Below are 115343 nucleotides of genomic sequence, written 5' to 3' on the forward strand. Positions count from 1 at the left end.
GCCCCAGGCACGCGCTGTTCGAGCAAGGCCGGTTCAAAGGTTTCACAAGGCGATCAGTCCTGCCGCTGTTTCCTTGAGGCCACAGGCATCGAAGTAGAACGACCGCAGATGCTCCTCGAAGCCGACATGCAGCCAATGGCACCCAGCGGCACGGCATCCTTCGGCAGCGACCTTGATCAGCGCGGCTACCACGCCGTCGGTGATGACGCGTCCGTCGGCAGGCGCGGCTTATTCGCCTGCGGTGTCCTCGGTCTCCCAGCGCAGCAGGTCGCCTGGCTGGCATTCGAGCACCTCGCACAGCGCGGCGAGCGTGGTGAAGCGCACCGCCTTGGCGCGGCCGTTCTTGAGTACCGCAAGGTTGGCGGGCGTGATCCCCACGCGGTTCGCGAGTTCACCCACGGGCATCTTCCGCCTGGCCAGCATCACGTCGATGTCGACGATGATCGGCATCAGATCACCTCGTTCAACTCGGCCTGCATCCGAGCCGCTTCGACGTCACGCGCGACGGCCTGGGCGAGCAGCATCCGCAGCACGAGCACGATGAGCGCGACCCCCAGGATGGCCACGCCGACCCCGCCCATGATGAGGGTGACGCCCGGGTCGTCCCGCTGGCCCGGCGCATTGATGGCCGTCACCGTGAACCACACGAGAGCGGCCGCCACGATCGCGCCGATCACGATGTCCACGTATCGGAAGGCGGCGTGGGAGAACACGGTTCCACGTCGCACCATAGACACCAGCCGCCATACGCAGACCACGACGACCTGGACCGACACCATGCCCAGGATCGTGATCACGCGCAGTGGGGTCAGCGGGAGCGACCCGTCCTCCGGATCGCTCCCGGTGACCAGCGCCCACACCATCCCGGCCTGGACGAATCCGGTGCCGGCGAGCATCACCACCAGCACGGCGCGCAGCGCTCCCACGGTCAGCTTTCCCATGCCCGTCCTTCCATCGATTTACGACGAGAATCTATTGATATTCGATAGGGAAAGCAAGAGCTGGGACGCAGGCGGAAGGGCTGGGACGCGGGCGGCCGGACTCGCCCTATGGCGGGGCACCGCCGCACCCTCGCGATGCACGGCGACGCGGGCCGAGCCACCCGGTCGTGTGCCGCCGCAAGTGAACGACGCCTGTCCGGTGTGTCAGGTCAGGTCAGGACGGGGCGGCCGTGGTGTATACGGCCGCGTGGACCGGCCCGTGCCAGCAGGGCCCCCACAGGGAGCGGGGGCCGGCGAAAGCGTGGACGTCGTGGCCCGGACGGGGCGAACGTGTGGCCACGCAGACCGCGTCGGTGGGTGTGCCGGAGCAGTCATAGCCGGCCCCGACCAGCGCCTGCACCTTGGCCTCGGTGGCCGTGGCGACCGCATTGACCAGCGCCGCGTCGGACAGCGCCACGGGAAGGGCGGGCCACGACGATGTTGACCGTGCCCACCCGCAGCGGGACAGGGGCCCTCGGCCGGTTGCGGCCCATCCCCGTACTCCAAGGCCCGCGGTCGCCACCGCGTCGACTCCGCCGTCGTACCGTATGCCCGCACGTCGGCTGCCGTCATCAGCCCCAGCCCCTCGCCGTGCGCGCCGGCTTCATCGGCAAGTACGGCCAGGTGCCGGGCCGGATCGGAACGCCGATAACCGTGGGAGACCTGCGCGTTGAGGATCCAGGAACGTTCCCCGATGCCTCCGCCAAGAACAGCGCTGCTAATCATCCGCCATCCGGGCCCCGCCGCCACAGGAGAGCGTGCAGCCTCTGCCCGTCCTCGACTCGGGACAGCTGCTGCACCCGCAGCAGTCGAGCGATGTCGCGGGACGACAGGACGACGGCACTCACCTGGCAGGTATTCCTCAGGATGGATTGAATCGGCCGATCGTACGGACAGTTCGCCGGGGCGGGGGCGGCGGCCACGCGCGATTCCGCACAGGACTGCGCCGCAGACCAGCACGAGGGCCGACCGGGCCGTGGTCGCAGACGTGCGCAGGGCAGCCGCGGACGACACCCTGCCCGACCTTGACTCCGGCTCGCCGGCGCCCTTTTCCTCAGGTTGCCGGCGGGCAGACCTTCACCCGACCGGTCAGCGCTTCCGGTGCGGCATGCCGCCTCGGGCAGCGCACACGAGGACGACGGCAGGATCACCGCTGCCGGCCCGCCGACGACGGGCCAGCGGTTTCGATGGGCGAGGGAGGACTGCGGCATACAGGGCGGTGGCGAAGGCACACCATGCGCTGCATAGCCACACAGGACGGCCCGCAGCCTTGTCGGCCCGTGCAATCCGGCGGACGAGGTGGCGGCCATCGGGCTCCCCGCCGACCTGGTGGGCGACGGCGTCGACCTGCTTGCAGGCGATGCCGGAGCCGGACGCGGACATGCCGCCGGCCTCAGAGAGGGGTTCCAGTTCGTAGCGGCGATCGGTGAAACTCGCGTCCGTAAGCCGGGAGTGGGCCAGGAGTGGGGAGTGGGGTGGATCTCCGCCTTGGCGGCCCTTATGAGACGTCAAGCCACGGGCTCGTAGCAGTCGTAGTTCCGCTGAGCGATGATCTTGCCGTCACGGAATTCCAGGAAGGCCGCGATGTGTGCGCGCATGACATGTCCCGTGGGCAGCTCCCCGAACGAGACGGCCAGTGTCCCGGACCACTTGACCTCGAGCGCCACTTGGTCACCGGATGCAACCGCGTTGATCACTTCGTACTGCTGACCGGCCAGCAGCGTGCGGGCCTGCGTCGATGCGGCGAGGGTCGCCGCGAGATCACGCTCGAGGCCGCGGGGAAAGAGCGAGTTGGGCAGCTGGGTGTGGACCATGTCCGGGTGCAGGAACCGTTCGAGTTCCTCGGGTGCCGCCAGTCGGGCCACCGCCTCGTGGTAGCGGACAGCGGTGCCGAGGTTGGGGTGTTCGTCGAGTGACCTCATGTACACAACCTTAGTTGCACAACCATGGTTGTCAAATGGATGCTGTAAGCATGCACGCCTCACCTCATCCATCCGACCTGGACATCGGCAGCCTCTCTCTCTTCGTCGGCTTCGCCGCCACCCATGCCATCCAGGAAGACCTCGCCTCGCAGGGCTTCGGCGACCTGCGGACGTCCCACGGGTACGTGTTCCAGCACCTGATCGACGCGCAGCCGACCGTGAGCGACCTGGCAGCACGGCTCGACATGACCCAGCAGGGAGCCTCCAAGGCCATCGCGGAACTGGAGCGGCTCGGCTACGTCGAACGCACACCGAGCGCTCACGACGCCCGCATCCGCCACGTCGCCCTGACCCGCCGCGGCAGGCAAGCCGTCAGCGCCGCCCGGCAGGCGAGGGAACGACTCGAGGCAAGCCTGCGCCAGCGCTGCGACGCCACAGCCTTCGAAACAGCCCGGACCGTACTCGTCGACCTTCTGGACGGACTGGGAGGCACAGCAGCAATCCACCGCCGCGACATCAAACCACCACGCTGACGAACCGGCTGCGATCACGCCGGCGCTCATCCATCGGGCCTGTCCGGGGCCTTTCACGCGAGCCCACCCTCGCAGGCGTACGGCTCGCTCACACGAGGAGGGCCAAGACGGCTCCCCCGGCCGTCCGATCACCGTCGCAGAGCGCAGCAACCAAGTCGTCTCCTGCGCCTGGGGCGGCAGCGGTTGTGGCCGGGTACAGCTGAGGAGTTGGGGCACCCGAGCAGCTGGGAACAGGTGCGGGGATGAAGTCACTCCGTCACGGGCAGGCACTCGGCGAGCAGGTCGACGACGTCCCGCCAAGCTCGCTGCGCGTGCCGAGGGTGAAAACCGACCCCAGGAAGCACGATGTGGTCGACCGGTGGGTGATGGAAGGCGTGCAAGGCGCCGCCGTAGACCACGAGGCGCCAGTCAACGCCCGCAGCCTGCATCTCGGCAGTGAATGCGTCCCGTTGCGCGGGCGGCATGATCGGGTCTTCCGACCCGACCCCGGCCCACACTGCGCAGTGAATGCGCGCCGTCTCGCCTGGTCGGCCCGTGGTCAGTCCGTTGACTGTCGCGATCGCGCGCAGGTCGACACCGTCGCGCCCGAGTTCCAGCGCGATTGCGCCCCCGGTGCCGTAGCCGACGGCGGCGATACGGTCCGGGTCGGTCCGCGGCTCGGCGCGGAGCACGTCGAGCGCCGCGTGGCCGATGCCTCGCATCCGGTCGGGGGCGGCGAGCAGCGGCATGCAACGGGCAAGCATCTCCTCAGGGTCGCCCAGATAGCGCCCGCCGTGGAGGTCGAAGGCCAGCGCCACGTATCCCAGCTCGGCGAGCGCATCGGCCCGGCGGCGCTCGACGTCGCTGAGCCCCATCCCCTCGGGGCCGACCAGAACAGCGGGCCGGCGGTCGACGCCGGCCGGGAGCGCGAGATGCCCGAACATCGTCAGGCCGTCGGCCGCGTATTCGATCGTGCGCGTTGTAACCGTCGTCATGAGCCTGGACTGTAGTGATCGTCGAGCCAGGTCGGGCCGGTGCTCTGCCGCTGGCAGAAGGCAGGTCTCTGGCGTATTCCGGAACCACCCTGTCAGCAGTTCAGCTCAGAGCCTGTGAACAAACCGCCGTCCGCCCGAAGGGCGGGCGCACCGAACGCCGCTGCTCGCAGACCCCGTGCCGACGGTGCTTGGCCGAGTAGTCGGCCCGGCCGTCACCGAGGCGGTCGCACTCGGCCAGGGGGATGTCCTGCAGGACGAAGTCGGAGTCCGCCTCCCGCAGAGCACGCATAGCCCCGAGGTACGGGCGGCCGGCAGCTCGATGTCCGCGCTGGTGTAGGCGTGCGCGAATGACCGCACGGTCGGTCGGCCCGGCCATGAGCAGTGGTCGCCGGTCCCCGATCAGAAGGTGATCGTCTCGCCCTTCGGCTCGGCTCGCCGGGCGGTGTAGGAAACGCCGTGAACCTTGAGGCCGTCAGGGCCGAGGAGGGTGATGGCCCCTCCGCCGTCGCCCAGGTGGAAGTCACCGGAACCGGGGACGGTCAGGGTCTCGCCGGGCTGAAGACTGACGTCGGGCAGGGGGAGCCTGCGCTTCTCCTGATCCGCGAGCTGCCAGTCCGTGAGGCTGACGGGGGTACGGGAGGTGTTGATCAGGGTGACGGTTTCGCTCTCCTGTCCAGGCCCGAGGGGATCGACCAGCGCAGCCACGATCCGCACAGGGACTCGTCCCTCGTCGGTGCGACGGGGGGCGGTCTCGATGGCGTGGCCGGTGGTGTCGTCCGTGTGCCATGCCTGAGACTGGAAGGCCAGGAAGATCCCGACCCAACGGGACTCCCCGGGTAGGTGCAGCAGGAGTCCGCCGTCCTGCCAGACCCCGTCGTCACCGTGGAACCGGCCGCTGTTGCCCTGGTTCATGTGGATGTCATGGACGCCGTTGCCGGGCTCGAACCCGAAGATCTTGTCGGGCTTGCCTTCTTCGCGGCCCCAACGCTGGCCGAAGGCGTACAGGCAGATGGCCGGGTCGTTGATCGCCCGCTGGATGTAGTGGTCCAGCAGGTCGGCGAGGTCGTTGTCAGGACCCGGCAGGTCCGGGGGCAGCAACCGCATCTTGGCGGGGTCGAACAGGTTGCCGCGGATGAAGTCGAGGCCTGCCGCTCCTGGTTGGGACGGCAGCCCGGTCCAGCCGCTGCCGGCGGCCGGGAGCATGTCGGTGAGCGGATGGTGGAAGTCGTCGTCAGCCAGGTACAAAAGCTCCGAAGGGGCCTGCTGTGACTGCACGTTGACGGCAGCGCGGTAGTGCGTGTCCGTGTCGTCGACAAGGTGGACCTGGTAGTGCGGGGTGCCACTGTGCCCTTCCCGGCGCCTGTCGACTACGTGGGCGGCCAGCACTCCGTACTTCTTCAGTGGCATCTGGATCACCTTTCTCATCTCCGGCCGGCCCGGACGCTCCGAGGTCGGCACTCCGGCGGTGGGGGACGAAACGTCATGGGAGACGCAGTACGGCCGGGTTCGGAGCACGGGGGTGCGTCCCGCCGTTCGTCATGATCCTGTCCTCGTGCTTTCACCCGGGTGCTGTTCCACCGATGCGGTTGTCGGGTGAGGTGCGAGCCGAACCGCGACGCAGGCCGGCCTCCCCCGGTGTGGCGTTGCGGCGACGGCGGCACGACACCGGAGAACATGCCTCACGCGGGCAACGAAGCGAGCCACGCGCCGCCACCTTCGCAGCCTCGGCCCTCACTGCCGCGCGGTATGTTGCTTGAGCCATCGCAGCAACGCCGCGAACTCCGCAGACATGGTCGTATCCGACTGCACCAGGACGGACGCGTGGCCGCCCTCCTCGACCGTGATCGAGTAGCTCATGGCGTCTCTCGCGAGGCTGGAGGGCTCCTCGGTCCCTTCCGCCACCGACCGGGCGGCTGCGGCCACCAGTCGGTGCAACTCGGCAGCGGTTCCTTCGGACAGGGTGTCCGTGTCCAGGACCTGCGGCGGAAGCTCGGCGAGAACTGTGGAAGCCAGCCCGCCGTCTGTCAGCAGGGTGATTTTCATGGCACCTCACGGCCATCCAGCGCCCTCCGCCGTTCCGACGGAGGGCGCAGCGATCAACGGCCGCTCGTCACACGCCCCTTCAGCGTGGCCAGATCCCGGCTCAGTTCCTGGACCTGGCCTGCAAGCGTCTGAAGCTGCCTGGCCACTGCCGCCACGGAATCCTGCTGGCCCGCGTCACCGCTCACGTCGACCATGCGGCCCTGTTCCTTCGCGATCCCGGCAGGGACCCCGGTGATGGTGATGCCCACCTGCTGCCACGCGCCCAGTACGGCCTGTTGCTGGGGGCCGCCGACTCCGTAGAGATCCCCCGCCTTCTGGTAGGTGGTGTCTGCGAATTCCTGGAACCGCGTCTCGCTGTTGGACGCCTTGAGGGATTCGTACCAGATCATTCCCGGAGCCTCCCACGCGTGCCCGCCGATGGCGGTCGCTGTCAGGTAGAAGGCTTTGTTCGGGATTCCGGAATTGTAGTGCACCCCACCTTGGTCCCCGGACATGTGAACGTAGTTCGACATGTGGTCAGGCTGAGGGTCCCGCGCCCAGGCGTGCCCCGGGGCCTTCATCGATCGCAGGGCGTCCTTCTGGACCTTGGGTGTGAAGACCTCGCGGCCGATCAGCCAGTCCGCCTGCTCGGCCGTCTGATTCAGCGTCCATTGCTCGACCAGCGTCCCGAACACGTCGGACATGGACTCGTTGAGAGCCCCGGACTGGTCGCGGTATGCGAGTCCCGCGGTGTGCTCGGTCACTCCGTGCGCCAATTCATGGGCGATCACGGAAATCGAGCCCGTGAGATCGGAGAAGACGATTCCGTCACCGTCGCCGAAGCACATTTCACGCCCGTCCCAGAACGCGTTGTTGTACTTCTCGTCGTAGTGGACGTAGCCGTCCAGGCGCATCCCTTGACCATCGATGGAGTTCCGGGCGAACACTCGCTGGAAGAAGTCTCGAGTGCTGCCGAGGGCCTCGAACGCGCGGTTGGCGGCGCCGTCGGAGGACGGCGGCCCGTCCTCCGACCGGGCCAGTACCGCGAGGGCAAGGTCCGTGCCGTTTCGGCAGTCGAAGACCGTCCTGCGCCCGTTCCCGGGGGTGGCGGCGCCGGGGAAGGCTGCCAGAACCGACCGCGCGCCCCTGAGACGGGCAGTGGTGAGCAGGGTGTTCAGGGCCGCCTGCCGCACCTCACGATCATCGCTTTCCAGAAGCTCCTCGAGGATGTACGGGGGAATCGCGCAGTTCACTCGAAGTTCGCTCGTCATGGAGGGCTCCGTGATCCCAAGACGTAGGTTGGTTGATAATTCTCCGATCGCCGTCCACCGAGACGGCCCAAGGCAAGGTGATTAGTGGCCTTGCAGGAGCGTCCAGATGGTCTGGGACCTGAGACTGGGACCTGAGACGTGGGCGATCAAAGGAGCCTGACCGCCGACCACTTCCCATGTGTCACGTTGTGGGTTTCCCTCAATATCAGCATTGCAGGGTTTCAGGCGCGGTGCCACATTTTACCGACCCAGCCACAGAAAGAACGTTTGACTTTTTCGATTTCACACAACTCCCCGGCGCACCGGATATCTCCGATGCCCCAGCGCACTTGCTGAATGATCACCAAGGCCAATGCCTACGAACTGGCATGGTCTGAGCGCGGGTGAACTCGGCGCGGCTTTGTGCAGCGTGTTCGGGAGTGCGGGCGTGACGTGTACCTACGTCCAGGTGTCCATCACCAGGTGCGCTCCGCCGAACAGGTCGCCGAGGCCGCTGTCGTCGGTGACGACGGTGTAGCGGGGGGGGTGTGCTCGGCGGGGATCTCGGCGAAGAACACCGTGTAGGCATCCGAGGGAAAAGTGACGGCCAGGCCGACGGCGGGCAGCGTTTGCGCGAGTGCGATGCGCCCCGAGAGCAGGCTGCGAGTCGACTGAGGAGTGGCCTGGCGAAGCAGCTCGCTCGCAGCGTCCGCGCCGGACAGGACTGCCGGCCCGCTGACGGCAGGTACGCCAGCAGGCCGATCACCCAGCTCGCGCCTGGGCGGAACGGTCGCGGGCCGATATCGCTCCGGCCGCGTAGGTCAGCCAAGTCCGGCATGGGCCGGGAGGGAAGGAGCATGACTCGACGGGGGGCGGGGCGAAGAACCTTCGCGGGTCCAGCAGTTCACCGTCGCCCAGCCGCGGACCTGCCGGGCCCACACCGGCGCCGACTGGGTGTACCTGAGCCCCCGGCCGTACTGGAACCCGGTGAGCGCACCGGCCGCTACCGGAGCGGCACCGGCACCCTGTTCCTCGGCGCCGACGGGGAGTCCCGCATCAGCGCCGAGGACCTGGCGGTGGCGGTGCTGGACGAGCTTCGGATCCCAGCCATCGACCGGCACTTCACCGTCGTTCACGCCACCGGATGAGCTAGTCGACGTTCACCGGACCGTTGTCCGACGTCCGCTCCTTGCCCGAGCGCAGCTGCAGCAGCCCCTTGGCGCCGGTGTTGCCGTCCGCCTTCGAGTCCTTGTCCTGCCCGCTCATGTTCTGCCGCACCGAGTCGAGGATCGTCAGACCCTGGGACACCAGGCCAGCGGCGATCTCGCCGAGGCCGTCCGCTCCGTTCAGGACGTTGACGTTGGCGCCGGACAGGCCGCCTGCCGCCTCCTTCACGATCTGCGGAAGCTGGTCGATCAGCATCCGGTCCAGCGCGACCCGGTCGTACGAGGCCGCCGCCTCCGCCTGGATCTTCATGCGCTGGGCCTCGGCGGCCGCGAGGATCCGCACCCGCTCGGCCTCGGCCTCGGCCGGCTTGACGACCTCGGCGACCAGCTGCTGCTGGCGCAGCTCCGCCTGCCGCTCGGCCAGTTCCGTCTGGGCGGCGAGCACCTCCTGCTGGGCGTGGGCCTGGGCCAGCGGTCCCGCCTGTGCGGCCTCCGCCTGGGCCCGGTCCACCTCGGCCGAGTACTCGGCCTTGACGATCGCGGTCTGCCGGGCGTACTCGGCCTGCTTCCGGGCCGCCTCCTGCTCCGCCTCGACCGCGGCCTGGGTGGCCTGCGCCTGGGCGATCTGGGCCTGCCGCTGGATCGCCGCCTTGTGCGGGGCCGACATCGCGTCTATGTAACCGGTGTCGCCGTCGTCGATCGACTGGATCTGCAGGGAGTCGACGATCAGGCCGATCGTCGCCATCTCCGTCTTGGAGGTGTCCAGCACCTCGGCGGCGAGCTTCTGCCGCTCGGTGACGATCTCCTCGACCGTCATCGAGCCGATGATGGACCGCAGATGGCCGGCGAAGATCCGGCCGGTGAGCACCGACATCTGCTCCTGGTCGGAGAGGAACCGCTGACCGGCGTTGATGATGCTCTCGGGGTCGTTGCCCACCTTGAAGGCGATGACCGCGCGGACGTGCAGGGAGATGCCCTGCTTGGTCACACAGGTCTCGGTGACCTCCGCCTCGCACATCGACAGGGTGAGGAAGCGGACCTTGCGAAAGACCGGGAGCACGAACTTCCCGTGCCCCGTGACCACTCGGAACGGCGCGCCCCCCAGTCCCCGCCGGCCCCCCGAGATCAACATCGCCTCGTCGGGAGCGGGAACGCGGTATCCGAACATGCTGTACTCCTCAGCTTGCGCCGGCGGCTTCTCCGCCGAGCGCGTCCAATGGATCCACCCACTCAATGACGCCGACCTTCCGGCATCCCCGTGATTCGATCACGAGGACCGTCGCGCCCGCGGGCAGGGGGTCCTCGGACCAGGCCAGAAAGGTCTCGGAGCCGCCTCGGACCCGCACCAGGACCTCGCCGGGGCCCGCGGATCCCCGCGTCCCGATGAGCACCTTGCCCGTGCAGCCGATCACGGCGTCGTCCTGCGGCATCACCGGCCGTCCTCCTCGTCCTGACCTCAGAAGTCAGACGATAGACCCAGCGGGGTCGCGACCCAACGGGTGGGAGGGGCGTGGAGCGTTCCCGCACCCGCCAGGCGCTGGTCAGCAGGGCGGTGTCCAGGGCCTGGACGATCGGGGCGAGTTGGGTCTCGGCGTCGCCGGCGAGGAGCAGGAGGCCGCCCACGGCGTACAGGATCTCGGCGCTGTCCTCGGTCTCGGTGCCGTTCCAGGAGTGCACGACACGGTGAACTTGGTGCCGGGGGCGTCGTGGGCGATGGCCGCGTGGAGATGGGTGCGTCCGGCGGTGGTCGTGGGCAGCGTGATGGCCATGGGTGGTTCGCTGCTCAGACCCGACCGGGCCAGCCACCGCAACCCCTCGTCCATGGACCTCCCACCGTTCCATCAACAGGGGGGATGAACCGTCACGGCCCACCCCCGAAGCTGAGCGAGAAGATCGCTCTGCTGCCCGGGTCGGACAGGAACCCGGCGAAGGACGTCGGCGGGCACCGCGGTAGACAGCTCGTTCAAGGCGGAGTGTCTGCGCCAGGCGGCCCGAACCACGGGGCCGTGCAGGCACACGGCGCCCCCACGACCCAGCGACGCCACCTCGACGGGGTCGTCCGCGAGCGGGCCGGCGCCGCCCTGGCAGCCGGCATCGACCCGGCCTCGCGCCAAGCCGATACGTTCGTCGCGGCGGTTGCGGCCCACTACGCCCGCCTCCTCTGCCGCCCCGGCGATGCGGGGCTGCGCCGACGGCCCCGCTGCAGGGCACGAGCGACCCGCGCCGCGACCGGCACCCCCAGCTGCTCGCAGTGATCAACGGCCGGTCGGCCCCCGCAGAGCCTGGCGCCGTGTGCGCATGGTCCGTCCAGGCCGTCCGCGCCCGAATCGAGCGGTAGTGGGCCGGGATCATCGGCGCGGGCGCGCCACCCCGCTGCCATAGGATCGGCCGGTGAACGACACCGTCATCCTGCATGCGGACGCCACGCCCTCCGCTCCCGCCCTCGTCCTTCGCCCGTGGTGCACAGAGGACGCTGCCGCACTTGTCGAAGTGTCCCGGGATCCCGCACTGCGCCGCTGGACCAGCCTGGCCGTGGAGAACGAGGCCGACGCGCTCCGGTGGGTGCGGGGCCAGGAGCGGGGCTGGGCAGCGGGAGATCGCTTCAGTTTCGCGGTGGTCGAAAAGCAACCCGGCTTGCCCGACGGGCGGTTGATGGGCCACGTGGTCCTCAAGGAAGTGGCTCTCGGCAAGCCGTCGGCCGAGGTGGGCTACTGGACCGCGGCGCATGCCCGCGGCCGGGGAGTGGCGCCCCGCGCTCTTCAGGCGCTCACCACCTGGGCCTTCGACGGCCTGCGGGCGGGCACGCTGGAGCATCTGGAACTCCTGCACCAGGCGGGCAACGCCGCCTCCTGCCGCGTGGCCGACAAGAGCCGGTACCTCCTCGACACCGTCCTGCCCGCGACGCCGCCCGCATTCCCCGGCCAGGGGCATCGGCACATACGGCGCAGGGACACCTGAGCGGGCGGCATCCCGGTGCTGCGCGTCCTCACCTCGCCCGCCGTCCACGGGGTGCGGGTGCCTCTCCTGCAAGGCCCGGCGCCAGGGAGACTCCCAAGATCGTCGGATCCGGAAGCACCATTCGCCGGCCGGTGCGGCGGGGATGCGTGACGTACTCGACGTCGTGGTTCCGCAGTCCGACTGCGCTCGACCATGGGTCAGGGGTGGCGGCGGCGGTGGTCATCGCGCTGAGGAAGCGCTCGGAGGTGTCGAGCTCCGCCGGGGTGAAGGCGTCCATAGCGGTGACCAGCGCGCTGATGGCCGGCCGAAGGACGACCAGCCGAGGTCGACCGCCCGTCGTTCCGTGGTGAGCCGGACCCGCCGGCGGTCGGTGATGTCGCGTTCGCGCCGGACCTGGCCGAGCCGCTTCAGCCGGTCGACGAGGGTGGCCGTGCGGGCGGAGTTGAGGCGGAGCCGTTCCCCGAGTCGGCCAGGCGTCATGGGTCGTTCGGCCCGGGCCTCGGCCGAGGTGAATCCTTTTCGGATCCCCCGGCCTCTTGTCTGTGTACCGGCCGAACGGGCCGGTAGAACCGGGAGGAACCCCCAATGATGGTCACCAGCCTCGTAGTAGTCGGAGCTCTGCTCGTGAGTGCGTGCAGCTGGCACCTGATGCGGCGCTACAAGAGCCGAAGCTGACCAGCACCTGCCCGTAGGGCGCCTTCCGGGTAGGAGTCTCAGATGAACCAACGCTTCACTTGGCCGGACGAGCGGCTGATCAAGGCCGCTCAGGACGGCGACGTCGCGTCGCTCACCACCGTCGTCATGAAATCGCAGCCTCACGTGCGCAAGTTCGCCATGTCGCTCTGCGCCTCACCGCAGGACGCGGAGGACGCGGCACAGGAGGCACTGATCATCCTCTACCGGAAGATCGGCACCTTGCGGGCCACTGGCGCGCTTGCCTCATGGATGTTCCGGATCGTGCGCAACGAGTGCCTCCGGCAGGTACGGCTGCTCGCCTCACGAAGCGAGGAGGCGACAGCCGAACCGCAGACGAATACGGAACCGTCCGCCGAGGACGCGGTGCTGCACAGGCTGGAGGCGGAGCGGATCGCGGCTGCGGTCAGCGTCCTTCCCCGTGACCAGCGGCAGGTTCTGATCATGCGGGACGTACAGGGCCTGCCCGGCAAGACCGTTGCCCGTGCGCTCGGTTTGAGCAACGCCGCAATGAAGTCCCGGCTGCACAGAGCACGCACAGCACTGCGTCACTCTCTGGCAGGGACGGGGCAACCACTCGGTCAAGCCGCCGATCGGGCGCGCGAGCAAGCTATTGACCAACCAGTCGGAGGAGTCTCACGACCTTGAACGTCGCGAACACAGTGGAATCCGCGCAGGGCGCGCAGGCCCAGCCCGCCGCACCCGAAATGAACTACGCCAGCAAGTCAGTCCCGCGCCATCTGGCGCGCGGCGCCGTCGGCTTCGGGCTGATCATCGGTTCGATCGCCCTGGTGCCCGTCGCCGGTCCGGCCACCCTGCTGGCGGCGCCGCTGGCCCTGATCGCCTTCCGCGGCTGCCCAACCTGCTGGATGGTCGGCCTGGCACAGACCATCTCCCTCGGCCGTCTGGAGCGCCAGTGCGTGGACGGCGTCTGCACCCTTGCCAAGCCGCACAGGGCAGCCCCGAAGAGTAGATCCCAAGGGGTGGTGGGCTGACAGTGCGCTCGGCGTCTGCCCATGAGAAACCGGCACCTACCAGGTGCCTGCCCGGGGGATCTTGTGGAGGTCGTGGGGCAGGCGGCACTTTGCGGACACTGCCTAAGCACTGTCGCGGCCGCGATGCCGCTCTTCGCCTCCTGCCTGCCCCTGCGGGCCGGGAGCCCGGACACTGCACTCCCGGCCCTGTACCGTCGCTACGGTCGTTCCTTCACCTCTACGCAAGACAGGAAGGCGATCACGTGGCCGAACTGCGCCTGGGACCTCTGTTGAGGTGCACCGACGGCTCGTGCGCGACGGTGTGGGTCGAGACCGGCGAGCCCTGCACGGTACAGGTGCGCTGCTCCGACGGCGCGGGTGGCACGGCCCCCACCTTCCAGGTGGCCGGGCACCATTACGCGCTCGTCACCGTCGCCGGCCTGCGCCCCGGTGACTCCCCCACCTACGAGATACTCCTGGACGGCACCCGGGTGTGGCCTCTGCCCGACTCCCCGTATCCGCCCTCCGTCATCCGTTCGCCGGGCACCGGCGACACCGTCCGGGTCACCTTCGGATCGTGTCGCTGGGCCGCACCCCCGGCCGACGGCAAGGATCCGGTCGGCCCCGACGCCCTCGACACGCTCGCCGCCCGTTTGCTGGCCGACCCCGGGACCGAGCCCCCCGACGTTCTGCTTCTGCTGGGTGATCAGATCTACGCGGACGAGACGTCCGCGCGAACCCGGCGCTGGCTCGCCGAGCGCCGCGATCTCGACAAGCCGCCAGGCAGCCAGGTCACCAACTACGAGGAGTACTGCCACCTCTACTACGAATCATGGCTTGACCCCGAGGTCCGCTGGCTGCTGTCCACCGTGCCCAGCTTCATGATCTTCGACGACCACGACATCGTCGACGACTGGAACACCTCTGCCGCCTGGCTCGCGGACATGCGGACCGAGGACTGGTGGCAGGAACGGCTGTTGAGCGGCCTGATGTCCTACTGGGTCTACCAACACATCGGCAACCTCTCCCCGGCCGAGCTGGCCGACGATCCCGACTGGGCCGCGGTCCACGCCGCGCCGGACGGCACCCCGGCACTGCGCGCCCTGGCCGAGCGGGCCGACGCCGATTCCGCCTCGGTCCGCTTCAGCTATCGTCGCGACTTCGGCCGGGTGCGGGTCGTGATGGTGGACTCCCGGGCCGCGCGGGTTCTCGCCGAGGACCACCGCGCCATGCTCGACCCGGGCGAGGCCGCCTGGTTGCGCGAGCAGGTCCTGGGCGACGAGGGTGCCTACGACCACCTCCTGATCGGTACCTCCCTGCCCTGGCTCCTGCCCCACCTGGTGCACGACACCGAGGCCTGGGACGCGGCTCTGTGTGCCGGGGAGCGCGGAACACGCTGGGCCCGCTTCGGCGAGTGGCTGCGCCGCGGAGCCGACCTGGAGCACTGGGCGGCCTTCCCACGCTCCTTCACCGGTCTCGCTGACATCATCGCCGAGACCGGGACAAGCCCGGCCGCTCCGGCGACCGTGTGCGTCCTGTCCGGCGACGTTCACCACGGCTACATCGCCGAGGCGTCATGGCCGTCCGACGGGCCGCGCTGTCCTGTCGTACAGCTCACCTGCTCGCCGGTGCACAACTCCGTGCCCTTGATGATGCGGATCGGTTTCCGCTTCGGCTGGAGTGCACCGGCCCGCTTGTTCGGGCGCCTGCTCGCCCGGCACGGCCGCTGTCCCCGGCCACCGATCACATGGCGCAAGCAAGGCGGCCCCTGGTTCGGCAACCAGTTGATGACCCTGACGCTGCGCGACCGCTCTGCCCACCTCCGTCTGGAGAGCACCACCTCCGACGCGACACTGCAGACCGTGCACGAGGCCGTCCTGACCGCCGACGGGTAGTGCTTCGTTACGTCGAGTGCTCTCGCCCGGTGGTGGGCATCTTCACGGTGCGAGGGCGCTGATGCTGGACGGCCGGCGCAGGTCGATCCAGCCGATGGCCCAGCGGCTGCCGGACGGCGACATCCAGGCCTTGCAGCAGTTCGTTGTTCGAAGCGGTCAACGGGTCGTCGCACCCGTAGCCGACGTCGGACAGAGCGGCCTTCTGCCGCTCCCTTCGGACCGTCCAGAAGCGCCGTTACCCATCCCGTTGGGCAGCCACCTCAGGGATGACGGCAAGGGCCTCGGTGAAGCGGCCGTGCCTGACCAGCAGTTCGGCCAGGTCGTTTGCAGCCCGGTTGCCAGGAAGCCGGCGCAGGCAGGCGATGGCCTCCTCGACACGGCCGCCTTGGGCGAGCAGCCAGGCAAGGGTCAGCTCGCGGTCGTCAACGTCGCTGGCCGGCAGCGCCTGGATCTCCGCGATCGCTTCCCGGGCGCGTCCCGACTCTCCCATGAGCCACCACCGGTTGGACCGGAGCCAGAGCGCCTCGTTCTCGGCGAGGAACTCGGGGCTGCGTCCTTCCGTGAGTCCAAGGGCTTTGTCGTGCTGGCCCTGGTCGGCGAGGATGATCATGGTTGCCTGGAGAAGGTTCTTGTCGTAGAGGTCGTCGAACGTGTGCTCCACCGACTCGATGGCTTCATCGAACCGACCCTGGCGGATGAGCAACTCCATCAACGTGCTCTCGTGCCAGCCCGGTCGCCCGGCGGCGATGAGGCCGCGCAGGTACGCCTCCGCTTCTCCGGCTCGGCCCAGGTTCTCAAGGGCCGTCACGTACGGGCGTACGGCGGCGTACGCGTGGGTGTCGGCAAGGGCGCGAAGTTTCTCGATCCGACCGTGTCGGGCCAGCAACTCCGCATAGAACTCGACGTTGTTCTGCGGCCCGAACCGGCGTGCGGCCACGTCCGCGCCGAGCAATCGGATTGCCTCGTCCGCGCGACCGGACCGCTCCAGGACCCGGGCCTGTGCGGGCAGGACGTCCCACAGGTCACGGATGCGGGGCTCCTCCGGGTTACGCCGGAACTCCTCGGCAATCGGGGTAAGTAGCTCCAACAGCCACTCGTCGCACCCCTGCCCCTCGGTCATCCCCACCAGGGCGGCCAGCACCCGCCCGGAGCGCAGGTAGGGGCCGAGAACGCCGATCGCGTCCTCCACCCGCCCCGCCCGGACCAGCGCCTCAGCGTAGTCCCGCCACGCCTCGACCGCGTTCTCCTGCGGCTCCTTGGGGTGCGCCAGATCCAGCGCCTGGTCGACGCGCCCCCACCGCAACAGGACGTCAACGCCCGCCCGCACCGCCGGCTGCCAACAAGTGGCCACGAACGGCTCCAACACCTTCCAAGCCCGACCGAACTCCCCCGTCGCGCACAGACCTCGCACCGCACCCGCAGCGCAGAACCAGTCCTCGCGCTTCCGCGCCGCGTCCACCAAGGCCTCCAAGCCGCCGCATTCGAGGATCCCGTCCACGATTCGCGGCTGGACACCGCCGAGGTTGCTCAGCTGCCATTGAAGATCATCCACATTCACGGGGACACCGTAAGAGATGTCCAAAGCCGTGCCGTACCCGCGCCGGGCACGGCTGGTCCCGTCGGCAGGCCTTCAGGCGTGACGTCCGGGTGGCACGAAGTGCGGTACCCATGTGTGCTTCGGTCGGCGGCATTCGCCGACCGAAGCACTCCGGAGTGTCCGCCCGGCCAACCAGCACGATCGCAGGCCGTGCAACGCTGCGGTCAGGCGGTCAGCTCCGCAAGCTCCACGTTGGCGCGGTCGGTGACCAGGGTGAGCACGCGGCCGGCTGCCGCCAGGTCCTCGGCGGATATCCCGCCCCAGATGCGGGCGGAGATGGGGGCGGTCTCCGCTCCGACTGCGGCCAGCAGCTCTCGCCCCGCGTCCGTGGGGCGAAGGTACGCGCCGTCCGCGGCGAGCAACTGCTTGGCCAGCAGTTCGTCGAGAGTGGCGCGGACATCGACCGGATCAGCCTTGAGGGAGCCCCGAACTTGGGTGACTACATCGTCCGGTGCCTGGGGAGCGTCCGCGGTGGCGACGGCGCGCAGGGCCACCTGCTGCAGGAACGTGACGCCGCGCCGGGCCAGCACATGCTCCAGGACGCCGCGGGCGGCATAGTGGGCCAGGCCGAGCAGGCGGGCGTCGGCCGCGGGTGGCGTAGTGGTCATGGTGCTCTCCCCTGAGTGGTGTCGTCGTTCGGTACGGATGGAGTCAGAGTCGCGCCGAGGAGGGTCCTCAGCTCGTCGGTGAATGCGCGCGTCCGCGGGGCGTCGAGGCCGCCGAGAGGCTCCAGCAACTGCCGCTGCATGTGCTGGACCACTGTGATGGCCTGCCGCGTAACGGCTTGGCCCTGCTCGGTGAGGGAAAGCTGCACGGCGCGCGGGTCACGGGGATCGCGGGTGCGCTCGATCAGGCCGGCCGACTCAACGGCCCGCGCCAGCTTCGAGACGTACAGCGCTTCCAGGCCGATGTGGTCGGCCAGTCGGCGCTGGCTGGGCCGCTCGCCGGCGCGTTGCATGCCGTATAGCGACGCGATCAGTGAGTACTGCGCGTGGGTGAGGCCCAGCGGAGCCACCGCGCGATCCACCGCGACACGCCACTTGTTGGCGAGCCGCCATACCAGGAAGCCAGGCGTGGGACCTGGCGAGCCCTTGCTCATGAACATAGATTACATGGCTACTATGTCCATGGCTATTATCTTCTGGCGGAGGCGCAGGAACCCGGAGACGCACCGTCCACGGGGGGCTGCCCGTCCCGCCGGGGCGTCCGGGGTGTGGCCAGGGCCGCTCGAGGGCGGCGGATAGCTCAAAGGTGCTCGTTGAAGAACGGGATGAGCGCTTCGAGAACGGGCCCGAGGGCTGCGGGCTTGTCGTAAAGGTCGTTGTGGAGACGTCCGGGATCACCAGTCCCTCATTGGAGGCCACCGCGGCCCAGCGCACCGCCGAGGACTGACCCGCCGCCCTGACGGCCCTCGCGGGCGGTGGTCAGTGCCGGCGCAGTGCTCCAGCGGTCAGGAGGCGCCCGGCGCGGCATCAGTTCGCTCGAACGTTCTGGCCCTGCCGTCGGCTACCCATCCCGATGGCCTGATGTGACAGATCCTGGTCATTGCAGCCATGTCGGGTCGGGCGGAATGATCAGGGGCATGCCCCAACCGCACCGCGTTTTGATCGTCGCCTTTCCCGGCATCGAGCTGCTGGACGCCACCGGACCGGCCGAGGTGTTTTCCGTCGCCTCCCGGGTCGGAGGAGCCGACCGGCCCGGCTACCTCGTGCGGATCGCGACGGCCGACGGCGCCCCGGTGACCACCTCCAGCGGGGTGCGGCTGATGGCCGACCTGGCCTTCGACGATGTGGCCGGCCCGATCGACACCCTGCTGGTGCCGGGGGCGATCGAACTCGTCGACGGCGGCGTGGAGCCGGTGTTCGACCACGAGGTCACCAGCTGGCTGCAGCGTGCGGCACCCCGGGCCCGGCGGATCGGGTCGATCTGTGCGGGGGCGCACCTGCTGGCCGCTGTGGGGCTGCTGGAGGGCCGGCCCGCCACGACGCACTGGCTCACCGCGGACAGGCTGGCCGCCGAACACCCAGGGGTGCGGGTGGAACCTGATCCGATCTTCATTCGGGACGGGCGGGTGTGGACCTGTGCCGGCGTCACCTCGGGGATGGACATGGCGCTGGCCATGGTCGCCGAGGACCACGGCCAGGATCTCGCACTCGCGACCGCCCGGATGATGGTGATGTACGTCAAACGCTCCGGTGGGCAGAGCCAGTTCAGTGTGCCACTGTCCGTCCAGGGCGCCTCGGACGACCGGATCGACGAACTGCGCAGGTGGATCGCCGAACACCTCGCCGAGGACCTGTCCCTCGAAACCCTCGCGGCCCGCACGCACCTGAGCACGCGCCACTTCACCCGTCTGTTCCATCAGCGCACCTCCACCACACCGGCCGCCTACGTGGAGGCGGCCCGCCTGGAGGCCGCGCGGCGCCTGCTGGAGGACAGCGACCACAGCCTGTCCGAGGTCGCCGCCGTTAGCGGCCTGGGCTCCGTAGAAACGCTGCACCGCGTCTTCCGTCGGCGGCTGGGCACCACCCCGGCCGAGTACCGCCGCCGCTTCTGACCCTCACCACCCGCACCGCCCGCCGGGCACGCCTCCCGCCGGCCGAGCTTCGCCATGCCCGCACGCGCCATCGACCAGCACCCTTCAAAGGAGAACCGTGTCCCACACGAAGGTCGTCCCTATCCCGGTCATGGGCCGGCACAACATCAACGCCTACCTGCTGCTCGGCCGTCGTCCCGTCATCGTCGACGCCGGAACCCCCGGCAGCGGCCACAAGATCCACGATCGGATCACCGCCCTCGGCGTCGATCCCGCCGACGTCTCACTGATCGTCATCACCCACGGCCACATCGACCACTTCGGCTCCGCCGCCGAACTGCACCGGCTCACCGGCGCGCCCCTCGCCGGCCACATCGCCGACCTCGGACCGTACCGCTCGGGCCGGGTCCGCGAACCGTATCTGCCCACCGGCCCGATGGGCCGTCTCATGGCCCGCAACCGGAATCTCCATGTCCGGGCCGAGCCGTTCGAGCCCGCGGTGCTGGTCCGCGGCGAGACGAGCCTGGAGGACTTCGGCCTCGCGGCGCGCATCATGCCCACCCCCGGCCACACCGCCGGATCGGTTTCCGTCCTCACCGACGACGGCGACCTCGTCGCCGGCGACCTGATCGCCGGCTCCTTCATGGGGCTCATCCCCGGCAGGCCCGCCAATCCGCCCTTCCATGACGACTCCCTGCAGAACCTCGCCAGCCTGCGCGAGATGCTCGCCCTCAACCCCGCTTGCCTGCACGTCGGCCACGGCACCGCCCTGGATCCCATCCGGGTGCGGCGGTGGGCCGAGAAGGAACACGACCGCCTCGCACGGCTCAACGCGGCCGGACGCCTTGCCACGCGCGACGAGTGAGGCGCCAGTTCGCTCGGGAGGGGGTAGCGCAGCCCGCTTCCGGCCCGCTCGCTCCACCCGGCGTGCTGCGGACCCTGCCGACCCTGGATCGGGCGGCCCGGGGCCGGCAACCCGTCAGCCAACCTGCGGCATGTCCTGCATCGTGTGTTGATCTGCCCGAGAACAGGCAGACGGACCCCGACCGTATCATGAGGTGCTGTCCTGTCAGGCGCAGGAATGTCTCCTGGGTCATGCACGGGCGCTGTGCCACCGAGTCCGGTCGGCCTGGCGCGCTGGTCCGCGACCTGCAACACCGACCGGCCCGCCAGGGGAACCTTGCCTCCCCCGGCAGGTCGTGCCGTGCTGTCCGTCAGCGTTCTTGCAGGGCTTCGCGCCAGGCGGGGCTGTCGATGTAGTGGTTGTCGTAGCGCTCGGAGGAGTCGCGGATGTCCTGCACGGTGGCCTCGCCCCGGGCGACCCGCTCCAACAGCCGGTAGTAGTCGAATCGGGCCAGTCCTGGGGTGAAGACCACCAGTACGTCGGCGTCCCGCCCCGGCACGGGGGCGAAGGCGTGCGGCAGGCGCGGGGGGAGCAGGAGGAAGTCCCCTTCGGTCAGGGTGTGTACCTGATCTCCGGCCAGGGCCCGAAGCTCGCCCCCCAGGACGAACAGCAGTTCGCTGGCGCGGGTGTGGAAGTGCGCGGGCGTTCCGGCCGAACCCGCCTGTAGCGTGGCGCGGTTCGCGGTCAGCGCGCCGTCGGTCGCTTCGGCGTCCGCCAGCAGGGTGATCAGGCTCGTGGGGCCGTCGGCAAGGGTCTCGGCCTGGGAGGCACGTACGAGCACAGCGGACGGGGTGGTTGTAGCCACGGTTGTTCTCCTTGTATCGAAGGGTGGATCGGGGCAGGCCGGCCAGTACATGGCGTACGGCTGGAGCGCCCACGGGCTCGTCGGCGGCCGCAGGGCGCCCGGCAGGGCTATGGGGGCGATGGCCGAGCGGGTGGTCGCAGGCGGGACGGAGGTGCCGCGCACGCCGAGGCCGAGGCGGTACCGGCCAGTGCGACCAGTGGCAGCGCCACGGCGGTCGCACGTTGGCCCATCCAGGTCACGAAGGTCGTGCCCGGCATGGCGGCGATGTCCCGTCCTGTGTTCACGTCTCGATCTTCCGGCAGGCGAACAACCGCTGGTAGCCGGAGAATCAGCGTGACTCCTCATAACCTGAGCCTATGACCTCATTACCTTCTGTCTCGGATCTCAGACTCGTCGAAGCCGTCGCGCGCCACGGCTCGCTGGGTGCGGCCGCACGGGAACTGCTCATCAGCCAGCCGGCCGTGAGCACCCGCCTGGCCGCCCTCGAACGCCGCATAGGAGAGCGGCTCTTCGACCGCAACACCACCGGGGCCAGGCCTACACCGGCTGGTCGCGCGCTGTGTGTGGAGGCAGCGCACGTGCTCGACCACCTCGGCACGATCTTCGACCGCACCCGGGCAGCAGCACACGCGCGCACTTTCACCGTCGGCACTTTCAGCAGCCTCGCGCCGTGGCTGTTCCCCGCCCTGGAAGAACTGCTGAAGGACGCCACCATCCACCAAGTCGTCGAACACGGCGACCGGCTGACGGCCGACGTCGGTGAAGGATCACTCGACGCGGCCTTCGTCGCCGTCGCCAACCAGATGCGCCTGCCCGCCACGGTGAGTGCGGTGCCTGTCGGCAGCGACAGGCTGACCGTCCTGACACCCGCCGGCGTGACGGTCGGCACAGGTCGGCGCCCCTTTGCCGGCCTCGATGCCGTGGCCTACACCTACGACATGTCGACCGACGCCATGCATGAACGACTGAGTGAACTCGGCGCCAGAGTCCGCTCCGCCGCCACCGCGGAGACCGCCGTGCGGATGGCCCGCCTTCTGCAGTGCCCGGCCGTACTCCCCCGCGGACTCGCACGCGCCTACGCTCAACAGACCGACCGCCTGTCCCCCGCTCCCCTGCCCGGCCACCTCACCCTGTTCATGGTCACCCGCCGACCCCCCGCTCATGAACTCGCGGCAGTCGCCCCCCAACTCCCCGCCCGTCTCGGGCTACGACGCGTACCGGCAGCCGGCGCCCCCGACCCGAGTGAAGCAGCAGTCGGCCAAGGCGGTGCAAGTTCTTGAGTCGGGCAGGTTCGAGGTCAACCATCACAGAGCCCTGTTCGTAGCGCGAGGCGACGAACTGGAAGAAAGGGTTCGCGGCGTGGGCCGCGGCCGGGCGGACGATCCAGTTGCTCGCGGTGTCGAACGGGGCCGATCCACCCGCCTGGGCGACCTTGAGTCCCAGCCCGATGGCCAGGTGTGTCTTGCCAGACGGTTTAGCTTCCCCACCCGCACGCGTCCTGCCCAGTCGGCCGTGTTGAAATCAGCGACGCACGGGTGGGGAGACAAGAGTGGCAATCCCCGGCGCAGTTGCGGAAGTCGCTCACCAGGTGACGGGCAGTTCGGTGAGGGAGTGGAAGACGGGATGCTCGCGAAGGCGGAGCTGACCGACCTCGCAGGCCAGGCGGAGCGTCGGCAACGCGGTGAAGAGCGAACCGAGGGCGAGCGTCACCTCCAGGCGCCCCAGCGACGCGCCGAGGCAGAAATGAGCGCCGTGGCCCCACAGCAGATGACCGGAGGCGTCCCGGTGGATGTCGAGGCGCTCGGGACGGGGGAAGACCGTGGCGTCGTGGTTGGCGGCGAGCAGGCTGATCATCACCGACTCGCCCTCGCCGACCAGGGTCTCCCCGATGCGGACGTCCTCCGTGGCCTGGCGTACGACGCTGTCCTGGATGATCGACCAGAACCTCATCGACTCCTCCACGAACGCCGGCAGCAGGGCCCCGCCGTCGGCGAGGACCTCCGCGCGCAGCCCGTCGTCGGTCAGCAGGCTCAGCGCGCTGAAGGCGATCTGCGTGGCCGTCGACTCATGGCCCGCGATGAGCAACAGTTTCAGGATTCCGAGAAGGTCGGCGCGGTCGAGTTCGCCGGTGGCCACGTGGTTGGTGACCAGACGACTGACCAGGTCGTCGCCCGGTTGCTTCTCCTTGGCGCGTGCGGTCTCGTCCAGGAAGGCGATGATCCGGTGGTGCGCCGCCAGGGAGAGCGCCGGGTCGCCGTCCGTGAGCAGGATCCGGGTCTGCTCCAGGAAGAAGGCGGTGTGCTCGTCCGGTATCCCCAGCAGCCGGGCGATGACCAGCGCCGACACATGGGCCGCGAAGTCCCGCACCAGGTCCGCGGGGTGCGGACCGGCCGCCAGGGCGTCGGCCGCCCGGTCGGTCAGCTCCTGGAGCCGGGGCCGCAGCATGCGCACCCGGCGCGCCGTGAACTCGGGGGCGACCATTCTGCGCAGCCGGCCGTGCTCGGGATCGTCCATGCGCAGGAACCCGCTCGGCCGGTCGTCGGTGGGCACGGGGATGCGCAGCGGAAAGCCGGGCCGGGTCTCGTCGGCGCTCAGCCGGGGATCCTTGAGCGCGGCCTTCACGTCCTCGTAGCGGGTGATCAACCAGACCCGCTGTTCCTCACCGGCGACCGCCGGCAGCCGGACCAGCGTCGGCGGCCCGTCACGGACGACACCCAGGGCCGGTGGCGGCGACAGCGGACAGACGCGGGCCAGCGGCCAGTCCAGCACAGCGGGGTATGCAACGCGCACGGTCTCCCCTTCCTGGTGAACGAATGCCCGCGCCACACGTCGTCCCCGGCGGCGGTGCTCCGACCGGAGAACACAAGCACCGCCGGCTGACATCCCGGTGACCGGCCACTGACCCGGCCTCCCACACACGGCCGGGCCGGCGTCGCCAGGAAGGGCCGGTGGCTGCAAGCCAGCTCGGCCCTTCTCCCGGTCCTCCGGATGCTCGTGATGATGTTTGGCGACCGGAGGCGGGGTCGGTGCGCGCAAAGGTGCGGGAGCCGCTCAGAAACCGGAGCGCAGGAGAGACATCACACTGCGATACTGCACCGGTGATCAACGTGCCTACTGCTGTGCTGGATTCCTTGTACGGACTCGCGTTCGGCGACGCCTTCGGTGACCGTTGGTTCGGCATCCTGCGCAGGGACGGTCTGACAGCACTGGAGGCGCGGACGTTGCCCTCGGAACCGCTGTGGCGGTGGAGTGACGACACCGCTCAAGCACTGGTGCTCGTACGGGAACTCGTCGAGGGCGGCGGCACCGTCGACCAGGACCGCCTCGCCCTGCGCTTCGCGGCCGCCTACGCCGAGGACACGCACCGCGGGTACGGAGCCTCGATGCATGACGTGCTCCGCCGGATCGGCGCGGGCGAGCCCTGGCAGGAGGTGGTCGCCGAACAGTTCGGCGGACAGGGCTCCTGGGGCAACGGCGCAGCCATGCGCGCCGCTCCGCTCGGCGCCTGGCACAGCGCCGACCTCGATGCGGTCGCTGAGCAGGCCGCCCGGCAGAGCGCGGTGTCGCACCAGCATCCGGAGGCGGTCACCGGTGCGGTGGCGGTCGCCCTGGCCGCGGCGCTGGCCACCCGCAGCCGGGGCGGGACCGCCCCGGCCAGGTCGGACTTCCTTCAGGCAGTCGCCGAGCGGCTCCCCGACAGCGACGTCCGGTCGGGCATACGGATCGCCGCCCGAATGCCGGAGCGCGCTTCGGTTCGGCACGCCGCGGAGGTCCTGGGCTCCGGGTACCGGATGTCGGGGCCCGACACGGTCCCGTACGCCCTGTGGTGCGCGGCGGGGCACCTCGACGACCTGCACGAGGGCCTGTGGTTCACCGTTGCGGGGCGCGGCGACATCGACACCACCTGCGCCATTGCCGGCGGGGTGATCGCCGCACGCACGGGCGTCGCTGCGCTCCCCCCTGCCTGGCACGCCGCCTGTGAACCGCTGCCCCCTCTCGTGACGGAGTGAGAACCCCTGTCAGGATGAGTTCAGGCGTCTGAGGGGGCGCCTCGCTGCTTATCGAGCAGCGTCCACATCGCACAGCCGAAGTCACGGAGAATTCAGAGATCAGTGGGCCGTCCCGCCTCCGAACGGGCGCGGACGGCCTCGAACAGTTCGTCGTCAGTCACTGAAGCGGTCTTCGTACGTCCCTGGGGACGCCGGTTAGAGCACGGCTGGAGGATCACGGGATCAGTGGGGCAGGCCGATGTACTGGCCCATGGCGGTGGCCGCGTGGGTGAAGAAGGCGGCCGGGTCGGCGGCGACGCCGGCGATATGGCCGTTGACCTCGAAGCCGACCATGCCGTGCAGCTGGGTCCAGACGATCAGCATGCGGGTGATGACCGGGGTGGGCAGGCCGCTCAGCATGCCCTGGGCCAGCGGCTCGATCGTGCGGGCCATGCCCTCGGACAGCTCGGGCGCGGGCACGTGGTCCACGGCGAGTTCGCCGGCCGCCAACGCCTCGCGGACCAGGCCGAGCAGGACCAGGACCGTGCGGGCGCCCGCGGCCATCGTCTCCGGCGGGGCGTCGTAACCGGGCACCGGGCGGCCCCAGATCAGCACGTACTCCTCGGGGTGGTCGAGGGCCCACGCGCGGACGCCCTCGCAGCACGCGACCCAGCGGCCCAGCAGCTCGGCCCCGGCCTTCTCCGCCTCGGCCGCGGCCCGCTCCGCGCTGTCGCCCATCGCGTTGTAGGCGGCCAGCACGAGGTCGGTCAACAGGGCGTCCCGGTCCGGGAATCGCTCCTCGATCAGGGTCGGGTCGACGCCGGCCGCTCGGGCCAGCTCGGCCGGGTCCAGGTCGACGCGGTGCCGGGCCGCGAGGCGGCCGCCCGCCTCGGCCTTCAGTCGGGAGACGGCCGCCTCGGGGCTGTCCTGGTGGGTGTCATGGGCTTCGGAAGTCGTCATGATCCCGACCCTGTCAGAGGTACTGCATCGCGTCGATTACGTGGCGGGTAATACGGCGTGATTGCGGCCAGTTCTGGCCAAGGGGCCCGTTACCAGGGTCCGTTGGCGCGGAACGGTGGCCAGGTTCTGTCTGACGAAGGATCTTGGGTGAGTTCGCGGAGCCGGAGGATACGGTGCCGACGGGAGCGCCAAGGAGCGGGGTGGGCGCGGTGATGTCCCGCTGCTCCACGGACCGCTCCGTCGTGTCCTCGCCCGGCCGCGGGGTGCCGTTCTCCTCGGGGGTGGCGGCCCGCGGCAGTGCTGCCGACGCTCGGTGGTGTACCAGGTGCGAGTTCGGCGCCGGCCGCCGGAGCCGGTGCTGGAGGAGTGGCTGGCCCGGACGGAGTCGGTCGTGCGCTCCCGCCAGGCCGAGCACCTTTCTCAGGCGTCCCTCGAACATCTCTTGCTTCCCGCCGGCGTCGGGACGCGTGGCGTATCCGGCCGGCGGGGCTGGGCCGGGGCCGGGTCACCGGCGGTTCCGGTCATGACAGCCGAGCGCACGGCCGCGTGGACGGCTCTGGCCAGCCGGGCGCCCCACAGCGAGCGGGGTCCGGCGAAGGCCTGCGCGTCCTGAGCGGCGTCCGGGGTGCGGGCGGCGACGCACACCGCATCGGTCGGCGTACCGGAGCAGTCGTAACCAGCGCCCAGCAGAGCCTGCACCTTGGCCTCGGTCGCGGTGGCGACCGCGTTGACCAGAGCCGCGTCGGTCAGGGGAACGGGAAGCGCGACGATGATGTTGATGGTGCCGGGGTGGTCGGGCGCGAACGTTTCCTCGGCCGGGACGGCTGCCCAGCCCCGCACCGCGATTCCCGCGGTGACGACCGCCTCGACGCCCGCGTCGTGTGCGCGACCGTACGCCCGGACGTCGGCCGCTGTCATGACTCCGACGCCGGGACCGGACACCCCGGCCGCTCGGGCCAGGTCGGCGAGGTGGCGGTGGGGGTCGGTGCGGCGATAGCCGTGGGCCACCTGGGCGTTCAGTACCCACTCACGCTCGCCGAGACCACCCCCGAGTACGGCGCTGCTGATCATCCGCCACCCGGCGCCCGCCCGCCACAGCAGGGCGTGCAACTGCTCGCCGTCTTCGACACGGGTGAGCATCCGTGTCGGCAGCAAACGGCCGCCGACCGTGCGGGGCGGCGGAATGACAGCACTCATCGACAGGACGTCCCGCATTCGGCCGGCTCCACTTTCACGGCAAAGCCTAGTAGGTGTTCCGCACCTGCAAGGTCGCGCCGCCGGCGTCAGTGCTGGTCCGTCGTCGGGATCACCACCATCTTGCTCACGGTGCCGTCGTCGCCGACCACGTCGCGTACGTGGCGGAAGCCCAGTCGGCGGCACATGGCCAGGCTGGCGGTGTTGTCGCCGCCGACCATGCCGTACGCCTCCTTCAGGCCCAGGTTGTCGGCGGCGTGGCGCAGCAGGCCGCGGACCGCCTCGGTGCCCAGGCCCTGGCCCCAGTGCCCGGGGGCGAGGGCGGTGACCAGTTCGTGGCCGTCGACGTTGCCGGTCTTCTTCACCTCCGCGTGACCGACGTAGACCTCCTCGTGCCACAGTCCCCAGACGTCGAATCTGCGCTGCGGGTAGACGTCGGTGAGGATGGCGCGGAACAGCGTGCGGATGTCGGCCTCCGGCACGCGTTCCTGGCCCATCCAGCGGCAGACCTCCTCGTCGCGCAGCAGGGCCACGAAGACGTCCTCGTCCTCGGGGCGGTAGGGCCGGAACGTGAGACGTTCGGTGTGCAGGACCGGTGTCATGAGGGCTCCCCCTGAACGGACGGACAGTCGAGTGGGTGGGTGGAGAGGCGGGGCGGGAGCCGGGGTGCGTGTGCCAGACGCACCCGGCCCCCGCCCCGGCCCGTTCCTCGTGGCGGCGCGGAACGCGTCAGGCTTCGGCGCTCTCCATGCGCTCGCGCAGGCTGCGCGGGCGCATGTCGGTCCAGACCTCGTCCACGTAGGCGGAGCACTCCGCCTCCGTGCCCTCCTTGCCGACGGGCTGCCAGCCGGCGGGCACCTCCACGTCGACGGGCCAGAGCGAGTACTGCTCCTCGTCGTTGCGCAGCACCTGGTAGCGGGTGTTCTCGTCCATGTCTGTCGGTCTCGCTCTCTCGGTTCGGGGCGGCTCGGATGTGTGGCGGGCAGCGTGTTGGGCGGGCGGCGGTGGGGCGCGGGCCGGCGGGCGGGGTCTCACCGGCTGCCGCGGGCGTGGTGGGCGATGTGGCGCAGGGCCTCGGCGAAGTCCTCGGCGACACGGCGCACGGCGTCCGTGGCATGGAGGGCGGGCCGGTGGTGCCAGGTGAAGGAGAGCCGGCCGCCCTGCACCGCGCCGACGACCTCCAACGGGTGGGAGCCGGTGTCGCGCGGGTCGTGGTGCCGGCCGAACGAGCCGTGTTCGGCGCGTACCAGACCATCGCCGGGGTTCTCCGGGCGGGCGTCCCACTGGCCGAGGTAGTTGAAGACGACCTGCCCGTGCGCGGCGCGTCCGAGCCGCTCGCGCACCTCGGGCGGGCCGAAGGTGCGCAGGGCGCCGAAGCCCAGGCCGTTGCCGGGTACGGCGCGCAGCTGGCGGCGGACCGACTTCACCAGGGTCCGCCAGTCCCGGCCGGGGCCGAGGTCAGCGGGGTCGGGCACGTGGAGGGCGACGGGGTGGACGGTGGTGAACCAGCCGACCGTGCGGGAGAGGTCCACCCCGTCGAGGATGTCCTCGCGGCCGTGTCCCTCCAGGTCGAGGCGGACCCCCTCACGGCCGGTCCAGCGGGCCAGGGCCAGGGCGAGGGCGGCGAGCAGCACGTCGTTGACGCGGGTGCGGTAGGCGGTCGGCGCGGCGCGCAGGAGTGCCTCGGTGTCCGCCTCGTCCAGTGCGACGGTGAGCGTCTCGACGAGGCCCGCGTCCGGCGCGGCCGGTGTCCGGGCGGGCAGCGGCTCGGTGTCGACCGCCCGTTCCCAGTACGGCAGTTCGTCGTCGAGGGAGCCGGCCGCGACGTGCTCGGCGAGGCCCCGGGCCCACTCCAGGAAGGAGGTGCTGCGCTCCCCCAGCGTGACGGGCTCGCCCTGGACGGCCTGCCGATAGGCGGCCTCCAGGTCGTCGCGCAGGATGCGCCAGGACACGGCGTCGACCACCAGGTGGTGGGCGACCAGGAGGAGGAAGGCGGGCCGGTCGCCGTCCGCGGTGAACAGGGCCGCCCGCAGCAGGGGGCCGCGCGCCAGGTCGAAGCCGGTGTGCAGGTCGTCGGCGGCCTTCTCCATCGCCGCGTCGGCCTCGGCGGTGGCCAGGCCGCTCAGATCGTGGCGGGCCAGGAGCCGGTCGCGGTCGGTGTCGGAGGGCGGCGGGTCGAACTGGTGCCAGCCGGTCTCGTCCTCGGTGAAGCGCATGCGCAGCGCGTCGTGGTGGTCGAGCAGGGCGTCGAGGGCCGTCTCCAGGGCGGCGGCGTCCGGGGCGGTTCCCAGTTCCAGCAGCAGCGACTGGTTGAAGTGGTCGTGGCTGGCGCGCGGGCTGGTCAGGAACCACTCCTGGATGGGGGTGAGCGGCACGTCCCCGCTGACCGGTCCGGTCTCGGTGTGCAGGGGCGCGCCGCCGGCGACGGTGGCCAGTTCGGCGACGGTCTGGTGGGTGAACAGGTCGCGGGTGGCCAGGTGCAGTCCGTCGCGTCGCAGCCGGGAGACGACCTGCATGCTCAGGATGGAGTCGCCGCCGAGGTGGAAGAAGTTGTCGTGCGCGCCGACGTCTGCGACGCCGAGCACGTCGGCCCAGATGCGGGCGATGCGGCGTTCGGTGTCGGTGCGCGGCGCGGTGCGCGGCGCGGTGCGCGGCCCGGCGGCGGCGTGCGTGGGGCCGGGCTCGGGCAGGGCGGCGCGGTCGGTCTTGCCGTTCGGGGTGAGCGGCAGGCGCTCCAGCGGCACGAACGCCGACGGAACCATGTGTGCCGGGAGCAGCCCGGCGAGGTGGTCGCGCAGCTCCGCCACCGGCAGCTCCTCGACGGTGCCCCCGGCGGGTACGACGTAGGCCACGAGCCGTCCGCCGGACCGGCCGTCCGGGTCGGCTCCGCCGCCGCGCACGGTGACGACCGCGTCGCGCACCCGCGGGCTGCCGCGCAGCGCGCCCTCGATCTCGCCGGGCTCGATGCGGAAGCCGCGCAGTTTGACCTGGTCGTCGGCGCGTCCCGCGAAGCGCAGGTCGCCGGAGGAGTCCCAGCGGGCCAGGTCGCCGGTGCGGTACATCCGCTCCCCCGGCGCGCCGAACGGGTCGGCGACGAAGCGGGAGGCGGTCAGGCCGGGCCGGTTCAGGTAGCCGCGGGCCAGACCGGGGCCGGCCACGTACAGTTCGCCGGTGACGCCGGGCGGGACGGGACGCAGGGCTGCGTCGAGGACATGGACGTGGGTGGCGCCGGCGGGGCGTCCGATCGGCGGGGCTCCCGTACCCGGGGTGAGGGGGCCGGTCCAGGTGGCGACGACGGTGGCCTCGGTCGGGCCGTAGGAGTTGATCATGCGCCGGCCGGGTGCCCACCGTTCGACGAGGTGGGCCGGGCACGCCTCGGCGCCCACGATGAGGGTGCGCAGGTGCGGCAGGGTGTGGGCGGTCTCGGGGTCGACCGTGGCGAGGGCGGCGGGCGGGATCAGGGTGTGGCTGATACGCCGGTCGGCGAGGACCTGGGCGAGCCGCTCGCCGACGAGGGGGCCCTCCTCCCCGGTGACGAGGGTGGCTCCGCCGAGCAGGGAGACGCACAGCTCCAGCACGGAGGCGTCGAAGCTGGGCGAGGCGAACTGCAGGACCCGGTCGCCGGGTCCCGCGTCGTAGCGTGCGGCGGCGGCCGCGGCGAAGCCGGCCAGGCCGCTGTGCGTGACGGTCACGCCCTTGGGTGTGCCGGTGGATCCGGACGTGTAGATCACGTACGCCGGGTGGGCGGGCGTCAGCGGGGCCGTGCGGTCGGTGTCCGTGGGCGCGGTGTCCGGCCCGTCGGCGTCCCGTACGGCGGCGGGGTCGTCCAGCACGAGCCAGGCGTTCGCGTCGCGCAGCATGAACTCCCGCCGCTGCGCGGGGTAGTCGGGGTCGACCGGCAGGAAGGCGCCGCCGGCCTTGGCCACGGCGAGCTGGGCCACCACCGTCTCCGCGCCTCGGGGCAGCGCCAGTGCCACGATCCGCTCCGGGCCCACACCTCGGCCGATGAGCCGGTGCGCCAGCCGGTTGGCGGCCCGTTCGACCTGCGCGTACGTCAGCTCGCGGCCGTCGGCGTCGGCGAGGGCCACGGCGTCGGGGGTGCGGGCGGCCTGCCGCTCGAACAGCTCCGGCAGCGTCACCGCGGGTATCGGCCGGGCGGTGCCGCGGCCCTGGTCGAGGACGGCCTTGAGGGCCTCGTCGGTGGCGAGTGGCAGGGCGCCCACGGGCCGGCCGGGGTCGTCGGCGACGGCGGTCAGCAGGGTGCCGATCTGCTCCGCCATGCGTTCGGCGGTGGCCGTGTCGAACAGGTCGGTGTTGTAGGTGAGCAGGCCGTGGAGTTCCCCGGCAGCGGTTTCGGCGAACTCCAGGGTGAGGTCGAACGCCGCGTGCCGCAGGTCCGTGTCGACGTCGCTGACCTGGATGCCGGGCAGGTCGAGGTCGGCGGCCGGGGCGTTCTGCAGGACCACCATGACCTGGAAGAGGGGGGTGCGGCTGGTGTCGCGGACGGGTTGCACCTCGTCCACCACGCGTTCGAAGGGCGCCTCCTGGTGAGCGAAGGCGTCCCGTACGGTCCCGCGCACCTCGGTGAGGAACTCGGGGAAAGGGCGGCCGGGTTCGACGCGGGAGCGCAGGACGAGGGTGTTGACGAAGAATCCGACGAGTGATTGCGTCTCGGCGCGGTCGCGGCCGGAGGTGACCGTGCCGACCGTGATGTCCCGGCCGCCGGTCAGGCGGAACAGGTAGGTCTGCGCGGCGGCGACGAGTGTGGTGAAGAGGGTGGCCTGCCGGTCCCGGCCGACCTGGACCAGGCGGCGGGTGGTGGCGCGGGGCAGGACGAGGCGCACGGTGGCGCCGTCGTGGGTGCGCACCGCCGGACGCGGCCGGTCGGTGGGCAGGTCCAGCGTCTCCAGGCCGGCCAGGTGCTCCTTCCAGTACGCGAGGTGCTCGTCGGTGGCGGCGCCGCGCTGCCAGTGGGCGAAGTCGGCGTAGCTCACGGGCAGCGTCGGCAACGGCGCGGCATCGGCGCCCAGTTGGGTGCGGTAGAAGTGCGCGAGGTCGCCGGTGAGGACGCCGGTGGACCAGCCGTCGGTGACGATGTGGTGCAGGGTCAGCGTCAGGACGTGCTCCTCGTCCGAGAGCCTGATCAGCCCCGCGTGCAGCAGCGGGCCGCGCCGCAGGTCGAACGTGCGGGCGCGCTCGGCCTCCAGCAGCTCCCGCAGCCGGTCCGCGCGGCCGCTCTCGCCCGTCGCCGTCAGGTCGTGCAGCTCCAGGGGCACGTCCTGCGCCGGGTGGACGATCTGCACGCCGCGGCCGTCCATCGTGTCGAAGGTGGTGCGCAGTGCCTCGTGCCGCTCGGCAAGGGCGCGCAGGGCCGCGGTCAGGGCGGGCGTGTCGAGCCGGCCGTGCAGGCGCAGGGCCAGCGCGGTGACGTACTCGCCGCTGCCGGGCGCGAACTCCTCCAGGAACCACAGGCGTTGCTGGGCGTACGACATCGGAGCGGGCGTGTCGCGGGGGGCGGGGACGATCGCGGTGGGCGCGGCGGCGCCGGACGGCTCCGTGGTGAGGAGCGCGGCGAGGGCGGCGGGGGTGGGGTGGGTGAACACCGCGCGCGGTGACACATCGGTGCCGAACGCCTCGGACAGGCGGACGGCCAGCCGGATGCTGAGGATGGAGTCGCCGCCGAGCTGGAAGAAGTCGTCCTCCACACCCGGCCGTGGAACGGCGAGGACTTCCGCGAAGACGTCGGCGGCGCGCCGTTCGGCGTCGGTGCGCGGTGCGACCGGCTCGCGGTGCCGGTCGCCGCTCGCGGGCTCCGGCGCCGGGAGGGCGGCCCGGTCGACCTTGCCGTTGCCGCTCAGCGGCAGCGCGGGCAGGGCGACGAAGGCGGAGGGGACGAGGTAGTCGGGCAGCGAACGGACGGCGAACTCCTCTATGTCCGCGAGGTGTTCGGAGCCGACCACATAGGCCACCAGGCGCCGGCTGCCGGGCCGGTCCTCTCGGGCCACCACCGCGACGTCCGCCACGTCGGGGTGCGCCGCGAGGGCGGCCTCCACCTCGCCGGGTTCGACGCGGAAACCGCGGATCTTCACCTGGTCGTCGACGCGGCCCAGGAACTCGACGGTGCCGTCGAGGCGGCGGCGGACCAGGTCGCCGGTGCGGTACATGCGGGTGCCGGGCGGGCCGGCCGGGTCGGCGAGGAAGCGGGCGGCGGTGTCGCCGGGGCGGCCCAGGTAGCCGCGGGCCACGCCCTCGCCGGCGACGTACAGTTCGCCGGCGCAGCCCGGCGGCACGGGCCGCAGCCGGCCGTCGAGGACGTGGACGCGCATGTCGTCGAGCGGGTGGCCGATGGGCACGGTCCCGGGAACGGCCGTGGCGTCGGTGAGTGCGAAGGACGTCGCGAACGTCGTCGTCTCGGTGGGGCCGTAGCCGTCGACGACGGTCAGTCCGGGGCAGGCGGACAGTACGCGGCGCACGGCGGCGGCGGGCACCACGTCGCCGCCGGTCCAGACCTGGCGCAGGCCGGCGAAGCAGTCCGGCGCGTCCTGCGCCAGCAGCCGGAAGAGGCCGGCGGTCAGCCACAGCGCGGTCAGGCCGCCGTCGCGGACCAGGTGCCGCAGCTGGGCCGCGTCCATGGGCCGAGGCGGTGCCACGACCACGCAGCCGCCGGTGAGCAGGGGTGCCCACACCTCGAAGGTGGCGGCGTCGAAGGCCACCGGGGAGTGCAGCGGCACCCGGAGGCACACCCCGCCGGTGAAGCGGCTGTCGGTGGCGAGGGCGGCCACGTCGCGGTGGCGTACCGCGACCGCCTTCGGCTCGCCGGTCGAGCCGGAGGTGAACATCACGTACGCCAGCCGGTCGGCGTCAGCGGGTACGGGTGCGGGCGCGTCGGGTACGGGGGCGGCTGCGGCGGCGACGTCCGCTGCGGTCAGCTCGGCCGTCGCGCCCGCCCGCCCGATCAGCGCGCGGCGCCGGTCCTCGGGGGCGCGGGCGTCCACCGGGACGTAGGCGCCGCCCGCCTTGAGGACGGCGAGCTGGGCGACGACGAGTTCGGCGCAGCGGTCCATCAGCAGTGCCACCCGGTCCTCCGCCCGCAGGCCACCGGCGAGGAGCCGGGAGGCCACGGCGTCGGACCAGTCGTCGAGGCGGCGGTAGGTCAGCTCGGTGTCCCCGTCGCGCACGGCGGGTGCGCCGGGGGTGCGGCGGGCCTGTTCGGCGAACAGCTCGACGGGGCTGCGCGGCGCCGGCTGCCGGGCAAGGGCGCTCCACCGCTGGAGGAGGGCGCGGTCGTCCCCGGTCAGCAGCGCGAGGCCGGTCACCTGCGTGTCGGCCTCGATGCCGTCGGCGAGGGCGGTCAGGACGGCCGCGAGCCGGGCCGCGAGGCGTTCGGCGGTGTCCGCGTCGAACAGGCCGGCGTCGTAGGCGAGGTCGATGCCGAGCCGGTCGCCGAGGTGGGCGCGCAGGCACAGCGGGAACGTCGGGGCGTCGTCGGCCCGCACCTCCTCGACGCGCACTCCCGTCCGGGCCGTGGCGGACTCGTCGACGGGGTAGTTCTCGAAGACCACCATGCTGTCGAACAGCGCCTCGCCTGCCGGGACCTCGCTCAGCGCCTGGATGCGGGGCAGCGCGAGGAAGTCGAAGCGGCGGGCGTCGCTCTGCCGCTCCTGCACGTCCCGCAGCCAGGACACCACCGACCCGTCCGGGACGCGGATCCGGGTGGGTACGGTGTTGATGAACATGCCGACCATCGCCTCAACGCCCGGCAGTTCGGCCGGGCGGCCGGAGACGGTCGTGCCGAACACGACGTCGTCGCGTCCGCTGTGGCGGGCCAGCAGCAGCGCCCAGGCGCCCTCGATCACGGTGTTCACCGTCAGCCCGGCCCGTGCCGCCGTCTCCCGCAGCCGCGCCGAGACGCGCTCGTCCAGGTCTCGGTGCGCGGTGGCGGCGGCGCGGGCCCGGTGCGCCTCGGCCGGGGTGCGGTCGTACGGCAGCGGGGTGCGGGCCGGGAAGCCGGCGAGGGCGCCGGCCCAGTGCGCCTCGGCCACCTGCTCGTCCTGGTCGTGCAGCCAGCGCACGAAGTCGGAGAACGGGCGCCGGACCGGGACGGGGGCCTCGCTGCCGCCGGTGAGCGCGGCGTAGCGTTCGCACACCTCGGTGAGCAGCTGCCCGGTGCTCCAGCCGTCCAGGATCAGGTGGTGGGAGGACCAGAGCAGCAGGATCTCGTCGTCGGGCAGTGCGGCCAGAGTGATGCGGGTGAGGGGTGCGGTGGTGAGGTCCATGCCGGCCGCGCGGTCGACGGCCAGCAGGTCCTCGGTCTCCCTCTCCTGCTGCTCGGGGGTCAGATGCCGCCGGTCGAGATGGGTGACGGGCAGCTCCACGCGGTGGTGGACGATCTGCACCGGGTGCGGCAGGCCCTGCCAGTGCACGCTGGTGCGCAGGGCCTCGGTGCGGTCGGCGACCTGCTGCCAGGCCGCGGCGAAGGCCCGCGGGTCGCTCACCCCGGACAGCCGGACGGCCGTCCGGTCGAAGTAGGCGCCGGCCGTGTCCACCAGGCCGTGGAAGAGCATGCCGGCCTGCAGGGGCGTCAGCGGCAGGACGTCCGCCACGTGCCGGCCGTCGCCGACGAGACGGTCCAGGTCCCGTTGTCCGAGCCCGGCGAGGGGATAGTCCGACGGCGTACGGCCGCCCGCGTCCGGACGGGCGCAGTGTGCCGCGATGTCGCGCAGCGCCGCGCACATCTCGTCGGCGAGGGCGCGGACGGTGGACTCGTCGTAGACGGCCGGCGGATAGGTCCAGCCGAGTTCGAGCCTGCCGTCCTGGACTACGCCGGTGAGGTCGAGCAGATAGGGGCGCGGCGCGTCGGGGTCGGTGTCGGAGCCGGCCGGGGGCAGCGCGGCACGGTACAGACCGCTGCCGTCGCCGCCGGTGTCCCACTGGCCGTGGTAGTTGAAACCGACCTGCGGAGCGGGGGCACCGGCCAGCGGGCTGTCGGGCAGCAGGTGGCGCAGCGCGCCGTGGCTCAGGCCGTGCAGGGGCACCGCGCGCAGCTGCTCCTTCACCGAGCGCAGGGTGTCGTGCCAGCCGGCGTCGGGCACGACCGTCAGCGCGAGGGGGTACTCGGCGGTGAACCAGCCGACCGTCCGCGACAGGTCCAGGTCGTCGAAGAGGTCCTCGCGGCCGTGTCCCTCCACGCCGACCAGCACGGTCTGGCGGCCGCACCAGCGGGCCAGGGTGCGGCCGAGGGCGCTGAGCAGGACGTCGTTGACCTGCGTGCGGTAGACCTCCGGGACGCGGCGCAGCAGGGCGTCGGTCGTCTCCGGGTCCAGTTCCACGGTGACGGTGGCGGCGGTGCCGTGGGTGTTGGGGCCGGGTCGACCGGCGGGCAGGGTTGCGGGGGCCGCGGCGGTGCGCTGCCAGTGCGGGAGGTCGCCGTCCAGGGCGCCGGAACGGGTGTGCGCCTCCAGCCGGGCCGCCCAGTGACCGTAGGCGGTGGTGGCCGGGGGCAGGTCGACGGGTCGTCCGTCCGACGCCTGGCGGTGGGCGGTCTCCAGGTCGGCCAGCAGGATTCGCCAGGAGACGCCGTCGACAGCCAAGTGGTGGACGATGAAGAGGAGTTGGGCGGGCAGGTCGGGGCCGCGGTCGAAGAGCAGGACGCGTGCCACCCGGCCCTCGGCCGGGTCGAGGCGGTCCCGGGCCGCGTCCGCGGCGCGCCGCACCGCGGCTTCCAGCGCGGCACCGTCCAGGCCGGTAACGTCGTGGTGGGTGAGGATGCCGTCGGGGACGTCCGGCAGGACGTCCTGGCACCGGCCGTGACCGGTCGGGCGGAAGCGGGTGCGCAGGGCCGGATGGTGACGGACGAGTGCCTCGACCGCCGGGCGCAGGGCGGACAGGCCTGCTCCGGGGGCGAGTTCGAGCCGCTGCGACATGGTGAAGCGCAGCGGGTCGCCGGGACGGCGGCCGTCGAGGTACCAGCGCTGGATGGGCGTGAGCGGTGCCTCGGCGGGCGGGGTCGTGTGCGCCTCGGCCGGGGCCGCCTCGGTGACGTGGAGGGCGAGTTCGGCCACGGTCTGGTGGCGGAAGACGTCCTTGGTGGTCAGCGCCAGTCCTGCCCGGCGGGCCCGGGAGACGATCTGGATGCTGAGGATGGAGTCGCCGCCGAGCGCGAAGAAGTTGTCCCGCGCGCCCACCCGGTCGACCCGGAGGACGTCCGCCCAGATGGCGGCCAGCGTCTCCTCGGTGCCGGGGCGGGGTGCCACGTACGCCGTGGCGGGGTCCGGCTGGGCGGGCGGGGCGGGCAGGGCGCGCCGGTCGGTCTTGCCGGTGCTGGTGCGCGGGATCCGGGCCAGCGGGACGTACGCCGCCGGCACCATGTGGTCCGGCAGGGTGCGCCGCAGCGCGTCGCGCAGGGCGTCGGCGGCCGGGACAGCGCCGTGGGCGGGCACCACGTAGGCCACGAGCATGAGCCGGCCCGCGTGTTCGCGTGCCGTCACGACGGCCTCGGACACGTCCGGATGGGCGAGCAGCGCGGCCTCGACCTCGCCGGGTTCGATGCGGAACCCGCGGATCTTGATCTGCTCGTCGGCCCGGCCCAGGAACTCCAGCAGCCCCCGCTCGTTCCAGCGGGCGCGGTCACCGGTCCGGTACATCCGCGCCCCCGGCGTGCCGAACGGGTCGGCGAGGAAGCGGGACGCGGTCAGGCCGGGGCGGCCCAGGTAGCCGCGGGCCACCTGCGCGCCGGCGAGGTACAGCTCGCCGGGCACGCCGGGCGGCACCGGTCGCAGGGAGCCGTCGAGGACGTAGGCGCGCAGGTTCCGGCCGGGGCGGCCGATGACCGGCCGGTCCGGGTGGTCGGCGCAGCGCGCGTAGGTGGCGTCGACGGTGCACTCGGTGGGCCCGTACATGTTGTACGCGGTGACGCCGAGGCCGGTGGCGTCGCACAGCTCCCGCCAGGTGCCGGGGCCGGTCGCCTCGCCGCCGACCAGCAGGACGCGCGGGTGGTGGCGGCCGGGTGCGAGGAGTCCGGCGGCGGTGAGTTCGCGCAGGAAGGACGGGGTGACGTTCACCAGGTCCAGGCGGTGTTCGGCGACCTGGGCGCAGAACGCGTCGGGGTCCAGGCGGACGTCCTCGTCGACGAGGTGGACCTCCTGCCCGAGGGCGAGGAGCAGCGGTCCCTCCCAGGAGGTGTCGAAGGAGAACGACGCGCTCAGTGCGGCGCGCAGCCGGCGCCCGTCGGCGCTGTGCGGGGCGACGAGTCCTTCGCGGTGGTCGTGGCAGAGGTTGACCAGGTGGCGGTGTTCGACGACGACGCCCTTGGGGCGGCCGGTGGAGCCGGAGGTGTAGACGATGTAGGCGGCGTGGTCGGGGCGCAGCGGGGCCGGGCGGTCGCGGTCGGTGGGGTCGTGGGCGGGCAGCCGCTCCCACGGTGTGTCGCGCAGTGCCTCGGCGGTCAGCACGGTGTGCGGGGCCGCGTCGGCGAGGAGGTGGGCGGCGCGCTCCTCGGGCAGGCCGGGGTCGAGGCAGAGCAGGGTGCCGCCCGCCTTGGCGACGGCGAGCACCGCCACCATCAGGTCGGAGGTGCGCGGCAGGCGTACGGCGACCACCCGCTCGGGGGCGACGCCCTGGGCGAGGAGGTGGTGGGCGAGCCGGTTGGCGCGCTCGTTGAGGGCGGTGAAGGTGAGCGTGGCGTCCCGTGCCACCAGGGCGGTGGCGTGCGGGGTGCGGGCGGCCTGCCCCTCGAACAGGGCGGGGAAGGTGGTGTCCGGCACGGCGAGGCGCGGGCCCTGCCAGTCGTGGAGTACCTGGTGCCGCTCGGCCGCGGTCATCAACTCCAGCGCCCGTAGGTCCCGGTCGGGGTCCTGGACCGCCGACTGGAGCAGCAGCCGCAGGCGGTCGGCCAGGCGGCGGACGGTGTCCTCGTCGAACAGGCCGGTGTCGTACTCCAGGTGGCCGGTGACGCCGCCGTCGCCCTCCACGAAGTCGAAGGACAGGTCGAAGGTGGCGTTGCGGACCGGTGGCAGGACCGGCTCGACCTCCAGGCCGGGGAGGGCGGGCGCCTCGGCGCCCAGGTTGTGCAGGGCGACCATGACCTGGAACAGGGGGGTGCGGCTGGTGTCCCGCTCGGGCTGGAGGGCGTCCACCAGCCGTTCGAAGGGCACGTCCTGGTGGGCGAACGCGTCCAGGACGGTGCCGCGCACCTGCTCCAGCAGGGCGCGGAACGTGCTGCCGGGGCGCACCCGGTTGCGTAGCACCAAGGTGTTCACGAACATGCCGACCACGTCGTGCAGTTCGGGACGCTCACGGCCGGCGGTGACGGTGCCGACGGCGAAGTCGTCCTGGTCGGCCCAGCGGGACAGCAGAGCCGTGCAGGCGGTCAGCAGCGTCATGTACAGGGTGGCGTCGGTCTCCCGGCCCAACGCGCGCAGTCGGTCGGTCAGGTCGGCGGGCAGGGTGAACGTCACCAGGGCGCCGTCCCGGGTCCGTACGGCGGGACGCGGCCGGTCGGTCGGCGGCTCCAGCGGGGGCACTCCGTCCAACCGCTGGCGCCAGTCGACGAGTTGCCGCTCGACGCGGTCGGCGCGGGCGCGCTGCCAGATGGCGTGGTCGGCGTACCTGACGGGCAGTTCGGGCAGTTCGGGGCGGCGGCCGTCGTGTGCCGCGGTGTACAGCTCGCCCAGGTCCCGGCCGAGGACACCGAGCGACCAGCCGTCGGTGACGATGTGGTGGACGGCGAGGACGAGGACGTGCTCGTCGGCGGCCAGGCGGGCCAGCCGGGCGCGCAGGAGCGGCCCGGTCGCCAGGTCGAAGGGTGTGGCGGCCTCGCGCTCCAGCAGCGCGTCCACTGCGGCCCGCGCGTCCGGGGCGGTGGCCAGGTCGTCCACGGGCAGGTCGACCCGGTGCGGCGGGTTGACCACCTGCCGTGCCTGTCCGTCCTGTTCGGTGAAGGTGGTGCGCAGCGCCTCGTGCCGGGCGACGAGCCCGTGCAGCGCGGTGTGCAGGGCGCTCTGGTCGAGCGGTCCGCGCAGGCGGAGCACGGACAGTGTCGTGTACTCGGTGCTGCCGGGCTCGAACCGGTCGAGGAACCACAGGCGTTGCTGGGCGTACGACAGCGGCGCCGTGGTGTGCGGGGCGGTCGCCGGTATCGCGTCCGCCTGCGCGGCGGCGGCCGTGTCGGCCGCTGGTTCACCCAGCTCGGCGGCCAGGGCGGCGACGGTGGGGTGGGTGAACAGCAGCCTCGGGGAGACGCCGGGGCCGAACGCGGCGCGCAGGCGGGCGGTGACGCGGACGGCGAGGATGGAGTCGCCGCCGAGCGCGAAGAAGTCGTCTCCGGCGTGGACCTCGGCCGCTCCCAGGACGTCCGCCCAGGCGGCGGCGACCAGCCGTTCGGCGGGGGTGCGCGGCGGGGTCAGGTCGGTGCCGACTGCGTAGCCGTCCTGCCCCGGCGCGGGCAGTGCGCGCCGGTCGAGCTTGCCGTTGACGGTGAGCGGCAGCGCGTCCATCGGGACGTAGGCGGCGGGGACCATGTGGGCGGGCAGCAGGCGCTCCAGGTGGGCGCGCAGCTCGGCCGCCGTGGGGGCCGCGCCGCCGGTGCCGACGACGTGCGCCACGAGCCGGCGGGTGCCGGAGGCGTCCTCGAACACGCCGACCGCGGCGTCGGCGACGCCGGGGTGGGCGTGCAGGGCTGCCTCGATCTCGCCGGGCTCGATGCGGTAGCCGCGGATCTTGACCTGGGCGTCGGCGCGGCCCAGGTACTCCAGGGTGCCGTCGGCCCGCCACCTCGCCCGGTCGCCCGTGCGGTACATGCGGCTGCCGGGCCGGCCGAAGGGGTCGGCGAGGAAGCGGGCGGCGGTGAGGCCGGGACGCCCCAGGTAGCCGCGGGCCAGCCCCTCCCCCGCCACGTACAGTTCACCGGTCGCGCCGGGCGGCACGGGCGCCAGGTCCGCGTCGAGCACGTACACCCGCAGGTCCGGGATGGCCGTGCCGATGGGGCTGGCGGGGCCGTCCGCCGCGGTGGCGGGGTCGAGCGGGGCGTACGTGACGTGCACGGTGGTCTCGGTGATGCCGTACATGTTGACCAGCCGCGGGGCGGCGGCCGCGTGGCGCGTCCACCAGTCGGTCAACCGGCCGGTTTCCAGGGCCTCGCCGCCGAAGACCACCGTGCGCAGCGCGAGGCGGGCGCCGGTGTCCGGGTGCTCGGTGGCCGCGCGGATCAGCGGGTAGAACGCGGACGGCGTCTGGTTGAGGACGGTGACCCGCTCGTCCGCGAGCAGGCGCAGGAAGTCCTCCGGGGAGCGGGCGGTCTCGTCGGGCACGACCACGAGCCGGCCGCCGTGCAGCAGCGGGCCCCACAGCTCCCAGACGGAGAAGTCGAACGCGTAGGAGTGGAACATCGTCCACACGTCGTCCGGGCCGAAGCCGAACCAGTGGCCGGTGCGGGTGAACAGCCGGACGACGTTGGCGTGCGGGATCACCACGCCCTTGGGGCGGCCGGTGGAGCCGGAGGTGTAGATGGCGTAGGCAGGGCTCTCCGGCAGCGGGCGCCGGGCCGGGGTGGGGCCGGTGGCCGGGCGGTGGGCGAGGTCGGCCCCGGTGTCCGGGTCGTCGAGGAGGAGGGCGGGCACACCGGTGCCGTCGGTCCGGGCGGCGGTTCCGGTCGTGGTCACCAGTGCCACCGGGGCGGCGTCGGCGAGGAGGTGGCCGATGCGTTCGGCGGGTGAGGCCGGGTCGATCGGCAGGTAGGCCGCGCCGGTCTTCAGTACGGCGAGGATCGCGACGACCTGGTCGACGGAGCGGGGCAGGGCGAGGGCGACGAACCGTTCGGGTGCGGCGCCGAGTTCGGCGAGCCGGTGGGCGAGCCGGCCGGCGCGGGCGTCGAGCGTGGCGTAGTCCAGGTGCTCGTCGCCGCAGGTGACGGCGACGGCGACGGGCGTGCGGGCGGCCTGTTCCTCGAACAGGTCCACCAGGGTCCGGTCGGGGCGGCCGTGTTCGGTGCCGTTCCAGTCGGTGAGCATCCGCCGCCGTTCCCCGGCCGTCGTCCAGGCCAGGGCGCGCAGCGGCCGGTCGGGGCCGTCGGCGAGCTCCGTGAGCAGCAGGCACAGCCGGTCGGCGAGGGAACGGGCGGTCGCCGCGTCGAACAGGGCCGGGTCGTAGGCGAGGTCGAAGCCGAGGCGTTCACCGTGGTAAGCGCGCAGCACGAGGGGGTAGTTGGTGGCGTCGCGGGAGGTCACCTCGGCCAGGCCCACCCCGGAGCCGGCGGTGCGGGCCTCGTCGAAGGGGTAGTTCTCGAAGGCGACCATGCTGTGGAACAGCGGGCTGCCGGAGGGCACCTCGCTGAGCTGGGTCAGCTCGGCCAGCGACACGGCGGCGAACCGCCTCGACTCGGCCTGGGCGTCCTGCAGTTCCCGCAGCCAGGCGCGGGCCGTGCGTCCGGCGTCGACGCGTACCCGGGTGGGCACGGTGTTGATGAACATGCCCACCATCGACTCGATGCCGGGCAGGTCGTCGGGGCGGCCGGAGACGGTGGTGCCGAACACCACGTCGTCCTCGGCGCCGTAGCGGGCGAGCAGCAGCGCCCAGGCGCCCTGCACGACCGTGTTGAGGGTGAGTCCGGCCTCGCGTGCGGTGCGCGCCAGCCGGGCCGACGTCGCGTCGTCCAGGCCGGCCGTGTGCACGCCGGCGGAGCGGGCCAGGTGGGCGTCGCGCAGGGGGCGGTCGGTGGGCAGCGGGGTGGGGGTGGTGAAGCCGGTGAGGACGCCCTGCCAGTGCGCGCGGGCGGCGGCGGGATCCTGCTCGGCGAGCCAGCGCACGTAGTCGCCGAAGGGACGCCGTACCGGCGGCCGGGATTCGGCGCCGGCGGTGAGCGCCGCGTACTCCTCGCACACCTCGGTGAGCACCTGGGCGAGGCTCCAGCCGTCCAGGATCAAATGGTGGGAGGTCCACAGCAGGTGCACTCTCGCCCCGGGCAGCCGGACCAGGGTCAGCCGCATCAGCGGTGCGGCGGCGAGGTCGATGCCGCGGGCCAGGTCGTCCGCTCGCAGCCCGGCCAGGCGATCGGCCCGCTCCGGCTCGTCCAGGTCCCGCCAGTCGAGGTGGGTGACCGGCACCCGTACGTCCCGGCGCACGACCTGGAGGGGCAGGGGTACGTCCTCCCAGACCACGCAGGTGCGCAGGGCGGGCGTGCGCTCGGTGACGCGCTGCCAGGCCGCGGCGAAGGCGTGCGGGTCGGCGACGCCGTCCAGCAGGAGCGCCGCCTGGTCGACGTAGACGTCGTCGTCGCCGCCGACCAGCCGGTGGAAGAGCATGCCCTCCTGGAGCGGGGTCAGCGGCAGGATGTCCTCCACGTCCCGTCCGTCGCCGGCCAGCCTGTCCAGGCGGTCCTGGTCGAGGCGGGCCAGCGGGAAGTCGGACGGGGTGCGGCCGCCCGCGCCGGGGCGGGCGCAGTGCTCGGTGATCGCGACGAGCGCGCGGGTCATGCCGTCGGCCAGGGCGCGGACGGTGTCCTCGTCGTGCACCTGGTCGCTGTAGTGCCAGGTGATCTCCAGTTCGCCGCCGGCGACCACGGCGGAGACGTCCAGCAGGTGGTCCAGCGGTTCGCCGGCGGCGATGTCGCGGCCGGGCACCTCGCCCGCCGGGGTGAAGTCCCGCCCGTCGCCGGCCTCCCACTGGCCGTGGTAGTTGAAGCAGACCTGCGGCAGCGGGAGGTCCCGCAGGGCGCGGGCGGCCGGGTCGGGAGAGCCGAGGCGGGCCAGGGCCTCGTAGCCGAGGCCGTGCCGGGGCACGGCCCGCAGCCGCTCCTTCACCGCCTTGAGGGTGGCGCCCCAGTCGGGCGCGCCGGACGGTCCCGCGGGCGTGAGGGTGACGGGGTACTGGGTGGTGAACCAGCCCACCGTGCGCGACAGGTCGAGCGTGTCGTCCTCGCGGCCGTGGCCCTCCAGGGCGACGGTCACCCGCTCGGTGCCGGTCCAGTCGGCGAGGACCCGGCTCAGCGCGCTGAGCAGCACGTCGTTGACCTGGGTGCGGTAGACCGCGGGCACCCGGCGCAGCAGGGCGCCGGTGGTGGCGCGGTCCACCCGGGTGCGCAGGGTGCGCACCGAGCCGGCGAGCGGGGTGCCGGGACGGTCCACGGGCAGCGGGGTGCGAACCTCGGCGGCCTCGGCCGTCCAGTGCGCCAGGTCGGCGTCGAGGTCGCCGGCGCGCACCCGGCGGGACAGGTGCGCGGCCCAGTCGGCGAACGGCGTGGCGACGGGCTCCGGTTCGACCGGGTCGCCCTCGGCCGCCTGCCGGTAGGCCCGGGCGAGGTCGGTGAGGAGGATGCGCCAGGAGACGCTGTCCACCGCCAGGTGGTGGGCGGTGAGGAACAGCCGGGGGCGCTCGCCGGGGCAGGTCAGCAGGGCCGCGCGCAGCAGGGCGCCGGTCTGCGGGTCCAGGGCGGCGCGGGCCGTCTCCGCGGCCTCATCGCGGGCGGCCGCCGGGTCGGCGGCGCGGGACAGGTCGAGCCGGGTGAGCAGGCCGGTGGCCGGGCCCTCGCCGGGGTGCTGGCGCCAGGTGTCCCCCGTGCGCGCGAAGCGGGTGCGCAGCGCCGGGTGGTGGGCGGTCAGTGCCTCCAGGGCGCGCTCCAGGGCCCGTTCGTCCAGGTCGTGCGGCAGGTCCAGCAGCATCGACATGGTGAAGTGGCGCAGCGGGCCGTGCGCGGCGAAGAACCACTCCTGGACGGGCGTGAGCGGTGCCGGGCCCTCCTCGCGCGGCCGCCGGGGCGCGGGCACGGCGGCGGTGCGCGCCGACGCGGCGGCGGCGAGGTCGGCGACGGTCTGGTGGCGGAAGACGTCCCGCGAGGTCAGGTGCAGGCCGGCCGCGCGGGCGCGGGAGACGGCCTGGATGCTGAGGATGGAGTCGCCGCCCAGCTCGAAGAAGTTGTCCGTGACTCCGACCCGGCGCGCGCCCAGCACCTCCGCCCAGATGCGGGCGAGGGTCTCCTCCTCGGGCGTGCGCGGGGCGACGAACTCCCTCTCGCGCTCCCCGCCGTCGAGGTCGGGCGCGGGCAGGGCCCGCCGGTCGACCTTGCCGCTGACGGTCGTAGGCAGGGCGTCCAGGACGGTGAAGGAGGACGGCACCATGTGGTCGGGCAGCACCCGCCGGCAGGCCGTCCGCACCTCGCCCGCGGCGAGCCGCGCGCCTCGGTCCGCGGGGACGAGGTAGGCGGCCAGCCGGGTGTGGCCGTGCGGGTCGGCGACGGCGACGACCGCGGCGGCCGCCACGCCGGGCAGGTCCGTCAGGGCCGCCTCCACCTCGCCGGGCTCGATGCGGTGGCCGCGCACCTTGACCTGGTCGTCGGCGCGTCCCAGGTAGTCCAGGCGGCCGTCGCCGGTCCAGCGGGCCAGGTCGCCGGTGCGGTACATGCGGGCGCCGGGCGGGCCGAACGGGTCGGGCAGGAAGCGTGCGGCGGTGAGCCCCGGCCGGCCCGCGTAGCCGCGCGCCAGCTGCACGCCGGCCAGGTACAGCTCGCCGCCCACGCCGGGCGGTACGGGCCGCAGCCGGTCGTCGAGGACGTAGGCGCGCACGTTGCCGAGCGGGCGGCCCACGGTCGGGCGGCCGTCGCCCTCGATGCGGCAGGCCAGCGCGTCGACCGTGCACTCGGTGGGCCCGTAGAAGTTGTACGCGGCCACGTCCGGCCGCCCGGCCAGCTCCCGCCACAGGCCGGGGCCGACGGCCTCGCCGCCGAGCATCAGCACCCGGGGGTGGTGGCGGGAGTCCGTGAGCAGCCCGGCGGGCAGGAGCTGGCGCAGGTAGGTGGGGGTCAGGTCGAGGAAGTCGATGCGGTGCTCGACGACGTACTCGACCAGCGCGGCGGCGTCCAGCCGGGTCGTCTCGTCGACCAGGTGCAGCGGGTGGCCGTCGGCCATCAGCAGCACGCCCTCCAGCGAGGTGTCGAAGGAGAACGACGCGGTCAGGGCCACCCGCAGCGGCCCGCCGCCCGCCTCGGCGACGAAGCCCTCGCGGTGGCTCGCCAGGAGGTTCGCCAAAGACCGGTGAGCCACGGCCACGCCCTTGGGGCGGCCGGTGGAGCCGGAGGTGTAGATGACGTAGGCGGTGGTGCCGGGATCCGGCGGGGCGATGGGGCCGCACGGCGCCTCTGCGGCGGTGTCGGGCAGGTCCCGCAGCGCGGCCTCGTCCAGGACGAGCGCCGGCCGCGCGTCGTCCAGGAGGAACCGCACCCGGTCCTCGGGCAGCGCCGGGTCCAGCGGCAGGTAGCCGGCGCCCGACTTCCAGACGGCGAGGATCGCCACGATCATGTCGGCGGTGCGCGGCAGGCGGAGGGCGACCAGCCGCTCGGGGCCCGCGCCGCGCGCCACGAGGTGGCGGGCCAGGCGGTCGGCCCGCGCGTCGAGTGCCGCGTAGTCCAGGGTCGCGTCCCCGGCGACCAGGGCGGTGGCGTGCGGGCAGCGGGCGGCCTGCCGCGCGAACAGCTCGGGCAGGGTCTCCTCGGGTACGGCCCGCGCGGTCGCGTTCCAGTCCCGCGTGACCTGCCGCGTCTGCCGGGGCGAGAGCAGGGGCAGGGCGCCGAGCGGCCGGTCGGGTTCGGCGGCGGCGCCGTCCAGCGCGCGCAGCAGCTGGTCGGCCATGCGCTCGGCGCTGGCCGCGTCGAACAGGTCGGTGCGGTACTCCAGCAGGCCGGTCAACCCGTCCCCGTCCGGGACGAACTCCACGCTCAGGTCGAAGGTGGCGGCCCGCCGGGGCACGGCGACCGGCGCGGTGGCCAGGCCGTGCGGGTCGGGTGCGGCGGGCGGCGCGGGGTGCAGCAGAACCATCACGTCGAACAGCGGGTTGCGGCCAGGCTCCCGGGTCGCGCCGACCGTCTCCACCAGCCGCTCGAACGGCGTGTCGCCGTGCGCGAAGGCGTCGTTGACGGTGTCGGCGGCGGCGGTGAGCAGCTCGCGGAAGGAACCGCCGGTCTCCACGCGGGTGCGCAGCGCGACGGTGTTGACGAAGAAGCCGACGGCCTGTTCCAGGTCGGTGCGGCCGCGGCCGGGGGTCAACGAGCCGACGGTGATGTCGTCCTGCCCGGACCAGCGGGCGAGCAGAGCCTGGCAGGCGGCGACCAGGGCGGTGAACAGCGTGGTGTGCTGCGCGGCCGCGAGCTGCCTGAGCCGGGCCGTGGTGGCCGCGGGGACGGTGAAGGTGTGCACCGCGCCCGCGCCGGACTCCTCCCCGCGGCGCGGCCGGTCCAGCGGCAGTTCGGGCGCCACCGCTCCCGACAACCGCTCCTTCCAGTGGGCCAGTTCACGCTCCAGCCGGGCTCCGGACAGTTGCTCGCGCTGCCAGACGGCGAAGTCCGGGTACTGCGTGGCCACCGGCTCCAGCGCGGGACGGGTGCCCCGGGCGAGCGCGTCGTAGGAGGTGCACAGCTCCTGCAGCAGCACGCCCATCGACCAGCCGTCGGTGACGATGTGATGGGCCGTCAGTAGCAGGACGTGCGCGTCGGGCGCCTCCCGCAGCAGCAGGGCGCGCAGCAGCGGCCCGGTCCCGAGGTCGAAGGGGCGCTCGTACTCGTCCAGGAGTACGGCGTCCAGGTCCGCGGGCTGCTCGCCGGGAGCCGTCAGGTCCCGTACGGGCAGCGGGACCGGCCCGGCGGGGTGCACCGTCTGCACGGGTCTGCCGTCGCTCTCCTGGAACGTGGTGCGCAGCGCCTCGTGCCGCCCGGCCACGTGCTCCAGCGCGCCGGACAGGGCGGCGCGGTCGAGGGGCCCGGTGAGCCGCAGCGCGACGGCGCTGTTGTAGCGGGCGTCGCCGGGGCGCAGCCGGTCGAGGAACCACAGGCGCTGCTGGGCGAACGATAGCGGCAGCGGCCGGCTGCGGTCGGCCGGCGGGACGGCCTGCGGGGTGGCGGCGCCCGGGGTGCCGGCGGCCCGTCCGGCGAGCCGGCGGCGGAGAACTTCCTGGAGGTCCTGGGGCAGGGCCTCGGCGCGGTTTCGCTTCGAAGACGTCATGGTCGTCCGGTCCTCACCGTTCTTCGTCGTCGCTGTCGCCGCGTGCGGCGTCTTCGAGTTCGCTCAGCACCTGTTCCTCCACCAGGTCCGCCAGGGCGGCGACGGTGCGGTTGACCAGGACGTCGCGGGGCGTGAGGGTCACGCCGAAGAGGTCGTTGGCGCGGGAGGCGATCCGCAGTGCGCGCAGGGAGTCGCCGCCCAGGTCGAAGAAGTCGTCCTCGGCGCCCACGGTCGTCTCCAGGGCCTCCTCCCACAGGGCGGCGACGGCCTCCTCGGTGGGGGTGCGGGGCGGCACGTGCCGAGCGGCCGGCTCCTGCGCCTGCGGGCCGGGCGCGGGGAGCGCGGCCCGGTCGGTCTTGCCGTTCTCCGTGAGCGGGAAGCGGTCCAGCGTCACGAACGCCGAGGGCACCATGGGGCCGGGCAGGGTACGGGCGGCGAAGGCCCGCAGCCGCGCCGCGGTGGGCGGCTCGGCGCCGGGCGCGACGAGCAGGTGGGCCACCAGGCGCGGCAGCCCCGGCTCGTCCTCCCGCACGCTCACCACGGCGTCCAGCACCGCCGGGTGGCGCACCAGGGTCGCCTCCACCTCGCCGGCCTCGATGCGGTGGCCGCGCAGCTTGAGCTGGTGGTCGGTGCGCCCGAGGTAGTGCAGCTCGCCACGGGCGTCGCGCCGGACGAGGTCGCCGGTGCGGTACATGCGGGTGCCGGGCGGTCCGAAGGGGTCGGCGGTGAAGCGGGTCGCCGTCAGGCCGGGTCGGCCCAGGTAGCCGCGGGCCAGGGCCGGGCCGGCGAGCCACAGTTCGCCTGGCACGCCGTCCGGGACGGGGCGCAGGCGCGCGTCGAGGACGTAGGCGCCGGTGGCGGGCAGCGCGCGGCCGATGGGCGGCGCGCCGCCGTCCGGCTCCAGCGGGTCGGACCAGGTGGCGACGACGGTCGCCTCGGTGGGGCCGTAGGAGTTGACCATGCGGTGGTGCGGTGCCCACCGGGCGACCAGTTCGGCCCGGCAGGCGTCCGCGCCGACGATCAGGGTGCGCAGGTCCGGCAGGGTGCCGGGGGTGTCCGGTGGGAGGGTGGCGAGCGCGGCGGGCGGCAGGAGGGTGTGCGTGATGCCCGCGGTGCGCAGGAAGCCGGCCAGGTCGGCGCCGAGCAGCGGGCCGGGGGGCGGCACGACGAGGGCCGCGCCGCTCGGCCACGCCATGCACAGCTCCAGCACGGAGGCGTCGAAGCTGGGCGTGGCGAAGGCCAGGACGCGGTCGCCCGCGTCGACTTGGTAGTGCGCGGCTTCGGCCGCGGCGAAGCCGGCCAGCCCGCGGTGGGTGACGACGACGCCCTTGGGGGTGCCGGTGGAGCCGGAGGTGTAGATGACGTACGCCGGGTCGTCCAGGTGGAGCGGGCGGACCCGGTCGGCGTCGGTGGGCCGGTGGGCGGGCGTGCCGTCGGGCGGCGCGGCGAGCAGGCCGGCGACCTCCTCGGCGGTGAGGGTGACGGCGGGGTCCGCGTCGCGCAGCATCAGCGCGACCCGCTCGGCCGGGTAGCCGGGGTCCACCGGGAGGAAGGCGGCGCCCGTCTTGGCGACGGCGAGCTGGGCCAGGGCCATGTCCGCCGAGCGCGGCAGGACCAGCGCGACGAGGTCGCCGGGCCCGGCGCCGCGCGCGATGAGGTGGTGCGCCAGCCGGTTGGCGTGGGCCTCCGCCTCGCCGAAGGTCAGCGTGGACTCCCCCGTGTCGAGGGCCGTCCCGTCGGGCCGTCGGTCGGCCGCGGCCTCGATCAGCGCGGGCAGCGTCGCCGGGGGCACCGGCGGCAGGTGCGGGCGTGCGGGGCCGTGCAGCAGCCGGTGGCGTTCCGCGGGCGGCAGCACGTCGACGGTGTGCAGCGGCTCCTGGTCGCCGGACGCGGCGAGCGCGGTCAGGGTGTGCGTCAGCCGGGCGGCCAGTGCCTCGGCCGTCGCCTCGCCGAAGTACCGAGGGTCGTAGCCGAGTTCCACGCTGAGCTCGTCGCCGGGCGAGATCACCACGGTGAGCGGGTAGTTGGTCGCCTCGCGGGCGTCGAGGTCCCGGATCCGCACGCCGTGCGCGCCGGCGGTGGCGTCGCCCACGGGATAGTTCTCGAAGACCAGCAAGCTGTCGAACAGGGAGGTGCCGGGCGGCAGTTCGCTCCACTGGTGGAGGTCCGTCAGCGGCACGTGGTCGAAGCGCCGGTCCTCCGCTCGGGCGTCCTGGAGCTCCCGCAGCCACGTCGCGCACGGCGTGGACTCGTCCACGGTGATCCGCGCGGGCAGGGTGGTGATGAACAGGCCGGTGATCGTGTCCGCGCCCGGCAGGTCGGCGGGCCGGCCGGAGACGGTGGTGCCGAAGCACACCTCCCGCTCGCCGCCGGCGCGGGCGAGCAGCAGCGCCCAGGCGCCCTGCACCAGCGTGTTGAGGGTGAGCCGGTGGCGGCGGGCGAAGTCCGTCAGCCGGGCGGTGCCGTCGGCGCCGAGCCGCCGGGACAGCCAGGTTCCCGACCGGGCGGCGGCGCCAGGGGCGGGCCTGCGGTCGTACGGCAGCGCGGTGGGCGCGGCGTACCCAGCGAGGGCGGCCTTCCAGTGCTCCTCGGCGGCGGCCGCGTCCCGGCCGACCAGCCAGGCGGCGTAGTCGGCGAAGGGCCGCCGCCGCGGCAGTTCCGGCTCGCTTCCGGCTGCGAGCGCGGCGTGTGCGGCCATCACGTCCGACAGGACGTGGAAGACGCTCCATCCGTCCAGCAGGACGTGGTGGAAGGTCCACACCACGCGCACCTCGTCGGGGCCGAGCCGGATGAGGGTGACACGCAGCAGCGGGGGGCGGTCCAGGGCGATGCCGCGGGCGCGGTCCTCGTCGAGCAGCCGCTCGAGCGCGGTCCGCCGCCGCGCCGGGTCGAGGCCGCTCCAGTCGAGTTCGGTGAGGGGCAGGGTGACGTGGCGGTGCACGGTCTGCAGCGGGACCGGGGCCTCGCCCAGGGCGACGGCGGTGCGCAGGACGGGTGTGCGGGCCACGACGTGCCGCCAGGCGGCCGCGAGCAGCCGGGGGTCGCGCACGCCGTCCGCGACGAAGGTGATCTGCTCGACGTAGAGGCCCTCGCCGGGCTCGTCCATGCCGTGCACGACCATGCCGGTCTGGGTGGGGGTGAGGGGGTAGACGTCCGTGACGTCGCGCCCGTCGCCGGCCAGCCGGTCCACGGCCCGCTGGTCCAGGGCGGCCAGTGGGAAGTCCGACGGTGTGCGGCCGCCGGCGCCCGGTTCGGCGCAGTGCCGGACGATCTCCCGCAGTTCCTCGGCGGTCTCCCGGGCGAGGCGTGCGACGGTGTCGTGCCGGTGCGTCCGCCGGGAGTACGACCAGGTGAACTCCAGCCGCCCGCCGACGACTTGACCGAGGACGTCGATGAGGTGCGGGCGGTCCGCCGAGCGGTCCATGCCGCCGGTCAGTCCGTCGTGGGGAGCCCGCAGCAGGCCGTCGGCGGGCGCGGTCCGGTCCTGCTGCCCGAGGTAGTTGAAGCCCACCTGCGGCAGGCCGGGCAGGTCGCGTCCCGCCGTGGGGTGGAGGTGCCGCAGCGCGCCGTAGCCCACTCCCCCGCTGGGTACGGCGCGGAGGTTCTCCTTGACCGTCTTCAGCGCGGTGGCGAGGTCGGCGTCGCGGGGCACGTCGAGGCCCACGGGGAACATGGTGGTGAACCAGCCGACGGTACGGGCGAGGTCGACGTCGTCGAAGAGGTCCTCGCGGCCGTGGCCCTCCAGCGCGAGCACCACGCGGTCCTGCCCCGTCCAGCGGGCCAGGACACGGCCGACGGCGCACAGCAGGACGTCGTTGACTCGGGTGCGGTAGGCGTCCGGCACCTCCTGCAGCAGCCGGCGGGTGTCCTCCTCGCCGAGGCTCACCGTCACGGTCTCCTCGTCGGCGCCCGAGTTGCCGCCGTCGAGGTCGGTGGGCAGGGCGGTGGGGCGCAGGCCGCTCCAGTGCGCGAGCTCGTCGTCGAAGCCGCCGTCCGCGGTGTACGCGGCCAGGCGCCGGGCCCAGGTGCGGAAGGACGTCGTCTTGGCACCCAGGTCGGGCGTGGCACCGGCGCGCAGGGCCCGGTGGGCGGCGTCGAGGTCCTCCAGGAGCACGCGCCAGGACACCGCGTCGACGACCAGGTGGTGGGCGGCCAGCACGAGGACGGGCGGCCGGTGGTCGTCGGGGCGGCACAGGGCGGCCTTGAGGAGCGGCCCCTTCGCCAGGTCGAACGCGGCGCACAGGTCGGCGGCCGCGGCGGTCGGCTCCCGCGGCGTGTCGTGCACGTCGAGGTGCGGCGCGGCGCCCGGCGGCGTGCCGTACTGGCGCCGCCGTCCGTCGGCGTCCTGTTCGTATGTCATGCGCAGGGCGTCGTGGTGCTCCAGCACCGCCGCGAGGGCGGCGCGCAGCAGCGCCACGTCGATGTCGGGTGCCAGCTCGTAGGAGACCGCCTGGGTGAGGCGGGCCGGGTCGCCGCCGAGGGTGTCGAACAGCCAGTGCTGGACGGGCGTGAGGGGGGCGTCCCCGGCGACCGGGCCCTGTTCCGCGTCGGCCGTCGCGGCCGGGACCTCCTCGACCGCCGCGGCCAGTTCGGCGATCGTCTGGTGCTGGAAGAGGTGCCGGGGCGTCAGCGCGAGACCGGCCCGGCGGGCGGCGGAGACGATCTGGATGCCGAGGATGGAGTCGCCGCCGAGCGCGAAGTAGTTGTCGGCCGCGCCCACGTCGGCCACGCCCAGCACCTCGGACCAGATCCCGGCGAGCGTCCGCTCGCCGGCGGTGCGCGGCGCACGGCTGCCCTCGGTGGCGGGGGCGGACCAGACCGGTTCGGGCAGGGCCCGCCGGTCCAGCTTGCCGGTGGCTCCCAGCGGCAGCCGCTCCAGCGGCACCACGACGGCCGGGACCAGGTGGTCGGGCAGCGTCCGGGCGAGGAAGGCCCGCAGGTCTGCCGGTGCGGGGGTGTCGCCGCCGCGGGGCACGGCGTAGCCCACGAGGCGCTTGTGGCCGTCGTGCTCCACGACCCGGGCGGCGGCCGCCGCCACCTGGGGGTGCCCGGCCAGCGCGGCCTCCACCTCGCCGAGTTCGATGCGGAAGCCACGCACCTTGACCTGGTCGTCGGTCCGGCCGAGGTACAGCAGTTCGCCGTCGGCCGTCCAGCGGACCAGGTCCCCGGTGCGGTACATGCGGCCGCCGGGCGGGCCGAACGGGTCGGCGAGGAAGCGGGACGCGGTCAAGCCGGGCCGGTTCAGGTAGCCGCGGGCCACACCGGTCCCGGCGAGGTACAGCTCGCCGGGCGCACCCACGGGCACGGGGCGCAGACGGGCGTCGAGGACGTAGGCGCGGGCGCCGCCGACAGGACGGCCGATGGGCGGGTCCCGGTCGGGGTCGGCCGGGTCGCAGGTGAAGGCGGTGGCGTAGACGGTGGCTTCGGTGGGGCCGTAGATGTTCATGACCCGGCAGCCGGGTATCGCCGCGTGCACCTGGCGCACGGCGCGGGCGGGCAGCGCCTCGCCGGCCAGGACGACGGTGTCGGCCGCGACACGTACGGTGTCCTCCGCCAGCAGGCGGCCCAGGGCGGAGGGTACGGCGCTGAGCAGTCCGGCGCGCCACGGCCCGGGCCGATCGGCGAGGGCCAGCACGTCGCGGACCAGCTCGACGTGGCCACCGGCCAGCAGCGGCGCGAGGATCTCGAACACGGACACGTCGAAGTTGAGCGACGTGGAGGCCACGACGTGGGCGAGTCCGCGGCCGGTGAACTCGGCGGCGGCCCAGTCGGCCAGCGCCACCACCGAGGCGTGGGAGACGACGACCCCCTTGGGGCGGCCGGTGGAGCCGGAGGTGTGGATGACGTAGGCGGGGTGGCCCGGCAGCAGCGTGCCCCGCCGCTCGCCGTCGCTCACGTGGGATGCGGACGCGGCGGCGAGACGTGCGGCGCAGGCCGCGTCGTCCAGGGTGATCCGCGTGTACGGGCCATCCGGCAGCCGTGCGGAGGTCTCCGCGCAGGTGATCACCGCGTCGGGCCGGACGTCCTCGAAGAGGAAAGCGATGCGGTCCGCCGGGTGGCCGGGGTCGACCGGCAGGTAGGCGGCGCCGCTCTTGAGGACCGCGAGGAGGGCCACGATCAGGTCGGCGGTGCGGGGCAGGGCCAGCGCGACGAACCGCTCCGGTCCGGCCCCCGCCTCGATGAGGAGGCGGGCCAACCGGTCGGCGCGCTGGTCGAGCTGACGATACGTCAGGCTCTGGTCCCCGGCGGTCACAGCAGGGGCGTCGGGGGTGCGGGCGGCCTGGGCCGCGAAGGCGTCCGGCAGCGTGCGGTGCGGCAGCTCCGCCACCGGACCCGCGAGATGGTCCAGCAGGCGGCGGCCGTCGTCCGGTGCGAGCACCGGCAGGTCGGCCAGGCGGTGGGCGGCCCCGTCGGCCATCGAGGTCAACAGGGTGCGCAGGGCCGCGCCGAGCCCTTCGACGGTGGCGGCGTCGAACGCCGCCGGGTCGTAGTCGAGGGACACCGTCACGTCGTCGCCGGGGGCGACGACCACGCTGAGCGGGTAGTTGGTCGGCTCCAGGTCGCGTTCCTGCTCGATGGCGAGCCCGTGCCGGGCCAGGGCGCCCGCGTCGAAGGGGTAGTTCTCGAAGACGACGATGCTGTCGAACAGGTTGGTGCCACCGGGGACCTCGCTCCAGGCCTGGACCTGGGCCAGGGAGACGAAGTCGTGGCCGCGGGCCTCGGACTGGGCGGCCTGCACCTCGCGCAGCCACTCCAGCAGGGGGCGGCGGCCGTCGATCCGCAGCCGGGTGGGCACGGTGTTGATGAACAGGCCCACCATGGAGGTCACGCCGGGCAGTTCGGCCGGGCGGCCGGACACGGTCGTGCCGAAGACGACGTCGTCGCCGCCGCCGAAGTGGTGCAGCAGCAGGCCCCAGGCGCCCTGGAGCATCGTGTTGACGGTCAGTCCGGCCTGCTGCGCGGTCTCCTTCAGCCGCGCCGACACCTCCTGTCCGAGGGCCACCCGGACCGTGCCCGACGACGACGTGCGGTGGGCGTCGGCAGGACGCCGGTCGCGCGGCAGGGCGGTGGGCGCGGCGAAGCCGGCCAGCGTCCCGCGCCAGTAGCGTTCCGCACGGTGGGTGTCCCGGGCGACCAGCCACCGCAGGTAGTCGGCGAAGGGCGCCCGGCCGGGCACCTGTGGGCGGCGTCCGGCGGTCAGCGCCGCGTACCGCTCGCACACCTCGTCGAACACCTGCGCCGCGCTCCAGCCGTCGAGCAGGACGTGGTGGAACGTCCACACCATGCGCACCCGGTCCGGGGCCAGGCGGATCAGCGCGAGCCGCGTGAGCGGGGCCGCGCCCAGGTCGATCCCGGCCCGCCGGTCCGCGTCGAGCAGCGACTCCATGTCCCGCGCGCACTCCGCCGCGGACCGCCCGGTCCAGTCGTGGTGGGTGACGGGCAGGACGGCCCGCCGCTCCACCACCTGGAGGGGTTCGGCGGTCTCCTGCCACACCAGGCGGGTGCGAAGTATCGGATTGGCGTCCGCCGTGTGCTGCCACGCCTCGGCGAGTGCGCGTGGGTCGGTGACGCCGTGCAGCACGACCTGCACCTGGTTCACGTAGGTGCGGGCGCGGGAGTCCATCAGGCTGTGGAACAGCATGCCCGCCTGCATCGGCGTGAGCGGGTACACGTCCTCCACGGTGCGTCCGTCGCCCGCGATCCGGTCGACGGCGGCCTGGTCCAGCCGGGCCAGCGGGAAGTCCGAGGGTGTGCGGCCGCCGGCGTCCGGAGCGGCGCAGTGCGCGACGATCTCCTCCAGTGACCGCAGCATGCCCGTGGCGAGGGCGGCGACCGTCTCCTCGCGGTGGCGTCCGCCGCTGTAGTGCCAGGTGATCTCCAGCTCGTCGTCCTCCACCCGGGCCACCACGTCCAGCAGATGCGGTCGTGGTGCCCCGGGGTCCTCGGCGCCGCCCAGGCCGCCTGGGACGGACCCGACCAGCGCACCGCCGTCGGCCGACCAGTCGAAGCGGCCCAGGTAGTTGAAGCTGATGCCGGGCAGCGGTGCGGCGGCGAGCGCCTCGTCGTCCGCGAGGTGACGGAGGGCGCCGTAGCCGATGCCTCGGTCGGGGATGGCCCGCAGTTGCTCCTTGACGGACTTCAGCGCGGTCCCCCAGTCCCCGTCAGGCAGGTCGAGGGCGACCGGGAAGAGGCTGGTGAACCAGCCGACCGTGCGGGACAGGTCGAGGTCGTCGAAGAGCTGGTCCTCGCGTCCGTGCCCCTCCAGTCCCACGGCGACGGTGCCCCGGCCGGTCCAGTCGGCCAGCACGCGGCCGAGGGCGGTCAGCAGGACGTCGTCGATGCGGGTGCGGTAGACGCCGGGGACCCGGCGCAGCAGGTCGTCGGTCCGCCGGCGGTCCAGGCGTACGGTCACGGCGCGCAGGTCGCCGGCGGTGTTGCCGCCGTCGAGGTCCACGGGCAGCGGTTCGGCGCAGTGCCGTGACACGGCCTCCCAGTGGGCACGCTGCGCCGCGAAGTCCCCCTCGCGGGTCCTCCGGGTGAGCCGCCGCACCCATTCCCGCGCGGACGTCGTGCGCTGCGGCAGCCGGATCGGCTCACCGGCGCGGGCCTGGCCGTAGGCGGTCTCCAGGTCCTCCAGCAGGACGCGCCAGGAGACGCCGTCGACGATGAGGTGGTGGGCGGCCAGCAGCAGGCGCGCGGACCGGTCCGCGCGGGTGAACAGCCGGGCGGCGAGCAGCGGGCCGGTGTCCAGCCGGAAGTCGGTGTGCGCCTCCCGCGAGAGGTGGTCCTCGGCCGCCGCGGCGGCCTCGGCGTCGAGGTCGCTCAGGTCGTGGACGTCCAGCAGGCGTGGGGCCTCGGTGTCCGGAGCGGCGACCTCTTGGTGCCAGGTTTCGTCCGCGGCGCGGATGAAGCGGGCGCGCAGGGCGTCGTGGTGGACCCACAGCGCGGCCAGGGCCGCGGCCAGCGCGCCGGCGTCCACGGCCCCGGCCGCCTCGACGAGCACGGACTGGTTGAAGTACTCCGGGCGCGGCGGCTCGGCGTCGAGGAACCAGCGCTGGATCGGGGTGAGCCCGGTCTCTCCGGTCACCGGCCCGGTGCCCGCGACGGTCGCGGCCGCCCCGGTCGCGGCGGTGGCCAGGGCGGTGAGCGTGGGGTGCCGGAAGAGGTCCCTCGGGGTCAGCGCCAGTCCCGCGGTGCGCGCGCGGGAGACGACCTGGATGCTGACGATCGAGTCGCCGCCCAGCATGAAGAAGTTGTCGTCGGCGCCGACCCGTTCCACGCCCAGGAGTTCGGTCCAGATGCCGGCCAGCACCCGCTCGGCCTCGGTGTGCGGCGCACGGTAGGCGGTGTCGGCCGCCGCTGACAGGTCGGGTGCGGGCAGCCGCCGCCGGTCGACCTTGCCGTTCGCGGTCAGGGGCAGCTCGGCCACGGTGACGAACGCGGCCGGGATCATGTAGTCGGGCAGGTCGCCGGAGAGGCGGTCGCGCAGCTCCGCCGCCGCGGGCAGCGCCGCGCCGGGGGCGGGTACCAGGTGAGCGACCAGGCGTTTGCGGCCCGCGAACCGCGACACCGACACCACGGCCTCGGCGATCGCCGGGTGCGCGGTGAGCCGGGCCTCGATCTCGGCGGGCTCCACACGGAAGCCGCGGATCTTGATCTGGTCGTCGGCGCGTCCCACGAAGTGCAGTTCGCCGTCGGCGCTCCAGCGCACGATGTCGCCCGTGCGGTACATCCGGCCGCCGGGCGGGCCGAACGGGTCGGCCAGGTAGCGGGCCGCCGTCGCGCCGGGGCGCCCGGTGTAGCCGCGGGCGAGTCCGGCGCCCGCGAGGTACAACTCGCCCGCGATGCCCGGCGGTTGCGGCTGCAGCGCGCCGTCCAGGACGTACGCGCGGGTGTCGTCCAGGGGGCGGCCGATGGGCAACGTCGCGGGCAGCGCGTCGCCGGCGCGGAAGACCCTCCGGGTGGCGAAGGTGGTGGTCTCGGTCGGGCCGTACACGTCGACGACGGTGAGGCCCGGGCAGGCGTCCAGGACGCGCCGTACGGCCGAGCCGGGCACGGCCTCGCCGCCGGTCCACACCTCGCGCGCGCCGGACAGGCAGGCGGGGTCCTCCTGGGCGAGCAGGCGGAACAGGCCGACCGTCAGGAACAGGCAGCTCACGCCTTGTCCGGTGAGGGCGTGACGTACGGCGGCGGCCTCCAGGTCCCCGGGCGGGGCGAGCACGGCCGTGCCGCCGCGCAGCAGCGGAACCCACAGCTCGTAGGTGGAGGCGTCGAAGGCGTGCGGGGAGTGCACGAGGACCCGGTCGTGGCCGGCGAAGGCGCGGTCGAGGGCGAGTGCGGCGACGTCCCGCTGCCGTACCGCCACGCCCTTGGGGGCGCCGGTGGAGCCGGAGGTGAACATCAGGTACTGGACGTGGTCCGGGTGGACGCGGGGCGCGGCCGCCGGTTCCGCGGGCGAGGCGCTGTCGTCGTCCGGCCGCAGCACGTGCTCCTTCGGGAGGAGGGCCGTGGCCGTCTCCTCCCAGGCCGCGTCCGTGAGCAGCAGGTCGGCGCCGGCTTCAGCGAGCATCGTACGCAGCCGCTCTCGGGGCGCCCTGCCGTCGAGGGGGACGTACACGCCGCCGAGGCGGGCGAGGGCGACCTGGGTGACGACGAGGCCGGCCGAGCGGTCCATCAGGACGCCGACGGAGACCTCCGGGCGGACCCCGCGCGCGGCCAGCCGGGCGGCCAGCGCGGCGGACCGTTCGTCGAGTTCGCGGTAGGTGAGCCGCTCGTCGCCGGCCTGCAGCGCGACGGTGTCGGGAGTGCGCCGCACCTGCGCGGCGAACAGGTCCGCGGTGGTCGCCGCGGGGGTACCGGTGGCGGTGTCGTTCCACGTGTGGAGCACCTGCTCGCGCCGGGCGGCCGTCAGCAGGGGCAGGCGGGCGGGCGTGCTTCCCGGCACGGTGGCGAGGCCGTCCAGCAGGACGGTGAGGTACTCGGCCATCCGCTCGACGGTGGCGGCGTCGAAGAGGTCCGGGTCGTAGCCGAGGCGCAGGGCGAGTTCGGGACCGGGGTAGGCGACGAGGCTGAGCGGGTAGTTGGTGGTCTCGATGCCGTCCAGGCCGGTGAGCCGCAGCCCGTGCGCGGCGGCGAGCGAGTCGTCGACCGGGTAGTTCTCGAACACCACGATGCTGTCGAACAGGGCGGCGCGCTCGGGCAGCCGGGTGAACGCCTTCATGCGGTGCAGCGGCACGTGGTCGTGACGGCGGTCCTCGCTCTGCTCCTGCTGGAGCCGGGCCAGCCAGGTGAGCAGCGGCTCGTCCCGCGGCACGGTCACGCGGGTGGGCAGGGTCGCGATGAACAGACCGGTCATGGCGTCGGCCCCGGGCAGCTCGGGCGGCCGTCCCGAAACGGTGGTGCCGAAGACCACCTCTCCGGTCGCCGCCTGGCGGCCGAGGAGCACGGCCCAGGCCCCCTGCACGAGGGTGTTCATGGTCAGGCCCGCCGTCCTGGCCAGGCTCCGCAGGGCCCGGGTGGTGGCCTCGGGCACCGTGACGCGCACCGCCCGCGTGGACTCGGCGCGGTGGCTCTCGCGGGGCTCGCGGTCGAAGGGCAGCGCGGTGGTCTCGTCCAATCCGTCCAGGCGGCTTTGCCAGTGCCGTTCGGCCTCGGCCCGGTCGGCGCGGTCCTGCAGCCAGGCGACGTAGTCGCGGAAGGGGCGCCGGTCGGGCAGCGCTGCGTGCGCCGTACCCGTCAGGCCCGCGTGGCAGGCGAAGACGTCGGAGAGGACCTGGAACAGGCTCCAGCCGTCCAGGATCAGGTGGTCGAAGGACCACACGACACGTACAGCGCGGTCGGAGACCCGGGCCAGCACCAGGCGCTGGAGCGGCGCGCGCGTCAGGTCGACACCGCGGGCGCGGTCCTGGTCGAGGAGTCCGCGCAGCCGCTCCTCGCGCTCGACGTCGGACAGGCCGCGCCAGTCGAGCCGTTCGACCGGCACCGCTGCCCGGCGCTGCACCACCAGGAGCGGCTCGGGGACGTCCTGCCACACCACCCGGGCGCGCAGCACCGGCGTGCGGTCCGTGACCCGCTGCCAGGCGTCCGCCAGCACGGCGGGGTCCTGCACGCCGTCGAGGACGAACGTCAGTTGCTGGAAGTACACGCCGCGGTCGTCCTGCGAGAGCCGGTGGAAGAGCATGCCGGCCTGGGTGGGCGTGAGGGGGTGGACGTCCTCCACCTCCGCGGGGTCCTCGCCCGCGATGCGGTCGACGTGCGCCTGGTCGAGCCGGGCGAGGGGGAAGTCCGAGGGGGTGCGTCCGGCGGCGCCGGGCCGGGACGCGTGGCGGGCGAGACCGGCCAGCGCGTCGGCGTACCGCCCGGCGAGGTCCTCGACGGTGTCCGGCCGGTGCAGCTCGTCGGAGTAGAACCAGGTGAACTCCAGGCCGTCCCCGTCCAGGCGGCCCACGACCTCCAGGGCGTGCGGGCGGGACGCCGAGGGGTCGGCGTCCAGCTCCAGCGGGCGGAACAGGCCGCCGTAGAGACCCTCGGAGGTCCCGGACAGCCCGAAGCGGCCCAGGTAGTTGAAGCTGATCTGCGCGGGGGTCGCCGGCAGCGGTGCGGTGTCGCGGGCCGGCCGGATCAGGAGGCCGTGGCCGAGTCCGTGGTGGGGCACCGCGCGCAGCTGCTCCTTGACCTGCTTGAGCACGGCGTCCCAGCCCGCCTCGGGCGGGACGGCGAGGGCGACGGGGTGGCGGGTGGTGAACCAGCCGATGGTGCGGCTGGTGTCGATGTCGGTGAACAGGTCCTCGCGGCCGTGGCCTTCGACGTCCACCAGCACCCGGTCGTGCCCGGTCCAGCCGCACAGCACCCGGCCGAGGGCGGCGAGCAGGACGTCGTTGGCCTGGGTCCGGTAGGTCTCGGGCAGGGTGCGCAGCAGCGCCTCGGTGTCGTGCGGGTCGAGGCGTACCGTCACCGAGCGCTGTGAGGCGTAGGTGTTGGTGCCCGTCCGGTCCGACGGCAGGCCGGACCGGGCGCCGTCGGTCGCCCGCGTCCAGTACTCCTTCTCGTCGTCGAAGCCGCCGGCGGCGGCGTGCGCGGCGAGGCGCTCGGCCCACTGCCGCAGCGGGGACGACTTCCGGGGCAGCGCCGCCGCTCCGTCCCCGCCGGCGCTGCGGGCGCGGTAGGCCAGGTCGAGGTCCTCCAGCAGCAGGCGCCAGGAGACTCCGTCGACGACGAGGTGGTGAACGGCCAGGTGCAGTACGGGCGGTCGTCCGGGGCCCCGGTCGTGCAGGACAGCACGCAGCATCGGTCCGTCGCCGAGGTCGTGGGGGCCGAGGTGCGGGGTGTCGGTGTCCGGGCCGGTGTGGTGGGCGAGGCGGAAGCGGGCGGCCGGGCCGTCGATCAGCCACCGTACGCCCGTTCCGTCGGCGGGGAAGCGGGAGCGCAGGGCGTCGTGGTGGGTGATCACGTCGTCGAGGGCGGCTTCGAGTGCCCGCGCGTCGACGTCGGCACGCAGTTCCACCGAGAGGGTCTGGGCGAAGTGCCCGGCCCGCTCGGCGGCGCTGTCGAGCAGCCAGTGCTGGATGGGGGTGAGCGGGGCGGGGCCGCTCGCGTCGACGGGTGCGGGCGCGGCGGCGGGCCGCCGGCTTCCCGCCTCGTCGGCGCGGCGGGCCAGGGCGGCGACCGTCTGATGCCGGTAGACGTCCCGCGAGGTGATGGTCAGGCCCGCCTGCCGGGCCTGGGCGACGACCTGGATGCTGAGGATGGAGTCGCCGCCCAGCGCGAAGAAGTTGTCGTCCGCCCCTACCCGCTCCACGTGCAGGACGTCGGCCCAGATGGCGGCGAGGGTCCGTTCGGTGGGAGTGCGGGGGGTGACGTGGCGTGCGGCCGTTTCGGCGGGTGCGGGCTCGGGGAGCCGGCCGCGGTCCAGTTTGCCGTTGGCGTTGAGCGGCAGAGCGGGCAGCACCACGACGGCCGCGGGGACCATGTAGTCGGGCAGGGTGCGGCCGAGTTCGCGGCGCACCGCCTCCGGGTCCACGCGGGCGCCCGGGGCGGGGACGACGTATCCGGCCAGGCGGCGGTGGCCGTCGCCGTCGCGGACCGTCGCGGCGGCCTCGGTGACGCCGGCGCAGTGGCGCAGTGCCTCCTCCACCTCGCCCAGTTCGATGCGGAAGCCGCGCACCTTGACCTGCTGGTCGATGCGGCCGAGATATTCGAGTGTGCCGTCGGCACTCCAGCGCACCAGGTCGCCGGTGCGGTACATGCGGTCGCCGGGGGCGCCGAACGGGTCGGCGACGAAGCGCGCCGCGGTCAGTCCCGGGCGCCGCAGGTAGCCGCGGGCCAGTCCGCCGCCGCCGAGGTACAACTCGCCGGTGACCCCAGGGGGTTGAGGGCGCAGGAGGCGGTCCAGCACGTAGGCGCGGGTACGTGCCACGGGGCGGCCGATGGGCGGGGCCTGGTCGGGCACGGTGCCGTGGGCGAACCAGGCGGTGGCGTACACGGTGGCCTCGGTCGGGCCGTAGAGGTTCGCCACCTGGGCCGCGGGCATGGCGTCCGTGATGTCCCGCACGGTCCGGGCCGGCAGGGCCTCGCCGGCCAGGACGACGGTGCCGGCCTCGACGGCGCCGCCGGAGCCGAGCATGCGCGAGAGCACGGACGGGACGCCGCTGAGGAGTCCCACCTTGCGCGGCTCGGAGACGTCGGCGAGGGACGGGAGGTCGGCGACCACCTCGACGCTGCCGCCGGCCAGCAGGGGGCACAGCAGCTCGAAGACGGACACGTCGAAGTTGAGGGAGGTGGACGCGACGACGTGCGCGAGCCCGTGTGCGCCGAACGTCTCCTCGGTCCAGGCGGCCAGCGCGGCCACGCTGCGGTGGGTGACGACCACGCCCTTGGGGCGACCGGTGGAGCCGGAGGTGTAGATGACGTAGGCGGGGTGGGACGGGTGCAGCGGCCGGACCCGGTCGGCATCGGTCAGGTCCGCTCCGCCGTCGCCGGACGGCTCGGCGTCCTCCAGGAGCAGCGGCTCGCAGTCGTCGGGAAGCGCGTGGGCGGTCTCACGGGTGGCGACGACGAGCGCGGGGCCCGCGTCGGCGAGCATGTAGCGGATCCGCTCGGCCGGGTATCCGGGGTCGACGGGCAGGTAGCCGGCGCCCGACTTCAGGACCGCCCACAGCATCGGCAGCAGGTCCGCGGAGCGCGGCAGGCACAGCGCCACCAGGGACTCTGGGCCCGCGCCGTGCGCCGTCAGCAGCCGGGCGAGCCGGTTGGCGCGCCGGTTCAGCGCGGCGTAGTCCAGCCGGATCCCGTCGCAGGTCACGGCGGTCCGGTCGGGGGTCCGGCGTACCTGCGCCTCGAACAGCGCGGGAAGCGTGGCGCTGTCGGCGTGCTCGCCGGCCGGCGCGGGCGGGTTCCAGGAGTCGAGGAGCGTGCGCCGCTCGTCGTCCGACAGCAGCGGCAGTTCGGCCAGTGTCCGGTGCGGGCCGTCCGCCATGCCTTCCAGCAGGCGGTGCAGCTGCCGGCTCATCCGGGCCGCGGTCGCCGCGTCGTACAGGCCGGTGTTGTACTCGACGGTCAGCTCGCAGCCGTCGTCGGCGCGCGGCGCGAACTCCAGCACGAGGTCGAAGCGGGCGGCCGGGCGGGGCAGCGGGTGCTCCTCGATCCGCACGCCGGCCACCGCCGGCGGGCGGTCGGGCGCGGTCTGCTGCACCACCAGCACCTGCACCAGCGGTGTGCGGCTGGGGTCTCTCGGCGGGGCCAGTTCCTCGACCACCCGGTCGAAGGGGACGCCGTCGTGCGCGAAGGCGTCCAGGACGGTCGCCCGCACGGACTCCACGAACCGGTCGACGGTGAGGGCGTCGTCGACCTCGCCGCGCAGCACCACGGTGTTGGCGAAGAAGCCCGTCACGTCCTCCAGTTCGCGGCGGTCCCGCCCGGTGGTGACGGTCCCGAACGCCACGTCCCGCTGCCCGGAGTAGCGGGAGAACAGCACGGCCGCCGCCCCGGCGAACAGGGTGAAGACGGTCGTGCCGCGGCCCTGGGCGAGCCGGCGCAGCCGGTCCACCAGGTGCTCGGGGAGATCGTGGCGGTGGGCCGCTCCCGCGGTGGTGCGCACCGCCGGCCGGGGCCGGTCGGTGGGCAGTTCCAGCTGCGGCATGCCGGCCAGGTGGCGCTTCCAGTAGCCGAGGTCGTCGGCGTCCGTGTCGCCGGTGCGCCGCGCGCGCTCCCACAGCGCGAAGTCCGGGTACTGCACGCCCGGCCGGGCAAGGCCGTCCGGTTCGCCGCACGCCTCCGCCCGGTAGAGCGCCGCGAGGTCCCGGGTCAGGACACCGACCGACCAGCCGTCGGTGACGATGTGGTGCTGGGCCAGCAGCAGGACGTGGTCCTCGGGGGCGCGGCGCACGAGCAGCGCCCGGGTCAGGGGGCCGGTCGTCAGGTCGTGGGGGCGGTGCAGTTCCTCTGTCAGCAGGCGCTCCACGGCGTCGTCCCGCCGGTCGTCGGGCAGCTGCCCGGCATCGGCGGTGCGCAGCGGCAGCACCGCCTCGGCGGCGACCAGCTGGACGCCCTGGCCGTCGACGGTGGCGAAGGTGGTGCGCAGGGAGTCGTGGCGGGCGGCGAGCCGGTCCAGAGCGCGTCGCAGGGCCGGCGTGTCGAGCGGACCGCGCAGCCGCAGTGCCACGCCGGTGTTGTACTCGGCTCCGCCGCCGGCGAGGTCGTCGAGGAACCACAGGCGCCGCTGGGCGCTGGACAGCGGGACGGGCTCCCCGCGCGGGGCGGCCGGGATCGGGTCCGGCGCTGCGGCGGCGGACGGCTCGGCGGTCAGCGGGGCGAGCGCGGCGACGGTCCGCGCGGTGAACACGTCGCGCAGGGAGAGTCCGACGCCGAAGGCTTCCCGGATCCGGGAGAGGGTGCGGGCGGCGAGGATCGAGTCGCCGCCGAGGTCGAAGAAGTCGTCGGTGACGCCGACGGTGCCGACGCCGAGGACGTCGGCCCAGATGCCGGCCAGGGTCCGCTCCCCGTCGGTGCGCGGCTCGACGTGCTCCTCGGCCGAAGCGCCGCCGGGAGCGGGCAGGGCCCGCAGGTCGGTCTTGTGCTGCGGGGTGAGCGGTATCGCGTCCAGGACGACCATGGCGGAGGGCACCATGTGGGCGGGCAGGACGGCGGCGAGGGCGGCGCGCAGCCGGGCGGGCTCGGGTCTGCGGGCCGGGTCGGCGGGCGTGACGTAGCCGACGAGCCGGCCGCGGGCGGGCTCCTCGTCGCGGACCACGACGACGGCCTCGCGGACGCCGGGGTCGCGGGTCAGCGCGGTCTCGATCTCGCCGGGTTCGATACGGAAGCCGCGCACCTTCACCTGCCGGTCGGCCCTGCCGAGGAACTCCAGCTCGCCGTCCGCCCGCCGGCGCACCCGGTCGCCGGTGCGGTACAGGCGGGCGCCGGGCGGCCCGGAGGGGTGGGCGACGAACCGGGTCGCGGTCAGGCCGGGACGGCCGAGGTAACCGCGGGCCAGGCCGTCGCCGCCCACGTACAGCTCGCCCTCGGTGCCGGACGGCACCGGGCGCATCGCCGCGTCCAGGACGTGGGCCTCGGTGCCGGGCAGCGGGCTGCCGATGGCCGGTGTCCCGGTGCCGGCGGTCAGCGGTCCGGTCCAGGTGGCGACGACGGTGGCCTCGGTCGGCCCGTACGAGTTGATCATGCGCCGGTCCGGCGCCCACCGGTCGACGAGCGCGGCCGGGCAGGCCTCCGCCCCGACGATCAGGGTGCGCAGGTGCGGCGCGCCACCGGTGTCCGCGGGGTCGGGCAGGGTGGCGAGCGCCGCGGGCGGGATGAGGGCGTGGGTGATGCGGTGTTCGTCCAGGACGGCGGCCAGTTCGTCGCCCAGCCAGGGCCCGTCCGGCGGTACGACCAGCAGGGCGCCGGACAGCACGGAGACGCACAGCTCCAGTACGGAGGCGTCGAAGCTGGGTGAGGAGAACTGCAGCACGCGGTCGCCCGGGCCGGCGGCGTACCGTTCGGCGGCGGCCGCGGCGAAGCCGCCGATGCCGCGGTGGGTGACGGTGACGCCCTTGGGGGTGCCGGTGGAGCCGGAGGTGTAGATGACGTACGCCGCGTGGTCCGGGAGGACGCGGCTCCCGGACGCGTACGGCTCCTGGTCCCCGGTGTCCATCAGTGCGCGGACCCGGTCCGGGTCGTCCAGCACGACGGCCGGTGCGGCGTCGGCGAGCATCAGCGCCCGCCGTTCGGCCGGATAGCCGGGGTCCACCGGGAGGAAGGCGGCGCCGGCCAGGGCCACGGCCAGTTCGGCGGCGATCAGTTCCATCGAGCGCGGCAGGACCAGCGCCACCGTCCGCTCCGGCCCGGCGCCGCTCGCCACGAGGTGGGCGGCCAGCCGGCCGGCCCGCCGCGCGAGTTCCCCGTACGTCCAGGTGCGCCGGCCGTCGGTCACCGCGGGAGCCTGCGGGTCGCGCGTCACCCATCGGGTGAACAGCTCACCGAGCGGGACGTGACGGGTGGCGTGCTCCGGGCGGGCCTGCGGCGGGGCGGTGCCGGCCGATGGGCGGGCGGGTGCGGCGGGTTGCTGGGCGTGCAGGTCCGTCATCGGGGTGAAGTCCTTCGGGCGTGGGGGCACGCGGACCCGGCGCGGCGGTCGCGGGCAGCCCGCGGGCACACCGGAGCGGTGCGGGGTCCTTGCGTACGGGGCGGGTGCGTGACGCGGGGCTCGGTCAGACGGTGCCGGTGCGGCGCGCGGTGCGTCCGGATATCTGCAGGCGGTCGATGATCCCGGTGGCGGGGTCGCGGTGGAAGCGACCTCCCGGCTCGTGCCGGCCCGTGGCAGGGTCGACCAGGTCGCAGGACAGGTCCGGATAACACACCAGCGGGATGGGGCAGTCGCCGTCCACGGACAGCGTCGGTGTGCCGTCCCCGTCGAGTTTGACCGCGTACTCGGTGCTCCCGTTGCGGTACGTGCCGGCACACCCCGGCAGCGGTACGGCGGGACCGCGGCGGGCCGGGACCGCCGCGGCCGGCACACGGATGCCGGTGAGCCGGGCGAGGTCGGCGGCGAGGTCCCGCCACAGGGCGGTGGCGCCGCCTGCGTTGCCGGTGAAGGCGACGACGACGCCGCTGTCCGGCTCGGCCCGCAGGTGGCAGGAGGTGCCCTGGGCGTTCCCGTCGTGACCGCACCACAGACGGTCGTCCTGCTCGAAGAGTGCGAGGCCCAAGCCCCAGGAGTCCGCCAGGGCACCCGGGTGGGCGGCCGGTTCGGGGCGGCGCATCCGGGCGGCGGCGGACGCGGGCAGGACGGTGGACCGGCCGATGACCGCCCTGCCCAGGGCCGCGAGGTCCTCGGCGCTGGCCAGCAGGGCTCCGGCCGGGGCCTCCACGGGCGCGAGGTTCTGGTGGGCGGGGCGCACCAGGCCGGTGGCCGTGTTGAGGGCGTGACCGGTGGCTATCGGCCGCGCGGGAGCGGTGTCGCCCAGGAAGGCGGGGACGATGCCCAGGGGTTCGATGAGGAGCGCGCGCAACGCTTCCTGCCACGTCATGCCGGTCACTTCGGACACGAGCCGGCCGGCGGCGACGTAGCCGGCGTTGGAGTACGAGAAGCCGGTTCCCGGCGGGAACAGGGCGTTCCGCGCGGTGCAGACCGCGGAGAGGTAGCGTGCGGCGGTGGTGCCGGCGGCGCTGTCGGAGTCGGGTCCGGTGGGCAGGCCGGCGGTGTGGCTGAGCAGGTGCCGCACGGACACCTCGGGTAACGGCCGCAGTTCCGGCACGAGTTCCGCGGCGGGCTCGTCGAGGTCGAGGTCTCCGTCGTCGGCGAGGAGCAGCACCGCGGCGGCCGTGCCGATCTTGGTGACCGAGCCCAGGGGTACGGCCGTGTCGGCGGTGAAGGGGGCTCCCGTCGCGGCGTCGGCCGTGCCGGTGTGCACGCTCAGGGTGTGGGTGCCGGTGTGGACGGCCAGCTGGGCGCCGGGGACACGGTGGGCGCGGGCCAGTGCGTCGAGGCGGCTCTGCACCTCGTCGCGCAACGGGGACTGTGGCCGCTCGGCGGCCGGGGCAGCACTGTGGTACGGCATCAGCGGGGGACTCCTGGTGAGAGCGGGTGCGGGGAGGGAACGCGGCCGGTCCGCGGGTGAGCGGTGCGGAGCCTGCGCGCGCCGGCGCGTCAGGGCCTGGTGACGGCGATCGGCAGGTGGCGTACGCCGACGAGGACGGCCGGGTTCTGGTACGTGACGTCGTCGTAGGACGGGACCGCGAGGGTGGGGAAACGTTCCGTCAGCATGCGGAGCGCGATCCGTGCTTCCAGGCGGGCCAGGGGCGCGCCGAAGCAGAAGTGGATGCCGTGGCCGAAGGTCAGATGGGGATTCGGACTGCGGGCCACGTCGAAGACGTCCGGGTCGGTGAAGCGGGACGGATCGCGGTTGGCGGCACCCAGGTGCACCATCAGCAGAGTGTCGGCCGGGATCTCGTGGCCGCCGAGCACCACCGGTCTGGTGGTGCGCCGCCCCAGCTCGGGAAAGGGCGGCAGCCAGCGCAGCACTTCCTCGACGGCGTCCGGCAGCCTGCCGGGGTCCTCGCGCAGCGCGGGCAGGGTTCCGGGGTGGCGGTCGAAGGTGACCACGGCGTTGCCGAGCAGCGCGGTGGTGGTGATGTGCCCGGCCACCAGCAGCAGGGCGACGAATCCGACGATCTCCTCGTCCGCCAGGCGCGTCCCGTCCACCTCCGCGGCCAGGAGCCGGCTGGTGAGGTCGTCCCCGGGCCGGGCCCGGCGGCGCCGGATGTGGTCCAGCACGTAGCCGTTCATCTCGCGCACGGTCGGGGCGATGGCCTCCAGCGCCCGTTCCAGGTCGGCCATGTCGAGGCTGTCACCGAGCTGGTCGCCGCCGAAGAGGGTGCCGGCCCACTCCTGGAAGAGTCTGTGGTCGTCGGCGGGGATGCCGAGGAGTTCGGCGATCACGATGATCGGCAGGGGGTAGGCGAGGGTGTCGACCAGGTCGAACCGGTCCCGGTCGGCGACACCGTCGAGGAGACGCGCACAGACGTCCTCGATGCGCGGTTCCAGCCCGTGGACCACCCGGGGGGTGAAGGCCTGGCTCACCAGCGTCCGCAGTTTGCGGTGTTCCGGCGGATCCATGCCGACGAAGTTGCCCTGCCGGAAGACCTCGAAGTCCTCCTGGGTGGGAGTGATCGTCGTGAGGTCGGAGGAGTAGGTCGCAGGGTCGGCCAGTACGGCGGAGACTCCCTGATGGTCCACGACGCGCCACTGACCCTGCGCTTCGTCATAGGTCACGGGGCCCGCCTCACGTAAGGACCGCCACCGCTCGGGTAACGCGCTCAAGGGCGATGCGATCCCGGTCGGTCGAGTGCTTGTCACCGGTTCTCCTTGGGTGAGGACGCGCGGGCCCGGCGTGGGCCGTCCACGGTGGTGGGGGTCGCCGGACGGGTAGCCCGTGTCGTGACGGGCGCGGTCGACAGGTCTGGTACCACGGGGGCAGCTCTCACTCCGCGCGAGACGGCCGAAGCGCGGTCGGGCACCGGCCAGCCGCTCGGGGCGTCCCGCCCGTGCGTCCCGTCGCGGCATGCGACGTGGTCTCGGAGGGCGTCAGTCTGCCCAGGGTCGGGTTCCGTCTGCCCAGGGTCGGGGTCCATCCGGCAGGGCGGTGGTTCCGGGTGATCCGAAGATCCGCCGCGCGGCCGGCAGGTCCGCGCGTCCGCGGCCTTGCAGCGCGCGCCTCGGGCACCCAGCAGACATCTCCACATCCCCCAGTGACTCAGCCCGCGCGATGAGCCGCGCGGGACTCCCCTGTGCCGCAAATGGTGCTTTTGTGTGCATGAAATGCGCTTCGACCCCATCCGTCCGGATCGAATGCGCTCACAGTTTTCACGTCGGGTGACGGAATGGCAACCCCCCGAAGTGGAAGGAGGCGACGGACCGGCACCGACCCAGCGCTACGAGCGTGTATCCCTTCGCGCCACCCTCAAACTCCCTGTGCCACAAAGGATTTGGACCTTCTTGCCGCCAACCGGGGCACAGCCGCCGCCACCTGCGCCGTTCCGTCTGGGACGCTGGAGACGTCCAGCCTCACGGTTTCGGCCATCCTGGGCGACGACAGCCACTGAGGACATGCGGCCCGGGGGCCGAGGGCGGGGGCTCCGCACAGGGAACTCCGCGGTGCGCCGGCGGAGTTCGCGACGCGCGTGGTCTCGGTGTGCGCACGACGCGCCTCAACGGGATAGGGGCAGTACGAGCGGGGTCCGGGGTGCCGCGGACGCGGTGCCCGTCCGGCTCGGTCAACGCCCCTCCGAGCCGGCGCACTCGGCGACGAGCCGCACGACGGTGTCCGGATGGTCCGTCAGGAAGAAGTGTCCCCCAGGGAGGATTTCCAGCCGGAAACCAGCGCTCGTGTGACTCTTCCAGGCCGCGGCCTCATCCGGCCCCACCCGGGGGTCCCGATCCCCCGTCAGGCAGAGTACGGGGGTGTCGACGACGGCGTCGGGGGCCGGCCGGTACCGGGTGACCGCCCGGTAATCATTGCGCAGAACGGGCAGGAAGAGGTCCATCAGATCCGGATCGCGGATGACCGCCGCGTCGGTGCCGCCGAGACCGGCGATGTGGTCCAGGATCTCCTGATCTGTGTCGCAGGCGGGTGTCTCGCGCGGCACCGAGGGGGCGGTCCGCCCGGAGACCACGAGACGGCAGTGTGCCGTCAGCCCCTCACGCGCGAGCCGGAGTACCGATTCGAAGGCGACGGACGCCCCCATGCTGTGGCCGACGAGCACGAGCGGTACAGGCTCCGCCGCCCACCGCCGCAGGGCCGGCACCACCCGGTCGGCGAGTCCTTCGACGGTCGCCACGAACGGCTCACCGAAGCGCTCCTGCCGCCCCGGGTACTGGACGGCCGCGACGTGGTGCGCCTCGGGGAAACGACGCGCGAAGGGAGCGTAGAACGAGGCGGCGCCACCGGCGTGCGGGAAGAAGAGCACCCGCGCGCGAGGCTCCGCGGCACCGCGCAGTGGCCTGATCCAAGGTTCGTCGCCCTTCACCGGCGCCCCCGCCCTTCGTTCTTGCGGCCAGGCCACGCGCCCCGGCCGACTCGGTGTGACCACCGCCGACCGTACGGTAACGCCCGCCGGCCGTCGAGGAGATCACCCGCGCGGCGCCCTCGAGCGGCGGAGCACCCGGGGAGGAGATCGCCGAGACTCCCTCCACTCCCCTGCCGGCACTCCTGCTCGAGCTCTGGGCCACCCTCTACCCTGCCGATCAGGAGAGAGACGACATATGAGCGACCCCTTCCGTCCACCAAGAGTCCCCCGGCGATCACGTCCTCGGCCGAGTTCGGAGTTCATAGTGCTTTTCGACATCACCCGCAGCCAGCTCGTCGAAAGCTTCGGCGAGGGCCGGATCGCGACCCTGCCCGTCACCGCCTTCCCGACCTCCGCCGTGAACACGGAGGGTGCCCGCCTCCTGCAGACCGTCGGTGTCCCCGCCGGGACACTATGGCTCCGTGAGCCGGATGGGGACTCCGGTCGGCTGCCCCGTGTCCAGGACGTCGTCGACATCGAGGACTTCGCGGACGTCTCGGAGGACGCGGACCAATGGCCTGTCGTCGGCTGGCTGCTCAACTCCCACCTTGCCCTCGCCCCCGGTTCCGGCAAGATCCATGCCTTCGACGCCGACGCGGAGATCGTGCAGGAACTCCACTCGGACGTCTCCTCCCTCATCCAGGTCACCGTCCGGTTTCAGCGCCTGCTCGAAACGTTCACCTTCAGCGGCGACGACCGCGACGAGCAAGCCGACTTCGAGCGCCTGGACGGCGAGGTCGAGCGCATTCGTGAGGAGACGAGCAGTATCGACCCGCTTCCCTTCCAGGACGGGGAAACCGTCTGGTCGGTAGTGGGCGATGAGATCGCCATGGGCCAGCGCTTCACGGGCAACAGCCCGGCAGCCCGCTCGCGCCCCAGGTGATCGCCGGGTGAAGTAACCCGGGCGCCGGTGTTCCGGGGGCCGGAGCCGGCTGGTCTCGCCCGTCGGCATTCCCGATGCCGGGACACCTGTTGCCGTATGTGCGATCCTCGACGCACTCGGCCCCCACGGTGAACTGGACTAAGAGCTGTCCCGCAATCGCCTGTATGCAGCCTGGCATGATCGACGGGTGTCAAGTGAACCTACGCGGCCGGGCCGCATGAAGTACGTCCTTTTTGACGTCGATGGTACGTTGATCGACGCGGTGAGCAACCAGCGCAAGGTCTGGGGAACCTGGGCGGAGCGGTACGGGCTGGATGCGGACGAGGTCTACCAGGTGGCTCTGCGGACCCGGCCGATGGAAACGTTCGCCCAGGTCGCTGTGGACCGAGACCCGCGCGCGTGCCTGGCCACGCTGCATGAGCTGGAGGACGAAGACGTCCGATCCGGCGTCTACGCGGCCTTCGACGGCGCGTCGGACCTGCTGCACAGCCTGCCACCGAAGTGCTGGGCGCTGGTGACCTCGAACTATGAGCACCGGGTGCGCGGCCGTTTCCTGCGTACGGGCTTGCCGGTGCCGGGTGTGATCGTGGACGCGGCCGCTGTCGAGGAGGGCAAGCCCTCTCCCGCCCCGTATCTGCTGGCCGCTGAGCAGCTCGGAGCCGAGCCGGGAGACTGCCTGGTTGTCGAGGATGCCCCGTCCGGAGTGCGGTCCGGCCTGGGCGCCGGGATGACGGTGTGGGGGGGTGAACGCCGCTGCCGGGGTGGAGGGCGTGCATCGCCACTTCGCCAGTCTGCGTGAGGCAGTTCCTCACATCCTGGCCTTCATGTCCGGCCCTCACGGGAACACCGCAGCCTGAGTCTGCCTGCCGTCACCGGGTGCCACTGAGATGATCTTTGTGTGGCTGGTGTGATCACGGCATCGGTGATCGTGCGCGAAGGCATCGAAGACACGGATCCCTCCCGGCGCGCCACGGTGCCGAACTGTGATGTAGACATGCGGAGTTCGCCGGGTGTGTGAGACATCCCTCGTCGTCGTGGCGTTGGGGGCCCGGGAAGGTCGACCATGTGGTCATGACTTCCTCGCCCCGCCCGTCGCACGTCGGTGGCCGGCCGGATCCCACAGGCGGGACTACCGCGCTCGGTGGGGAGTCCTCTCCCGCCCGCGGCTACCTGCTGGACAACGCGCGCGCCGAGGCGGGCGAGCGATTCGTCTGGCTGGCCGAGCTGTTCGACGGTGTGACGCGTGGGCACTTCGATCGACTTGGGGTCAGGGCCGGCTCGCGCTGCTGGGAAGTGGGGGCCGGTGGCCCCGGTATCCCGGAGGCGCTCGCGGCGGTCGTGGGTCCGACCGGGCACGTGCTGGCCACGGACATCGACCCGTCGTGGCTGAAGGAAGGCGACGGATACGAGGTGCGCCAGCACGACGTCGCCGCTGATCCGCCCCCGGAGCCGGGGACGTTCGATCTGGTGCACGCCCGGCTCGTGCTGGTCCATGTACCCGACCGGGTGAGCGCGTTGGCCACGATGGCGGCAGCGCTACGGCCGGGCGGCTGGCTGCTGGTCGAGGACGCCGATACCGCTCTGCAGCCGAGGGCGTGCCTGGAGGACAGCGGCGCTGCGCAGCGACGGGCCAACCGGTTGCGCGACGCGGTCCGGGAGCTGCTGGCGCGCCGCGGCGCGGACCTGTGCTACGGCCGGACACTGCCGCGGGCATTGCGTGAGGTGGGCTTGGTGGACGTCGCCGCGGCGGGCACCTTCCCGGTCGGCGGGCTGGCGTGCGACCGGCTGGAGGCGGCGACCATCCGGCACGTGCGCGACGAGCTGCTCGCGGCCGGGCTGGCCGACGACGCCGAGATCGACGCGCACCTGGCCGCCATCGACACGGGCGAACTCGACCTGACCCTCGCGCCGCTGATCTCGGCCTGGGGACGGCGTCCAGCCGAGCGCCCTCCGGCACTCGGTTAGGTGCGAATCACGGCGTTGTCCGATCTCCTCGGCTCTGTTCGTCGCAGGAGGCCGGGAAGCTCGCGCAGGTGCGCGCTGCGCGTCACCGGAGCCGGGGCCTGCCCGCGCACGGGGCTTCGAAGAACACGGAGTTCTCGACGCCCCGGGATCCGAGTGGAAGACCGTGCCTGCCGACGCCTCATCCCCGATCCCGGCTGCTCTCGACCGACTCTGCGAGCAGCCCGAACCCCGACGGCGCGGTAGCCGGTGATGACGCCGCCCTCTTCCGGGGCGCTTGACCTGGCGCAGGGACGCGGCGCTTGAACATGCTCCAGTCGTCGGAATGGATGGCACGCGAGCGTCACCGCTCACCGCTCCCCGCTCCGGGACGACGCCATGCCTCATTCGATCCGAAGGAACAGCCAGAGGCCCTGGGCACGCCGCAGCAGGACAGACCAGGCCCACCGCTCAGGAGCGCCCGGGGGGCGGGATCGTGTTGATCATGATGCCGATCAGCGCGGTGGCCGCCAACAAGATCAGCAGACCTACGGCCAGGCCGAGATCGCCGAGTACATCAGGCCAGCGAACGTGCGCGTCCCGCTCTGTCGAGGGACCCTGAAAGTCCTGGAACGTGTGCGATCCGGCCCGACGTCTGTGGGTCGGAGGTCTGCAGACGCTCGGCATGGCGATCTCGTGGCGGCGCTCGAAAGGTTTGCCCGGCAAAGCCGTATCCGATCACCAGTGCAGCTCGCCGCCAACTCACTGCCCGCCAGGGGACGGGCCTGACTGGAGGCGATGGGCACATGTGCTCCGACCCCACAGCCGCGAGCAGGCCTGATCCATCGGCCGGCGCCGAGGGGCGGTTGGCCGACGTGCTGGCGGGAGTCCTGGGGACCGATCGAGTGCCGCTGCCGCGCTGAAGAGGACGGCCCGCGTGTAGACGCCGGCCGTACCTGAGCCTTCCAGGGCCCACTCGTAGCCCACGACGGTGATCGTGGCGCCGAGGGAGGAAGTGCAGGCTCGCGGTGAGCGCGTTGTGCCCGTTCTTCGCGGCGAGCCGGCGGCGCTGTTCGTCGCCGTGGGCCGACTCCGACTCTTTCCTGATGAAGGGCGAGGAAATTCCCCCTCGAGCACGGTGGAGGGGGAATCCGGCCCGCGAAGCAGATGCGGCAGGAAAGCGATAGGACATCACCCGAACGGCCGAGCAGCGATGGCCTCACCCGTACGGCGGTCCCGGCATGCGGCCGATCGCCGCAACCGGAAGTCTAGGATCCGTCACTGGGCAGGGAGGAAGTGTCTGCTTCGTCCAGGTAGAGGCGCCTCGCGCCATGACCGAAGGAGACGCGTTGTCGCCCTGCGTCGGCAAAACCCGTTGGCGGCGATTTGCAGCATTTCTCGTGCCCAGCGTGGCGGCCTGCATGGCTCTCGGCATCGCCATGGGACAGGGTGTACTGGCCGCGTCGTTCCTCATTTCCGGCAAGGAGTTCCAGGTCACCGCTGACACGTTGACCGCTCGCGGATTCAGCGTGTACGGCATGGTGGACTCGACCAGGCAGGGCAAGCATGTGCCGGTGATGGTCACCGGATCCCGGTACTCGACGATCACCGAGCTGTGCCAGTCCGTACTGGTCGAGATCCCGATTCTGGGAGTGCAGACGCTGAGGCTGACCGGCGGAGACGAACGACCGGTCGAAGCAACGAACCTGTTCCTCGACACGACGTCCCAGGAGGCCGGTCAGGCGAACTTCAGAGGCCTCGAACAGGGAATCGCGCAGGGGGAGATCACCAAGGGTCCGATCAATCCGGGCGACAGGAACTCGCCCAACTTCGACCCCGACGGCTTTGGGCAGCAGGCCACGTCGGTCACCCTGACCGACGTGCGCTTGACCGCGGTCGCACTGACTGCCGGTACGTTCAACATCCCTGGCCTGCGCGTGCGACTCGAGCACGGTCGGCACGAATGCTTCTGAGTCCTGGGCGGACCGAAATCGCCGAACGTCCCAGCCGCCGCCTCACCCGGCCCGTACGCACGGCGTGCAGCTGATCAGGAAGACACGTGATCACCAAATTCCCAGTCAGGTGCCCCCGGCCGCGGGTCACCGCAGCGCGTGCCCGTCACGAGTTCAGAACCTGGCGTCGTGAACGTCCCTTCTGGGCGGGGCTCTTCACTATGACAGCGGGTGTGCCGATCCTGTACTGGCCGTACGCGAAGCTGGACCTGGGCGGGATTCCGCTGGCCCTGTCGACGACGTCAGGGGCCGGAGCCCTGATCATCGGAGTTCTGCTCGTCACTCTGGGGCTCTCCCTCTGGTACCAACCTCACCTCCGGATGTTCTCCGGGATCGCCACCCTCGTGCTCACCCTCGTCTCCTTCCCCGTGGCGAACTTCGGCGGCCTCTTCCTCGGGCTGATCTCCGGTCTGATCGGCGGCTCTCTGGCCTGCTCGTGGATGCCCCATGATGCAGAGGCTCCAGAAGCGAGGACTACACCGCGCTCGCCGATCTGACACGAGGGCGCAGGGCCGGATCGGCAGATGGACGTCCTCGACGGCGGCTCACGGCGCCCACTGCTCCCTCGCCTGCCTGTCAGCGACGGTAGCCACCTGACTATGCATCAGAATGTTTACACCGAGCACCCTTTGTCTGCGAACCACGACGATGGCACTCTCGGAACTCCCCCCAAGCACGCTTCCGCCGATACCCGGGCGGGGCCGGCGGGAGCGTGCACCTGCGAAGGAGGAGACCTAGTGGCACACCTGACTCAGGATGGCGCTCCCGGTTGGCGAGATTCCAAGCGCTACCTCTGGCTCCTCGCGCTGGCTGTGCCCACGCTGCCGTTCCAAGCGGGCGCGCTGGCCGGGATGACTGGGCTCAGCGTCCTCTGGTGGTGGGGCCCGTTCTTCGCCTTCGTGCTCATCCCGGTCCTCGACCTCGTCACAGGACGGGACAGCGCCAATCCGCCCGAGGCGGTGATGAAAGCGCTGGAGGACGATCGTTACTACCGCTGGTGCACCTATCTCTACCTGCCACTGCAGTTCGGTGCCCTCGTGTGGGCGTGCGATGTGTGGGCGCACGGCGCACTGTCCCCCGCAGGAAACCTGGGGCTGGCCGCCACCACCGGGGTGGTGGCCGGTGTGGCCATCAACACCGCGCACGAACTCGGCCACAAGCGGGAGCGGGTGGAACGCCGACTGAGTCGCATGGCTCTGGCCCAGAGCTGCTACGGCCACTTCTACGTCGAGCACAATCACGGGCACCACATCCGCGTCGCCACTCCCGAGGATCCGGCGAGCTCACGCATGGGAGAGAGTTTCTGGCGCTTCCTCCCCCGCGCCGTGCTGGGCAGCGTCCGTTCCGCCTGGCGCCTGGAGCGGCGCCGGCTCAGTCGACGCGGGCGTCCGGTGTGGAGCGGGCAGAACGAGGTCCTGAGCGCGTGGGCCATCACCGTCGCGCTGTACGGCGCGCTCGGCGCGGTGTTCGGCTGGCGAGTCCTGCCCTACCTGGCTCTGCAGGGCGTGCTCGGTTTCTGCCTCCTCGAGACCGTGAACTACCTGGAGCACTACGGCCTGCTGCGCCAACGCCGCCCGGACGGTCGCTACGAACGGGTGTCGCCCCAGCACAGCTGGAACAGCAACAACACGATCAGCAACCTCTTCCTCTTCCAGCTCCAGCGCCACTCCGACCACCACGCCAATCCCCTGCGCCGCTACCAGACCTTGCGCCACTTCGACGAGGCACCTCAGCTCCCCTCCGGCTACGCCACGATGATCGTGCTCGCCTGGTTCCCCCCGTTGTGGCGGCGGGTGATGGACCCGAGGCTGCTCGCCCATTACTCGGGGGACGCCCGACGGGCGAACCTGCGTCCCGCGTTGCGCGGTCGGCAGGTGACAAACGCCGAGGGCTCGCCCGGCGGTGCACCGGGCCGAGCCTGACCGGGCCCACCCCTCTGGCGGGCGGCGGACGGCGGGCTCGGTTCTCTTCCACCGCCTGGCAGGGCCAGGGTTCACATGACCGCGCCTCGGCCTGTCATGACTTCAGCAGGCAGAGGGGGCCGGCGGGGTCCGGCACGGTCGGTTCCACCGGACGGGACCGGCCGGTGCGCAGGCGGCGCGCGGTGGCTGGGCAAGGTACGTCACTTGACCTCATGGACCGTCCCTAGCACCGCGCTGGCCGCCCGGGCCACTCGGCTGGAGGCCTCGCCAAGGTCCGGCCCCGGCAGCAGCATATGGCTGACGGCGAGCCGAACGACGATGTCGGCTGCCTCGTCACGGCGGCCTTCCGGTGCTTCTGGTACGACCTCGCCGAGCCAGGCGGCCACCAGGCGCCATGCCTGAGAGAAGACCGGTTCGGGCCGGCTGGTGAGGAACGGCAGCAGCGCGTCGGTGCCGCCGCGGGCCGCGGTCACCACGGCCCGTATGAAGGGGTTGCGCGCCGCTTCGGCCAAGGCGTGATGGACGCCGGCCTCCAGGGCAGCGGGGACGCTGTCACGGTGGGCGGCCAGCACTTCGGCGACTCCCAGGAGGAAACGCTCCGTCTCGCGGTGCACCAGCGCCGTGCCGATTCCGGCGCGATCACCGAATTCGGCGTAGATGGAGGGACGGGAGACCTCCGCGCGCTGGGCGAGATCGGCCACGCGGACCCGGTCCCAACCGGCTTCGGAGGCGAGCTGCCATGCCTCCTGCAGTACCCGCGCGCGCATCTGTTTGCGCCAGGCGACACGAGGCGGGTCCGGCGGTTGTTCAGTCGTGGGTCGGGCTCCCGGGAGAGGGCGTTCGGATCGCATGCGGTCAGTCTGCGACACCCCCGTTCGACCCCGCAGCCGGATCCGGGGTCGCGCGGCAGCGGTGGCGGTTGCGGCCCTGTCCCGCGCCGCTTCCGGTGCATGGTGTCTCCTGGCTCGGGCGCCCGTCCTGCGGATGCGCCCGTCCGGGTCACCAGTGATAGCGGCCGGCCCGCGGTCGGGCGAGGGTGGACGCAGCCTCGTCACCACTGCCGTCCTTCAAAGGGAGCACCTCCATGTCCAGGACGTGCCGAGTGCGGCGAGGGCGTGAGTGACGTGCGCGGGTGAGTACGGAAAAGGTGACGATGGCCATGGCCAGCTGTCCGACGACGTGCGGGGGGCCTGTGTGAGTGCCGCTGGTGCGGCGGCGGCACGCCCCGATGACCCCTGGGGCGGCCGGCTGTACGCCGAAGCAGTCGACGCAGGGCGGGGCGATCTGTCACTGCGCGACGGAGAAGGCTGGTGGGCGCCCCTTGACGTAGCCAGGTGGTCCGGGCGGGCCGATACCGAGGATCAGAGGGTTGTGGAGCGCTGCGTGGGCCGTGTACTGGACATCGGCTGTGGCGCCGGACGGATCGTCGAAGCTCTGACTCTGCGCGGGCACGAAGCGCTGGGCATCGACGTCTGTCCATCGGCCGTGGCCGCGACGGTCAGCCGGGGCGGCGCCGCGCACAGCGGGTCAGTATTCGATCAGCTGCCGGCTGAGGGCTGGTGGGACACGGCGCTGCTCCTCGATGGGAACATCGGCATCGGCGGGGAGCCGCGCATGCTCCTGCGTCGTGTCCGGGAGCTTGTTCATGATCAGGGGCTGCTGATCGTGGAGACGTCCGGTGCCGACGTCGACGAACGCCGTCGCGTTCGCATCCACTTGGATCATCAGGCCGCGAGCCCCGCCTTCGCCTGGGCCGTCGTCGGAGCCCGCGCCCTGGTCGGGCACGCCCGGCTGTCGGGCTGGACGAGGGTCGAGCAATGGTCCACCGGCTCACACGATCGCCACTTCGTCGTCCTGCGCGCCTGCGTCTGAGCGCGTCTCCAGCTGTAGAGGAGGCCAGGTCCCACTCCCCCGGACGAGCACCTTCTGGGTGGTGGAGTGCGGGCACCCATCAGCACGGCCTGTCGTGCCAGTCCGTGGCAGCCCCCGCACATCCGGTGGTCAGACCAGGCCGATCCGCTGGGCGATGTTCTCTCCGTGCCGCAGGCGTTGGTGCGCGGCCTCCCCGAGCGACACGATGACCGACGCGACGACGGTCTCGATCACGGCCATCGTCGGGACCAGGCTGTCGTACGGTGAGGGCGAGGTGACCTGGCTGGGCAGGACGACCTCCGAGTGCGCGGTCACCGGGGAGAGCCACGTGTCGGTGAAGAGAACGACCTTGCCGCCCCGCTCCCGCACCAGCTGAGCCATGGCCACCTTGTCCTCCTCGTAGCGCCGGTAGTCGAAGACGACGAGCACGTCGCGGCGTGTCAGCGCGGCCAGGGTGGCGGTGCGCTCGACGTCACGATCGGGGAGGAAAGCCACGTCGTCGCGTAGTTGCATGAGGTGGAGACCGAGGTACTGGGCCAGCAGATGGGTGAAGCGGCCGCCGGCGAGGACGATCCGTCGTTTGGGGTCGGCGAGGAGCTGGGTGGCTCGGTCGAGGTCGTGCGGCGGGAGTTCGGCCAGGGACTGGGTGAGCGCGGCGGCGAACAGCCTGCTGCCGCTCTTCAGCAGCGGTTCGTCGGCCTCCGAGTGGTCAGGGGCGTCGGAGCGGGTCAGGACGGCCGATTCGTACAGCGCCAGCGGTGAGGCGCTTCGTTCCTCGAGTTCGTCGCGCAGGGCCGCCTGGAACTCGGGGTAGCCGCGGAAGCCGAGGCGTGCGACGAACCGGAGGACGGTCGGTGCGCTGACCGCGGCGCGTTCGGCGATGGTTGCGATGGTCTCGAACCCGGGTGCGGGATATCCCGCCAGCATGACCCTGCCGACTTTGCGTTCGGCGGGGCTGAGTTCCCCCAGCTTGAGCCGGATTTTGTCGGCGAGCGTGCCTGAAGCCATCGAGAAGTTCCTTTTCCGAGCCGGGAGGCCTTGTCCATGGAGCCTACGGGGCGGGTACGGAGCCCGTGGTGCCCGGATGAGGACCGGGGCCGTGCATTTCCTGCGCGCTCGGCGGGCCGAGGGCTCTGTCGCGCCGCTCTCGGGGAGCCCTCGGGCCGGCCTGCGCGGGAAGCCTCACTTCGGGGTGATCGACACCGTCATCCCGATGAGGGTGTCCGCCGTCGTGCCGTCGTTCGTCAGGGACGTGAAGTGCCGGTCCTTGTGGAAGGTGACGGTGAACCGCGGGCCGGACTCGAATGTGGTGGCGGTGGCCTCCCGCTGCCCCGCGGACTGCGCGAGGGCGCGCGCGGTGCCCCGGAAGCTGTAGGGGACGCCGTCGTCGTCGGCGAGGGAGTAGAAGACGTCGTCGTTCGCAGGCACCGGAGTGCGATCCCGGGCGTGCAGCCGCTTCTTGTCGGACGCCGGCCGTACCCGCCAGCGGCGCGGCTCGTAGCGGTCGCCGTCGGTGAGGTAGTCGTAGGTGGCCCCGATGAGCGACCAGCCTCCGTCGCGTCGACTCACGCGGGTGTGCCGCAGGTCGAAGACCGCCAGGCCCTGAGGACCGACGACACGCATGCTCTCGTCGGGTGAGCCCGGGTGCTCGACGACGAGTGCGGTGTTCTCCTCCAGCGCGTAGACGCGCTGGTGGCCCGTGTCGGCGGCCAGGCGTAGCGAGCGGCCCTCACGTCCGGAGGTACCGGTGTGGGTGTCCAGCAGTCCTGAGCGAAGGAAGCCGAAGCCGCCTTCGGGCAGGTAGCCGAGCTTGGAGGCGTCGTCGAAGTAGCCGGGTGCGCTGCCGTCCCGCAGGGCCTCGTAGGAGTCGCCGCCGGTGATCATGTCGGCGCCGGCCGCGATCTGGGCACCGGCGCTGGACCCGGCCACCACGGCGCCCTGGGCGAGCTTGGCACGGATGGCGGCCAGCACCTTGGAGTCGGTGTGGCTGGAGCCGTGCAGGAGGCTGGTCACGTACCGGTACTGGTCGCCGCCGCCGAAGAAGAACCCGGTCATGCTGTTGACCTGGGCGACGACGCGGTCGGAGTCGGCTTCGGCGACGTGGTCGAGGTCGACGGGGATCCATTCGGCGTCGGCGGCGCCGTGACGGGTGAACAGGTCGGCGTAGTAGGCGCCGTTGCAGGCGGAGTTGGAGCACGTGGCCGGGTCACCGGCGTTCGGGTCCTGGCTCTCGGGCACGGAGGCGGCGGTCAGCACGCCGATCCGTGCGCGTCCTTTGCCGCCCGCCCGGTCGATGATTTCGCCGTACACCGGGTCGTTGTCGTCCTTCAGCCCGCCGCCGACCAGGACGAGCGATCCGGCGGAGCGGGGTTCGGCGGCCGGGTGTGCTGCGGCTGCCGGAGCGACTGTCAGAGCCAGCAGGAGCGTGGTGCTCGCGGCCAGGACGGTGCGACCGGCTCTGTGCGCAGTGGGCATGACGTGCCTCCAGGGAGTGTGCGGACATAGGTGATGTGCTGTGGGGCCGGCGGCCGCGATGCGGGATCGGCAACGGCTGGTGCGTGTGGTTGCCGTGCCGGATGGCGGCCTTACCGGCCGGGCGGGGACAGCGGAGCCGGCCTAAGCCGCCGGATCAGGTCGCCGAGGCTGCTCGCGGCCGAGTTCGGCGATGAGCGAAGCGAGCAGGGCGACACGAGGGGCGACGGTGGTCGTGTCCAGCCACTCCTGGGGGCTGTGATCGCCGCCGCCCACCGGCCCCAGTCCGTCGAGGACGGGCACGCCCGCGCCGGCGATCAGGTTCGCGTCTCCCACTCCGCCCGTGGCGGCCGCCCCGATGGACAGCCCCATCTCCGCGCCGATGGACTGGGCGGTGCGCAGGAGACGCCGCGAGGCGTCGGTGTCCTCCATCGGCGGGCAGAGGTCGAGCTGCTCCACCCGCACGGTGGTCCCGGCGACCGCCGGATGTGCGGCGAGTTCCTCGATCGCCTGCCGGGCCTGCCGGATGCCTCGCGTCGTCGCCGAGCGGACCTCGACGTGCAGTTCCGCCTCGGGGCAGACGATGTTGATGCGGGTGCCGGCGTGCACCATTCCGACGTTGACCGTCACGTCGTCCCAGTGGCTGTTGAGTCCTTGGAGGGCGACGGTGAGGTGGGCCGCCGCCAGCGCGGCGTTCGCGCCCCGTTCCGGTTCGATGCCGGCGTGGGCGGCGCGGCCCGTGACGGTGAGCCGGAAGTCGGCGACGCCTTTGCGGGCGATCACGATGTCGCCGTTCTCCCGGGCGCACTCCAGCGCCAGGGCGTAGTGCATGCCGTGCGCCGCCTTTTCGGTGAGGGGGCGGCTCGCCGGGGAGCCGATCTCCTCGTCGGGGACGGCGAGGAACACCAGTTCGGCGTACTCCTGGAAGCCCGTTTCCTCGAGGATGCGCAGTGCCGTGAGACCCGCCACGAGGCCGCCTTTGTCGTCGCTCACCCCCGGTCCGTGGGCGTGCGAGCCGGCCAGGGCGAACGGCCGTTCCGCGGCGGTCCCGTCCTCGAAGACGGTGTCCATGTGCGCGGCGAGGAGAATACGGCGGCCGCCGTCTTCGACGGAGAGCGACCCTTTCTTCCGGGCCACGACCAGGTCGCCGGTGGCGCGGGCGCCGACAGGCGGCGGGCTGAGGCGGCGGGTGTCGAAGCCGAGGTTCCGCAGTCGGTCGCCGACGATCTCGCCGACGCGGTTGACGCCCGCGGGGCTGTACGAGCCGGAGTCGATCGCGACGAGCTCGGCCAGTTCCTTCAGGTATCGGGGCTGGTGGGCGCGGGCGAGCGTCAGCAGTGCGGCGGTGCGCGGCCGCTGACGGACCGGGGCGCTCACAGGACCTTCGAGAGGAATCCGCGGGTGCGTTCCTGCTCGGGGTCGACGAGGACCTGCTGGGGGTGTCCGGCTTCGACGACGACGCCTTCGTCCATGAAGACGGCCGTGTCACCCACCTCGCGGGCGAAGCCGATCTCGTGGGTGACGACGACCATGGTCATGCCGTCGGCCGCGAGGTGCCGCATGACGTCCAGCACGTCGCCGACCAGCTCGGGGTCGAGTGCGGAGGTCGGCTCGTCGAACAGCATCAGCTTCGGTTTCATGGCCAGGGCACGGGCGATGGCGACCCGCTGCTGCTGTCCGCCGGAGAGCTGCGCGGGGTAGTGCCCGGCGCGGTCGGCGAGGCCGACCCGCTCCAGCAGGCGCATACCGTCCTCCTGCGCCTCGGCGCGGCTGACACCCGCGACGCGTACGGGCGCCTCGGTCACGTTCTCCAGTGCCGTCAGATGGGGGAAGAGGTTGAAGCGCTGGAAGACCATGCCGATGTCGCGGCGGCGTGAGGCGACCTCCCGCTCCCGCAGTTCGTGCAGCCGGTCGCCCTGCCGGCGGTAGCCCACGAGCTGGCCGTCGACGGAGAGCCGGCCGCCGTCCACCGTCTCGAGGTGGTTGATGCACCGCAGGAACGTGGACTTGCCCGAGCCCGAAGGGCCCAGCAGACAGCACACTTCTCCCGCGCCGACGGTCAGGTCGATGCCTCTGAGCACCTCGAGCTTGCCGAAGTGTTTGCGCACGCCCTGTGCGTGCACCATGGGCGCGCTCATCGGTCCGACTCCTTCCTCGTGCGGCCCAGCGCGATGGCGCCTGCGAGCATGCGCTGCACGGGGGAGGTCCGGCCGCCTTGCGAAGTGCCGCGGCCGTAGCGCCGCTCCATCCAGGCTTGGGGGACGCTCAGCAGGCTGACCAGGGCCAGGTACCAGATGCTGGCGACCACGAGCATGGGAATGACCTGGTAGTTCTGCGCGTACACGTCCTGGATGTTCGACATCAGGTCGTGGGCGGCGATGACGGAGACGAGCGCCGTCATCTTCAGCATGTTGATGGTCTCGTTGCCCATCGGCGGGATGATCACCCGCATGGCCTGGGGAAGGACGATGCGGCGCATGGTCAGGGCGGGCCGCATGCCGAGCGAGTGGGCCGCCTCCGTCTGTCCCGGGTCGACCGACTGGATGCCGGCGCGCACGATCTCACTCGCGTACGCCGCCTCGTTCAGCCCGAGTGCGAGCAGGGCCGCGACCGCAGGAGTGAGCAGGGAGTTCGTGTCGGCCTGGACGAACGTGACGTGGGTGAACGGGATGCCGATCAGCACCTTCTTGTACAGAGCCGCGGCATAGCCCCAGAAGATGATCTGGACCAGCAGCGGCGTCCCCCGGAAGATCCACACGAACAGGGAAGAGAGTCCGTACAGGACGGGGTTGGCGGACAGGCGCATGACCGCGATCAGGGTGCCCAGGATCAGACCGAGGGCCATGGCCGCGGCGGTCAGCCACAGCGTCGTCGCCAGACCGTCGAAGATGAGGCCGGCGAAGAGGTAGTGCCCGATGACGTCCCAGTGCAGGTTGGCGTTCTTGGCCAGTGAACCGATCAGCCCCCCGACGGCCGCCACGGCCGCCACGGCGGCGGCCCAGCGGCCGTAGTGCCTCACCGGGACGATGTCGATGTGGTCGGGGGCGGACTCGCGGTGCGATGAGGCGCTCATGGCTGTGGAAGTGGCGGGCATCGTCAGTCCACCGCCGCGTTACGGGTGGCTTCCTTGACGGCGATCGAGGCGACGCCGTACTTGTCGAAGATCTTGCCGGCCGTGCCGTCGTCGATGAGGGCCTGAAGGGCCTTCTGCACCGCCTCGGTGAGTTCGGGAAGCTTCTTGCTGACAGCGATGCCGTTGGGCGAGGCGTGGTAGCCGCCCGGCGCCTTGGGGTCCTCCACCAGCTCGAAGGCCTTGCCGCCATCGGCCGTCTTCGCGGTCCAGCCCGCGGCGGGCTTGGTGAGCACGTCGGCCACGACCTTCCCCGACCGCAGGGCCAGCTGCGCGTCGGAGTCCTTCGGGAAGGTGGAGATGGCGATCTTGGGCTTGCCTGCCGCGGTGCAGTCGGTCTGCGTCTCGGTGAGCAGCTTGAGCTGGTTGGTGGCAGCCTGGACGGCGACCGGCGACCCGCACAGGTCGGTCAGCGTGGTGATCTTCTTCGGGTTGCCCTTGGCGACCAGGACGCCGGACCCGGACTGGGAGTAGTCGACGAAGTCGACCACCTTCTGGCGGTCCTTGTTGTCCGTGATCGCCGACATCGCGGCGTCGAACTTGCCGGCCTGCAGGGCGGGCACGATGCCGTCGAACTTCTGCGGGGTGAAGACGAACCTCACTCCGAGCTTCCCGCCGATGGCCTGCCCCAGGTCGTAGTCGAGTCCGGTGAGCTCCTGGCCGCCCTCACTGACGAACATCTCGAAGGGCGCGTAGGGCACGTCGGTCGCCACGTGGACCGTCCCGGACTTCTTGATGCCGGCGGGCAGGGCGTCGTGCAGGGCCTTGTCCTTCTTCACCGTCACTCCGGCGACCTTCACGGCGCCGGCCGAAGCGGCCTCACCGGTGTCCGACCCGTCGTCGCAGGCGCTCATCGTCGTCAGCGCCACGACGGCGGTCGCGACACCGAGCACAGTGCGGCGGGAGGAATGTGGCATCACGATCGGTCCCTCTCGAGGAGTACTGCCGGGGGAGGTCCGCCCTCGCCCTCTGACAGAGCAGGAAGCTACATTCCATCGACCTTCATGCATAGATGTAACGCCAATTACATTCCGGTGACGCGACCTCAGTCCCACGAAGAGTCCCGAAATGTGCGTAGATGCGGCATCTTCTTGACTCCGGCGGAGCCCCCGCCCGCGACTTCAGCCTTACATCTTCACGTCACACCCAGCGGCTTGTATGTTCCGCTACGGCCGCCCACACCCCTGCTGTCGATCCGTCATGACGGGGAGAGGGCAGGCACCCTCACGCCCATTTCGTCCCACAGCCCAGGAGCAACGATGACCTCACGCACGCTGAGCAGACCTCTCGCCTCGCTCCTGGTGATCGCGGCGGCCGCCACGACCCTCGCCGTCACCAGTGATCCCGCCCATGCCTCCGCGGACCGCATCCGCCTCGGCAGCGCATCCGATGTCAGCCGATCGAGCTGGTCGGGCCCCGCCTTCACCATGAACGGCGACGGCAGCGTGGTCGGTGGCTCCATGACGAGGGCCATCGACGCGATCCGCGGCGACAGCGGAAGCCTCGACGTCGTCGTGCTGGCCGGCTCGGCCCCCACCGCGGGCAGCAGGACCCCCGAGTGCGACACGATCACCGCGCTCTCCGGCGTCAACTCGTGCACCACCTGGACGCTCACCACCGCGTCCGACGGCAACAACACCCAGCTGAACACCGACGTCCGCGACGCGGAGTTCGTCTACTTCGCCGGCGGCGACCAGTGCCGCTACGCCGCCTGGAAGGGCACAGCGCTCCAGGCCTCAGTGCAGTCCGTCGTCGCCAAGGGAGGCGGCGCCGGGGGCGGCAGCGCCGGGCTGCACATCAACAGCTCCGTCGTGTACGACGCGTGCACCGCGAGCGCGACCTCGGCCGCCGCGCTCGCCAATCCCTACGACAGATCCGTCACGTTCACCACCGGCATGTTCAACTGGCCGAACTACGGCGACACGATCAACGACTCCCATTTCGTCGCCCGCGACCGCATGGGCCGCACCATGGCGTTCGTCGCCCGCGCCATCAAGGACGGCCTGACCACGCAGGGCAAGGCGTGGGGCGTGGGCATCAACGAAGGAGGCAGCTCCCTCTACATCGACAGGAACGGTCTGGCGACCCTCTACGGCAGCGACGCCTACGTCGTCCTCGGCGACCACCAGCCGGAGCAGGCCGTCGCCGGCAAGCCCTTGACCTTCTCGAACTACAAGATCTGGCACCTCACCGGCGGCCGGACCTTCGACTTCGCAAGCCGCCCCACCTGCGGCTACTACCGGCGCAGCGTCAACAACGGCGTGCCCGACGCCAACCTGTACAACGGCGCACCCGAGACCGGCTGCGGAACCTCGGGCGGCGGCACGACAGTGAGCGAGAGCGAGCCGAACGACTCCCGCTCCACCGCCGACGACATCGCGTCGAGCACGCCTTCGGTGACCCTGACCGGTGCCCTGAGCACTACTTCCGACCGGGACTACTTCAGGTTCTCTCTGACCTCGGGCGCGACCGCGACCATCTCCTGCGCGATCCCCGACGCGTACGACGCGGACGCCTATCTCCTCGATTCGTCCGGGAGCACGCTCACGAGGTCGGTGAACGACGGCCGAGGCAGCGACGAGTCCCTCACCTACACCCGCACGGCCTCGGGCAGCGGGACGTACTACCTGGATCTCGAGTCCTACGCCGGTTCCGGCTTCGCCACCTACGCCTGCGACGTGAACACCGCCTGACCGCTTGGTCCACGTCGCCACCGAGAGCGGGACCGAGACGGAATCCTTAACGTCCCGGTTCCTCGCACACGGGGGCATACCTGCCTGGGAACCCGTCGGGCGGCCCTTGCACCGGTTCGGCGTCGAGAGGCCTGGACCTGACGGCCCGGCCGTGTCTACTGGGGGGTGAGTCCGGTGACGGCGCCGCCGGGGTCGTCGGCCAGCGCGATGCGGGCGGTGATGCGTTTGCCGACCGGTTCGCGCTGTGCCTCGAAGCCCTGTGCGACCGCCATGACGATCTCCAGGCCGTGCTGACCCACCCGGCCCGCGTCGGCGGCCCTGGCCACCGGCAGCACCGGGTCGGAGTCCCACACCACGACCTCGACCGTGTCCCCGGCGATCCGCAGATCCAGCAGGACCGGCCCGGGAGCGTACTTGCGGGCGTTGGTGACCAGCTCGCTGACCACCAGCTGGGTCAGGTCCATCGCCCGCTGGGAGACCGGCAGACCGTGCACCGACTGCACCCGGGCCAGGAAATCGGCCGCCAGATGACGGGCCTGGGCGATCACCGACCCGTCCCCGTCCAACGCCACCGTGGTCTGGATCAACCGCTCGCCCGGCGTGGTGTCGTCCTCCCCCACGGGCACTGATTCCATCGCGGCCGCCTTCACTGCCCCAATCACCTGACGCGTATACCCGCACCAAGCAGGGTGACGCCTGACACCCCGGTGTTGCCTTCGTCTCATCCACGCATCACCTGGCATATGCGGGGCAACGATTCCAGGCGACGATCTCGCCGTGCCAGTATCACCCACATGACCGAGGAAGAAGTGGCGGACCCCCAGAACCTCCCACAGCCGGACCGGCTCCAGGTCACGGCCGACGCCACGGCCGACATCCATGTCCTGACGCCATCCGGGGAGATCGACCACCACACCGGTGACACGCTCCGACGGGCCCTGGACGCCGCCAGCACGCCCCGTACCCGCGTCGTGGTCGACCTCCACCAGGTCACCTTCATGGACTCCAGCGGCATCAACATCCTCATCGCCGCCCACCGCACCCTCACCGACGCCGGCGGCCGGCTCCGCCTCGCCCGCCCCACCGACTCCGTCCGGCGCACCTTGACCATCGTCGGCATCGACACTGTCATCGACTGCTACACCAGCCTCCCCGAAGCACTCAAGGACTGACGCATCCCGGGAAAGCCTCGTCGGAGGCGAGGGACGCACGGCCGACGCCGGCGATCACGACCGCGTGACGGGCCATAAATGCGTGCCCTGTTCGAAGCCCGCACCCTACGATCGCCCGGTACGGCGACTGGAGGGGACGAGAATGCTTGGGGACGACGGGGCAGCGGCGGCGATACGGCTGGCGGGAGACGCGCCGCTTCGCAGCACGCTTGATGTTGCTGACCCCGATGACTGGATGGCGCTGGACGCAGGAGTGCGTGAGGTGGCCTGGTACCGCAAGCCGTTCGTGCCGGAGTGGGAGCACTCCGCCCCACTGCCTGCCGACCTGAGCCGGCTCGGCGAGTCACGGCTCGCGCTCGCCCTCTGTCACCGCGACGGGCGTATCCGCCAGGAGGCGTTGCGGCAGTCGGTTCGCCACCCCGGTCTGCTGCCGCTGATCGTGATCCGTTGTGCCGACTGGGCCGGGCCCGTGCGCGAGCTGGCCCGGAAGTTGCTGGGCGAGGCTCTGGATGTGGACTCTGCCGTCGGCCTCGCTCCGTTCATCCTCCGCGTGGGCCGCCGCGACAGAGGTGCCTTCGGCGTCGATGTACTCGGTCGGGTCCTGCGTCAGGCATCCCACGGACAGCTCGCTCCTCTCTTCGGCGATCCCGACCGGATCGTCCGGCGGTTCGCCTACCGGCTGGCCGTAGAAGGCCGGCTGCTCAGTCCGGCTGAACTCGCCCGCGCGGCTGCCCTGGACGCGGACACCGTGGTTCAGGACCTGTGCGCCACAGCGGCGCTCGCGGCGCTCGGACATGAAGGAGCGTACGAGGACGTGCTGCCTGCGCTGCTGTCAGCGCGCAACCCGCGTACCCGGTCGGCCGGCGTCACCGGACTCCGGCGGGCGGGGTGGTCGAAGCAGGCGGAGTCGTTTCTCAGTGACCGTTCCGCGCTCGTGCGCGCTTGCGCCCGATACGTCGTACGCCAGCACGGAGGTGATCCGGTGGCCTGGTACCGCGATCGGTGCTCGTCACCCGGCGCCTTGGCGTTGCCGCCCGGTGCGGTCATCGGGCTGGCCGAGTGCGGGACCCGCGCGGACGCCGCACTGCTGCGTCCCCTGCTCGCGCACCAGGCGGCGGGGGTGCGAGCACGGGCGGTGGCAGGGCTGCGGGAACTGGACTGCGTGGATGCGAAGCAGTTGCGGCCGCTTCTCGACGACCCGGCCGCCGCCGTTGTCCGAGAGACGGCCGTCGCCCTGTTGCCCTCGGCAAAGGATCAGCCCGCCGACTGGCTGCTGCGGCGCACCGACTCCGAGCGGCCCCGGCACGTCCGCGTCGGCGCGTTCCGGCTGCTCGACGCACGCGGCGGCATCGTGGCGCTACGAGCGGCGGTCGGTCTCCTGGATGACCCGGATCCGAAGCTGCGCACCTGGGCCGGGCAGTCCGTGCAGCGCTGGCGTCCGTCAGCGGACGTACGAGGCTGCGAGGCGGAAGTGGAGCAGCTCCTCGACCGCAGCCGACACCTCTTCAGCGAATACGTGCTGCGCAGACGCAAATGGGCGGCCGGCGTGAGCAGCTGAGCACCGTCGGAGGCGCAAGGCAGGACGTCTCCTTGGGAGGCCCCGTGATCGGCAGCGATACTGCCGCGGTGCTGCTGAGATGGATCGCGGAGATCACGGACGAGCCCCTGGTGCCGGAACAGGTAGGCACCGCCTTCCGCCCAGCTACGCCATTGTGCGCCAACGTCCCCTGGTCGAGGTGGCGTTGGACGCCGACGTCTGCTTGCCGTCCCCGACGCGTTCCCGATGAGGTCCGCGTCGCTTCACGCCGACGCCCGCCGCTCCGCCCGTTCAGGTCGCCCGCGGTCCACGTTAGTCTCCGATCATGGCTATGCGACCCGATGAGTTCTACGACCACGCCCGTGCGGCAGCCGATGGTGAGGTTCGACTTCCGTTGGCGCGGATGACCAGCTGGGACATAAGTCCGTTCGAACCCGATGGACTTCGCGTCGCGCCGCTGCGGCCACCCGTTCTGCCCGAGCCGGAGCGGCACGGCGAGGATCCGTCGAACTGCGACGTGTGCCGCGCCCGAGACGAAGGCATCTGGTTCAACGAACGCTGGCGACTGGCCCGGGTCGCGGGCGTCGGTGTGCCCCTGGTGCTGATGCTGTACTCCCGCGACCACTACGACATGGCGGATCTGTCCGACGACATGGCCGCCGAACTCGGCGTGCTCACCACGCACATCGTGCGCCACGTGCAGGCACTACCGCACATCTCCCGAGCGCACGTCTACCGGATCGGGGACGGAGCCGCACACCTGCACATCTGGTTCTTCGCCCGGCCCGAGGGGCAGACCCAGCTGTACGGGTCGTGGATGCCCGTTTGGGACGACCTGCTGCCGGAGTACCCGGCGGACATAGCCGACACGGACGCGGCGGCCGTCGCTGACGCATTGGTCACTTCGTACGGAGGCCGCCGCTCGGTTACCGACGAACAGATGAACGACTGACGCCGCACACGGTCTTGACCAGGGCTGTCTCGTCCTTTCGCCGTTGGGCTGAGGTGGGAGGTCGGACGGTGTCCTTCATGTCTCCCCACCGGTTCCGCCACCGCCGCCGACGACTCCTGAGCGGCTCCGGTCTCCTGCTTCCAGCGTTCCTCCCCCGTGGCCACGTCCACGGCCCACAGGTACCAGCCGTTGCTGCCCATGCACGCGGCCCCCTCGACGACCGTGGGCGTGGACCAGGTCGGATCGGCGAAAGTCCGCTGCTACCGCTGTTCCCCGCTGACGGCGTCCACCGCGATCAGGCCGCGGTCACGGCCGACGTAGACGGTGCCGTCGGCCACCACCGGTGCGGTGTGGGGTGAGGCGTAGGTCTTCACCTGCCCCGTGCCGTCGGCCATCGCCGGTCGTTGCCCGCGCTCCGGCTCCCGCTCGGGCTCACTGTCCGGTGAGCGGGAGGCTGAGGACTCCGCGGTCGTGTCCGACGATCAGGTCCGCGCCGGCGGTGGCCAGGCAGGTGAGCGACACGTCCAAGGCGATGTGCCGCACCGCGCCGGTCTCCGGTTCCCACACCCGCAGCCGGTGACCGTGACGGGTGCCGGTGACCAGGACCGTGCGGCCGCCGTGCGGGGCGGCGGCGGTGATGAGCGGCGGGCCGGCGGTGCCTGTGGAGCTGGGCAGACCATCGCCCACCGGGTCACCGGTGGCCGGATCCCACAGCATGACGACGCCGAGGTCGTCCGCGGTGGCCAGCATGGTTCGGTCGGGTGCCAGGACGGCCTCCACGGCCGTCACTCGGTGGTCGGCTTCGACGAGCGCGCGTGCGTTCAGTTGCACGGCCGCGCCGCGGTCCCAGGGGTCGTCGACGGCTGGATCCCACACGTGAACGCGGCCCGCGGTGTCCGAGGCCGCGATCAGCGTGTGGTCGGCGGAGATCGGGACGGCGGTGACCGACCGGATCGGGCTGCCGTAGGGGTTGAGGCGCCCGACGCACTCACCGCTGTCCGGTTCCCACATCCGGACGGCGCCTCGTGGGGTGGCGGTGACGAGCAGGGTGCGGCCGTCGGGGACTGCAGCGGTGCACATCGCGGTCACCCCGCCGGGGCAGTCACCGGCAGGTTCGCGAACCGGCTGCCCGGTGAGAGGGTTCCACACGGCGATCTTCCCGCTGTCGTCTCCACTTGCCACGAGGACGCGGCCGTCGGGCAGGGGCAGGGTCGTCATCGAGCGGACGGCGTCAGGATGTCCTGGCAGCGGGTCGTGGACGAGTCGGCCGTCGGTCACGTCCCACAGGCACACCACGCCCTTGCCCCCGCCGCCGGCCACGAGGGTCGGCCGATCGGGGTGGGAGACCACCGCCAGGGCGTCGACGCCCCCGGACGAACCGGGCACGGTATCGGAGAACACCGATACCCAGCCCCACGGTGTGCCGTCGGCCGCGACCACCGCGTTCTCCTCCTGCCGGAACCGGGTCGCCGCTCGGCTGGTACGTCCGGACGTCGCTGATTCCGCCCCGGCAGCCGACCCGTCGGAGTCCGTCCGCGCCCGAGCTGGAGGGTGTGGGAAGAGCGCACCGTCCGCGTTCTCCGCCAGGCCGTCCGGGTTCTCCGCCAGGCCGTCCGCGATCGTCCACGTCCGCTCGCAGTCCCAGCAGCGGAAGTGCCCGGTGAGCGACATCAGTCGGCGGGCCAGTTCCCCTGCGGCCCGCTGCGGGGTGCCCCTGACCGCGACCATCCCGGCGACCAGGCACACGACGGCCTGTCCGGGTGTTTCGGGGGGCACCCCCCTCACCGCGACGTCGCGCGCCACCCTCAGGAAGGGTTCCCAGCCCTCCCCCAGCGCCTCCTCCCGCAAGGCGGCAGCGACCTCTCCCCAGGGATGCCCTTCTTGCCGGGCCTGGGCGGCTTCGGGCAGCAGCGGAGCCTCGAGAGGCGGACGTGCCGAGTCGACGAGGAAGTCGGGGGTCTCCGTGTCGCTGCCGCATGCGGGACACGACAACAGCAGGCCGCTTTCCTGGTGGTCCGGGTACTGCCACAGCACCTCGCCCATGTGGTGGCCGGCCAAGGCCACGCAGGCGAGGACAAGTTGGGCACAGAGCTGCCCTGGAGTACCAGCGCCGAGGAGGCTTCGGGTGGCCGCCCGCTCGGCCAGCCGCAGTGCGGCGCCGAAGCCCGCCTCCAGATCGGCCGGGACGGGGGGCCGGTAGTCGGCGGTCACCATGAAACCGAGATCCACCCAGAAGTCCACGGTCTGTCCCGGAGGCAGGACCGCTGCCGCCTCGACGAGATGCGGCAGGGCCGCATAGGCCCCGTCGGCGACGACTCCGTCGTCCATCAGGCCGCCGGACAGGTCCGTCCAGGTCCGCCGCCACGCGTCGCCGCCTCCGGTGGCAGCCGCGGAGGCCAACTGCTCCAGGAGTACCTGCAACTCCTCGACCTTCACACCGTCAAGATCACGCCAACGAGGGCTGTCCAAGGGCAGCTTCGGAATCATGCGACGAGTCTCGCAGGCGGCACTGACAACCAGGAGGATGCTTGGTGTCCGGCGGCCTTTCGCTCAGCTCGTCTTCCGATCGACGGGCCCTTGATGTTGCTGCGGGCTGTTCCTTCGGCGGGTGCGCCTGAACGCTTGGCGAGGGCCCTCCCCCGGGGGCGATGGGAGCACCATGTGCCACCGGGACCCGCCCGCCGGCGAGAAACCCTTCACCCCATGCCGAGAGCTTCAGTGGCCGGGGCGGCCACGCTCGCGGCCTCGCGCACCCCGGCGGCTTCCCGCACTCCGGCAGCAAGCAGGACACTCGTGAACACGATCGCAGGGACCTTCCACTCCCAGGAAGCCAGAACGATCACCGGCAGGACGAACACCGAATGGACGGCGGAGACGGCGAACGCCCCTCGGGCCCAGCCACCGCCGTACCCCGGCCGACGTATGACCGTCCGGTGGCGCCACCACAGCCCGGCGGCCACCATCGCGATGCCCGTCATGACAGCGGCGCCCAGCCGGGCCAGGTCGGCATCCGTCACACTGTCGGGCTCCGGTGCCGCCGAGCCGGTCGTATGCACGCTCAGCGCGATCGCGGCCCATCCCAGGGCCGCCGCACCCAGCAGAGCGGTCAGAACCGCTGAGCGTCGCCGTGCCCAACCGATTGCATTATGCATGGAATTCGAATTCATGACCCATCCTAGCCGCGCCCTGCATCTTCAAGGGCGCTGCGCCACAACGGTGTTGGCGTGGTGCCGCTCCACCTGTGTCACGGGTTCGCAGCCGGGCCTCACCTGGGGCGGGCCCGAGGGCGGACCCCTCGGGGACGGCCGAGCCGCACGCGGGCCGGAGGGTCTCGTATCCGTTGCTGTCGAGCACCCAGCCGGCCGACAGCCCGGCCTGCACGGCGTTCCTCGCTCCCGGTAAGACGTTGAGGCGAGGCCCCGGTCAAGTGCTGGGCGCTGGCACGGGAGCGGCGGGGTCTCCCGTGGTCGAGCGGCGCCTGGCCAGGTCAGTGCCGGGAAGGGCTTTCGCTCCTCCCCCGGCCCCGGAGGTCACGCGGCCGGGGTGAGTTCGGCCCGCCCGAACAGCAGCGCGTAGCCGCCGGGGAGCCCGGCCAGGACCCGGGTGAGCAGGTCGGGGCCGGCCAGGGTCGCAACGGTGGTGAGGACGGACCCGGTGTCCCAGCGGGTGGTGGCCAAGGGGGCGCGCGCCCGGGTGGCCAGGTCCTTGACGAAGGCCCAGCCGGTCAGCGGCTCGGTGTCGGGGATCTGCCCGGTGAAGACACGTGCAGCTTCCAGAGGAAGACGGGCGGCCAAGTCGACGCGCTCGTCGCCCGTCACCTGGCGCCCCAGTCCCGCCAGGACCAGGCGGACGGCTTCCTCGGCCCGCTCCCTGGTGGGGTAGGCGCCTTCGTAGCGGACCTTCTCCACCATCTGCTCATACGTCATCGCAGGCAGCTGCTGGAGGGGGGCACGCTGGTCGGAGATCACTGCTGGACGTCGCCTTTCTCGCCGAGGGCGGTATGGGCGGTGCCCGGCGGAGCGCACGGGCACCGGGAACGGGTGATCAGGTGGAGTGGTCCAGGGACACCTGGGGCGGAGGGCAGGGAGCCGACATAGCGCGGACACCCTGCTGAGAGCGGGAGCAGGCCACCTGGAGGCGTCTGCGGGAAGCATGGGTGGGTGGCGGGCGCACTCCGCCCGCGGCGCCGGTGACCATTCGGCGATGGTGAGCCTGCGGCGGCGAAGCCTCGGACCGGCCCGCCGTCGTCCGGTCCTCGATGCGGCCACGCATGGGCCGTGTGGTTTCGCGTCACGGCGCCGGCTGCCGTACGGCCGCGTTCCCGCACCGCGCGCAAGACGTGCGCCGTCACCCAGCCACGCCGGCCGGCCGCCCAGCTTCAGCGTCTTCGGCCTCTGCTGCTTCCATTGGCCGGCCGGGCGCGAGAGGACCAGCACTGGGGCGGTCAGGCGCACGTCCTGCGGCGCGGGGCGGCGGCCCTGGCCGCCCGGGTTCAGCCGGTGATCTCCTTGCGGTCGGATCCCACGCCGATGGTGATCTTGCGGGGCTTGGCGCGTTCGGCGATCGGGATCCGCAAGGTGAGCACCCCGGCGTCGTAGTCGGCCTCGATGCGGTCGGTGTCCAGGGTGTCGGCCAGCACGATCTGGCGGGAGAAGACGCCCAGCGGCCGCTCGGAGAGTTCCATCTGGACGTTGTCCGCCTTCGCCGCGGGCCGACGCTCGGCCTTCACGGTCAGCATGTTCCGCTCGACGTCGATGTCGATCGCCTCGGGACTGACGCCGGGCAGGTCGAAGGCCACTACGTACTCATCCCCCTCGCGGTAGGCGTCCATCGCCATCGCGGACGGCCGCGACCAGGTACCCGGGCCCATCATCTGCTGGGCCAGCCGGTCGAGCTCACGGAAGGGGTCGGTGCGCATCAACATCGGACAACACCTCCAGAAGAGTCAGGCAGTAACTGCTGCCAATGCGCTCACAGACACCGTTGTAGCACGTCATCCAATGGATGACAAACATGGCGTCGTCGGAAGGATGACACATCGAGGCAGACCAGCGGCCTGGCGCCGGACAACCGCGCCCACCTCGCCCCCAGCCGGCGAGGCTGCGGCCCTCCCCCACCCGCCGCACGACCGAACCCCTCCGACCTGGCTGATCTTGCTGTGGGAGCATGCCTTCCATGAGGGATATGCGAAGGGGCCGTGCCGCGTAGAACGCCAGCCTCACTTCGGTTGCGGGGGCGTGGCTGGAGGAGTTCCCGGGTGCGTTATCGCGATGTCCCTGGATTGTCGGGGGCAACGAACGCAGCCGTCCGCGTCCTTGAGCGGGACCGGCTGACGCCGGGCATGGTGTCTACCGCGCTGAGCGTGTGGTCGGTGCGCGTCCACGGCACCGAACGCCGGTGGAGGCGGGCAGAGACCGAGCTCACCTGTCCATGCTGTGGCGAGGGCTGGGCCCGGGACAAGCTGGAAGAGGCTCTGTTCATGCTGCCGCCGAGGGCCGCCGCTGAGCTGCGGGTGAAGGTGGAGCGTCTGGACGAGGTGTTACTCAGACGAACGCACCACGAACCCATGGCGGATTCGGAGTTGGCGTGGTGGCATCGCAGGTGCTGACCGAATCAGGCAGAGGCGAAGTGGCGACGTCTGGAACTCTTACCGCCGCTGGTCGCCAACCGCTGCGGTCGGTGGCGCGCCCACCGGCACGCGGTCGACGACATCCCACACCGGCCCTGGGTGGGCCGTGGTCGGCCCCGCCCGAACACGACGGACCGTGGCGCACGGCCCCGGCCGACTCTTCCTCCGGTCACGCGAGGAACCTGCATCCGCCCCCGGACGCACCGTAGGAACGCAGAAGACCCGATGGTTACCCGATGGTGCGGCCGATGTCTGTCAGTGCCTGCGCCGCCTGCTGCGGACGACGAGATCTGCGCCCCCGGTGCCGTATGAGGTCAAGCTGCTCCTTGATTGTCTCGTTGATCGATAAGACGATCTTGGACACCCGTCTCCGCAGGCACCCCTCGGGCCACACCACCAGGAGGAACCAGTGTCATACTCGCAACCGCTCACCCCCGAGGAGAGACTCGCCTACGCGAAGGCACAGTTGAACCTCCCGCGTATCGTCGTGATCTGCGGCTCCACCCGCTTCATGACGGAGATGGCCGAGGCCGATCTGCGGGAGACCAAGGCCGGAAAGATTGTCGTCAAGCCGGGTTGCGACATGAAGTCGCCGCACGAACTGTGGTCCGATCCTGTCGAGGCCGAGGCACTGAAGGTTCGACTCGACGATCTGCACCGAGCGAAGATCCGGCTCGCTGATGAGGTGCTCGTGGTCGGCGACTACATCGGAGACAGCACCCGAGCCGAGATCGCCTACGCCCGGTCGCTGGGCAAGCCCGTGCGGTTCACGCACCCCGAAGTCGACCCCGACGCCTGACCGCCCACCCCCGCACCCTCCGCGGGCACCCCTTGGAATTGATCATCCAGGGAAGTGCGCCGGCTCGTTCGCCTGCGTTCACGTGTGCCTGAATCGCCGACCCGGCAACTCGTCCGGTCCGGGCTGAACTGGTCGATGACGTGGTGATCGTCCGGTTGGACGTGCACTGACTCGGCAGCACGGCCGGCACCGCCGGAACGATGATCTCAGGGGCTCGCCTCATCTGGACGGGCGGCTCCCCACCTGCCTGGCGACCTGCCGCTCACGTCCGGTGCCTGCCTACACTCCCCCGTAAGCGGCGGGCACCGCCCCATTGATCGGCGGTCTCACCATAGCCACCATGTGCAGATCAGGAAGTGACAGACATCGGGGGGCGCATGCTCAGGCTTCGGGAAAGGTCATCACGGAACACCCGCACACTCGTCGTCGCCTCCAGCGTCCTCTCAACCCTGGCGCTCATCCTCGCAACCCCCTTCATCCTGAGCGTGCTGGCTCCGGATGGTTTGGACTGGGGACGACTGAGTAGCGTCAGCCAGACCTACGGCGCCCTTTCCGTCCTCTTCTCCGCAGCTGCCTTGGCTGGAGTGGCTGCCTCTCTGTGGTACCAGGCCCGGCAGACACAGATTGCGCAGGAAGCCGCGCGACGCGATGCGCATCGAGAGCTGATCATTCTGGCGCTCAACGACCCCGCGCTCCTTCCGTGCTGGGAGCCGCCGAGTACGCCGATGACAGCCACCCGGCGGAAGCAGATCCTCTTCACCAATCTCATCGTCACCAACTGGGAGTCCGACTTCCGACTCGGCAACCTCGGCGAGACCGCGCTCCGGGACATGCTCGACGGCCACTTCCGGGGTGAGATAGCACGCGAGCACTGGGTGTCCGGTGGCCCTGGGTGGCTGCTTTCAGCCGAGCTTTCCGATGACCCGAAGCGACGCTCGTTCGCGGAGATCGCCAACGAGCGGTACACCATCGCCGTCGCCGGCGGTCCCCCGGTCGCTTCCTCGCACTACTTCGAGACGATGCCGTAGCGGCGCTGGTGGACGAGCGCGTCGAACAGATGCCGCCATCGGCTTGTGGCGGACGCGCAGGCGGGCTGGGCAATCCTCCGGGTCATCGGAAGGGTAACGACAAGACCAACGTCCGCCCAGGCAAAGGGACACCCTGCTGAGTGATCGTGACGGCTTCGAAGGAACCAGGATGCTGACCGGGATCGTGATCGACGCGCTGGATGTCGCGCGTATGAACCGCTTCTGGCTGGCCGCGACGCGCGGTCGGACGGGCGGCCTGCGGCTGCGGTTCGTGCCGGCCGCGCAGCCGAGGACGGCTCGCAAGAACCGGCTCCACCTCGACTTGGCCGGGGGGCCGGACTGGGAGGACGAGGTGGCGCGGCTGCTCGCACTCGGTGCGACACGCGCCGACATCGGCCAGGGGGATGTCGCGTGGGACGTGTTGGCCGATCCGGAGGGCAACGAGTTCTGCGTGCTGCGTCCCGGCCACCCGGGCGTGCTCGCCGAGTCCGGCCTCGTCGCGATCTGCCTCGACGTCACGGAGCAGGACCGCCCCGCGCAGTCGGCCTTCTGGCAGTCCCAGGCCGACTGGCATGCCGTCGAGTCCCACGACTGGGGCGTCCGGTTGCGCCGGACGCCCGCCAGTACGGTCTCACTGGTGATGGGGCCGCCCGCGGCGCCGAAGGAGGCACGGAACAGGCTGCGGCTGGAGGTCACTCGACCCTCCGGAGAAGCTGGGGAGTTCCTTGACCCAGGAGGCAACGAGTTCCACGTCACGCGGTGACGCGCGAGCTCCGAGCATCAGTTGCACGGACCGCTCAGCATGCTTGCTGCCGGTGCGCACCGTCCCGGCCGGGCCGGCGTTCGTTGCGCAACTCGGCCGTCGGCCGGCGCTGGTCCCAGGCGACCGGTAGTCCGTACACGAACAAGGTGCGCGGAGGGCGCGCCTGCGGGACCGTGTGGCTGGTACGCAGCGAGCAGACGCGTCGGCGGCCGTGACCAGATCGTTCCGGACCTGGACGCGATGCGGCCTGCCGCCGGCCCCGGCCCACCGGTCAGGCTGGGGGCATGACCCGAGCACTGATCGTCATCGACGTCCAGGAATCCTTCCGCGCCCGCCCGCTGTGGGAGACCATCTCCAACCCCAAGATCGCCGACCAGGTCGACCGACTGGTCAGGCTCGCCCGCCAGGCCGGGGACCTGGTGGTGTGGGTGCTCCACTCGGAGCCCGGCAGCGGCGATGTCTTCGACCCCGCCCTCGGCCACGTCCGGCTGATGGAGGAGCTGAAGCGCCTCGACACGGAACCACTGATCCACAAGACCTCGCACAACGCGTTCACCACCACCAACCTGCAGCAGCTGCTCACCGCACACGGCGTCCGGGAGCTCACGGTGTGCGGCATAAGGACCGAGCAGTGCGTCGAGACCACCACGCGCGTGGCGAGCGACCTCGGCTACCGGGTCGCGTTCGTCGTCGACGCCACCGCGACCAACCCCATCCCGCACCGTGACGCTCCCGCCGACCAGAGCGTTTCCGAGCTCTTGGCGGACCCCCGTACCCTGAGCGCCGAGGAGATCATCAGGCGCACCGAGTACGCCCTCGCGGGACGCTTCGCCACCATCACCACCGTCGGGCAACTGGAGACGGAGGCCGGGCTTCGGGCATGATGACCGGATCGTGAACCACATCGTCTTTCTCCTGGTGCCCGGAGTGCATCTGCTGGACCTGGCAGGCCCCGCGCAGGTCTTCTCCACGGCCTGCGACTTCGGGCACCCCTACACGCTCAGCTACATCGCCGAGCAGCCTGTGGTCCCCACCGCCCAGGGCCTGCCGTTGGTGGCCCGGCTCGACTGGCCCGACCTGCACCCCGAGGACCTGATCGTGGTGCCCGGCTGGCGGTCCCTCGCCCTCGTCGACAGCCCTGACATCGGCGCGGCTCCTCTGCAGGCCCTCAGGGACCACCACGCCAGGGGCGGGACCATCGCCAGCGTCTGCGCCGGAGCCGAGGCGCTCGGCCGGGCCGGCCTGCTCGACGGCCGCCGCTGCACCACCCACCACGATGTGCAGGACGAACTCGCACGCCGCTACCCCCGGGCTACGGTCGTCCGCGATGTGCTGTACACCGCCGACGACCGGGTGGTCACCTCAGCCGGTATCGCCAGCGGGATCGACCTGGCCCTGCACCTGGTCGCCACCCGGCACGGCCCCGCCGTCGCCGCCCAAGTGGCGCGGGACATGGTCGTCTACGCGCGGCGCAACGGCCACGAGCCGCAGGCCAGCGCGATGCTCCGGTACCGCTCCCACCTCGACGACACCGTGCACCACGCCCAGAATCTGATCGACGCCCGCTTCGACCGACCGTTGCCCCTGTCCACCCTGGCCGCGACGGTGGGAGTGAGCGAACGCACCCTCACCCGCCTCTTCACCCGCGCCACCGGCGGCCTCACCCCCCTGCGCTATCAGCAGACCCTGCGTCTCGAACGCGCCGAGCACCTCATCAGCCACGGCGCGACGGTCGACGCCGCCGCCCGCGCGGTCGGCTTCGAGGACGCCCGCATGCTGCGCCGCCTACGAGCCCGCGAGCACTGACCCCCAACTGCGCGCGCCGAGCGCCGTACCCCTCACGGCGACTGTGAGGTGCGTACGCGGCGCAAGCGGCAGCGGCAGCGGCCGCGGCCGGAACGACCCGAGCGGAACCGTCAGTTGCCGTCCGTCTCTCCGTGGCTGCGCACGACTTCCTTCACCTTGGCCACTGCGAAGCCCCAGCCCTGCTCGACCGTCGGCTTGGCCGGGACGGCTATCTCGTCGGGGTTGGTGAGCACGTCGAGCAGTACCGGGCCCGGGCTGTCGAAGGCGCGGCGTACCGCATTCTCCACGTCGGCGGGGTCGGTCACGCGGATACCGGTGATGCCCATGGCCTCGGCCACGGCGGCGAAGTCGGGGTTGTCGAGCACCGTGCCGAACTCGGGCAGGCCGGCCTGCTCCTGTTCGAGCTTCACCATGCCCAGCCGGCGGTTGTCGAAGAGGACGAGTTTGACGGGCAGCCGGTACGTCTTCAGGGTCATGAGGTCGCCGAGGAGCATGCTCAGTCCGCCGTCACCGCAGAAGGCGACGACCTGTCGTTCACGGTCCAGGCTCTGGGCGCCCAGGGCCTGCGGCATGGCATTGGCCATCGAACCCAGGTTGTAGGAGCCGATGAGGCGCCGTTCGCCGCGCATTTCGACGAAGCGCGAGAGCCACACCGTGGCCATGCCCGTGTCGGAGGTGAAGACGGCGTCATCCGCCGCCACCCGGTCGACGGCCGCGGCCAGCGCCTCGGGACGGATGTCGTGCGCGCGGTTGTCCAGCGCGGAGCGGATGCGCCCCACGACGCCCTTGTCGTGCGAGGGGTCGGCCAACCGGGCCTGACCGGCGCGCCACTGGTCGAAGCGTTCACGCGCCTTCTCCAGGTGCGAGCGGTCACGTGCTTCGGCGGATCCGGCGGACGGGGCGGTGAGGTGGTTCAGGAGGTCGCGTACGGTGGCGCCGGTGTCCCCCACCAGCCCGACCTCGACCGGTACCCGGCGTCCGATGTGGGTGGCCTCGGTGTCCACCTGGATCACGGTCCGGCCCTCGGGATACCAGTCCCGGTACGGGAAGTCCGTGCCGAGCAGGAGCAGGGTGTCCGCGTCCTGGAGGGCCTTGGCCGCGGCGGGATTGCCGATCAGGCCCGTCTGTCCCACCTGGAAGGGGTTGGTGTCACCTTCGAAACCGGCCTTGGCCTTCAGGGTGAGCACCATGGGCGCGGCCAGACGGTCGGCGAGGGCGAGAACGTCCTGCCGGGCGGCCCGGGCCCCTTGGCCGACGAGGAGGGTGACGCGCTCGGAGCGGTCGAGGAGGTCCGCCGCGTGGCGGACGGCGGACTCCTCCGGCCGGCTCAGCGGAGCGTTCAGGGAGAATCGCGCCGGCCGGCCGGTGGTCAGTTCACGCTCGCCCAGGTCGCCGGGCACGGTGAGGACGGCGACGCCCTTGCGGCCCAGTGCGTGGCGCACGGCCGTCTCCAGCATCTGCGGGAGTTGGTCGGGCGAGGTGACGGTCGCGCGGAAGACGGCCACGTCGCTGAAGAGCGCGTCGTTGTCGACCTCCTGGAAGTAGTCGCTGCCGAGTTCGGCGAGCGGGACCTGGCCGGCGATGGCCAGCACCGGGGTGTGGCTCTTGGCCGCGTCGTACAGCCCGTTGAGGAGGTGCACGGAACCCGGTCCGACGGTGCCCATGCACACGCCGAGCGTGTCGGTGAGCTGCGACTGGGCGCTCGCGGCGAAGGCTGCCGCCTCCTCGTGCCGACAGCCCACCCACTCCAGGCCGTCGGTGGTGCGGATGGCGTCGGTCAGCGGGTTGAGCGCGTCTCCGACGACGCCGAACACCTGGCGCACGCCCAGTTCGCTCAGCGCGTCCACGATGACTTGGGCAACGGTACGGGGCACGTAGATCCTCCTAGGGTGGGGTCCTGGGTTCCTGGGGTCACACGGTGAAACGGTCGGGGTCGGCGGCCTTCCAGTCGGCCGCCCAGGCGGCCGGCGACTCGGCGAGCAACTGCCCGGGCTCGAGCCACTCGTACAACTCGTCGTAGGAGCGTTCGGTGATGGGGTCGATGCGCCGGCGGAGCATGTGCGGGCGCAGCTCGGCGGGGTCGGTGACGCCCATCGAGGCCATGATCTGCAGTGCGCTGGCCACGGTCGCCTCCTGGAAGCGCTGGACGCGCGGCGCCTTGTCCCGCACGTCCAGGGCCCGTGCCCGGTGCGGGTCCTGGGTCGTGACGCCGGTGGGGCAGGTGTTGGTGTGGCACCGCTGCGCCTGGATGCAGCCGACGGCGAACATCATCGCCCGCGCCGCGTTGCCGTAGTCGGCGCCCTGCACCAGGCGCTTGACGAGGTCGGTGCCGGTGGCGATCTTGCCGCTCGCCCCGACCTTGATCCGGTCGCGCAGGCCCGTGCCGACGAGGGCGTTGTGCACGGTGAGCAGGCCTTCGGTGAGCGGGGTGCCGACGTGGTCGGCGAACTCCAGCGGTGCCGCGCCGGTTCCGCCCTCGGCGCCGTCCACCACGATGAAGTCGGGCGTCGTGCCCTCCTCCAGCATGGCCTTGCACACGGCCAGGAACTGCCGGCGCGAACCCACGCACAGCTTGAACCCGGCCGGCTTGCCGCCGGACAGCTCGCGCATGCGGGCGATGAAGCGGACGAGTTCCCGCGGGGTGGAGAACACCCGGTGGTACGGCGGGGAGACGACGGTGCGTCCCTCGGGTACATCCCGGACCCGGGCGATCTCGGCGTTCACCTTGGCGCCCGGCAGCACACCGCCGATGCCGGGCTTGGCGCCCTGCGAGAGCTTCAGGGACACGCACTTGACGTGGTCGTGCGCTGCCTTGTCGGCGAACTCGGCCGGGTCGAAGTCGCCGTCCCGGGTCCGGCAGCCGAAGTACCCGGTGCCGATCTCCCAGACGAGGTCGCCCCCCGGTCGCAGGTGGTACTCCGACAGGCCGCCCTCGCCGGTGTCCTGGGCGAACCCCCCTGCCGCCGCACCGCCGTTGAGGGCCAGGACCGCGTTGGCCGACAGGGAGCCGAAACTCATCGCCGACACGTTCAGCAGCGCCATGTCGTACGGCCGCGCGCAGTCCGGGCCGCCGATCCGTACGCGCGGCGGGGACTTCGGCACCGGGCAGGGTGCCATGGACGGTACGAGGAACTCGTGGCCGGGCTGGTAGACGTCCCGTTCGGTGCCGTACGGCTCCTCGGCGTCGGTGCCCTTGGCGCGCTCGTAGACGATGCTGCGCACGTCCCGGTCGAAGGGGCGGCCGTCGTAGTTCCGCTCGATGAAGTACTGCTGCAGCTCCGGGCGGATGGCTTCCATGAGGAAGCGGGCATGGCCGAGGACGGGATAGTTGCGCAGTACCGAATGCCTGCGTTGCAGCAGGTCCCAGGCGCCCAGCAGCCCCAGCAGGACCAGCGGCACGGCGGCGGACAGCCACCAGGGAGAGAGCCAGGCCGAGGCCAGGGCGCCGAGCACACCTGCGACGAGGGTCAGGGCGACGATTGCTATGCGTGTCACGACCTGCTCGTTGCCGTGTGTTCGCTCTTCAGTCCTACGGCTGTGTCAAGAACCTCTCAAGCACGGCGGGCGGCGATGCCCGCGCGGAGTGTCGATCATCATTTCACAGACCTCTCACATAAAGTGACTAGGCATTACTCGGAGTGATGCCTAGTGGTGGGTTGCCACCCGTCGACGGCGCACGGGGCAGCCCCTGTCCGAGCGCGAGGGGTAGTGATTTCACGCGAGATGCAGGTCGGGGCGCCAAACGGTCCGGTGGCAGGCAGGAGCGCGCTCGCAGCGCGGCCGCGGACCTGGCTGCCACTGGGAGCAGCGGTCCTGTCCGTCGTCACGGGGCTCTCCCTCCCGGCCATGGCCGCGCCCCCGGCACGAGCGGCAGCGGCCCCCGTCAGCCAGACCTTCACCTACACCGGGGCCCCGCAGACCCTCACCGTCCCCGCCGCAGCCACCGTCACCATCACCGCCGACGGCGCCGGTGGCGGATCGTGCGAGGTCTCCGCCACGGGCGGTACGGGCGCGCGGGTGGTGACCACCTTGCCGCAGACCACGGCGTCGACCACCTACACCATCAACGTCGGCGGCGCCGGCGGCCACGGCTGCGACGGCGGCACCGGAGGAGCCGGCGGGTACAACGGCGGCGGGACGGGCGGCAGCAACACCGACAACGCCAGCAACGGCGCCGGCGGAGGCGGAGCCTCCAGCGTCAGCACGGGCGGCGCGCTCCAGGCCGTAGCAGGCGGTGGAGGCGGCGGAGGCTCGAAACACGGCCCGATCACCGGCGCGCCCGGGGGTGACGGTGGGGTGCCCAGTGGTGCAAAGGGAGGTGACGGATCCCCCACTCGGACCAATGCCGTCGGCGGCCTGGGGGGCGCGGGCGGCACCCAGAGCGCGTTCGGCACGGGGGGAGCGGGCGGAGGAACCCTCGGGGGATGCACCGGCACCGCCGGAGGCAACGGCACAGGCTCCTCCGGTCCGACGGTGGGCAAGGGCGGAAACGGCGGTAACGACACCGGCACTTGTAATTCGGGCTCCGGTGGCGGCGGCGGGGGCGGCTACTTCGGAGCCGGCGGCGGCGGTGCCAGTACGGCCGTCACCCCCGGGCAGGCTTCCGGCGCGGGCGGCGGCGGGGGCAGCAGCTTCGCCACCGGTACGGGTACCACCTACGCCCCGTCGACCATCGGCACCTCGGACCACAACGGCCAGGTGACCATCTCCTACACGGTCGCTCCCCCCAGCCTGACCGTCACCAAGACCCACCGGGGCACGTTCACCGACGGCTACCAGGGCACCTACTCGATCCGAGTCAGCAACAACGGTCCCGGTCCGACCGACGGCAGCACCGTCACCGTCACCGACACCCTTCCCCCGGAACTGGTCCCCGCCTCGATCGGGGGCACCGGCTGGACCTGCGGCCAGGCAACCCTGACCTGCACCCGCAGTGACGTGCTGGCCGTCGGGAGCAGCTACCCGCCCATCGTCCTCACCGTCTACCCCGACTGCCGGATGTACCCCAGGGCCAGGAACGCCGCACGCGTCAGGGGTGGTGACAGCACCGTCCAGGTCATCAACACCGCGACCGTCACCGGAGGCGGCGACGGCACCACGCACACGGCCGCCGACCTGACCACCCTCACCTGCCACGAGCACCACACGCCGGGCGACCCCCGCCGGGCCGGGCACCTCTGACGGTCCGGCAGGCGCCCGCTCTCGTGCGGGAGCGCCCCGCGGCGGGTGGCTGCGGGGCGCCTGGTGGGGGCTGATAAGGGCTAGTCGATCTTCTGCCCGTCGTACATGCCGCCCTTGCAGGTGTTGTCCGTCAGATCGGCCGTTCCGCCGCCCTGCTTGCACTGAGAAGGGGTGACGAAGGTCGGTGCACCCTGTGCGGTGGCGGCGGTGGCGGTGGCTGCGCCTGTGAGGCCGAGCCCAGCGAAGGCTGCCGTGGCAAGGGCGGCGGCCAGGATTCGTCGAATGTGCATTCGATTTTCCTTTCACGGATTGCCTCGGTTGGGGCACTAGCCAGCTTGATCTTCACCCATGTGGGTGGCACGCCATGTTGCGCCATTCGGGTGACGGGGCTGTCGGGTGCGATCCTGGAAGGTGCCGTGACCTGCGTCGACGACGTCCGGGAGGCAGTGTGTTCGATCTCCGCTGGTGCCGTGGCCTCCTACGGTGACGTCGGCCGAAGGGTCGGTGTCGGTGCGCGCCAAGTGGGACGGGCCATGAGCCTGCTCGACGAGAACGTGCCGTGGTGGCGTGTCGTGTACGCGGACGGGACGCCACCCTCCTGCCACGGTGGGCGGGCGCCGGTCCTTCTGCAGGACGAGGGGACGCCCATGCGCGGGGCGCGGGTGGACATGGCCCGTGCACGCCACCCCTGGACGTCGTGACGAGCACCATGGTGAGGCCACCGCCCCGGAGTGTCCTCGACGTGCAGACTGCCACCGACGGCCTCGGCGAGGCCGCAGGCTGCCGCGCGACCGAAGCCAGCGCCGTCTCCGCGGGGGCGAGTACGGGTGCCCGGCGCAGGAGGGTGTCATGGCGGCGGGAGCCGGCGAACCGGGATGTCACCCGGGCCGCCGGCTCCCTCGTGGAGCGCCTAAGACCGTCCACGCTTCGCCGTGAGCTCCCTCAGCGCGATGTTGAGTTGCAGGACGCTGACCCGCGGCTCGCCGATGAAGCCGAGGGAACGGGCCTGGGTGTGGTCCTTGACCAGCTTCTCCACCTGCGTGACGGAGAGACCGTTCTTCGCGGCGACCCGGTGGACCTGGAGTTCGGCGTAGGCCGGGGAGATGGCCGGGTCCAGGCCGGAGCCGGAGGAGGTGACGGCGTCGGCGGGCACCTGGGACGGCGTGACCGGATAGCCGGGTACCGAGTTGTCCTTGACGACGGCTGCCTTGGCGGCGAGCACCTGGGCGCAGAGCGTGCCGTCGTCGGGTTTGGCCGGGCAACTGCCGTTCACCGCGCCGCTGTCGGCGGCCAGGTTGGTCGCGCCGGACAGGATCAGCTTGTACCGCGTGTTCAGGCTGTTGCCGCCGAGGCCGTTGGCCGGGCGGCCCTGGAACCACTTCAGGTCCGGCTCCGGGGTCTGCCGGCCCTTCTTCAGCGGCAGGTCGTACGACTGCCCGATCAGGGACGAGCCGACGACCTTGCCGTCCGCCTTGATCTCGGAACCGTTCGCCTTGTCGCCGAACAGCCCCTGGGCGATGCCGGTGACGACCAGCGGGTAGAGGACGCCCGTCACCAGGGTCAGTACGAGCAGTGCGCGCAGGCCCGCCCCGAGCAACCGGGCCGTGTTCACGAAGGAGTTGTTCATGGCTCAGCCGATTCCAGGAACGAGGGAGATGAGCAGGTCGATGATCTTGATTCCGATGAAGGGGGCGATCAGGCCGCCGATGCCGTAGATCCCGAGGTTCCTGCGGAGCATCCTGTCGGCGCTCATCGGCCGGTAGCGCACGCCCTTCAGGGACAGTGGCACCAGCGCGACGATGATCAGCGCGTTGAAGACGACGGCCGACAGGATCGCGGAGTCGGGCGAGGACAGGTGCATGATGTTCAGCTTGTCCAGGCCGGGGTAGACCGCCGCGAACAGCGCCGGGATGATCGCGAAGTACTTCGCGACGTCGTTGGCGATGGAGAACGTGGTCAGCGCACCGCGGGTGATCAGCAACTGCTTGCCGATCTCGACGATCTCGATGAGCTTGGTCGGGTTGGAGTCGAGGTCGACCATGTTGCCGGCCTCCTTCGCGGCCGACGTGCCGGTGTTCATCGCCACGCCGACGTCCGCCTGGGCCAGGGCTGGGGCGTCGTTGGTGCCGTCACCGGTCATCGCGACCAGCTTGCCGCCGGCCTGCTCCCGCTTGATGAGGGCCATCTTGTCCTCGGGAGTGGCCTCGGCGAGGAAGTCGTCGACGCCCGCCTCCTCGGCGATCGCCTTCGCGGTCAGCGGGTTGTCACCCGTGATCATGACCGTCTTGATGCCCATGCGGCGCAGTTCATCGAACCGCCCCCGCATGCCGTCCTTGACGACGTCCTTGAGGTGGATGACGCCCAGTACGCGGGCGCCGTCGGCGTCCTCGACCGCGACCAGCAGCGGGGTGCCGCCTGCGGCGGAGATACGGTCGGTCAACGCCTGGGTGTCTGCGGCTACTTCGCCGCCCCGCGCCTCGACCCAGGCCATGACGGAGGCGGTGGCGCCCTTACGGATCCTGCGGCCGTCGACGTCGACACCGGACATACGGGTCTGGGCGGTGAACTCGATCCACTCGGCCCCGGCCAGCTCGCCCTGGTGGCGTGCGCGCAGCCCGTACCGCTCCTTCGCCAGGACGACGACGGAGCGACCCTCGGGAGTCTCGTCGGCGAGCGACGACAGTTGGGCGGCGTCGGCCACCTCGGCGTCGGTGGTGCCGCGCACCGGCAGGAACTCGGCGGCCTGCCGGTTGCCGAGGGTGATGGTGCCGGTCTTGTCCAGCAGCAGGGTGGAGACGTCACCGGCCGCCTCGACCGCACGGCCCGACATGGCGAGCACGTTGCGCTGCACGAGCCGGTCCATGCCGGCGATGCCGATGGCCGAGAGCAGCGCGCCGATGGTGGTCGGGATCAGGCAGACCAGCAAAGCGACCAGCACGACCATGGTCAGGTGGGTGCCCGCGTAGTCCGCGAGCGGCGGCAGGGTGGCGCAGGCCAGCAGGAAGACGACGGTCAGCGAGGCGAGCAGGATGTTGAGCGCGATCTCGTTGGGTGTCTTCTGCCGGGCCGCGCCCTCGACCAGGCTGATCATCCGGTCGATGAAGGTCTCGCCGGGCTTCGTCGTGATCTTGATGACGATCCGGTCGGACAGCACCTTCGTACCGCCCGTGACCGCCGAACGGTCGCCGCCGGACTCGCGGATGACGGGGGCGGACTCGCCGGTGATGGCCGACTCGTCCACGGATGCGACACCCTCGATGACATCGCCGTCGCCGGGGATGACGTCGCCGGCCTCGCAGACCACCAGGTCGCCGATGGTCAGCGCGGTGCCGGGGACCTCCTCCTCGGCACCGTGCCCGCTCAGGCGGCGGGCCACGGTGTCGGTCTTGGCCTTGCGCAGGGTGTCGGCCTGGGCCTTGCCGCGGCCCTCGGCGACCGCCTCGGCCAGGTTGGCGAAGACCACGGTCAGCCACAGCCAGGCGCTGATCGTCCAGCCGAACCAGTCACCCGGGTGCTGGAAGGAGAAGGCGGTGGTCAGGACCGACCCGATCCACACCACGAACATCACGGGCGACTTGACCATCACCCGCGGGTCGAGCTTGCGGAAGGCGTCCGGCAGCGAGCTGAGCAGCGACTTGGGGTCGAAGAGGCCCGCTCCGACACGGCCCTCGGCGGGCCTGTGCCCGGTCGGGGCGTCCGGGTGGGGCGCAAGGGTGGGAGTGGACATCTCGTCCTCGTGGTGTTCCGTTCGGGTCGTCATGACGCCAGCCCCTCGGCGAGCGGGCCCAGGGCGAGGGCCGGGAAGTACGTCAGACCGGTGACGATCAGGATCGCGCCGACCAGCAGGCCGGTGAACAGCGGTTTCTCGGTGCGCAGGGTGCCCGCGGTGACCGGGACCGGCTGCTGTCCGGCCAGGGAGCCGGCCAGGGCCAGGACGAAGACCATCGGCAGGAAGCGGCCGAGCAGCATCGCGAGCCCGGTCATGGTGTTGAACCAGTCGGTGTTCGCGTTCAGGCCGGCGAAGGCCGAGCCGTTGTTGTTCGCCGCCGAGGTGAAGGCGTACAGCACCTCGGAGAAGCCGTGCGCGCCGGAGTTGAGCATGGAGTGCGGCGGTGTCGGCAGCGCCATCGACGCGGCCGTGAACACCAGAACCAGGGCGGGGGTGATCAGGATGTAGCAGGCGGCGAGCTTCATCTCGCGGCCGCCGATCTTCTTGCCGAGGTACTCGGGTGTACGACCGACCATCAGACCCGCGATGAACACGGCGATCACTGCCATGATCAGGATGCCGTAGAGGCCGGAGCCGGTGCCGCCGGGCGCGATCTCGCCGAGCATCATGCTCAGCATGGTGATGCCGCCGCCGAGGCCGGTGAAGGACGAGTGGAAGGAGTCCACCGCACCGGTCGAGGTGAGGGTCGTGGCCACAGCGAAGAGGGAAGAGCCGCCGACGCCGAAGCGGACCTCCTTGCCCTCCATCGCGCCGCCGGCCGCCTGGAGCGCCGGGCCGTGGTGGGCGAACTCGGTCCACATCATCAGGGCGGTGAAGCCCAGCCAGATGGTGAACATCGTGGCGAGGATCGCGTAGCCCTGCTTGACGCTGCCGACCATCACACCGAACGTGCGGGTCAGCGAGAACGGGATCACCAGAATCAGGAAGATCTCGAAGAGGTTGGTGAACGGGGTCGGGTTCTCGAAGGGGTGGGCGGAGTTGGCGTTGAAGTAGCCGCCGCCGTTGGTGCCGAGCTCCTTGATGGCCTCCTGGGAGGCGACCGCGCCGCCGTTCCACTGCTGCGAGCCGCCCAGGAACTGGCCGACCTCGTGGATCCCGGAGAAGTTCTGGATCACTCCGCAGGCCACCAGGACGACCGCGGCGACCGCGGCCATCGGCACCAGGACGCGCAGGGTGCCGCGCACCAGGTCGGCCCAGAAGTTGCCCAGCTCACCGGTGCGTGAGCGGGCGAAGCCGCGCACCAGCGCCACCGCGACCGCGATACCCACCGCGGCGGAGAGGAAGTTCTGCACGGCGAGGCCGGCGGTCTGCACGACGTGACCCATGGTCTGCTCGCCGTAGTACGACTGCCAGTTGGTGTTCGTCACGAACGACACGGCGGTGTTGAACGACTGCGCCGGGTTGACCGAGGAGAAGCCGAGCGAGCCGGGTAGCACACCCTGCAGCCGCTGCAGCAGGTACAGGAACAGCACGCTGACGGCGGAGAAGGCGAGGACACCGCGCAGATACGCGGGCCAGGTCATCTCGGAGTCGGGGTTGGCGCCGATGGCCTTGTAGATCCACCTCTCCACCCGGAGGTGCTTCTTGGAGGAGTAGACCTTGGCCAGGTAGGTGCCGACGGGGACGTAGACGAGCGCCAGAGCGGCTATCAGGGCGAGCAGCTGGAGCACGCCTGCAAGTACGGAACCCATGTCTGCGCTCAGAACCTCTCCGGGAAGATCAGGGCGAGGACGAGATAGCCCAGCAGGGCGACGGCCACGACCAGGCCGACGATGTTCTCGGCGATCACAGCTTCGTCACCCCCTTGGCGACGAGGGCCACCAGCGCGAAGCCCGCGAGCACGGTGACGACGAAGGCCAGATCGGCCATCGTGAACTCCTGGAGTGAGGTGCGGTTGCATCGGACAGGTAAGAGGAAAGCGCGCCTCTGGCCGGTTCTGGCCGTCCGTTGACGGCCTCCTTACGGCCACCCCGTCGCCTTTGACGGGACTCTTACGGTCCTTGATCCGTACCGGTCAGAAGGTTGCTCTGATCGGCGATGATGGGCGCGTGAAAGACCAGGGCCCAGGAAGAGGTCGAGTCCGCTCGCCTCCGGGTCGTCTAGGCCTGGCTTCCGACCCCTCGGTTGCGGCGCAAGGCGCGGGACCGGGCAGCCGCCGAGAAGGCCTACGACCAGGCCGCGAGCCACTGTCTGCCGCACGCCCTGGTGAGCAAGCCGGCCGACGACGGCATCACCACGTGGGCAGGGCTGCCCTTCGCCCTGCTGTTCCTGGAATGGGAGGCCCGGTACCCGGAGGAGTGGACACGGCACGCGAAGGACTGGGGCTGGAAGCAGTGGCTGATAAGGGAACTGGCCACCGCCGACCACGACGACCAGGTGAAGGCGAAGCTCATCGATCTGGTCGACCTCGTGGTCCAGCGGCCCTACCGGTGCAAGGACCGTGAGTACGTGCGTGTGGCGCGGGCGATGGACGGAGCCGAGCTGCGCGGCAGGCTCCACCGGGCTCATCAGTCGGGGAACTCGTGGGCGGAGCGCCACGCGGGCTACGTGCTCTGGCTCCTGGATCGTCCCGAGGCGCCGAACACCCGACACGTGTGGAGGACGTGGCTTGCCGGCACTCGCACCTGCTGATTCAGGGGCTTCGGGGTTGTCTCAGGTCCTGCCTCTCCGCGTTGGGCGGGTGTCGCCTCACTTGTGGGCGGCGCAGTCGTAGAGCGTGAAGCTGCCGTCGGTGCGGAGGCCGTATGCGGTCGGGCGGATGCGGGCGCAGTGGGAGTGCACCCAGCGGGTGGCGGCCGTGGTGGGACGCTGGCTGGTGAGCAGCGCGAACCGCACCTCGTGGGCGGTGACGAGTCCGCCGAGCTGCTGGGCGGTCGGGAACGGAGTGCTGCCGGTGAACCCGCCCATGACGAGGATGGGCTCGGACTTGGCGCGCAGCAGGGGCTCAGCCGTGTAGGCGGCCTGGGTGGCGAGAAGGTACTTCTCGCCGTGGCGGTGCGTGGTGAGGTAGTCGAGCAGGGCACTGTCGCGGGCGCTGGGCCGGCTCAGCCCTCTTCTGCGCGGGGCGTGACGCTGGTGCTCGTAGTACGACTTGCCGACCGGCCCGGCCATCGGCGAGGTGGCGGCGCCCGCGTAGAGCGGGTCGAGGCTGGAGAAGGCCCAGCCGGCCGGTACGACCAGCATGGCCGTGATCCCGGCGGCGAGGGCGGCGTTGACCTTCCGCAAGGGGGTGCGTGGTCCGCGGCTCCACAGGCCGACCACCCCGCACAGGGCGAGCATCACGGCGACCGGCAGCAGCCAGGAGTCGAAAAGGGTCGGCCAGTCGAGTACCAGCGCCCACGCCGCTGTCAACGCGATCGCCGCGGGCAGCGCCAGGTACCGCCGACCGACCGTTTCGCCGCCGGGCTCGTGCCGTGCCTCGTACTCCGACCGGAAGAGTGCGAGCCCGCCACCGGCCAGTGCGGAGAGCGCCGGGGCGATGACGGCCGTGTAGTAGGCGTGGTTGCCGTTGGAGATGCCGAAGACCACGGCGTGTACGGCCAGCCAGCCGCCCCACAGCAAGAATCCACCGCGGGTGAGGTCGGTGCGCGGCCGGCCGGCGTGCCAGGCGACGCCGAGCACCGCGGCGAGCACGGCCAGCGGCAGCAGCCAGGCGACCTGCGGGCCGACGGTGTCATTGATCAGCATGTCCCAGCCGGTGTTGCCGGTGGTGCGGCTGGCGACGGTGCCCGGGACGGCGCCGAACGCGCTGGGATCGCTGCTGAACCGGCTCAGGCCGTTGTAGCCGAAGACCAGGGTGAACGGGTTGTTGTTGGACGTCCCGTCGAGGTAGGGGCGGTCGGCTTCCGGTGTCACCCAGACGATGAGCATCCAGGCGCAGGAGACCGCCAGCGCGACCGCCCCGCTCAGCAGGACCCGCACGGCGCGCTTCAACGCCGTTCCCGGCGCCACGAGTTGGTACACGGCGGCGAAGACCGGGAGCACCAGCCACGCCTGCAGCATCTTCGCCTGGAAGGCGAGCCCGACCCAGATCCCGCAGGTGATCAGTGGCAGCAGCCGCTCCGTGCGGACCGCCTTCTGCAGCGCTCCGGCGGCCGCGACGAGGAGCAGGGTGAGTGTGGTGTCCGGGATGGTGGCGCGGTTGAGCGCCACGGTGACCGGGGTGAGGGTGAGCATGAGCGCCGCGGTCAGCGCGGCGAAGGGGCCGGCCCAGGCGCGCACGATACGGTGCAGCAGCCATACGGTGAGCACGCCCTCGACGACCTGCGGAAGCGCGGCCGCCCAGGTGTGCTCGCCGAACAGCCAGACGGAGACGGCGTCGGGCCAGAAGGCGCCGGGCAGCTTGTCGATGCTGACGGAACCCGCGGCGTCGAGCCCGCCGAAGAAGAACGCGCGCCAGCTGCCGGCCATCGAGCGTATCGCCGCACCGTAGA

At 72.0% G+C, this 115343-nt stretch carries 71 protein-coding genes and 8 pseudogenes (1 of these 79 cut by a window edge); 30 read left to right on the forward strand and 49 right to left on the reverse strand.

All coding sequences use genetic code 11. The features are described 5' to 3' along the window. Window positions 1–42 precede the first annotated feature (42 nt). From PV343_RS06980 to PV343_RS07000, 5 genes and pseudogenes are all read right to left on the reverse strand, one after another. Window positions 43–195 (reverse strand): annotated as a pseudogene (locus PV343_RS06980) (GNAT family N-acetyltransferase); the annotation flags it as partial. A 33-nt stretch (window positions 196–228) separates the two neighbouring features. Beyond that, a complete protein-coding gene (locus tag PV343_RS06985; protein WP_319145886.1) occupies window positions 229–450 on the reverse strand; it encodes a helix-turn-helix domain-containing protein in 222 nt (73 codons plus the stop codon). Continuing rightward, window positions 450–941, reverse strand: a complete 492-nt coding sequence (locus PV343_RS06990; RefSeq protein WP_319145887.1) for a DUF2975 domain-containing protein — start codon at window positions 939–941, stop codon at window positions 450–452. Before PV343_RS06990 ends, PV343_RS06985 begins: the two co-directional genes overlap by 1 nt. A gap of 214 nt (window positions 942–1155) precedes the next feature. Continuing rightward, window positions 1156–1828 (reverse strand): annotated as a pseudogene (locus PV343_RS06995) (adenosylcobinamide amidohydrolase). A gap of 660 nt (window positions 1829–2488) precedes the next feature. Beyond that, a complete protein-coding gene (locus PV343_RS07000) occupies window positions 2489–2902 on the reverse strand; it encodes a nuclear transport factor 2 family protein (RefSeq protein WP_319145888.1) in 414 nt (137 codons plus the stop codon). 50 nt (window positions 2903–2952) lie between these two features. Between PV343_RS07000 and PV343_RS07005 the strand changes: the two genes are divergently transcribed. Next, complete coding sequence (locus PV343_RS07005) at window positions 2953–3435, forward strand: MarR family winged helix-turn-helix transcriptional regulator (protein WP_319145889.1); 483 nt, start codon at window positions 2953–2955, stop codon at window positions 3433–3435. Between the two features lie 248 nt (window positions 3436–3683). Here the strand turns inward: PV343_RS07005 and PV343_RS07010 are convergent, their stop codons facing one another. The 5 genes and pseudogenes from PV343_RS07010 to PV343_RS07030 form a co-directional block, all read right to left on the reverse strand. Beyond that, a complete protein-coding gene (locus PV343_RS07010) occupies window positions 3684–4409 on the reverse strand; it encodes a dienelactone hydrolase family protein (RefSeq protein WP_319145890.1) in 726 nt (241 codons plus the stop codon). 106 nt (window positions 4410–4515) lie between these two features. Further along, window positions 4516–4760: pseudogene (locus PV343_RS07015) on the reverse strand (IS5/IS1182 family transposase); the annotation flags it as partial. A 48-nt stretch (window positions 4761–4808) separates the two neighbouring features. Continuing rightward, window positions 4809–5816 (reverse strand): DUF2278 family protein, encoded by a 1008-nt coding sequence (locus PV343_RS07020; RefSeq protein WP_319145891.1) that lies wholly within the window; start codon window positions 5814–5816, stop codon window positions 4809–4811. A gap of 324 nt (window positions 5817–6140) precedes the next feature. After that, window positions 6141–6452 (reverse strand): protealysin inhibitor emfourin, encoded by a 312-nt coding sequence (locus PV343_RS07025; RefSeq protein WP_319145892.1) that lies wholly within the window; start codon window positions 6450–6452, stop codon window positions 6141–6143. Between the two features lie 53 nt (window positions 6453–6505). Then, window positions 6506–7702: a M4 family metallopeptidase gene (locus PV343_RS07030; protein ID WP_319145893.1), complete on the reverse strand. Its 1197-nt coding sequence runs from the start codon at window positions 7700–7702 to the stop codon at window positions 6506–6508. Window positions 7703–8593: 891 nt separating this feature from the next. On the opposite strand from PV343_RS07030, the pseudogene PV343_RS07035 reads away from it, so the two are divergent. Then, a pseudogene (locus PV343_RS07035) lies at window positions 8594–8829 on the forward strand (hypothetical protein); the annotation flags it as partial. A 1-nt stretch (window position 8830) separates the two neighbouring features. On the opposite strand, the gene PV343_RS07040 reads toward PV343_RS07035, so the two are convergent. After that, on the reverse strand, window positions 8831–10015 hold the full coding sequence (locus tag PV343_RS07040; RefSeq protein WP_319145894.1) for a flotillin family protein: 1185 nt from the start codon (window positions 10013–10015) through the stop codon (window positions 8831–8833). A gap of 10 nt (window positions 10016–10025) precedes the next feature. Beyond that, window positions 10026–10277 (reverse strand): hypothetical protein, encoded by a 252-nt coding sequence (locus PV343_RS07045; protein WP_133924030.1) that lies wholly within the window; start codon window positions 10275–10277, stop codon window positions 10026–10028. Window positions 10278–11238: 961 nt separating this feature from the next. Here PV343_RS07045 and PV343_RS07050 point away from each other — a divergent pair. The 5 genes and pseudogenes from PV343_RS07050 to PV343_RS40345 form a co-directional block, all read left to right on the forward strand. Further along, window positions 11239–11805 carry a GNAT family N-acetyltransferase gene (locus tag PV343_RS07050; RefSeq protein ID WP_319145895.1) on the forward strand — a complete coding sequence of 189 codons (567 nt, stop codon included), beginning with the start codon at window positions 11239–11241 and terminating at the stop codon, window positions 11803–11805. Between the two features lie 717 nt (window positions 11806–12522). Next, window positions 12523–13146: an RNA polymerase sigma factor gene (locus tag PV343_RS07055; protein ID WP_319145896.1), complete on the forward strand. Its 624-nt coding sequence runs from the start codon at window positions 12523–12525 to the stop codon at window positions 13144–13146. Next, window positions 13143–13493 carry a hypothetical protein gene (locus PV343_RS07060; protein WP_401700993.1) on the forward strand — a complete coding sequence of 117 codons (351 nt, stop codon included), beginning with the start codon at window positions 13143–13145 and terminating at the stop codon, window positions 13491–13493. The genes PV343_RS07055 and PV343_RS07060 overlap by 4 nt, the downstream gene beginning before the upstream one ends. A 242-nt stretch (window positions 13494–13735) precedes the next feature. After that, window positions 13736–15367, forward strand: a complete 1632-nt coding sequence (locus tag PV343_RS07065) for an alkaline phosphatase D family protein (RefSeq protein ID WP_319145897.1) — start codon at window positions 13736–13738, stop codon at window positions 15365–15367. A gap of 52 nt (window positions 15368–15419) precedes the next feature. Continuing rightward, window positions 15420–15521, forward strand: a pseudogene (locus tag PV343_RS40345) (transposase); the annotation flags it as partial. 81 nt (window positions 15522–15602) lie between these two features. Here PV343_RS40345 and PV343_RS07070 read toward each other — a convergent pair. The 3 genes from PV343_RS07070 to PV343_RS07080 form a co-directional block, all read right to left on the reverse strand. Continuing rightward, window positions 15603–16925: a hypothetical protein gene (locus PV343_RS07070; RefSeq protein ID WP_319146041.1), complete on the reverse strand. Its 1323-nt coding sequence runs from the start codon at window positions 16923–16925 to the stop codon at window positions 15603–15605. A gap of 203 nt (window positions 16926–17128) precedes the next feature. Then, the gene (locus PV343_RS07075; RefSeq protein ID WP_319145898.1) at window positions 17129–17572 is read right to left on the reverse strand and encodes a MarR family transcriptional regulator; all 444 of its coding nucleotides are present in this window, start codon (window positions 17570–17572) and stop codon (window positions 17129–17131) included. After that, on the reverse strand, window positions 17569–18063 hold the full coding sequence (locus PV343_RS07080; protein WP_319145899.1) for a MarR family winged helix-turn-helix transcriptional regulator: 495 nt from the start codon (window positions 18061–18063) through the stop codon (window positions 17569–17571). The genes PV343_RS07075 and PV343_RS07080 overlap by 4 nt, the downstream gene beginning before the upstream one ends. A gap of 483 nt (window positions 18064–18546) precedes the next feature. Between PV343_RS07080 and PV343_RS07085 the strand changes: the two genes are divergently transcribed. Together PV343_RS07085 and PV343_RS07090 are read left to right on the forward strand one after the other, a co-directional pair. Further along, entirely contained in the window at window positions 18547–19521 is a 975-nt protein-coding gene (locus PV343_RS07085; protein WP_319145900.1) for a GlxA family transcriptional regulator, read from the forward strand. Between the two features lie 97 nt (window positions 19522–19618). Next, window positions 19619–20365: an MBL fold metallo-hydrolase gene (locus PV343_RS07090; protein WP_319145901.1), complete on the forward strand. Its 747-nt coding sequence runs from the start codon at window positions 19619–19621 to the stop codon at window positions 20363–20365. A gap of 349 nt (window positions 20366–20714) precedes the next feature. On the opposite strand, the gene PV343_RS07095 is transcribed toward PV343_RS07090, so the two are convergent. After that, on the reverse strand, window positions 20715–21260 hold the full coding sequence (locus tag PV343_RS07095; RefSeq protein ID WP_319145902.1) for a cupin domain-containing protein: 546 nt from the start codon (window positions 21258–21260) through the stop codon (window positions 20715–20717). 305 nt (window positions 21261–21565) lie between these two features. Here PV343_RS07095 and PV343_RS07100 point away from each other — a divergent pair, with 305 nt between their 5' ends. Beyond that, window positions 21566–22489 carry a LysR family transcriptional regulator gene (locus PV343_RS07100; RefSeq protein ID WP_319145903.1) on the forward strand — a complete coding sequence of 308 codons (924 nt, stop codon included), beginning with the start codon at window positions 21566–21568 and terminating at the stop codon, window positions 22487–22489. Here the strand turns inward: PV343_RS07100 and PV343_RS40350 are convergent. Further along, window positions 22484–22565, reverse strand: a pseudogene (locus PV343_RS40350) (AAA family ATPase); the annotation flags it as partial. The gene PV343_RS07100 and the pseudogene PV343_RS40350 sit on opposite strands and share 6 nt — an antisense overlap. A 225-nt stretch (window positions 22566–22790) precedes the next feature. Continuing rightward, window positions 22791–23999, reverse strand: a complete 1209-nt coding sequence (locus tag PV343_RS07105; protein ID WP_319145904.1) for a cytochrome P450 — start codon at window positions 23997–23999, stop codon at window positions 22791–22793. A 329-nt stretch (window positions 24000–24328) separates the two neighbouring features. On the opposite strand from PV343_RS07105, the gene PV343_RS07110 reads away from it, so the two are divergent. After that, window positions 24329–25219 carry an ADP-ribosylglycohydrolase family protein gene (locus tag PV343_RS07110; RefSeq protein WP_319145905.1) on the forward strand — a complete coding sequence of 297 codons (891 nt, stop codon included), beginning with the start codon at window positions 24329–24331 and terminating at the stop codon, window positions 25217–25219. Between the two features lie 222 nt (window positions 25220–25441). Here the strand turns inward: PV343_RS07110 and PV343_RS07115 are convergent, their stop codons facing one another. From PV343_RS07115 to PV343_RS07155, 9 genes are all read right to left on the reverse strand, one after another. Continuing rightward, entirely contained in the window at window positions 25442–26158 is a 717-nt protein-coding gene (locus PV343_RS07115) for a TetR-like C-terminal domain-containing protein (protein ID WP_319145906.1), read from the reverse strand. A gap of 420 nt (window positions 26159–26578) precedes the next feature. Continuing rightward, the gene (locus tag PV343_RS07120) at window positions 26579–27355 is read right to left on the reverse strand and encodes an adenosylcobinamide amidohydrolase (RefSeq protein WP_319145907.1); all 777 of its coding nucleotides are present in this window, start codon (window positions 27353–27355) and stop codon (window positions 26579–26581) included. Between the two features lie 86 nt (window positions 27356–27441). Next, complete coding sequence (locus PV343_RS07125) at window positions 27442–27954, reverse strand: GNAT family N-acetyltransferase (RefSeq protein ID WP_319145908.1); 513 nt, start codon at window positions 27952–27954, stop codon at window positions 27442–27444. A gap of 127 nt (window positions 27955–28081) precedes the next feature. After that, window positions 28082–28285: an MbtH family protein gene (locus tag PV343_RS07130; RefSeq protein ID WP_319145909.1), complete on the reverse strand. Its 204-nt coding sequence runs from the start codon at window positions 28283–28285 to the stop codon at window positions 28082–28084. Window positions 28286–28383: 98 nt separating this feature from the next. Continuing rightward, complete coding sequence (locus PV343_RS07135; RefSeq protein ID WP_319145910.1) at window positions 28384–48330, reverse strand: non-ribosomal peptide synthase/polyketide synthase; 19947 nt, start codon at window positions 48328–48330, stop codon at window positions 28384–28386. A 13-nt stretch (window positions 48331–48343) separates the two neighbouring features. After that, entirely contained in the window at window positions 48344–66907 is an 18564-nt protein-coding gene (locus PV343_RS07140; protein WP_319145911.1) for a non-ribosomal peptide synthase/polyketide synthase, read from the reverse strand. A 124-nt stretch (window positions 66908–67031) separates the two neighbouring features. After that, window positions 67032–68381: a serine hydrolase domain-containing protein gene (locus PV343_RS07145; protein WP_319145912.1), complete on the reverse strand. Its 1350-nt coding sequence runs from the start codon at window positions 68379–68381 to the stop codon at window positions 67032–67034. Between the two features lie 89 nt (window positions 68382–68470). Then, complete coding sequence (locus PV343_RS07150; RefSeq protein ID WP_387951704.1) at window positions 68471–69679, reverse strand: cytochrome P450; 1209 nt, start codon at window positions 69677–69679, stop codon at window positions 68471–68473. Between the two features lie 917 nt (window positions 69680–70596). Then, window positions 70597–71349 (reverse strand): thioesterase II family protein, encoded by a 753-nt coding sequence (locus PV343_RS07155; RefSeq protein ID WP_319145914.1) that lies wholly within the window; start codon window positions 71347–71349, stop codon window positions 70597–70599. 304 nt (window positions 71350–71653) lie between these two features. Between PV343_RS07155 and PV343_RS07160 the strand changes: the two genes are divergently transcribed. From PV343_RS07160 to PV343_RS07185, 6 genes and pseudogenes are all read left to right on the forward strand, one after another. Beyond that, window positions 71654–72271 carry an SUKH-4 family immunity protein gene (locus PV343_RS07160; RefSeq protein WP_319146032.1) on the forward strand — a complete coding sequence of 206 codons (618 nt, stop codon included), beginning with the start codon at window positions 71654–71656 and terminating at the stop codon, window positions 72269–72271. Between the two features lie 217 nt (window positions 72272–72488). Continuing rightward, window positions 72489–73128, forward strand: a pseudogene (locus PV343_RS07165) (HAD family hydrolase). A 214-nt stretch (window positions 73129–73342) separates the two neighbouring features. Beyond that, entirely contained in the window at window positions 73343–74236 is an 894-nt protein-coding gene (locus PV343_RS07170; RefSeq protein WP_319145915.1) for a methyltransferase domain-containing protein, read from the forward strand. Between the two features lie 1307 nt (window positions 74237–75543). Beyond that, the gene (locus PV343_RS07175) at window positions 75544–76185 is read left to right on the forward strand and encodes a DUF6230 family protein (protein WP_319145917.1); all 642 of its coding nucleotides are present in this window, start codon (window positions 75544–75546) and stop codon (window positions 76183–76185) included. Between the two features lie 86 nt (window positions 76186–76271). Further along, the gene (locus PV343_RS07180) at window positions 76272–76721 is read left to right on the forward strand and encodes a DUF6114 domain-containing protein (protein WP_319145918.1); all 450 of its coding nucleotides are present in this window, start codon (window positions 76272–76274) and stop codon (window positions 76719–76721) included. 354 nt (window positions 76722–77075) lie between these two features. After that, the gene (locus tag PV343_RS07185) at window positions 77076–78146 is read left to right on the forward strand and encodes an alkane 1-monooxygenase (protein WP_319145919.1); all 1071 of its coding nucleotides are present in this window, start codon (window positions 77076–77078) and stop codon (window positions 78144–78146) included. A gap of 200 nt (window positions 78147–78346) precedes the next feature. On the opposite strand, the gene PV343_RS07190 is transcribed toward PV343_RS07185, so the two are convergent. Next, window positions 78347–78997, reverse strand: coding sequence for a TetR family transcriptional regulator (locus tag PV343_RS07190; RefSeq protein ID WP_319145920.1), 651 nt, complete (start codon window positions 78995–78997; stop codon window positions 78347–78349). Window positions 78998–79529: 532 nt separating this feature from the next. Between PV343_RS07190 and PV343_RS07195 the strand changes: the two genes are divergently transcribed. Then, window positions 79530–80018: a class I SAM-dependent methyltransferase gene (locus tag PV343_RS07195; protein ID WP_319145921.1), complete on the forward strand. Its 489-nt coding sequence runs from the start codon at window positions 79530–79532 to the stop codon at window positions 80016–80018. Between the two features lie 129 nt (window positions 80019–80147). Here the strand turns inward: PV343_RS07195 and PV343_RS07200 are convergent, their stop codons facing one another. The 6 genes from PV343_RS07200 to PV343_RS07225 form a co-directional block, all read right to left on the reverse strand. Beyond that, window positions 80148–81026: a MurR/RpiR family transcriptional regulator gene (locus PV343_RS07200; protein WP_319145922.1), complete on the reverse strand. Its 879-nt coding sequence runs from the start codon at window positions 81024–81026 to the stop codon at window positions 80148–80150. Between the two features lie 174 nt (window positions 81027–81200). After that, window positions 81201–82493, reverse strand: coding sequence for a cyanophycinase (locus tag PV343_RS07205; RefSeq protein WP_319145923.1), 1293 nt, complete (start codon window positions 82491–82493; stop codon window positions 81201–81203). Window positions 82494–82634: 141 nt separating this feature from the next. Continuing rightward, the gene (locus tag PV343_RS07210) at window positions 82635–83867 is read right to left on the reverse strand and encodes a M20 family metallopeptidase (RefSeq protein ID WP_319145924.1); all 1233 of its coding nucleotides are present in this window, start codon (window positions 83865–83867) and stop codon (window positions 82635–82637) included. Next, complete coding sequence (locus PV343_RS07215; RefSeq protein ID WP_319146033.1) at window positions 83864–84616, reverse strand: amino acid ABC transporter ATP-binding protein; 753 nt, start codon at window positions 84614–84616, stop codon at window positions 83864–83866. Before PV343_RS07215 ends, PV343_RS07210 begins: the two co-directional genes overlap by 4 nt. Before the next feature lie 8 nt (window positions 84617–84624). Beyond that, complete coding sequence (locus PV343_RS07220; protein ID WP_319145925.1) at window positions 84625–85563, reverse strand: amino acid ABC transporter permease; 939 nt, start codon at window positions 85561–85563, stop codon at window positions 84625–84627. A gap of 23 nt (window positions 85564–85586) precedes the next feature. Continuing rightward, window positions 85587–86537 carry an ABC transporter substrate-binding protein gene (locus tag PV343_RS07225; RefSeq protein WP_319145926.1) on the reverse strand — a complete coding sequence of 317 codons (951 nt, stop codon included), beginning with the start codon at window positions 86535–86537 and terminating at the stop codon, window positions 85587–85589. A 342-nt stretch (window positions 86538–86879) separates the two neighbouring features. Here PV343_RS07225 and PV343_RS07230 point away from each other — a divergent pair, with 342 nt between their 5' ends. Further along, window positions 86880–88313 carry a pre-peptidase C-terminal domain-containing protein gene (locus PV343_RS07230; protein WP_319145927.1) on the forward strand — a complete coding sequence of 478 codons (1434 nt, stop codon included), beginning with the start codon at window positions 86880–86882 and terminating at the stop codon, window positions 88311–88313. Window positions 88314–88468: 155 nt separating this feature from the next. Here the strand turns inward: PV343_RS07230 and PV343_RS07235 are convergent, their stop codons facing one another. Then, on the reverse strand, window positions 88469–88948 hold the full coding sequence (locus tag PV343_RS07235; RefSeq protein WP_319145458.1) for an ATP-binding protein: 480 nt from the start codon (window positions 88946–88948) through the stop codon (window positions 88469–88471). A gap of 159 nt (window positions 88949–89107) precedes the next feature. On the opposite strand from PV343_RS07235, the gene PV343_RS07240 reads away from it, so the two are divergent. The 3 genes from PV343_RS07240 to PV343_RS07250 all read left to right on the forward strand — a co-directional run bounded on the left by PV343_RS07240 (window position 89108) and on the right by PV343_RS07250 (window position 91974). After that, entirely contained in the window at window positions 89108–89485 is a 378-nt protein-coding gene (locus tag PV343_RS07240) for an STAS domain-containing protein (protein ID WP_319145928.1), read from the forward strand. 142 nt (window positions 89486–89627) lie between these two features. Continuing rightward, window positions 89628–91043 carry a hypothetical protein gene (locus PV343_RS07245; protein ID WP_319145929.1) on the forward strand — a complete coding sequence of 472 codons (1416 nt, stop codon included), beginning with the start codon at window positions 89628–89630 and terminating at the stop codon, window positions 91041–91043. 304 nt (window positions 91044–91347) lie between these two features. Next, the gene (locus tag PV343_RS07250; protein ID WP_319145930.1) at window positions 91348–91974 is read left to right on the forward strand and encodes a hypothetical protein; all 627 of its coding nucleotides are present in this window, start codon (window positions 91348–91350) and stop codon (window positions 91972–91974) included. A gap of 116 nt (window positions 91975–92090) precedes the next feature. Here the strand turns inward: PV343_RS07250 and PV343_RS40355 are convergent. The 6 genes and pseudogenes from PV343_RS40355 to PV343_RS07275 all read right to left on the reverse strand — a co-directional run. Further along, window positions 92091–92174, reverse strand: a pseudogene (locus tag PV343_RS40355) (hypothetical protein); the annotation flags it as partial. A 60-nt stretch (window positions 92175–92234) separates the two neighbouring features. Then, window positions 92235–92369, reverse strand: a complete 135-nt coding sequence (locus tag PV343_RS07255) for a PQQ-binding-like beta-propeller repeat protein (protein ID WP_319145931.1) — start codon at window positions 92367–92369, stop codon at window positions 92235–92237. Between the two features lie 37 nt (window positions 92370–92406). Beyond that, window positions 92407–94461 carry a hypothetical protein gene (locus tag PV343_RS07260; protein WP_319145932.1) on the reverse strand — a complete coding sequence of 685 codons (2055 nt, stop codon included), beginning with the start codon at window positions 94459–94461 and terminating at the stop codon, window positions 92407–92409. Window positions 94462–94670: 209 nt separating this feature from the next. Then, window positions 94671–95141, reverse strand: coding sequence for a hypothetical protein (locus PV343_RS07265; protein ID WP_319145933.1), 471 nt, complete (start codon window positions 95139–95141; stop codon window positions 94671–94673). Between the two features lie 363 nt (window positions 95142–95504). Further along, window positions 95505–95942 carry a DUF2267 domain-containing protein gene (locus tag PV343_RS07270; protein ID WP_319145934.1) on the reverse strand — a complete coding sequence of 146 codons (438 nt, stop codon included), beginning with the start codon at window positions 95940–95942 and terminating at the stop codon, window positions 95505–95507. A 524-nt stretch (window positions 95943–96466) separates the two neighbouring features. Further along, a complete protein-coding gene (locus tag PV343_RS07275) occupies window positions 96467–96898 on the reverse strand; it encodes an Hsp20/alpha crystallin family protein (RefSeq protein WP_319145935.1) in 432 nt (143 codons plus the stop codon). A 1114-nt stretch (window positions 96899–98012) separates the two neighbouring features. Here PV343_RS07275 and PV343_RS07280 point away from each other — a divergent pair. The 5 genes from PV343_RS07280 (at window position 98013) to PV343_RS07300 (ending at window position 101999) form a co-directional block, all read left to right on the forward strand. Then, window positions 98013–98402 (forward strand): hypothetical protein, encoded by a 390-nt coding sequence (locus tag PV343_RS07280; protein WP_319145936.1) that lies wholly within the window; start codon window positions 98013–98015, stop codon window positions 98400–98402. 356 nt (window positions 98403–98758) lie between these two features. Continuing rightward, on the forward strand, window positions 98759–99430 hold the full coding sequence (locus PV343_RS07285) for a DUF6082 family protein (protein ID WP_319145937.1): 672 nt from the start codon (window positions 98759–98761) through the stop codon (window positions 99428–99430). A gap of 169 nt (window positions 99431–99599) precedes the next feature. Continuing rightward, window positions 99600–100193, forward strand: a complete 594-nt coding sequence (locus PV343_RS07290) for a VOC family protein (RefSeq protein WP_319145938.1) — start codon at window positions 99600–99602, stop codon at window positions 100191–100193. Window positions 100194–100477: 284 nt separating this feature from the next. Next, entirely contained in the window at window positions 100478–101077 is a 600-nt protein-coding gene (locus PV343_RS07295; protein ID WP_319145939.1) for an isochorismatase family protein, read from the forward strand. A gap of 10 nt (window positions 101078–101087) precedes the next feature. Further along, window positions 101088–101999, forward strand: a complete 912-nt coding sequence (locus PV343_RS07300; protein ID WP_319145940.1) for a GlxA family transcriptional regulator — start codon at window positions 101088–101090, stop codon at window positions 101997–101999. Between the two features lie 110 nt (window positions 102000–102109). Here the strand turns inward: PV343_RS07300 and PV343_RS07305 are convergent, their stop codons facing one another. Together PV343_RS07305 and PV343_RS07310 are read right to left on the reverse strand one after the other, a co-directional pair. Then, window positions 102110–103873 (reverse strand): thiamine pyrophosphate-dependent enzyme, encoded by a 1764-nt coding sequence (locus PV343_RS07305; RefSeq protein ID WP_319145941.1) that lies wholly within the window; start codon window positions 103871–103873, stop codon window positions 102110–102112. Between the two features lie 37 nt (window positions 103874–103910). Beyond that, window positions 103911–105494: an FMN-binding glutamate synthase family protein gene (locus PV343_RS07310; RefSeq protein WP_319145942.1), complete on the reverse strand. Its 1584-nt coding sequence runs from the start codon at window positions 105492–105494 to the stop codon at window positions 103911–103913. A gap of 255 nt (window positions 105495–105749) precedes the next feature. Between PV343_RS07310 and PV343_RS07315 the strand changes: the two genes are divergently transcribed. Beyond that, window positions 105750–107180: a hypothetical protein gene (locus PV343_RS07315; protein WP_319145943.1), complete on the forward strand. Its 1431-nt coding sequence runs from the start codon at window positions 105750–105752 to the stop codon at window positions 107178–107180. Window positions 107181–107260: 80 nt separating this feature from the next. On the opposite strand, the gene PV343_RS07320 is transcribed toward PV343_RS07315, so the two are convergent. After that, entirely contained in the window at window positions 107261–107470 is a 210-nt protein-coding gene (locus tag PV343_RS07320) for a hypothetical protein (protein ID WP_319145944.1), read from the reverse strand. A 126-nt stretch (window positions 107471–107596) separates the two neighbouring features. On the opposite strand from PV343_RS07320, the gene PV343_RS07325 reads away from it, so the two are divergent. After that, window positions 107597–107881, forward strand: a complete 285-nt coding sequence (locus PV343_RS07325) for an MGMT family protein (RefSeq protein ID WP_319146034.1) — start codon at window positions 107597–107599, stop codon at window positions 107879–107881. A gap of 209 nt (window positions 107882–108090) precedes the next feature. Here PV343_RS07325 and PV343_RS07330 read toward each other — a convergent pair whose 3' ends face one another. Genes PV343_RS07330 through kdpF form a run of 4 tightly spaced genes read right to left on the reverse strand, consistent with a single transcriptional unit; the run spans window position 108091 to window position 112699 of the window. Beyond that, window positions 108091–108807, reverse strand: coding sequence for a potassium-transporting ATPase subunit C (locus PV343_RS07330; RefSeq protein WP_319145945.1), 717 nt, complete (start codon window positions 108805–108807; stop codon window positions 108091–108093). Between the two features lie 3 nt (window positions 108808–108810). After that, window positions 108811–110940, reverse strand: a complete 2130-nt coding sequence (gene kdpB, locus PV343_RS07335) for a potassium-transporting ATPase subunit KdpB (protein ID WP_319145946.1) — start codon at window positions 110938–110940, stop codon at window positions 108811–108813. Then, on the reverse strand, window positions 110937–112601 hold the full coding sequence (gene kdpA, locus PV343_RS07340) for a potassium-transporting ATPase subunit KdpA (RefSeq protein WP_319145947.1): 1665 nt from the start codon (window positions 112599–112601) through the stop codon (window positions 110937–110939). Before kdpA ends, kdpB begins: the two co-directional genes overlap by 4 nt. An 8-nt stretch (window positions 112602–112609) precedes the next feature. Next, window positions 112610–112699: a K(+)-transporting ATPase subunit F gene (gene kdpF / locus PV343_RS07345; protein ID WP_319145948.1), complete on the reverse strand. Its 90-nt coding sequence runs from the start codon at window positions 112697–112699 to the stop codon at window positions 112610–112612. 335 nt (window positions 112700–113034) lie between these two features. On the opposite strand from kdpF, the gene PV343_RS07350 reads away from it, so the two are divergent. Beyond that, entirely contained in the window at window positions 113035–113541 is a 507-nt protein-coding gene (locus PV343_RS07350) for a hypothetical protein (RefSeq protein ID WP_319145949.1), read from the forward strand. A 57-nt stretch (window positions 113542–113598) separates the two neighbouring features. Here the strand turns inward: PV343_RS07350 and PV343_RS07355 are convergent, their stop codons facing one another. Then, on the reverse strand, window positions 113599–115343 hold the 3' portion of the coding sequence (locus PV343_RS07355) for an ArnT family glycosyltransferase (RefSeq protein WP_319145950.1). Its footprint extends 178 nt past the window's final position; the window shows 1745 of its 1923 coding nt (coding positions 179–1923); the start codon falls outside the window, past its right edge — the gene reads right to left on this strand; it ends in the stop codon at window positions 113599–113601.

Origin of the sequence: Streptomyces sp. WI03-4A (assembly GCF_033792105.1) — a bacterium.
GTDB classification, from domain to species: domain Bacteria; phylum Actinomycetota; class Actinomycetes; order Streptomycetales; family Streptomycetaceae; genus Streptomyces; species Streptomyces collinus_A.

Coding starts and splice junctions, on each gene's coding strand:
- PV343_RS07200 (WP_319145922.1), bottom strand. CDS start 81,026: ATGGCTTCAGGCACGCTCGCCGACAAAATCCGGCTCAAGCTGGGGGAA.
- PV343_RS07235 (WP_319145458.1), bottom strand. CDS start 88,948: ATGGAATCAGTGCCCGTGGGGGAGGACGACACCACGCCGGGCGAGCGG.
- PV343_RS07220 (WP_319145925.1), bottom strand. CDS start 85,563: ATGAGCGCCTCATCGCACCGCGAGTCCGCCCCCGACCACATCGACATC.
- PV343_RS07170 (WP_319145915.1), top strand. CDS start 73,343: ATGACTTCCTCGCCCCGCCCGTCGCACGTCGGTGGCCGGCCGGATCCC.
- PV343_RS07255 (WP_319145931.1), bottom strand. CDS start 92,369: ATGGCCGACGGCACGGGGCAGGTGAAGACCTACGCCTCACCCCACACC.
- PV343_RS07075 (WP_319145898.1), bottom strand. CDS start 17,572: ATGACCACTACGCCACCCGCGGCCGACGCCCGCCTGCTCGGCCTGGCC.
- PV343_RS07215 (WP_319146033.1), bottom strand. CDS start 84,616: ATGGTGCACGCACAGGGCGTGCGCAAACACTTCGGCAAGCTCGAGGTG.
- kdpA (WP_319145947.1), bottom strand. CDS start 112,601: ATGGGTTCCGTACTTGCAGGCGTGCTCCAGCTGCTCGCCCTGATAGCC.
- PV343_RS07260 (WP_319145932.1), bottom strand. CDS start 94,461: ATGATTCCGAAGCTGCCCTTGGACAGCCCTCGTTGGCGTGATCTTGAC.
- PV343_RS07115 (WP_319145906.1), bottom strand. CDS start 26,158: ATGACGACTTCCGAAGCCCATGACACCCACCAGGACAGCCCCGAGGCG.
- PV343_RS07085 (WP_319145900.1), top strand. CDS start 18,547: ATGCCCCAACCGCACCGCGTTTTGATCGTCGCCTTTCCCGGCATCGAG.
- PV343_RS06990 (WP_319145887.1), bottom strand. CDS start 941: ATGGGAAAGCTGACCGTGGGAGCGCTGCGCGCCGTGCTGGTGGTGATG.
- PV343_RS07100 (WP_319145903.1), top strand. CDS start 21,566: ATGACCTCATTACCTTCTGTCTCGGATCTCAGACTCGTCGAAGCCGTC.
- PV343_RS07045 (WP_133924030.1), bottom strand. CDS start 10,277: ATGCCGCAGGACGACGCCGTGATCGGCTGCACGGGCAAGGTGCTCATC.
- PV343_RS07120 (WP_319145907.1), bottom strand. CDS start 27,355: ATGAGTGCTGTCATTCCGCCGCCCCGCACGGTCGGCGGCCGTTTGCTG.
- PV343_RS07005 (WP_319145889.1), top strand. CDS start 2,953: ATGCACGCCTCACCTCATCCATCCGACCTGGACATCGGCAGCCTCTCT.
- PV343_RS07130 (WP_319145909.1), bottom strand. CDS start 28,285: ATGGACGAGAACACCCGCTACCAGGTGCTGCGCAACGACGAGGAGCAG.
- PV343_RS07080 (WP_319145899.1), bottom strand. CDS start 18,063: ATGAGCAAGGGCTCGCCAGGTCCCACGCCTGGCTTCCTGGTATGGCGG.
- PV343_RS07135 (WP_319145910.1), bottom strand. CDS start 48,330: ATGACGTCTTCGAAGCGAAACCGCGCCGAGGCCCTGCCCCAGGACCTC.
- PV343_RS07265 (WP_319145933.1), bottom strand. CDS start 95,141: ATGAATTCGAATTCCATGCATAATGCAATCGGTTGGGCACGGCGACGC.
- PV343_RS07025 (WP_319145892.1), bottom strand. CDS start 6,452: ATGAAAATCACCCTGCTGACAGACGGCGGGCTGGCTTCCACAGTTCTC.
- PV343_RS07030 (WP_319145893.1), bottom strand. CDS start 7,702: ATGACGAGCGAACTTCGAGTGAACTGCGCGATTCCCCCGTACATCCTC.
- PV343_RS07095 (WP_319145902.1), bottom strand. CDS start 21,260: ATGTACTGGCCGGCCTGCCCCGATCCACCCTTCGATACAAGGAGAACA.
- PV343_RS07275 (WP_319145935.1), bottom strand. CDS start 96,898: ATGTTGATGCGCACCGACCCCTTCCGTGAGCTCGACCGGCTGGCCCAG.
- PV343_RS07205 (WP_319145923.1), bottom strand. CDS start 82,493: ATGCCCACTGCGCACAGAGCCGGTCGCACCGTCCTGGCCGCGAGCACC.
- PV343_RS06985 (WP_319145886.1), bottom strand. CDS start 450: ATGCCGATCATCGTCGACATCGACGTGATGCTGGCCAGGCGGAAGATG.
- PV343_RS07140 (WP_319145911.1), bottom strand. CDS start 66,907: ATGACGGACCTGCACGCCCAGCAACCCGCCGCACCCGCCCGCCCATCG.
- PV343_RS07145 (WP_319145912.1), bottom strand. CDS start 68,381: ATGCCGTACCACAGTGCTGCCCCGGCCGCCGAGCGGCCACAGTCCCCG.
- PV343_RS07020 (WP_319145891.1), bottom strand. CDS start 5,816: ATGCCACTGAAGAAGTACGGAGTGCTGGCCGCCCACGTAGTCGACAGG.
- kdpB (WP_319145946.1), bottom strand. CDS start 110,940: ATGACGACCCGAACGGAACACCACGAGGACGAGATGTCCACTCCCACC.
- PV343_RS07225 (WP_319145926.1), bottom strand. CDS start 86,537: ATGCCACATTCCTCCCGCCGCACTGTGCTCGGTGTCGCGACCGCCGTC.
- PV343_RS07230 (WP_319145927.1), top strand. CDS start 86,880: ATGACCTCACGCACGCTGAGCAGACCTCTCGCCTCGCTCCTGGTGATC.
- PV343_RS07295 (WP_319145939.1), top strand. CDS start 100,478: ATGACCCGAGCACTGATCGTCATCGACGTCCAGGAATCCTTCCGCGCC.
- PV343_RS07175 (WP_319145917.1), top strand. CDS start 75,544: ATGACCGAAGGAGACGCGTTGTCGCCCTGCGTCGGCAAAACCCGTTGG.
- PV343_RS07040 (WP_319145894.1), bottom strand. CDS start 10,015: ATGTTCGGATACCGCGTTCCCGCTCCCGACGAGGCGATGTTGATCTCG.
- PV343_RS07185 (WP_319145919.1), top strand. CDS start 77,076: ATGACTGGGCTCAGCGTCCTCTGGTGGTGGGGCCCGTTCTTCGCCTTC.
- PV343_RS07190 (WP_319145920.1), bottom strand. CDS start 78,997: ATGCGATCCGAACGCCCTCTCCCGGGAGCCCGACCCACGACTGAACAA.
- PV343_RS07245 (WP_319145929.1), top strand. CDS start 89,628: ATGCTTGGGGACGACGGGGCAGCGGCGGCGATACGGCTGGCGGGAGAC.
- PV343_RS07330 (WP_319145945.1), bottom strand. CDS start 108,807: ATGAACAACTCCTTCGTGAACACGGCCCGGTTGCTCGGGGCGGGCCTG.
- PV343_RS07240 (WP_319145928.1), top strand. CDS start 89,108: ATGACCGAGGAAGAAGTGGCGGACCCCCAGAACCTCCCACAGCCGGAC.
- PV343_RS07320 (WP_319145944.1), bottom strand. CDS start 107,470: ATGCACATTCGACGAATCCTGGCCGCCGCCCTTGCCACGGCAGCCTTC.
- PV343_RS07055 (WP_319145896.1), top strand. CDS start 12,523: ATGAACCAACGCTTCACTTGGCCGGACGAGCGGCTGATCAAGGCCGCT.
- PV343_RS07010 (WP_319145890.1), bottom strand. CDS start 4,409: ATGACGACGGTTACAACGCGCACGATCGAATACGCGGCCGACGGCCTG.
- PV343_RS07290 (WP_319145938.1), top strand. CDS start 99,600: ATGCTGACCGGGATCGTGATCGACGCGCTGGATGTCGCGCGTATGAAC.
- PV343_RS07125 (WP_319145908.1), bottom strand. CDS start 27,954: ATGACACCGGTCCTGCACACCGAACGTCTCACGTTCCGGCCCTACCGC.
- PV343_RS07250 (WP_319145930.1), top strand. CDS start 91,348: ATGGCTATGCGACCCGATGAGTTCTACGACCACGCCCGTGCGGCAGCC.
- PV343_RS07000 (WP_319145888.1), bottom strand. CDS start 2,902: ATGAGGTCACTCGACGAACACCCCAACCTCGGCACCGCTGTCCGCTAC.